Consider the following 81380-nt stretch of genomic DNA (forward strand, 5'->3'; position numbering starts at 1 on the left):
GAAGTAAACCATCATATGCGTTACAATATCGAATCGATGCAGCGGCGAGCTATTTAAAACAGAATGATAGAACAATAGTGATTCTATCGGGAGGCCAAGGAAAGAAGGAACATATTTCAGAAGCATTGGCAATGAAACGTGGACTTATGAAACAGGGCATCTCAGAGGAAAGAATGATACTGGAAGATCGCTCGACAAATACAAATGAAAATATTACATTCTCTAAAAAGCTGATTCCACCAGATCGAAAAAAGGGCCTTCTCGTTACAAATGATTTTCATATGTTTCGTGCTAAAAAAATTGCTGAGAAACAAGGCTTACATTTAGAAGGGCTTTCTGCTAGAACGCCAAAACCAATTGTCATCAAATCGAATATTCGAGAATATTTTGCAATCACAAAATATTGGGTATTGAACCGAATATAATATTTTATTATGATGTCACTTTACTTGGAAGGGAAAAGTAGTTTTTGTTACAATTCAGGTATTAATTTTTCATTAGGAAGAGGAGCGATTTTGATGAATGAAATGATACAGAAAATGAAGAGTCATACGTCAGTACGAAAATATAAAAACGAATCGATTCCTACAAATATAATAGAACGAATGGTACAGGCAGCTCAGCATGCAGCATCATCTCATTTTGTTCAAGCGTATTCCGTTCTCTATGTAACAGATGAAACATTAAAAGCAAAGCTAGCAGAGTTATCTGGAAATCGACATGTGCAACATTGCGGAGCATTCGTTGTTTGTTGTGCGGATTTAAAACGTTTAGAAATTGCTTGTGAGAAACATGGAGCAGAGATGAAACATGATAGCGCAGAAGATTTTATCGTTGCTACAGTAGATGTATCATTATTTGCTCAAAACTTAGCACTTGCTGCAGAATCATTGGGATATGGTATTTGTTATATTGGGGGCATTCGAAATAACCCAGAAGAAGTGAGTGAGTTACTTCATTTACCAGATAAAGTATATCCGGTCTTCGGGATGGCAATTGGAGTGCCAGATCAAGAACGTGAGGTAAAACCGCGCTTGCCAGTAGAAGCCATTTTACATGAAAATACATACGATGTAGCGAAATATGAATCACTATTAGAAACATATGACGAAACGATGCGTGCATATTATAACGCCCGATCTACCAATCAAAAAAATGTAACATGGACAGAATCAATGAGCACATTCATGTCAAAAGAAAAACGAATGCATATGAAGGAATTTTTACATAAAAGAGGTTTGAATAAAAGATAATGTGATATGAGCCTGTCTCAAAAGGATAGCTTTATAAATGTCAGGTCTATATTTTGGAAACCTTGTAACAATCATTTTAAACGATGTAAGAAAAAACACAGAGATAACAAACGAAGGCACTGAAAAAGTGATTGCTTTGAAAAAATAACGTGCATTTTATCGATATATAGAAAACACAAAGGAGACCATCACCTGTATATAGTAGGTGGTGGTCTCCTTTTTCTTATTAGGTGGACTTTTTCAGTGGCCTCATAACAAACCTCTGTGTTTTTTCTTTGCGATTTAAAAACAATCTCTATCAATCTAGTTTTTTACCCATAAAGCAAAAAATACGCTATCCTTGCTGGATCATCATAGGAAAGGGTGGCGTGTTTGTATGTCTATTTCTGTATCTGATGAATTACAACTCTTTGCTCAAGAAATTCAAAGTTTTTTTATAAAGCTTGTATACATTTTACGTTTTCAAACGTTAATTATATAGAAAGGAGAGCTAGATGAATCATGATACATTTGAATCATTATTAGTAGAAAAATCCCAAGTTATTTATAAATACTTATTAAAGCTTGGTGTAGAGGTAAAAGATGCTGAAGATATTGTACAAGATACATTATACAAAGCAATGTTTTTAATGGATGATATTTCGTTAGAAAAACTGACTCCATGGTTATTACGGGTAGCAATTAATCAATATCGGGACTTATATAGGAAATCAAAACGGATTAATCCGGTCCCTATTGAGTCAGTTAGACTTATTGGTCAAAAATCGTTAGATGAAATTATTCTAACGAAAGAATTTCAAGTGGAAATACAAGACGTGCTGGAAACAATGAATCCAGATTATAAGAATATTTTGTTATTAAAATATAATTATGAATTATCTTATAAGGAAATTTCTTCTTTATTAGGCATGAAAGAAGAAACTGTTAAAACAAATTTATACAGGGCACGTAATCAATTTAAAGCATTGTATAGGGGGGAGTAATATGAGTCGGAAAGATTTTGAACTAGATATGGATGATAACCAGATGAAGAGGTTACTAAAGAAAGCAAAGAGGAAGCACCTTCTGCGAAATTTAATTATTTCTTTGTGTACATCGATTATCGTGATTATTGGAATTTATATTTCTTCTATTTATTTTTCTCAAAAGACCTTTATTAAAATGGAGATACAAAGGAATGTATTGCATACTGTAAAAGGCCCTAATATTTTATTTAATGGACATACCAAATTAAATATGGGTTTAACTGGCGGTACAATTGTATATAGTTCTTATAAAAATATTGCTGGACAACCAGTTAAATGGATTGATGAAATATATGAGTATTCATCAATATGGGGATATAGTCAATTGAATTTCAATGGAAATACAATATTAGACGAAGAATCTGGTAATAAGAAGGATGAATTTGAAAATTTACCAGATTATAATAGTCAAACGATGCAGAGAGAAATGCGATTTTATTTACCATTTGTTACATATAGAAATTATGTAAATGATCTTAAAAACATTGGAGAACTTCAAAATAAAGTTGGAGAAATAGCTATATCTTTTGATAAAGCATATACAGTTGAGCAAATTGAAAAAATGTTACCAAACGCTGTACAACCAGTTTGGTATTGGGTGGACACATACAATGAAAATAGTCCAGATACTTATGTAGGTTTAAAAGATCCTAAAACTGGTGCTGTTTTGAATGCTGAAATGTCTACGCATGTATATGGATTTCAAGGAAGCTATACAAAAAAAGAAGAATATTCAAAAGAAAATTTAAAGAGTAATTCAAAAGACTTTATGGATGCAATGAAAAAATTAAATGAGAATAATCAACTTAATAATGATGATGTTCAAAATCATTATAAAAATATTAAAGATATTTCTCCAAAAGATTTACCTATATATGGTGTAGTAATTACAGGGACAACAGAGTCTTTGCAACAGTTACAAGACGCTCCTTATATAAAAGCAGCGGTGAGAGGAGTAATTGTTGATAAGCAGTAATAATTAGTCATTCAATTCATGATAAGTATAGGGTCCGTAGTACTTATAAATAAAGATTCCCTTTAAATTTTTTAAAGGGAATCTTTATTTACATAATCAAACGTTATTATTAATTTGTAATTGCTCTAACAGATAATCACAGACATTCACAAAAATACATTGTTTTTTTAAACTTAATAACAAGTATTTCAATTCAAATTCTTGATAAAAAATCTTAGTGATATATAATTTAAACTCATCTAAATTAGGCTTTTCTGGGCTGTATAGCATATCTAAAGGTAGTTTAAAGTTAGAAAATAAATGATCATTTTGAGCAAAAATCGAAACTTCTTCTCTAGTTAATCGATCATGAAATGCAATTAAAATTTTTCTTAAAGCATTTACTTGTTCTTCTTCAAATTCATAATCTATAACAAATCTATAAAATGGGAATTCGTCTGACTGAATCATACTTTGCATAAGTCTAAATTGATATCTTAATAAAGTCACTTCTTTGATTAAATCCATGTTCCGCCTCCTTTATTTCCTTAAATTAATCAATTTATCATAACAATGTATAATTTGAATACAACTTTGAATAGAATCGAAAGCGCTATCAATTCTTCCTATCATTTTAATGGGGAGAGTGTTTTGCTAAAATGTGAAAATTTTGTATTAGCAAATGGTAAATGTATTGTGATTATCTTTCTTTTTTATGTAAGGATTGCACTTGTTTTTTCCATTCACTGAAATACATTTTCTTCGTTTGTGCTAGTTCAGCAGGAAGCCTCGCAATGAGTTCTAAGCTATTTCCATCAGGATCTTGAAAATAAACAGATGCATGTGCTTGTTCTGGAAAAACAATCGGTTCAATTGGCTCCATGTTAAAGTCTTTTTTTGCCATAATTCCTTTTTGATTCAGCCATTCGATTGCCTGCTCTAAGTCATCCATTTCTATACGAAAGGCAATATGTCTTAAAGCAGGATGATAGGGTATTTTATATTCATCACCTTCCCAAAGTCCAAGCCAACTTTCATTTTCGACAATCCAAAAGAAAGCAATTTTCTTATATTTTTTATATAGTTTAAGGCCAAGAGATTCGTAAAATGGGATGGACCGTTCTAGATTACGAACAGGTAGATGGGCTTCATATAAGCCTTTAATCATTGGATTGCTCCTCCTTTAGAAAAATATTTCTTATTCTCTATTTTATATAATATATGGTTTATTTTCATCATGAAATAGCATGAAAGAGTCTCGTACAAAAGTAACAGAAAAAAAGGGCGCTCATTTGAGTGCCCTTTTAATATCCAAATCCGCCGCCCCAGCAGCTACATCCGATAATAATTAAAAGGATAAACAGCACAACGAGTAAAGCAAATCCGCCGCTAAAACCAAAGCCACTAGCTTCATAACCCATGATTTTTTCCTCCTTTCCCAATGCGCATTTGTATAACAAGGGGGGTACTTCATACGTTATGTTTGTTGACCAAAAAGGAGCAGGTCCATTTGAAAAAATAAATCAGATAAAGAAAAACTTTTTTAATCAATGGGAGGATTCCTTCTGACTGATAACTGGATTTTTTATTTTTGCGCAGAATTATGCAAATGTATCGGTCACGAAATAGAAAGCTGAATGAAATTAAAAAAATAACCATAGAATCCAATGGATAGAAGTGAGTAAAATAAAGGGTGTTTTTACAATGATGAATTTTTAATTTATAAATATTTAAATAAATTCGTGTTTTTTTATTTTTTTATATGAGCGGATGTATTATACTTTAAAAGTAATAATATGGAAAAAAGGGGTTTTTATGATAGATATGGAGATGAGACAATTACAAGAGAAAATAGAAAATCAGAAGCAAGAGCTAAGTGTACTTGTGGCTCAATATGGGTTAGCGCACAATAAAGTATTGTTGTTTAGTAGAGAGTTGGATGCGTTAATTAATAGATTTATGAATGAACAGAAAGAAATGGTATGAAATATTGTGCTAAATCAAGAAAGACACTCTTTAGAGTGTCTTAATAGGAAAGAGGAGATAAAACTATTGTTTACAAGCCTCAACATCAATGCCAGCGGCAATTAATTTCTTTTCGCCTTCTCGTTCAATTATTTTTTGTAATTTTGATAAGAAGGAATCGAAGTTTGTGTGCTTAGCAACTTGAAATGTCATTTTATGTTCAATAGGAAGCCAAGTGCGAATATCTGCTTCGTTATGTTGGATCTTTACTTCCAGTTTATCTAGAGCATTTGCAACTTTTGCTTCGTATGTTTCTTTTTCTTCAAATTCCATCCATAAATGATACAATTCTTCACCAAGAGGACCTTCTAATGTTTGTTTAATATTTAACATAGCTTGTTGTTCATTTTCTTGTTTTTTTAATTGTAATTCTTGACTATTCATTGTATCAAAAGCGGGAATATCTCCAGCTTCTGCTTCCACAAGATCATGAATAATGACCATTTTAAGCAGTTTTTCCATATTTACTTCTTTATCTAAATAAGGCTGAACTAAGATAGCCATAAGCGACATGCGCCATGTATGTTCAGCGACACTTTCTTGACGACCGTTTGAAAGCCAGCTATGTCTCATTTCATATTTTAATTTTTCTGCGAGTGCAATGACTTGTAAAATATTATTCTCCATATGGATCCTCCTCATATCGGTATATTGTAATTTTAATATAAAAAAGAAATGTGTCAATTTTATGAGGTTATTGCGATAAATAGATAAGGGAAGTATAATAAAAAACGAATGCGAAAACGTATTATCAAAATAAAAAAATAGAAAAATAAAAAAAGGAAGGGCAGAAATATGAGAGATGAAAATCAACCATTAATTAGGCCACAAAAGAAAAAAAGAAAAATTGATATTTCTAGCCCATTTGGGATTATAGTAGGATTTGCTGTTGTAATTGCGGCTATTATGTTTGGTGGAGGTGGAATAAAAGGATTTAAAAATTTCTTGGACGTTTCATCTATTTTAATTGTTGTAGGAGGAACAATGGCAACAGTGGTTGTTGCGTATAGATTTAGTGAAATGAAAAAATATATAAAAAGTATTTTTTCTGTATTGCATAGAAGAGACGAAGATTTAGAACAATTAACAGAGATGTTTGTAGAGTTTTCCAAAAAATCGAAAAAACATGGGTTGTTATCATTGGAAGCTGATGGAGAAGAAGTAGATCATGCTTTTATTCAAAAAGGAATTCGCTTAATGCTCAGTGGATACGATGAAGAGGAGTTAAGAGAGGTATTAACAAAAGATATTGAGACAGAAGTATATGAATTGAAAAAAGGTGCAGCATTGTTAGATAAAATTGGTGATTTTGCACCAGCTTGGGGAATGATTGGGACATTAATTGGTCTCATTATTATGTTGCAAAATCTACAGGATACGTCTCAAATTGGTACGGGAATGGCAGTTGCTATGTTAACAACGTTATATGGATCTGTTATTGCTAATATGATTATGATTCCGCTTGCTGAAAAAGTATACCGGGGTATTGAAGATATATACATTGAAAAGAAATTTATTATGGAGGCAATTTCAGAATTATACCGTGGACAAATCCCTTCTAAATTAAAATTAAAGCTTGATACGTATGTATACGAAACGAAAATAAAAAAAGAAAAACGAGCAGCGTAACTTTTTAGGGGTGGGATGATGATGAAACGACCGCAAAAAGGATCACCTCGATGGATGACGACCTTTACTGATTTAACGATGTTATTGCTTACTTTTTTTGTATTATTAGTTGCGACATCAAAACAAGATACAGCGAAATTATCAAAAATGCTTGAGAAGTTTAGTGATGAAGGGCAAGTGGATGCACAAGTAATGGAAAATACAATACCAGATATTTCTCATGAAAAAAATAGTGAGAAAGTATCGTCTAAAAAAAGAATGGATGATTTGTATAAGAAGCTAAAAGGCTACGTAACAGAGAATGGAATTCAGGAGGTACAGGTGTACCGCGAAGATACAGGGGTTAGCATTGTTATTGTTGATAATTTAATATTTGATACTGGTGATGCAAACGTAAAACCAGAAGCGAAAGAGATCATTAGTAGATTAGTTGGATTCTTTCAGTCTGTTCCGAATCCAATTGTTGTAGAAGGACATACAGATAGTAGACCGATTCATAATGAAAAATTCCCATCAAACTGGGAGTTATCCTCTGCACGCGCTGCGAACATGATTCATCATCTAATTGAAGTATATGACATAGATGCTAAAAGGTTAGCAGCGGTTGGATATGCCGATACAAAACCAGTTGTATCGAACGATTCACCAGAAAATTGGGCGAAAAATCGTCGTGTTGTGATATATGTAAAAGAATAATATATGAGTATTTCATAAAAAAATAATAGAAATACAAAAATTCTTTTAAAAAAATATTAAATTTTCTCGTTTTATTTTGTATAATGAGTGAGAATGATAAGCTGAAATATTATGATATATTTATACATAGAAGGAGAGAATTGAAAAGAATGGCACATAAAATTTTAGTAGTAGATGATGCGATGTTTATGAGAACGATGATTAAAAATTTATTAAAGAGTAATCCGGAATTTGAAATTATCGGTGAAGCAGAAAACGGACTAGAGGCGATTCAAAAATATAAGGAACTTCAACCTGATATTGTAACATTAGATATTACAATGCCAGAAATGGATGGTCTAGAAGCATTACAAGAAATTATAAAAATTGATGCAAATGCAAAAGTTGTAATTTGTTCTGCAATGGGACAACAAGGCATGGTATTAGATGCGATTAAGGGCGGCGCAAAAGACTTTATTGTTAAACCGTTCCAAGCCGACCGTGTTATTGAAGCATTAACAAAAGTAGCGGCGAGCTAATTCATATAAAGAGGGGTGCCACAAAGAATCGAACAATGATAGATATAAAAGTGTGGGCCCCTTTTTCTATTGTTTTTAAAACATTAAATTGTTATACATAAATGAAATGCTTGATAAGGCAGGGGGGTTGAAAATGCAAACAGATTTATTAAATATATTTTTTGAAGAGGCAGAAGAACATTTGCAATCATTAAATGAAAATGTCTTAAATTTAGAACAAAATCCTGAAGATATGGATGTTGTCGGTGAAATTTTCCGTTCTGCACATACATTTAAAGGTATGTCTGCAAGTATGGAATTTACAGAGATGGCTGATTTAACACATAAGATGGAAAATGTTCTTGATGAAATTCGTCATGGAAATATGGCAGTTAATGCTGATATTATAGATGTTATTTTTGAATGTATTGATAATTTAGAAAAAATGGTCGCTGACGTACAACAAGGTGGTGTAGGGAATTTAGATGTTGCGGCTACAAAACAGAAGCTAGAAGCGTTGTTAAATGGTGATGGAGTCAGTACAACAGATACCCAGCAGCAAATCGAATTACCTGACAATGAAACAGTTTCGCATGAAGTTCATATTACGATTGAGCAGCAAGCAATATTAAAAGCAGTACGAGCAATTATGTGTATAGAAGTTCTGCAAGGTTTAGGGGATATTGAAAAAACAGTTCCGAGTATAGAGGAAATTGAAGCAGATGCTTTTGGATTTGACTTTACAGTCTACATGAATACAGAGCGAAGCGAGGAAGAATTAACGCAAGCTGTACTTCATGTTTCAGAAATTGAAAAAGTAGAAGTGAAGCAAACGAAACAGGAACAGTCAGTCATAGAGACACAAGCTGAGAAAGAAGCGAAGCAGAGTGCAACATCTTCTTCTCAACCAGCTAACAAAGGAGCATCTTCTAAAGGGAATGCAAAAGGAAAAAATGCAAAAGTAGAAAATCGTTCTATTCGTGTTCAGTTAGAAAAGATAGAGCGATTAATGAATATGTTTGAAGAAAGTGTCATTGAACGTGGCCGTATTGATGAATTAGCAGAGAAGATTCAAAATAAAGAACTCATAGAGCATTTAAATCGATTGGGAGACATCTCAAAAGACATTCAAAATGTATTGTTAAACATGCGTATGGTACCGATTGAAACGGTGTTTAATCGTTTTCCACGCATGGTGCGCATGCTAGCGAAAGATTTAGGGAAAAAGATTGATTTACAGATTACTGGTGAAGATACAGAAGTCGATAAGATTGTCATTGATGAGATTGGAGACCCACTTGTTCATTTAATTCGTAATGCAATAGATCATGGCATTGAAACGGTTGAAAAACGTCGTGATGTAGGAAAGAATGAGACAGGAACAATAAAATTAGAAGCTTTTCATAGTGGAAATCATGTTGTCATTCAAATTACTGATGATGGAAACGGGATTAATAAAGGAAAAGTATTAGAGAAAGCGATTAAAAATGGTGTTGTAACAGAAGCGGAAGCGAATAAATTAACGGATCGTGAAGTATTTGATCTTATTTTTCAACCTGGATTTAGTACAGCGGAAGTTGTTTCAGATCTTTCAGGAAGAGGTGTGGGATTAGATGTTGTTAAACATACACTCAATAGTCTCGGCGGTCATTTAATTGTTGATTCAGAAGAAGGAAAAGGTAGCATATTCCGCATTGAACTTCCTTTAACGCTATCTATTATTCAATCTATGCTTATTCAAACGAATGAAACACGATATGCTTTACCACTTGGTAATATTGTTGAAGCAATTCGAATTAGAAAAGAAGATATACAATCATTGCAAGGAAAAGATGTTTTAAATTATCGCGACCAAATTATTGAAGTGAAACATTTAAGTGTGATCTTTGGTGAAAAAACAGCAGATGAGGTATTTGCATCATATGATAATCAAATGATTCCTGTTTTAATCGTGCGCAATACGCATCGTAGCTATGGACTTATCGTAAACACAATTATTGGTCAAAGGGAAATTGTCTTAAAGTCATTAGGTGACTTTTTTGCAGAAAGTGCAAAACATTTCTCTGGTGCGACAATTCTCGGTGACGGACGGGTAGTCCTCATTTTAAACCCAGAAGGTTTATAAGTGAAATGAAACTCCCTAATGTGCAAAATTGGGGAGTTTTTCGTGACTATAATAATCAACCGTATTATTATTCATTTATATCACCATTCTTATCATAAGTTTGTTAAAATATAACGGTATAATAGAAAGGTTATCTAAACCATAAGAAAGAAATAGAAATGAGGAGGCGAGAAAAATGCCTGAAGAACATACAAAAGAGGAAACGGAAACTCTTGTGGCAGAAAAAGAAGAACAATTACTTACATCTGAAGAATGTGATATTCTAGGCGAGATTGCGAATATCTCATTTGGCTCTGCATCAACGATTCTATCAACGATTTTAAATAAACAGGTCAGTATTACTGCTCCTCATGTTGAAATGGTAAATTTATATGATGCGAGAGAAATAGAAGTTCCACATGTCGTATTAAATATTCATTTTACAAAAGGATTAGATATAGAAAACTTGTTTGTTCTTCAACAAGATGTTGCGTTGGCTATTGCGGATCTCATGATGATGGGATCAGGTGAAGTTGAAGAAGGAAAAGAACTTGGAGAATTAGAACTAAGTGCAGTACAGGAAGCTATGAATCAAATGATGGGGTTTGCCGCAACATCTATGTCAGAGTTTTTCCGAGATACAGTGGACATGTCGCCGCCGACTATTAAGGTTGTAAAACTACTAGATGAAATGGAGAAAATCTCTGGTAGTGAAGAAAATAATATAATTATTAAAGTATCGTTTGATTTAAAAATAGATAGTCTTGTAAATTCTAAGCTTGTGCAAATTGTATCAGTTGAACATGCGAAACAAATGATAGACAAATTATTACAGTTGTCTAGTGGTACAGAACAAGAACAGAAAAACATTGAAATAAGAAAAGAAGTAGAAGACAAACAAGAATTAGTAGAAACAGAATCTGTAAATGAGCAATTAACACAAGAAGAAAAAGATGTGTTAGGGGAAATCGCCAATATTTCCATTGGTTCCGCATCAACTGTATTATCGACAGTATTAAATCAACCGGTTAGTATTAGTACACCAAATGTAGAAACAATCAATGCTCGTCATTATGATGGTGTTCCAATTCCATTTGTTATATTAAATGTTGACTTTGTTGAAGGTTTAAAAAATGAAAATGTATTTGTATTTACGAAAGATGTCGCTTTAACGATGGTAGATCTCATGATGATGGGAACAGGTGAAATTAATCCGGACCAAGAGTTAACAGAACTAGAACTAAGTGGCATTAAAGAAATTATGAACCAAATGATGGGACATGCGGCAACTGCCATGTCAGAAATGTTCAAGGAAAAGATGGATATTACTCCACCAACAGTAAAATTTATTACTTTAAAGGAAGAAATGGAATATTTGGGAGGAGGTACAAATTGGAATGAACTAGTTCAAATTACATTTAATATTGAAATTGGAGAACTTGTTCAATCGAAGATGTATCAGATCTTGCCAATCCCAGAAGCAAAGGAAATGGTGCGGCGCCTGTTAGATCCTGTTATAGAAGAAGCTGAAATTGAGACAGAAGAAGTTGTCCAAGAAGAAATGAATGAAGAAGCAGTTCAAGTATCAGAAGCGCAACCATTCGAGTTCCAAGAGATTTCAACAACTAATGCATTAGGAATCGATGCATCCATTCTTCAAGATGTGGAAGTAAATGTGGAATTTGTATTTGGAAGTACAGTAAAAACAATTGAAGATATATTAAGTTTACATGAAAATGATGCAGTTGTACTTGATGAAGATATTGATGAACCGATTCGAATTTATGTGAATAATATATTAGTTGCATACGGTGAACTTGTTAATGTTGATGGATTTTTCGGTGTGAAAGTTACAAAATCGTTATAAGACGTTAAATAGGAGCTTGAACAAATAGATGAATAGTATGAGATATGTTCTCGTTTGCTGGATGATATTACAGTTACCTCTCTTCTTCCCAATTCAAAGTAAAGCAGAAGAGAGTGTCCAAGAAAATAATATCGAAACAATCAACCAACAAGATGTGCAAAATAATAAACAGCCAAAAGAAGAAATAGAACACCAAGAAAAGCAGCAAGAGGAGCAAGAACAAAAGTTTGAAACAGAATTAGGTATAGTTACGGTGAGTAAGCCTCAGTTTATGTTAGGAGAACAGCTGAAAATTACGATTGAACCGAAAGAACAAAATGTGCAAAGTATAAATGGAACACTGCAATTGCAAGTGAAAGAAGGGCGATATGAGCAAGAGCGGTCGTTAATTTTTCAATATGAAGCAGAAGCGAACAAGTGGATTGCATCCTACACAGTTGGAGCTTATGATTTAGAAGGAGATTGGCATCTTCAGCTTATGCAACAGTATGAAGACGATGAAAGTAAAGAAATCATAGAAAAAGAAACAGAAATCCCACTCGTTAACATTAAAAATGAAGCTCCGACTTTAGATAAAGAATTGCCGAAGTTAGAACAACTTGTTGTTGAAGACGCAAAGGATGGGATAATCGAGCGGGGAAATGGTGATATGTTAGAGATTCGTGTGAAAGCCTCCGATGCAGAATCAATCGTAAAAGAAGTGCGTGTTGCATTAAAAGGGGAAGAACCGAATCATGATATTACTTTTTTACTAGATTATCAAAAGCATGAACAGGATTGGCGGAAAATTTATGAAGTAACAGAAGCGATGAAAACGGGGAGATACCATCTTCATCTTGAAATCGTTGACGCTGCTGGTAACCGATTTGTGCAAGAAAGTTCGTATATTATCTCTATTTTAGAACAAGCATCTAAAGAGAGCGAAGAGCCAAAAGAACAAGTTCAAGAAGAAAAACAAACGGAAGAGCCGATCAAAGAAGAGAAAGTTGCTGCGAAGGAAGAGACGGTTGTCCCAATTGCTGATGTGCCGAAGAAACAAGAAGAGCAAAAACAACCTGAACAAGAAGTGAAAAAAGTACAGCCGTCAAAAAAAGATGAAAAAGATCATCAAACGGGCTCTAAGAAGCAAGAGCAAGTTGAAAGCAAAAAAGAGAAGAAACAGCCAAAAGAAGAGAGATTTGAAGCTTCACAAATATTTATGATAATAGCGGGCTTGTTCGCGTTATTCTTTGTTGTAAAAAGTAATAAAGAGTGGAGCTAACATAATAATGAAATGCGAAAGTGCTTGAAAAGGAGCATGAAAATGGATGTTAAGCGCATTGGTATGGAAAACAAGACGTTAGACCCGTTCAAACAGTCTGCGACTATTTCTAAACAGGAGATACATAAAGAGCGAAAACAAAGTAATCTAGTAATTACAACTCAATCTCAAATCATTACAAAGAATCATGAAATCGGTATTTTACTTACAAATCTTGGTGATGGAAAAGCGCTCACGGCATTTCTCACGAAAGAAATAGATACGATACTTCAGTTATTCTCAAAACTGCATATAGTAGCGAAGGAAGGAAAGCAGTCCGAACAAATATATGAGCAAATTGTGAGGAGTATAGAAGGAATTGTCAAGCAGGCACATGTAAAGGGGATTCCTTTATTAGATGGAACGTATGATTATGCCGAAGTGCAGCTTGTATTTGGACGGAAAGTATTTATCCCGTTATTAGATGTAAGTGGGCTTCTTTCTTTGGCGGAGCAGAATCCTTCTCAAGGTAATTTGAATATGATTATGAGCGTCATTACGACTTATATGACAAAACTATCAAATGAAACTTCATTAATAAATGGTGTTCATCCTTCTCAGGATCGTGATGCGAGTGTATGGCGTGCATTAGCCGAAATGAATATGACACAGTTGTCACACCAATTCAAAAAAGCGATGCAAGAACATAAGTGGTCGATTACGATTTGTTTTTTACTTATATGGATTGTTTGTATTCTTTTCATACGGTTATGATAGATAGACAAAAGGTCGCTGCTTTTTTAGAAAGCAGCGACCTTTTTATATTTTTTCATAAAAGAACGTATCAAAGCGCTGAAGATTATAGCGCTCAGGAGTTAAAATTTGCTCCGTGCTACCGACAAATAATACGCCGCCTTTTTTTAAGGAACGACTAAATTTGTCATAAAGTAGCGCCCTTGCTTCTTCTGTAAAGTAAATCATAACATTGCGACAAATAATTAAATCAAAATTTGTGTCGAAACTTTGTGTCAATAAATCGTGTTGTTTAAAGGTTACTTGTTGTTTTATGCTAGGACTTATTGTATATATATCATTTTCTTTTATAAAATGACGTTTTTTAAAAGCATCTGGTAACTCTTTCAAAGAGCGTTCTGTATATTGACCTTGTTTTGCTTTTTCTAAAATATGAAAATCGAGATCTGTTGCTTGAATTTCAAAGCGAAAAGTTGGCAATCGCTCTGATAAAATGAATGAAAGGGTATACGGTTCCTCGCCAGCTGCACATGCAGCACTCCATGCTTTTAACTTTCCAGTATTTTGTTGGAGCAGCTTTGGTAAAACTTTTGTTTCAAGTGTTTGCCAACGCTCTTTATTGCGGAAAAATTCCGATACGTTAATTGTAATGTGATCGATAAAGTGTGTAAATAATTCTTGGTCATTTCGCAGAGCATTGATAAAATGAGTATAATTTTCAAAACCTTTGCGTGAGAGGAAAGAATCAATTCTTCTCCTCATTCTATCCTGCTTATATAAAGAAATATCTATATGGAATTGTTGTTTAAGACTCGTTATAAAATAATTATAATTTTGTTCATTTATCATAGTTATATAGGCACAATACAATATATTGTGCCTCCCCCTTTTTAGATGTATTACATCATGCGGATTTTTTGTTCAAAGCTTTTTTTTACTTGGTTTTGCTGTAATCCGGGTAAATCATAAATCACTGCATCAACCCCCGCATCCTTTGCGATATCGACAGGAATAACAGACGTATGTTTATCTCCATTGTAAAAGCAGAGAACTAACTGACTGTCTTTCACAATTTGTTTGATAAAAGACATATACTCTGAGCGATAAATAGAATCATAAGGGTAATCAAATGTGATATATTGTGCTCCGTATGCTTTTAAATAATCGATCGCTTCTTGAAATTCATCTGTTAGTAAATGTAGCGATTGCAATGTGTACAGGCATAAGTTTGGAGCCAAATGTTCATTTTCTATAAAGAAATGAAGCACTTCATTTTCAATAGATTTGTAACATAATATGTGAATTTTATGTTTGTGAGCATAGTCTAATAAAAAAGCTTTTATTTCTTTTCGATCTAATGCTGTTAATTGATTTGAACCACAAAGAAAAATATTCATAGATTTGCGCCACCTCATGCTAAATTGTAACATAACTTCCGCAAAAAATAACTGCAAAATATCGTTATACAGAGTATAATTATAAATAACCGGATTTTACGATTAATAAATAAAAAAATAAATAAATGTATAGGTGATTGATATGCTACGTTCTATTTCGCACAATCCAATTTTATCGCATATACCACCTGCAAACCAAATGCCGAAAGAAGCAAACTTGAGAACTGGACTTGCTTTTTCGGAGAATTTGCATGCGGATTCAAAGAAAGATAAGTTGCTAGAGCAAATGGAAGCATTTGTTGATAATATTGGAGAAATTAAAGAAAAAATTGAATTAGAGTTAACTCTTGATAATGTAATGGAATATAAAAATACAGTGAAATCATTTTTGAATTTCTATGTTGATCATGTATTACAGTACAAAGATGTTATGTCGCGTCATCCAAGGTATGGATATTCGCAAAAAATGACAATCGTGAAACAAGCTGAAACGGGCTTAAATGAATTAGAGGATGTTATGAATTTAATTAATACAAAAACAGGTCATTTAGAAATATTAAACCAAATTGGAGAAATTCATGGTTTAATTGTGAATCTAGTATTATAAAAAGGAAGGAAGTTATATGTACATACAGTTATATGAGAAGCTCGTTGTCATTCAAAAGGCATACGAGAATATTAGTGTGCTTGGAGAACAGATATATGAGAATTTAAAACAAAAAAACATAAATGAAGTACAGCGACTGCAAGTGGAACAACTGCGATATATAGATGGTGTAAAACAACTAACAACTACTTTCAAAGATAGCGTTGTTCAATGTTGTCAAGAAAATGGCGTTGAACCATTTCGAATGCATTCGTTGTTTTCGTATTTTTCAGAAGAAGAAATTAAAAAAACAGAAGAATTACAAAAAAAACTACTAGAATTGGAAGGGAATGTAAAAACAATTCTGTTGAAAAATCAATATTATTTAAACATATTATTAAAAACTACAGAAAGTATTGTGGATTCTGTTTCTGAATACAATCAAGAAAAGAATCATAATTCACAAATCTTTATGAATGAGCTATTGTAAAGGAGAAGTGAAAAATTATGAGATTATCTGATTATAATACACCGCTATCAGGCATGTTAGCGGCACAAGTTGGGTTGAAAACAACACAACAAAATCTTACTAATATTCATACACCGGGATATGTGCGTCAAGCGGTAAACTACGGATCTGTGGGAGCGAATAATGGAAATACACCAGAACAACGAATTGGTTATGGAGTTCAGGTAATGGGTGTAGATCGTATTACAGATGAAATTAAAACAAAACAATATAATGAGCAATTATCTCAGCTGTCTTACTACGGGTATATGGACGATGCTTTATCACGAATAGAGTCTATTATAGGGACAACTGGGCCGAATTCATTGTCTAGCTTGATGGATGGTTTTTTTAATGCGTTTCGTGAAGTAGCTAAAAATCCAGAACAAGCAAATTATTATGATACGCTTATTGCTGCAACAGGTAAATTTACAAATCAGTTAAACCGCATTGGAAGAGATTTAGAAGAAGCGGAAATGCAAGTATCAGCAGATATTCAAGGGCATGTAGACGAGTTTAATCGTCTTGCTGAAAGCTTAGCAAAAGCAAATGAAAATATTAGAGAGGCTGGTTTGAAAGTGCCGAATCAGCTCTTAGACGAGCGAGATCGGATTATTACAGAAATGTCTCAATATGCTAATATAGAAGTATCTTACGAATCTGGAAATCCTAATATTGCGAGTGTTAGAATCTCTGGTGTATTAGCAGTAAGTGGACAAGATACGTATCCACTTCAATTACAAAAGGAGAAAGAACCGATTTCAGTACAAATTTCCGGAACAGATATTCCATTAAAGAGTGGGAAAATCTCATCTGCAATTGATATGAAAGTAAAGATTACTGGAAATAAGGACAAGCATGTTAAAGGCTATAAAGATTCTTTAAATGAATTAATGTCTGCTATCAAAGATCAAGTAAATGGAGTTATGAAAAAAGATTTCTTTGTTGGAGATATTGCCAAAAATATTCGTTTAAATCCAAAACTTGCAAATGACGTTTCAAAAATGAAAATTTCTACTGAAACAGCAAAAGAATTGGCAGGAATTTCAGATAAAGAATATACAGATGGACTTTCTTATAAACAAGCATTAGATAAATTTCTTGTTGGAATTGCATCAGATAAAAGTGCAGCAAGTGCCTATAAGGATATTCATACAAACTTATTCACAGATACTGAACAAGAGAAAATGAGTATGGAAGGCGTTAATATGGAAGAAGAAATGGTTAACTTAATGGCCTTTCAGAAATATTTCGTTGCCAATTCGAAGGCAATTTCAACAATGAATGAAGTATTTGATAGCTTATTTTCTATCATTCGATAAGGGTAAATTTAATTAATTTATAAAAATTAAACAATAAAGAAGGGGATTTTATGAGAGTATCTACATTTCAAAATGCAAATTGGGCTAAAAACCAACTGATGGGTTTAAGTGTTCAGCAACAATATCATCGTAACCAAGTCACTTCAGGTAAGAAAAATTTACATATGAGTGATGATCCGCTTGCTGCGGGGAAATCATTTGCAATCGAACATTCATTAGCAAATATTGAACAGATGCAAAAAGATTTAAAAGATTCAAAAAATGTTTTGTCTCAAACTGAAGCAGCGTTACAAGGTATCACGAAATCTTTAACAAGAGTCGATCAATTGGTTCTACAAGCTGTAAATGGGACGAACGGTCCAAAGGAAATGAAAGCGATAGGTACAGAAGTTAATCAATTGTTAAAGCAAGTGGTATATTTGGCTAATACAAAAGAACAAGGACGCTATCTTTTTGGCGGGGAAAGTGTAGAAAAACAACCTTTTACAGAAGATGGTACATATCAAGGTGGAAATAAAAATGTTACATGGGAATTAAATGATGGCTATGAAGTGACAGTTTTTCGTAAAGGGGATAACTTGTTATCTTCAGCTATTCAAACATTAAAGAAAATGGGAGATGCATTACAAAATGGTGATAAAAAATCCTTGGAGCCATTACTAGAAGAAAATAAGCAAAATTTAGATAAGGTGTTGAATCAAACAACAGAATTAGGTGCAGTAATGAATACGTTGGATACATTCAATACAATTTTAAATGAACAAAACTTAGCGCTCCAAGAAAATCGAAAAGAAATCGAGGATGTAGATTTAGCTGTAGCAATTTCTAATTTAGCTTATATTAATGCAACGTATGAAGCGACATTAAAATCAGTAAGTACGATGAGTAAAATTAGTATTTTGGATTACATGTAATGATAAGAAGGAGTGGATATAAATGGGAGGAACAATCACCAATGTAGGTGGTAGACAGCAGATTTGGAATTTAGGGAATAACATAATTGATACCTCTAATTTAGTAAATTTAGAACTGCAAGCTTTAGAAATGAAAAAAACGCCTTATTCAAATCAGAAACAAACACTCACTAATGAGAAACTTATTTATGCAAGTGTAAAAAAAGAATTTGGGAATTTTTATCAAATTTTTAAAGATTTATCTGCATTTAAAGGGAATGAAAAGAAAACAGCAGCCTCTAAAGATGGATTTCTTACGGCCCAAGCGGATGCTTCAGCAATTGCAGGTACATATACGATTACAGTTGAAAAGGTGGCACAAAGACATCAAATTACTACGGCTCCAGCGAATTCAACAAATACAACAGGGACAATTCAGTTGGATGATAAAATTGGAAAAGACGATACATTTAAAATTGGTAGTAAAGATGTTACAGTTACAAAGGATATGACGTATAAAGATGTAGTTAACAAAATTAATAATGGAAACTATGGTGTGTCTGTATATTCTCTAGGGGGACATTTATTTTTTACATCAACTACAGAGGGTAAAGATGGCGAAATAAAATTAACTGATGGAAGTAATGGCTTTTTAAAGAGTATCGGATTAATAGATAGTACCGGTGCGATCGCAAATGAGATTACAAAACCATCAGATGCGGAATACACAATAAATGGGATTGCTGGAACTAGTAAATCTAATAAAATTAGCACTCTTCCCGGTGTGACTATTAATTTAGAAAAAGAAACAACGGAACCAATTACTTTGACAATTCAAGATTCTGATATAAAGGATTCTATTAATTTAATCAAAAAAATGAAAGATGAATATAATAAAGCTGTTTCAAGTTTAGATTTGTTTGCAGGTAAAAATGGTGCTTTGCAAGGAAGTAGTGTGGCATTTTCGATTCAAAATGCTATGACAAGTCTTTTTTCATATTCTCAAGATAAAACATTTCCGTTCTCTTTTGGTATCGAAGTTGATAAAACAGGAATTATGAAATTAGATGAAGCGAAGTTGGCAACTGCATTTAAAGAAAATCCAGAAACAACAAAACAATTTTTCTTTGGTTTAAATGGTTTAGGACATAATATGGAGAAAAAGCTTGATAAGATATTTGGTGATGAAGGTTTTATTGGAAAGCGATCTAAAAGTATTGATGAGCAAGTAAGCAAATTAAATCAAAAAATTAGTGACATTGATACAATTAATAAAACGAAACAAATATCTATTATTGATAAGTATGCTAAGTTAGAATCTACACTGGCTTTACTTGATATGCAGTTAAAAACTATGAAAGCTATGACAAAGCAAAAAAGTGATGATTAATGAAAATTGAGGAAGTGTTAGTATGCAAGCGTGGCAACGATATATGCAAAATGATATTATGACAAGTAATCCAATTAAAAATACAATCTTCATTTATGAAAGATGTATTGTTGAGTTTCAAAAATTAGAGCAATTGCTCAGTGATTTTCAAATTCAAGAGGGAGAAATACTCCTTGAAAAATTAGAACGTATTTTTGAAGAGCTAAAACTACAGTTGAATCCGGAAATTACAAAAGATTTATATGATAGCCTTTACGGTTTATATGATTGGATTAGCTCTCAAATTCAAATGATGAAAATAACACGTGAGGCGAAAGATATTGATGCAATTGTAAAAGTATTACAAGATTTAATAGATGGATATCGTGGGGCGTTGGAAAATGCACAATGATATTTATCAAGCTTTTGTTAGCTGTTTTAATGAGATAGGGGAACTAAATGTAACGGAGGAAGAATTCTCTGAAAAAAGTGAAATGCTAAATCGCTGGATGATGACGTTAGATGAGGAAATGCGTGCTCAAGTAGCAGAACAAGTGAGTCCTTATATTATTAAGGCTGCACAACATATTCGAGATAAACAAAAAATATTAGAAGAAATGATTATGTCAAATGATGGACGTATGAAAGCAAATGCTTTTTATGGGAAATATTGATAAGTGCATGGTTAATATTTGCAATGAAAACATATTACTCACATAACATGCAAGAGAAATCTTTATGTGAGTAATATGTTCATTAGTGAATGATGAATTCCGCTGATAGAGGTTTCATTTTATTAAAATAAACAGAAAAGGAAATTTATTCGACGAACTAGTATAAAAGGAATTTTTATCTTGTTTTTTTGTATTATTTTTTTACATTTTTTTATTTTTCTAAAGACAATATTGGAAAAATGGCATAAAATATTGAAGGATGCATAGTAAGGTATTATTGTAATAAATGAATACATATAAGAGAGTGAAGAATGAAGTGAAACTTCCATCAGTGGATGAATACGGTTGGCTCAGAATGATAGAAAGGGTGTGGAATATGCCGGATTTAGTTAGTGACGTAGGTCATTATATGAACTATTTGGTAACAAAAAGAAATACGATTTCTAATAATATTTCTAATGCGAATACACCAGGTTATAAAGCACAGGATGTTACATTTTCTGAACAAATGCAAATGAGTAATGAATTGTATAAAAAAAATGCATCTGATTTAAAGACGAATTCAAGTTTATATCAAACAAATAAATTGCATTTGCCAACAGCAAATGTAAAAAATACATATGCAAAGATTCAAGAGAAATCGATGCAAGTAAATAAAGATGGAAATAGCGTTGATGTAACAACAGAAATGCTAGATTTGCTAAAGACAAATCAATTATACGGTATTTCAATCAATGCGATTAATACACAGTACACAATTAATCAAGCAGCAAGAGGACGTTAAGAAAAAAGGAGAGACAGCTATGTTTCAGGCAATTAATGCAAGTGGATCAGGACTAACTGCCGCACGAAAGTGGATGGAAGTAAGTTCTGATAATATTGTCAATGCAAATACAACAAGTGCACCAGATGGGGAACCTTATCGTCGTCGCAGTGTTGTATTAGAATCAAACCGTAATTTTGCAAGTATGCTCAAGGAAGCTCCAAAAGATGGAGTGAAAATTACACGAATTGAATCAGATCCAAATGAAAATTTGGTTTATAACCCGTCACATCCACATGCAAATGCAGAAGGGTATGTTCGTTATCCAAATATTGATATGACAGCTGAAATGACAAATGTTATGGTTGCACAAAAAATGTATGAAGCCAATACAAGTGTATTAAATGCAAATAAAAAAATGCTCGATAAAGATTTAGAAATCGGCAGAGGATAATAGGAAAGAGGGAGAATATGAAAATTGAACCAATGTTAAATACACAGCCATTTGGATCTATTCAATCAATTGGTACACCTAAGAATTCGCAATCGTCCGTGATTGAGGGCAAGAGATTTATCGAATTATTGGAAGATATGAATCAAACACAAAACAACGCTCAAACAGCAGTATATGATTTGCTTACGAAAGGTGTAGGAGAGACGCATGATGTCCTTATTCAGCAAAAAAAGGCAGAATCACAAATGAAAACAGCTGCTGTTATACGTGACAATCTGATTGAAAACTACAAGCAGTTACTTAATATGCAAATTTAGGAAAATGGACGGGTGTGTTTAAATGGAAAAGATAAAAAATGTTTTCCAATCGCTAAAAACATGGCATAAGATGGTTATTGGTGCTGCGATTTTAGCGATTGGAACAGGAGCGCTTTTATATTTCACCTTGCCAGATAAATATGTTGTTGTCTATCAAAATTTAAATGATGCAGATAAGCAAGAAATTACAGCAGAATTATCAAAGCTAGGTGTAGATTATCAGTTAGTTAATGATGGATCTATTAAAGTTTCAACAAAAGATGCTCCTTGGATTCGAAAAGAAATGAATGGAATGGGATTGCCGTTTAATTCAAAAAGCGGTGAAGAGATTTTATTAGAAAGTTCTCTTGGATCTAGTGAACAAGACAAGAAGATGAAACAGCTTGTCGGTACGAAGAAACAACTTGAACAAGATATTGTAAGAAACTTTGCAACAATTGAAAGTGCTAATGTTCAAATTACGTTACCTGAAAAAGAAACGATTTTTGACGAAGAAAAGGCGAAAGGAACGGCTGCGATTACAGTTGGGGTAAAACGTGGTCAGCTATTAACTGAAGATCAAGTTGCAGGTATTCAGCAAATGATTAGCGCAGCAGTTCCTGGAGTAAAGCCAGAGGAAGTTAGCGTTATTGATAGTAAAAAAGGTATTGTTTCAAAAGGTGCGGATGCATCAACACATGCAAGTTCGTCTTCTTATGAAAAAGAAGTAGAAATGCAACAGCAAATTGAAAACAAGCTGAAACAAGATATTGATGCGACATTAATGACAATGTTTAAATCGAATGAGTTTAAGGTTAATACAAAAGTTAGTGTTAATTATGATGAAGTGACACGTCAATCCGAGAAATATGGTGATAAGGGTGTGCTTCGTAGTAGACAAGACCAACAGGAACGTTCAACGGCGCAAGAAGGCGCTGACGTAAAACAAGGCGCGGGTATTACGGCAAATGGCGAAGTTCCAAATTATGGTACAAATAATAATCAAAATGGTAAAGTTGTTTACGATAATAATAATGGTAATAAAATTGAAAACTATGAAATTGATAAAACAGTTGAGACGATTAAAAAACATCCAGAATTAACAAAAACAAATGTTGTTGTTTGGGTAGATAACGATACATTAACAAAACGAAGAATTGATATGACGACATTTAAGGAAGCAATTGGAACAGCAGCAGGTTTACAAATCGATCCAAATGGAGAATTTACAAATGGCCAAGTGAATGTTGTTACTGTTCAATTTGATCAACAAAAAGAAGAGAAAACGAAAGAACCAGAACCGAATGGCTTCAACTGGTGGTTAATCGGAGGAATTGTGGGAGGACTTCTTGCATTAGGTGGTTTGATTTGGTATTTATTGGCAAGACGTAAGAGAAAACAAGAAGAAGAAATAGAGGAATATGAATCATTGGCAGAGGAAGAAGTAGCAGCTACTGATGAAACAATTATGGAAATTCCTGAAGAAAAACTAGAACCAGCAGAACCGGCAGAACCGACAGAACCAACGTTAGATGAACAAGTGCAAGATGCTGCGAAAGAGCATGTAGAGGGCACTGCAAAAGTTATTAAAAAATGGTTAAATGGACAGTAAGGGAGGAAAAATGATGCTAGATGAAATCTCCTCCAAAGAAAAAGCTGCGATTCTTATTCGGACATTGGATGAAAAAGTAGCAGCGAAAGTCATTGAATATATGACAGCAGAGGAAAAAGAAATATTACTGCGTGAAATTGCTAAATTTCATGTGTATAAACCCGAAACATTAGAAAATGTATTAGGACAATTTTTATATGAATTAAATGTGAAAGAATTGAACTTAGTTACGCCAGATAAAGAATATATTCGCCGCATATTTAAAAATATGCCGGAAGAAGAATTAGAAAAATTATTAGAAGATCTTTGGTATAACAAGGACAATCCATTCGAGTTTTTAAATTCACTTACAGATTTAGAGCCATTACTAACGGTTCTAAATGACGAATCGCCGCAAACAATTGCTATTATTGCATCGTATATTAAACCGCAGCTTGCTTCACAATTAATCGAAAGATTGCCAGACCATAAGCGTGTGGAGACAGTAATGGGTATTGCGAAACTTGAGCAAGTGGATAGTGAGTTAATCGGCAAAATTGGTGAACTATTAAAATCAAAATTAAATAATATGGCATTTAGTGCTATTAACAAGACAGATGGACTTAAAACAATTGTTAACATTTTAAACAATGTTTCACGCGGTGTGGAAAAAACAGTTTTTCAAAAGCTGGATGAAATGGATTATGAGTTATCTGAGAAAATTAAAGAAAACATGTTTGTCTTTGAAGACTTGCTTGGTCTCGATGACCTTGCGCTCCGTCGTGTCCTAGAAGAAATTACTGATAATGGTGTCATTGCGAAGGCGCTAAAAATTGCTAAAGAAGAAATTAAGGAAAAATTATTTACATGTATGTCTTCTAACCGTAGAGATATGATACTTGAGGAATTAGATGGTTTAGGACCACTTAAGATGACTGAAGCAGAAAAAGCACAGCAAACTATTACAGGCACTGTTAAAAAGCTAGAGAAAGAAGGAAGAATTGTCATTCAAAGAGGTGAAGATGATGTCCTTATTTAAAAACAGAATTCCTAAGAATTCTGTTTCTTTTTCTGAGGAAACGTATGAATTACAATTTCCAAAGCCAATTTATTCAGAACACGAAGAAATAGAAACAGAAATAGAAATAGATCATGCAACATTGCTTGCTCAGCAAGAAATGCTGCATACTGAAATGAACAAATTAAGAAAAGAGCAACAAATATTTCAAGAAGAAAGACAACAATTTTTGAAGGAAAAAGAACAATTCCACAAACAGGTTGAGGAACACATGCAACAAATGGAAATGGAGCATGCTCAATTTCAAGAGAAGCAGCAAGAAACGGCCTATGAATGGGCAGAATTGCTATGGGATCAATCATTACAGCTTGCTGAAAAAATTGTGAATCAAGCGATAGATACAAGAGAATTGGATATTCTTCCAATTTTAAAAGGAATTGTTCAAACACTTCCAACGTCGTTTGAAAAACTAATTATAACGGTTCATCCAGAAACTGTTGAGCGCATCGAAGAAGAAAAAGAATATTCGAAAGAGTATTGGCTTCTAGAGCTTGTAGAATGGAAATATGATTTTTCCTTACAATTTGGTGAATTTGTCATTGAGGAAGAAAAAGAGTTTTTCGAATTTAAGTTCAAGCCTATATTTGAAAAACTTCGTCAAAAGTGGGAAGAACAAAAGGTATTTGAGGAGACAAATGTATGAACAGTATGTTAATGAATCAACATCAGAAGTGGAATACATTTATCGAAACGTCGTTTTATATAAAAACAGGAAAAGTGCATAGTGTGCAGGAACAGTTCTTTATTTCGAAAGGTCCAAAAGCTAAAATTGGTGATGTTTGCCTTGTTGGGGAACATCACGTTTTATGTGAAGTGATTGCAATTGAAAAAGAAAATAATATGTTGCTTCCATTTGAACAGACTGAGAAGGTATGCTATGGGGATTCTGTTACATTAATTGCGGAAGACGTTGCAGTGCCTAGGGGAGAGCATTTACTTGGGAAAGTGTTAAGTGCGAATGGTGAGATTTTAAATGAACCGAGTGAAAATATCCCGCTTCAAAAAGTAAAACTAGATGCACCTCCTATCCATGCGTTTGAAAGGGAAGAAATTACCGAAGTATTTGAAACAGGAATTAAATCTATTGATGCAATGTTAACAATTGGAGTTGGTCAAAAAATTGGTATTTTCGCGGGATCAGGTGTTGGTAAATCAACATTACTTGGAATGATTGCGAAAAATGCGAAGGCTGATATTAATGTGATTAGCTTAGTAGGGGAACGTGGTCGCGAAGTGAAAGATTTTATTCGTAAAGAACTTGGAGAAGAAGGAATGAAAAAAAGTGTTGTTGTTGTGGCGACTTCTGATGAAAGTCATCTGATGCAACTTCGTGCAGCGAAGCTAGCAACATCAATTGCTGAATATTTCCGCGACCAAGGGAATAATGTTTTGCTTATGATGGATTCTGTTACGCGTTTTGCTGATGCAAGACGAAGTGTCGATATTGCAGTCAAAGAGTTGCCAATTGGTGGGAAAACACTCCTTATGGAAAGTTATATGAAAAAACTACTTGAGCGTTCTGGAAAAACAAAAAAAGGGTCTATAACAGGTATATATACTGTTCTTGTTGATGGTGATGATTTAAATGGTCCAGTACCAGATTTAGCTCGTGGGATTTTAGATGGTCATATTGTATTAACGCGTGAACTGGCAACGCTTAGTCACTACCCAGCTATTTCTGTGTTAGATTCAGTGAGCCGTATTATGGAAGAAATCGTAACGCCAGATCATTGGAAGCTTGCAAATGAAATAAGAAAAATGTTATCTATTTATAAAGAAAATGAATTGTATTTTAAATTAGGAACGATTCAAGAAAACGAAGAGAATGCTTATATTTTTGAGTGCAAGAATAAAATAGATGGTATAAATACATTTTTAAAGCAAGGCCGGACAGATTGTTATCACTTTGAGGATATTGTTCAAGCGATGCATCATATTGTATAAGGGCCTCGCGTATGAGGTCTTATTTTTGTTTTTAATATTTCACAGATTTTTTTTGAAAAAAACTATATAATAGAAAAAGAGAGCGTTATAATAGAAAGGGGTTATAAAAATAGGTGAATAAACAGCAGTATGATACGATAAAATTGCAAATCAATCAAGAAAAAGAACAGATTTTAAAAGAAGTATACAAATTGACTTCTGAAAAAAAGAAACTAGAGCAACAAAAAGAATATGATTTACATGTTTTTCAGTCGCGTAGTAAAATAGCACAAAATGGAAAACGAATTATGGTTGGTATGCTTTCTTCTCATACGTTTTCGCCTGAAAGAATAGAAGAATGGAATCGGAAAATACAAAAAATAGCTGGATTTATTAAGAAAAATGAAGTTTTTTTAGAACAAATAAAAGAAAAAGAACGTGTAATTGATGAAATGTATCAAGAAGATTGTAAAAAACTCACAAAAGAGCAGGAGAAATTAGAAGAAAAAATGCTTCTTGATTTAAAAATGTGCATGAATGGATGAGGTGAATTTTATGATTAATCCTGTACTTCCAGTGCAGCTTCGCTCGCCTCTGCAAAATGAAAAACAGGTAGGATTGAAGTTGAAAGATGAAGATTTTTCATTTTTAACTAAAATGAATGAAGAGTCACTAACTGATAATAAAACAGAAGAGAAACTTAAGGAAACAAAAGAGGAGACTGTATCACAAACACAGGTTGCGGTATCCGATATTTACCGAATGGAAAACGATAACATAGAAGCTCCCTTTACACTTAAGGAGAAAATAGAAGAGAAACAAAAGATGGAAAAATTGCTATTGGAAATTTCTGACCAAGCACTGGCAATGGAACAGTTACGTATGCAACCAGAATTGTTATATCAATACATACAAAAAATACAAGAGTTATATAAAAAACATGGAAATATAAAGATAGATGAGTTACCAGCAAAAGAGATTCAACAACTACAGGCGTTTTTAAAAGACTTTAATATTGAAAATGTTATATGTTTAGAAGATACAATTCAAATGATGCTAGAGAAAGTAACTTCATTAGAAAATATGTTATGCTCTTTTGAATCTATTCAAAAAGAATCATGCGATATAACGAAAGTAAGTGCTCTCGGCTCACCAATGAATCAAGCAGACTTTGAAAATCAACAAATGGAAAAAAACGACATGTTAAAAGAAGCATTGGCTAATACAGAAGATAAAGAAAAGGTTCAAAAGGAAGCTCTTGATGGGTTAGAAGAGAATTTAGAAAGTAAGGAAGATTCTATAAAGAACAAATCAACTGGAGAATCGAATATAAATTCCATTCTTGCTGGAAATGATGCGGTTGTAAAAAAAGGTGACGCGCAATTAAAAATGCCAAAAGTTTCACTTTCAGATTTAGGAAATAAAATGGAGGCGAAAGTAGAGGCGTTACAGAAATTTATTGTCAAGCAAGAAAGAGTATTATTTCAATTAAATCCTGAAAAACTCGGAACATTAACCGTATATATGAAAAAACAAGGCAGTCATATTCAAGTGCATATCGAAATGGATAAACAAGATGCGAAAAAAAGAGTTGAAATGATTTTTGATGAATTAAAGTTCAAATTGAAAGAGAAAGAGATTCATATTGAATTAAGTTATGCAAATAGGGATCAACAGCGCCAACAACAAGAGCGTGAGCAAGCACAGAAACAAAGAAAAGTTGTAATGAAAAAAGCAAAACATACAGAAGAAGATTTTGCTGGTTTATTGGAGGGATAAAAAGTGCCGAGTGTTGGATTAAATGCAACAAATATGAACCATATGCAAACGACTCAAACACAAGCTCAAACGAAAGCAGGAGCCACAACAAAAGCAGATGAGCAAAAAACACCTGGTGTTATGGGGAAAGATGATTTTTTAAAGCTTTTTTTAACAAGTTTGCAATATCAAGACCCATTTAATGCAATGGATATGGATCAAATGATGAATCAAATGTCGCAAATGTCTCTAATGGAGCAGGTGCAAAATATGACAAAAGCAGTAAATGCTCTAAAAGATACCGTTAATACAACAGCGCTAGATGGCGGGATGAAGTTTCTAGGTAAGTATATATTAGGACCATCTACTGATGGAAACCAAATATCTGGAAAGGTAGATGCCGTACGATTAGCTGCGAACAATGAAGTTCAACTTGTTGTAGGGGATAAAATTGTATTGATGAAATATGTGACGAATGTATCAGATAAAGAGATAGAGACAATTGAGAAACCAAAACAAAAAGAAGATATGAAGACAGAAACTAAGTAATTATATAAATAAGCATAAGGAGTGTAAAATAAATGATTAAATCATTATATACAAGTATTTCAGGTATGAATGCAATGCAAAACGCATTAAGTGTTACATCTAATAACATTGCCAATGCACAAACGGTAGGATATAAAAAACAAAAAGCTGTGTTTGATGACTTATTATATAACAATACAGTAGGTGCTAAAGGTGATGACGCAAAGGCTGGGACAAATCCAAAAAGTATCGGTAATGGTGTGAAATTTAGTGGAACATCCACAGATTACAATGGCGGTTCCATTACAATGACAGGTATAAATGGCCAAGTTGCAATAGAAGGGAATGGCTTTTTTGTCGTAGGTGATTCTCAAGGAAATGGTGTTCAATATACACGTAAAGGAACATTTGGTAAATCTGAAAATAATTATATTGTCAATGGAGAAGGTCAGTATGTATTAGCTTACAAGCTAGACGAAGATGGGAAGCCAGACACTTCACATCCGGCAGGTCCAATCTCAATTCCATTAGGTTCAGCAATTGACGGAGAAGTATCCAGTAAAGGTTCATTGATAGGTAACCTTTCTAGGGATAATAAGAAGATTATACATGATTTTCCGGTATTTAATAAATCTGGGGATAACATTACTATGCGTGTACAGATTGAACAAGTTACGGAACTCGTAGATCCAGACTTACCGATAGGTGCTGATGGTAAACCAATATTGCCAAAAGATGATAAAGGCAATCCGATAAAACCAGAAAAGGTAGAAAAGCCAGTTCCAGGCAAGTACAAGTATACTGTGTTAACACGTAATAACTCAAAAAATGAAAAAGAATTTACTCCAATTGCGGATGATAAAGCACCTGGAGAGAAAAAACCAACTTTAACGAAAACTCTTGAATTTGATTCTATTACTGGTAAATTAACAAGAACTGATGAAGCTGTTGTACGTGATCCAGTGACAAAAGAGGTTATAAAAGGAGGACAAGTAGATATTCCATTTGGTGGGGACACTTTCAAGTTAAATTTAAGCCAGCTTACAAATTTGCCAACGAAAGATACATTGGATCATAAAGATGTAAATGGTAGGGCAGCAGCAGTAGCAATGGATTATAAGATTTCTGATAATGGTTATGTAATGGTAACTTATTCAGATAATAGTACTCGGGCTGTTTCTCAGTTAGCAGTAGCGACATTCAAAAATCAAGATGGTTTAATGAAAGTAGGAAATGGTAACTATGTTCCAACAGCATCTGCAGGTGATCCATTTATAGGTGTTGCTGAACAAAATGGTGCTGGAAAAATAATAGGTGGTGCACAAGAAGGTTCTAACGTTGACTTATCTGTTGAATTTGTTGATTTAATGCTATATCAACGTGGGTTCCAAGGAAATGCAAAGGTAATTAAAGTGTCGGATGACGTATTAAACGAAGTTGTAAATTTAATTCGATAATACAGGGTAGAAACATGTAGTAACTTTGATAGTTGCTACATGTTTATCTGATAGATGGAAAGGGTTTTTTCGGATTATGACAAGACAAGAACGAATTTTGCAATTACCTTTTTTTCAAGATAAGCCAGAACTTGCAAAACAAATTATAAAAATAGAACAAGAAGAACATCGCTATTTGCCGGATCAATTTGAAATAAAGAAAATTCCGCCTTATACATTCGGAGAAAGACAAGCTGTTATTGGGAGAATTCATGAATTTTATTTTGTAGGTATTTATAGTGAAAACAATTGGAAGTATCAAGCTTTTACAGATGTGATGAAGTGCCGGGAATTTTTTATTAATCTGTCAAGTATTACAGAACAACAATTGGCATTTTGGTTCAATAACATTGAACTACTAGCTGCTTCTTAAATGAGACTGAAAGGAGCATATCATATGGTACAAAATAAATATCGAGTTACATTCATTTCACCGAGTGAAATGGAACAACGTACGATTATGTCAGCAAATAGCTTACCCGATTTAATTCGAAAGGTTGAGAGTATTATTGCTGATCCTAACGGTTACTTTGTTAATGATAAGAAGAACAACTGTTATTTTAAAGTAATAAAAGAGAATGTAACGTTTATTCAATATGAATTATTATTTTCAAATAGAGAAATTCATATTGAAAAATTAAAACATGTTGCACCTGCTATATTAAAGAAACTATTCCAAAAGATAAATGACCCTGAACTCTATGTACTTTCTCTTCTTGATGTAGATATTGCAACAAAAGAATATGTATTAGCAGCAATGGAACCATCTTTACGAATGAAAGTGGAAACAGAACTTGCGAAAAAATGGGAGTCACTTCCGTCGGAAATTGTAGAGGCGCAAGAAGTATTATTAGAGGCGTTAGCTTCATTTATACAAGAATAGGTTCATGAGCCATCTATCTGTCATTTTTGTTAGATAGATGACTTTTGTTTATTTGTAAATTTAATAAATGAATATAAGGAATATTGGAAGGGGAGCGACACCTATATGTCACAAGCGCAAAGTATTTTATTAGAAAGCGGAACAAATGAATTAGAAATCGTTACATATACTGTTGGCGAAAATTTATTTAGCATTAACGTAATGAAAGTGCGCGAAATTATTAATCCATTTCCTGTCACATCTGTGCCAGAATCTCATCATGCGGTTGAAGGTGTTGTGCAAGTACGTGGTGAAATCTTACCGGTTATTAATCTTGCGACAGCGTTAAATTTAAAATCTACAAAACCATTGGATCAAACAAAGTTTATTATTTCAGAACTCAATCAAATGAAAGTTATTTTCCGAGTAGATGAAGTGCACCGTATTCAGCGCATTTCTTGGGAACAAATTGATGAGCCATCATCTTTATCAATGGGGCTTGAAGAAACAACATCTGGAATTGTAAAATTGGATGGGAAAATTATTTTATTATTAGATTATGAAAAAATTGTTTGTGAAATTAGTAATACTGGCTATGAAGCAAATAAACTTTCAGGACTAGAACAAAAAACAGATCGTGCTGAAAAAGTTATCTACATTGCGGAAGATTCAGCAATGCTTCGTCAAATCTTAGAAGAAACGTTATCAGCAGCAGGATATACAAAAATGAATTTCTTCAGTAATGGTGCAGAAGCTTTAGCGCAAATTGAAAAGTTGGCGAAGGAACAAGGAGAAAAAATGTTTGAGCATATTCATTTGCTTATTACAGATATTGAAATGCCAAAAATGGATGGACATCATTTAACAAAAGTAATCAAAGATCATGAAGTAATGAACAAATTACCAGTCGTTATCTTCTCTTCTCTTATTACAAATGAACTATACCATAAAGGTGAATCTGTTGGAGCAAATGCACAAGTAAGTAAACCAGATATTCAAGAATTGATCGGTTTAGTTGATAAGCTTGTTTTATAAAATAACCCTTCTATGAAAAAAGAGTATATATTCACCTAATTGTAACCTCCCAGTCCAATATTCTTCTTGAATATTAAGCTGGGAGGTTTTATTACATAGAGTAATAAAATATGACTTTTATGTTTGAAGTGAAAAGAGAAAAAGTAAAAATAGGAAAATATGATATATCTTATGAAGGAATAGCATCTTCTTACTTCGTAAAGCCGCAAAATTTTTTCGGTGAAGTTGTAAGAGTTGTATTATATAATTTACAGGGAAAGGTTTCCTCTGTATAAATAAGAAAAAGATATTTCGAGTTTAATAAAACATCTAACAATAAAAAAATATGTTTTATTTCATTTCGATATTTTTTATACATTTTTGTCTGTTTATTATTTGACAGATAATTTAGAAATGGTATAATGTGGATGTGAAAAACTTTCTAATTTCTAGAAAGACAGAAATAACATGAATATTGTGAAAGAATGAGGGGGGAGTGACACAAACTATGTATCACCACAAAGCGATTAATGTATTAAGTCTTTTACAAAACATGTCAAATGATAAGAAAAATGATACATATTTAGAATCAGAATTTAAGAAAATCGAAAAACAATTTCAAGTTGGGTATGAAGAGCTAGTTGATTTATATAATAGAATGGTATTATTTCAAATAGATATTGAAAAAAATGGTGGGATGTCAGCATATGAAAAATCAAATATCACATGGTTAAAGTCTGAACTCGAGTTATTATATGCAGTGTATCAATTTTGTCAACGTCATGATTTAAACATTGCTAACATTTCAAAGTATATTAGTAAAAAAGAATTGAATCTTTTTCAAAAAACGGAGAGTCAATTACAAAATACATATTATAAATTAAAAAAAGAAGAAATACCGTTTGAAAATATAAAAAAACAAAAGCCAGGACGTAAACGTAAATATGTAACGGTGAAAGAAACGACCCCAGAGTGGAAACAAGAGCGAAGAGCAATAGCTAGTACAGATATTTCAAAAGTAGGGACGGAGTATAACCTTGTTACAGTACTTTCAGGAATTGTCGATAATTTTGAAACGATTAGCGAGCATAGTGAGAAAAAAGAGTATGAACTCCATCAGTTTATGGAAGGGATTTATAAGTTGTCTAGCATAGCCGCAGGGCGTGTGAAAGAAGAAACTGATACGAATGATCTAGAAGGTGAACTTGAGTTCTTACGAAAGGAAAATGAGCGGTTAAATCGCGAAAAAGAAGAATTAATTACAGATGTGAAAGAAATCACACATCATTTGATTCATTTCATTACGAGTTCTGATATTGATCAAATTCGTTCGCTCCCGTATTTTGTAGATGTATGTAAACAAGATTTACATAAATTAGGATTGTACAATGCGCAAGATAGTAAAATGAAGATTATGATTGACCGCAATGGACAAGTGATGACAGTAACACAATAAAAATTTGGGTACAAAACAAAAGGGAGATACATAACCAGATATGTATTTCCCTTTTGTTTTGTATGGAATTTTTTCAATCATAAAAGGGTATATCAAATTATAATTGTAGTAACTTTAATATCATTTGTGGTACTTGATTTGCTTGTGAAACCGTACTTAATGTGATTTCTGTTAGCAGCTTATCTTTTACAAACTCGCTCATTTCTTTCACTATATCGGCATCTTTCATATGAGGAGTAGCATCGACCATAGTGGTTGTATGATTAGTTAAACGTTCAATATTAAAGTATAAGCGCTTTACAAGCGTCTTGATATCTTCTTGATAGAGTGAGATAGTTTGTAAAGCTAAATCTATTTTATTGATAGCGGTTGAAGCTATGATGTTAGTTGGTTTAGAAGAAGAATTATTAATTTGTTGACGTTTTTGTAATGAAGAAGATAAAAGATTAATAGTATTACCAAAATCATTAACTACGATTTTTATGTTATCTTCATATTTATATGATAGAATATCACTTGAAGAATTTGTATTACTTATATAGCTAATTTGTTTTATAAGCTCTCGAAACTCTTTGTCTAGAGTATTTTGATTGACACTAGAATTTATACCGCTGACTGTTTGTACAGCAATATCACGCATTCGTATTAATATACGGTTAATGGTTTGTAAAGAAGTTTCCATCTTGCGCAATAACGAAATAGCATTTTCATTATTGCGAATTGCTATATGCAATTTGGGATTTCTCACGTGCATTCTTGTTGTAAGAGCAAGCTCGTCATCATAGTCAGTAGTAGGATTCATTCGTTTTCTGGTTGTAAAATGTTCCGCTGTCTGATTCCTATATGTTTCGTTTTGATTTAGCATATGTAGAACTTGTATATTTGTTCCAACTTTCATGTTTTTGTACACCCCCTTTATGTTTAAGTATAGAAAATTTTTATTGGAATTTAAATACCATATTATTAAGTTTTTGTATTTTATAAAAAAATATTAAAAAACATGTAAAATAATAATATAATGATTATAGGATGATATATTCTTATAAATAAAGGAGTTTTAAAAATAGTATGAAACCATTTATATCAGCATGTTTAATCGTAAAGAATGAAGAAGATATGTTACGAAAATGTTTAGAATCCCTGCAAGGTGGGGTGGATGAAATTGTTGTAGTTGATACAGGTTCAACAGATACTACAAAAGAAATTGCAAAAGAATTTACAAATAAAGTATATGACTTTGAATGGACAAATGATTTTGCGGAAGCACGTAATTTTGCAGCCTCTAAAGCAAGTGGTGAATGGATTCTTGCAATTGATGCGGATGAATGTGTAGATCCAGAGAATCTTGCTGCTGCAATAGAGGAAATCAAATCGCATGATAATAAATTTGATGTGTATGCAGTTGAAATTAATAGTTTCTCAGATGAATATGGAGAGAGTCTATCCACGAATCATATGGAGAGAATTTACAAAAATAACGGAGAATTTTATTTTTCGGGAGCCATTCATGAACAAATTGTAAAAAAAGGAGAAAGACGACAAGAATTAGCCTTTTCAACATTAAAACTTTATCATTATGGATATTTACTAAATGTAGTCAAGAAGAAAAATAAGCGAAAGAGAAATATGGATATTCTAAAGAAAGAATTGAAATCTAATAGCAGTGATGGTTTTACTTATTTTAACTACGGACAAGAGCTTAGAAGCTTAGGAAAAACAAAAGAAGCATTAGAGTCATTTATAAAGGCTTATCAGAATAAAGAAGATGTTTATAAAGAATGGGTAAGTAGATGTTTATATTTTATTGTTGAGATGTTAGTAGAATTAAAACGTTATGAGGAAGCAATCGTAATTATTAATGATGCAGAAGAAATATTGCCTACAGCACCGGACTTTCCATTTTGGAAAGGTGAGATTTATTTTAAACAAAAACGTTTTGATGATGCGAAAGAAGTATATATGTACATTATTTCTAATAACGGAGTATATATAAATACGATTTTTAATGTTGGTTCAAAAGCGTTCTTTCCACATGTAAGGCTTGGTGAAATCTATACACAAGAAAGACAACACCAACAAGCTTTACAACATTATGTAGAAGCACTAAATGAAAATAATTCATCCGTTAAAATTATTGTAAATATTATTAACTTATTAAGCAAATATCATACTCCAGAAGAAATATATGATTTTATAAGCACCCGTCAGATTATTAAATCAGATTATATTCGTATCGAAGTACTAAAACTGTTACTAGATCTAGGTTTAGGAAAAGTGGCAGTACTACTTATGAATGACTTTATAAATCAGCAACAGTTGCTTATTAGTTCGTTGCAATTGAAAGCAAATATGATTATTGCAGAAAAACCGCTACAATTTGCAATAGATACTTTGATGTATGGTATACAAATGGAAGTATTTGATATAGCGGACCTTATTGTACTATATGCAATGACAAAAGACGCACATGTTCAAACTGTATTGGAAAATTCTAAATTTAAACATGTATTTTACAATTTGTTTAATAAAACAAAAAACGTGAAAAAAATAAAACAAGCTGAATATTTACCAATCTTAGAGAAAGCAATACGTTTTCAAAAGGAAGAGTTTGTAGAAAAACTCATTTCGTACTCAAATTTATTTCCAAAGCAAATTCATGCTAAAATTGCTGATTTATTTTATAACAATGCATATGAAGAAATTGCAATGGATTTTTATCAGTTATCAGATGAAAATCATATCTCGAAGCAAGGATATGTGAATATTATTGAATGGTTAATCGCCCAAAATAATAAAGAAGAAGCGAATCGTATTGCCTTGCAAGCTATAGAGCGATTTAAAACTGATTTCCGTTTCTATAAACTTAGTCTAGAAAGTAGTGAAGGAAATATGAATGAGATAGTGAAAAAAGCAGTGAAGATGTTTCCAGACAGTAATTGGCTATTAAAGAATAATATCATTTAAATTAAGTATAAATAGGAGAATAGTATGAGAGCGATTATTTTGGCAGCTGGAATAGGATCTAGGTTAAGACCAATGACAAATGATAAACCAAAAACACTTGTTGAAGTAAATGGAAGCCCTATGTTGAAATATATAGTAGATGCATTGGTTAAGAATGAAGTATATGATATCGTAGTTTGTACAGGGTTTTATTCAAGGGATATTGTTAATTTTTGTAAAAAAAGATACCCAGATGTTCATTTTGAATTTGTATATAATGAAGAATACGAGACTACAAATAATCTGTATACATTATATTTGGCAAGAGAATATTTAATAGGTGATTGCATTTTAATGAATGCAGACATAGTTTTTGATGCTAATATTATAACAAAGCTAACTTCTTTTGCTCATAGTGCTATTTGTGTTGATAAAGATAGATTTTTAGAGGAATCTATGAAAGTGACAGTTAGAGAAGATGGGACAATAAAAAATATTTCTAAACAAATTCAGCAATCAGATTCATATGGATGTTCAATTGATATTTACAAATTTTTATCCAAGGATATATCGGTTGTAAAAGATAATTTAATAGAGGTTATAGAGGTTAAGAAGCATAAAAATGAATGGACAGAAACGTTATTAGACACATTGATGAATTCTAAGAATATAAATGTTCTACCTCTGAATATTGATAATGCTTGCTGGTATGAAATAGATAATTATAAAGATTTATCAGTAGCTGAAAAACTATTTAATAAAAATATAATAAAGTTAAATAAGAAAAAAGTATTTGTTTTGGATTTGGATGGTACCTTATATTTAGGGAATCAATTGATACCAGGTTCTAAAGAGTTTATAAAACAGCTTTTTCAACAAAAGAAAAAAATATATGTAATGACCAATAATTCTTCAAGAACACCAAAGTATTACCAAAAGAAACTTATGGATATGGAGATAGAAGGAGAAATTGAAGTAATTAGTTCTTTAGATTTAGCTATTAATTTTTTTAAGAAAAAAAAGTTACAAAGAATATATTGGATGGCTAATGTAGAAGTAGATAAATATATGGAGGAAAATGGCTTTATTTATGATGAGAATACTCCACAAGGTTTGCTATTGACATATGATACAGAAATAAATTATAAAAAAATACTGACATTTATTAAACTAATAAATAAAGGGGTCCCATATTATGCTACACATACTGACATGGTATGTCCAACAGAATTAGGGTATGATATACCTGATATCGGAAGTTATATTGAACTTATAAAATTAACTACTGGTTATAGGCCACAAAAAATATTTGGTAAGCCCAATTTATATGGTATACAACACATAATAAATCAAGAAAATGTTGAGATGAAGGATATTGTCTTGATTGGTGATAGACTATATACCGATATTAAGTTAACAGATAATACAGATATAACTTCTATATTAGTATTAAGTGGCGAGACTAGTAGATATATGTATGAAGAATCTTCTATTAAAGCAGATATTATTGTGGATAGTGTTAAAGAGCTTTGTTCGTATATTTAGTTAATGTAATGCAATAAAAACTAAAGGTAAAAAAGTATTCCATTGTTTGAACTGTATTTCTATATAAAGAGAAGGTTATAGGTAACTTAAAAGATGGCCTAGGTATTTTGGGGTATACCGAAGCCATCTTTTGAGTGTCCATTAATAACGATTATGACTAATTGCATTAAATTCTTTTTACTTACTGATATTATCCAGTTATGTCATGTGTATAGTTATTTTATTAAATGAAATATCACTAGTGTTGCTTTGAACTATAAAAATTCAAATTATTAATTTTTATAGTTCAAAGCAACAAAGGAAGCATCTGAATAGAGGTAGGAATATCTATTTGATTTTTATTTAAAACTAGAGTGACATCTATATTTTGTTGATTACGGTACAGCTTTTCATTAGATCGTCCACCGTGATATATATATGAATTTTCTTCAGGTTCTAAATCAAAGAGGTTGGTAAGTAGATAAAGTGCATTTCCTTTCGAATCTATAATTTTCAGTAAACGAAAAAAGTCTTCCACATGATTTTGTGTTATACCAGGTATTTTAAAATCGTAAATTTCTTGTATGACTGAGTTTTCACTCATCCTAGAAATAGAAAAATAGTTGCCATCTGTCATACGATCAAATTGTTCATAGTTCAAGTACCAACAAGCACATTCTTGCGTATTTGTGATCATATCTTTTTCTGGACAGGACTTACCTTTTCACATGAACACGAGACATAAGTGGAGCTTCATATCGGTTTTTGTTTTCCAAAATTGTCCATTGGTGACGTGCCAAATTGAGCAGTAGCGTGCTTGAATTAATAATCTTTACAGGCATATTCATTTTTGAATAACCTGTTTTTGATGCATTTGAGTGATTAAATCCATGAAATATATCAGGGTTCATTTTGTTTAATCGACGTGATAGCTGTAAAACACTAATAGAATCTAATCGTGTTAGTAACAGTGGAAAAATCCTTTATAATGGAGGTTTCAAATTCCTCTAAAATATCGGACAATAGTTTCAAAACAATAATGATGGAGTGAAGAAACTATTGTCAAGATTGGGGGGGTTTGTGATTAGGGAATTGTATTAAAAAGGCTGGACAATTAAAGCGATATCTGAAGAAACAGGATTTGATCGTAAGCCCGTATTCAAACAACGCATATAAATAGAGTAGCACTTCCTAGTATGATAAACTTATCACATTAAGGAGATGTTTTCATATGCCACAACAAAAACGTACCATTGTCCCTGTAACATTACATAGCGAAAGAAAAAATACTTCTGCAACAAAATCAGCAGTGCTTTCCTCAAAACCTACTTGCAGGATTAAAACGGGCAACGCTGAAAACTTCTTCTACAATAGCGTAGATGAGCATATCATCCAAATGGTTATGAGGGAGTTGAAAGATTAGTGAAACACGATTATACAAGTGTGAAAAACATTTATATCATTTGCGGTAAAATAGATATGCGAAAAGGAATTGATGGACTGGCAACACTGTTTCTTTCGAACTTGGTTCATATGACGATTCCATTTTCTTATTTTCTGGGTGGAGCAAAGATTGTTATAAATGTTTGTACTTCGATGGGGATGGCTTTGTCATGCTTTATAAATGTTTGGATAACGGCAAGATATTGAACACGCTCTTGAATGTGAAAAATGCAATGGTGATGCGTTTTAAAGAGATATGAACAAGGCGATGCACTTATTGTAACTTCAAATAAATTTTTTATAGAGTGGGGACAAATTTTTAGAGATAAGGTGTTAGCCACAGCCATTGTAGACCGACTTTTACATCATGCAACAACATCTAATATTAAGGGAGATTCATATAGGCTTCGCGAGAAGCAAAAAGCTCGAATACAACTAACAACATTAAACCACTAATAAAAGGGAATTTGTTTTCGTTAAAAAGAGAGCATTTCAATACGTTATTGATAATCGTGTTTTCTTTTGAAGTTGGTCATCAAATAAACAATTATTTAGTGCGTGCAAACTTTTCGTTTCATGTAATTGCGCAAAGAGTAATAATTTCAAAAACGAATCTGTCTTTAATTTTTTCATATAGTGATTTAATTTCGTTATTTTTGTATTTTTATGTTTAATTATAATAAAAAGTTTGTTGTTATAATTGAACATAAAAATACAAAAAAGAGTTATAGACCTTTTAATGCCCATAACTCGGGAGCAATTCAATTTAGTGAATTGCTTTTTTATTATCGAATTTAGTCAGTTGATCCTGAAGAAGACGAAACATAATTTACAATCAATATAGAAAGAGTGTTGAAGAAATTTTAAGAACACTATGCAAATACAAAGGTGTAGAAATAATAGAAGGACATTTGATGCTAGATCATGTTCAAATGTTGGTAAGTATTCCTCAAAAGTTATTTGTTTTAAGTTTTATGAGTTATTTAAAAGAAAAGAGTGCGCTCATGATGTTTGATAAACATGTAAATATAAATTTGAAAATAGACATTTTTGAGCAGAAGGATATGATATGAGTACAGTGAGATTGAATGAAGTAACAATAAAAAATATACAGTTTCAAAGAGGAGTACGTCATATCAATAGCCCTCCAGGGGTGGACAAAGTGGAAAAGCCAGCGCTTTTAGACGCTGGCTGGTAGTATAGGCTTTGTGCAAACTATTCTTTAGAAAGGTGGCTATGATTAATTATAAAGATATACTATTTTTTAAAATGAAGATTTGCAATAAATTCCCATGTTCTTTTTGATGAATTTGCATCTTGATACGTATGAATTTTTTGTGATATTTGTTTTCTTATTTCTTGATAATATATAGTATTAGTGTTATAAGAAATAATTTCATTTTGTAAATCTTGTTGATTAAACACTTTTGGTCCTGGTGTCCAATCTTCATAAGCTGATAATAAGAAACCACGATCCTCATAATATTCTTCTACATCTGTTGGAGTAAATATAATAGGCTTATCTAGTAATAAGTAATCAAAATAGGTAGAAGAATAATCTGTAATTAATAGAGTGGTTGCACTTAATACTTCATAAAGATCTGTTTGTTCCTTTTCTAATCTTTCTGTTGGGAATACACTTATATTAGAAAGTTCTTTTAACATATCATGATAACTTTCACCAAATATTGGATGAGGTTTTACAATTAATTCGAAATTGTGTAGTTTCAAAAAATGATTAAAGCTATGTAAATTAAATTTGTTAAAGCCAAATAAGTTCGAAGAGTAATCTGTATGGTTTGGTTGAGTTTTCGAACGAAACGTTGGCATATAAAATATAAATTTTTGATTAATATCATTTTTGTTTAGCAATTTAAACAATAATTCCCGACTGTTTTTATTAAATAATAAATCATTTCGAGGAGCACCAGTAATCACAAAGTTATTGGGATTTACTCGTATACATTTGTATAAAGCCTCATTATATAGTGGGGAATAAGATGTTAAATAATTTAGTTGACTAAAAATAGAAGCCACACTATTTTTATCATGATAATTGTGATCAGTATAAAACATAGTTTTTAATGGAAAACCATGCCATAAATCAATTACAATTTGATTTGGATTGAAACGTTGTTTATTAAAACGGTATTCCATATTTGTTGTAACTACAATATCACTATCTACTATTTTTTGAAAGTATTCATTTGTAAACTTGTTTCCTGAAACAAGTTCAATTTTAAAGTGCTCTTTTATATAGTCAGGAATTGATTTATACAAGGCAAGGGTATTACATCCACTGAAATTTCTATATGTAAGTAAAATTTTTGGTTTTTTATTTTTTATTATGATATTTTTTTTAAAAATATTTTGTTGAAATTGTATATTCGAAATTGCCCAATACTTATTTTTTTTGGATAAGCATATTTCATATTCTGAAGTGTTTGTACCTTGAATCAGTTGAAATTGTACAATTGCTACATTGTTATTAATATCTAAGGAATGTACTTTAGGATAGCAAACGAAGTAATCCTTTGATGCTACAATGTTATGCTTTATTAAGAAATTATCAATCTCTTCCAAAAAAGTATTTAGAATACTATTTTGTTCTTCTACTGGGTTTATTTTCTGTTTTTGCTGTGAAGCTGTAAGTATTTTTTCCTTAATAACTGTTAATAATTTTATATAGTGTTGTAGAAGTTCAGGATTCATATGTTTAATATACTTTTCCACAGGTGCAACAAAAACATTTTGGAAACTTCCTGTTTTTAAAATTAAATCAGCATCTAGAGTTTGAATCCAATTGGTAAGAAGTGTAATTATTTGTTGTTGCATAGCAGGGGTATTTTTGGTTAAGTTACCAATGAAAATGTAGTGAATACTCCCTTCGATTACTCTTCTAACATATATAGTGAAACCTGGATTTTTTAGGCCATATTCACTTTTCTCAAAAAGGTGTTTTACTTTTTCAAATGCGCGAAAGTAGTATTGTAAATAAACTATCGGTGTAGTGAATGCAGACTGTGTCAAAGAAACATTTTCAGAATCTCTATTTCTATAGAAATAAACAATAGAAGAAGTTATACATATTTTTTTAGCTTTTAAATATATATCCACTGAAAAGGGTTGATCCTCAGCTAAAGGTAGGTCAGTAGGAAAGAATGTTCCTTCGAATACTTTTTTCTTATATAATTTCCCCCAACTATAAACATTAGAAAAAATTTCTGGGTTGGCATCAATGAATAATTGTCGTGTAATAGGCGAGTCTAATTCTTTTTGAATTAGGTTGGAGGATATAGTTTTAAATATTTCATATGCGCCTATAACTAAATCAGCTTTTTGTTTAGATGCAATTGTATACATTGTTTCTAGTGCTTTTACATGTAATAAATCATCGGCATCTACAAATGTTATGTAAGAACCTGTAGCTAGTTGCAAACCCGTATTTCTAGCATGTGCTACACCACAATTTTCACCTTGCTTTATAAGCCTAATTCGCTCGTCTTTGTTAGCATAATAAGAAGCAATTGAAAAAGTTTGATCTGTTGATACATCATCAACTAAAATGATTTCTATATTTGGATGGGTTTGATTTAATAACGATTGAATGGTTTGCTCTATATATTCTTCAACATTGTACATTGGTACAATGATAGTAATCTTATCTTTATTCAAATTCTATTTCTCCTTTATAAAAGTTTATTTATAGTATACGATAATTTAAATTGTTTTTGAATAGTATGTTTAAAAGGTATTCTTACATATAAAAAATAAACCTTTCTGCTTGCAGAAAGGTTTATTTTTTATTTTCGTCAAATGGATTATTGTAATAATTTGCTCACCATTTGTGGCGTTTGATTAGCTTGAGAAAGCATGCTTACACCAGCTTCACTTAAAATCTTGAATTTTGTCATTTCAGACATTTCTTTTGCCATATCAGCGTCTTCGATTTGAGAAGCAGAAGCAGACATAGCTGTAGCTTGGTTGTTTAAGTTTTCGATATTATAATCTAAACGATTTAAAGTTGCACCTAAAGTTGCACGGTGATCAGCGATTGAATTAATTGCGGCATCAATCGTACCAATTACAGAATCAGCGTTAGATTTATTAGCAATAGCGTCAGCAGCAGATACACCTAAAGTTGATGCTGTAACTGCAATCAATGAAATGTCGATTGTATCAGCACCAGAAGCATCAGTAGACTTAATGTTAACTGTAGTAGCAGTATTTAATAATTTTGTACCGTTGAATGATGTATTAGCAGAGATATAATCAATTTGTCCAGCTAATTCTTTAAATTCTTTTTGAAGAGCAGTATGATCAGAAGTATCATTCGTACCATTTGCAGATTGAACTGCTAAGTCACGCATACGAAGTAAGATGTTTGATACTGTGTTTAATGCTGAATCAGCTGTTTGAATCATAGATTTACCATCTTGTGAGTTACGAGAAGCAACGTTTAAACCGCCTTCTTTTGCACGCATACGAGTTGCAATTGCAAGACCTGCTGCATCGTCAGCTGCACTATTGATGGATTTACCGCTTGATAAACGGTTCATTGCAGTGTTCATTTTTTCTTGGTTTTGGCGCATGTACTCTTGAGTACGCATGCTATTAATGTTAGTATTGATTCTCATTATGAAGAACCCCCATTTTTTATTTTATTTTATTTTTTTGTAAATCTCAAAACGATAATATACAAAAAAATCAATTTCGAGATTTATTGTAATCCTTGTTATAGCAAGTGTCAACTAAAAATTTGAATGAATGAATATAAAAAATAACAGTTTAACATTTTTTTCATTTTTTTATTACATATTATGAAAAGGATTATTGCAAACTTTAAAAAAAAACTCTAATATTAGATTATCTTTGTTTACCGAAAAGGTGATATTATGATGATTAGAAATATAGTAAAAGAAGTTCTTTCCTATAAGAGAGGACAAATTCAGCAAAAGTTAAGTAGTCCTCAATCTTTTGTAAGCAGTCGTTTTCATGAAACATTGCAAAGTACGCCAGTGAAAGAGGTGAAAGCTACTGCGCAGCCTACAAAAGTAGACGAAGTGAGCCAATCGACTCAACAACTTGAGATGTCTGAATCAAAGCAGGTAGCAGAGGTTCAAACGGCGCAAAAAGAATTTGTGCGACGTTTCCCAGAAACGAAGAATGAGAGTGTAGATGCGTGGGGATTAACAAAGAAATATAATATTCAAAAAATACGTTCTGAAAATGAAGAGAAGTATATGGATATTATTGATCGAGTAAGTCGTACATACGGAGTTCCGAAAACATTAATTCAAAAAATGATCGAAGTCGAATCGGATTTTAATCCAAAAACGGTATCTCATGCCGGCGCAAAAGGATTAATGCAGCTTATGCCAGAAAATGTGAGAGAACTAGGTGTGCAAAATCCATTTTCACCAGCGGAAAGTATTGAAGCTGGAGTGAAAGAACTTGTTGGTTATTTAAAGAAAAATAACGGAGATCTCGTTTTGGCGCTTGCCTCTTATAATGCTGGTCCTGGCAATGTAAGAAAGTATGGAGGTGTACCGCCTTTTAAAGAAACGCAAGGATATATTAAAAAAATATTAAATATTGACGTTTCGAAATAAAAAAATTCATAGTATATAAAGAAAAATATGATATTTTGGTGAACATGATATGGGAGTTGGCTAGATTTGAAATTACAAGATGATATTCCGTTAACAATCTATTTTGAAATTGGGAAAACGAAAAAGAAAATTGAAGATCTGCTTCATATTACGAAAGGGACATTGTATCGTCTTGAAGATTCAACGAAAAATACGGTTCGTCTTATGCTGGAGAATGAAGAGATTGGTACCGGGAAGATTTTGACAAAAAACGGAAAGATGTATGTCGAAATTGTTGAATTGAAAGGATAGGGAAGGGGATTTTCATGAGTGGCGATAAATTAAGCCAAGAGCAAATTGATGCGTTGCTGAAGGCGATGAATGATGGCTCAGAAATGCCAGCTTTTGCGCAAGAGGCAGATAAGCAAGAGAAATTTCAAGAATATGATTTTAATAGGCCAGAGAAATTTGGAGTTGAGCATTTACGAAGCTTACAAGCGATTGCGGCGAGCTTTGGCAAGCAAACGTCTCAGTCACTTGCGGCACGGATGCGCATTCCAATTGAACTAGAGCCCTCAACTGTTGAACAAGTTCCATTTACAAGTGAGTATGTGGAGAAAATGCCGAAAGATTATTATTTATATTGCGTGATCGATCTTGGGTTACCAGAGCTTGGAGAAATTGTAATCGAGATGGACCTTGCATTCATTATTTATATTCACGAATGTTGGCTTGGCGGGGATAGTAAACGCGACTTTTCTATGCGCCGGCCTCTGACAGCATTTGAATTTTTAACACTTGATAACATTTTCTCTTTACTTTGTAAAAATTTAGAGCAAGCATTTGAAAGTGTTGTGGCAATTCAGCCGAAGTTTGTGACGACAGAAACGGATCCAAATGCGTTAAAGATTACGACAGCGAGCGACATTATTTCCTTACTAAATGTGAATATGAAAACACAGTATTGGGATACAACGGTTCGAATTGGCATTCCGTTCTTGTCAGTTGAAGACATTATGGATAAGTTAACGTCGGAAAATATTGTGGAACATTCTTCTGATAAGCGGAAAAAGTATACGTCAGAAGTGGAAACGAAAGTCAATCAAGTGTATAAACCGGTTCGCGTTTCAGTAGGGGAACAAAAAATGACAATTGGTGAGCTTGAACAAATTGAAGAGGGCGATATTATTCCATTACGTACAAAGGTAACCGATCAGTTACGTGGATATGTAGATGGAAAACATAAGTTTAATTGTTTTATTGGCAAGGATAAAACTCGTAAGGCGTTCTTATTTAAAAAATTTGTAGAATAGGAGGGGTTATATGAAGCATGAAGTATCACCTGTATCGTTAATGAGTTTAGAAGAATATACAGGAGAGCATAATGATCCAGCTAAAGCTCATATTGATACTATTTCGGATATTTCGATTGAGCTTGGTGTCAAACTTGGAAAAGCATCGATTCAGCTTGGCGATGTGAAAAATTTAAAAGTTGGTGATGTGCTAGAGGTTGAGAAGAAACTTGGGCATAAAGTCGATGTGTATTTAAGTGATATAAAAGTCGGCATTGGAGAAGCAATTGTAATGGATGAACAGTTTGGTATTATTATTTCTGAAATTGAGGCCGATAAGAAACACGCTGCGCTTCTAAAGGCGCAAAAACAAGTACAGGAAAAAGAGTAGAGGAGGAGTCATATGTCGTATATGACGACCTTATTACAAGTTGTATTACTGTTTGGCGCTCTCGGGTATGGTGCGTACTATATGACCAAAAAGACGCGCAAACAGCAGTTCTTTAAACAAGGTGAGAACGGCCATATTCAAGTAAAGGACGGCGTGTATTTAAACCATCAAACGAGCGCTTTTTTATTTGAAGTGGACGGGAAGCAAGTGTTCACTGTTGTGAGTAATAACGGTGTGCAGTCTGTGCAATTAACAGGAAATCAGTTTCAACAAGCGCTAGAAGACGCGATAAAGAGCGAAACGAAAAAAGTAGAGGAACCATCATGAGAATAAAGAAAAATTTATCGTTAGTTGCGGTCATTTTTGTATTTTCTATTATTTTTTCTATTATTTTTGCAAATCCAGCGTATGCAGAGACAAATGGTTTTATTAATTTTGGAAATGGGAAAGAGTTTACGAGTAATTCAAGTGTACAGTTATTTGCACTTGTAACGCTTTTATCACTATCTTCGTCTATTGTTCTTCTTTTCACGCATTTTACATACTTTATGATTGTTCTTGGGATTACAAGACAAGGACTTGGTGTCATGAATTTACCACCAAACCAAGTCCTTGTTGGCTTAGCTCTATTTTTGTCGTTATTTACGATGCAGCCGGTTCTTGGACAGTTAAAAAGTGATGTGTGGGATCCGATGACGAAAGCGAAAATAACGGTAACGCAAGCAGCAGAAACGACCGCACCCATTATGAAAGAATATATGGCCAAGCATACGTATAAGCATGATTTGAAAATGATGTTGAAAGTACGTGGAGAAGAGTTACCAAAAAATACGAAAGACATTTCGTTATTTACGCTTGTTCCATCATTTACGTTAACGCAAATCCAAAAAGGTTTGCTGACGGGGATGTTCATTTATTTAGCATTTGTCTTTATCGATTTAATCATTAGTACTCTGTTAATGTACCTTGGGATGATGATGGTACCACCGATGATTTTAAGTTTGCCGTTTAAAATACTTGTTTTCATATATTTAGGTGGATATACGAAAATTGTAGATATTATGTTTAAAACGGTTGCTTGAAGCATATGAGATTTTGATGTTATGTGATAGGAGTCATATAAATGAATACATCACCAATTATAGATATTTTCCAATCCTTTTTTTATAAGGGAGTTATGATACTTTTGCCGGTTGCCGGCGTAAGTATGGTTGTTGTTATTGTCATTGCTGTTATTATGGCAATGATGCAAATTCAAGAACAAACGCTAACGTTTTTACCAAAAATGGCAAGTATTGTTCTTGTTATTATCATTTTAGGTCCGTGGATGTTTCAAGAATTAACGACACTTATTTTAGATTTATTTGATAAAATTCCATCGCTACTGCGTTCGTATTAAAGATGGGGGAATAAAATGAATATGGAATTATGGGCGGCCACATTTTTTGCATTTTGCCGTATTACGTCATTTTTATATTTTTTACCGTTTTTTTCAGGGCGATCCATGCCAGCGATGGTAAAAGTTATGTTTGGATTAGGGCTTTCCATTACAGTTGCTGATAAGGTGGATGTATCACATATACAGACTGTATGGGATGTAGTAGCGTATGCTGGCACGCAAATTGTAATTGGCGTATCACTTTCAAAAATCATAGAAATGTTATGGAATATTCCGAAAATGGCGGGCCATATTTTAGACTTTGATATCGGTTTATCACAAGCAAGTTTGTTTGATGTAAATGCTGGAGCACAATCCACTTTATTATCAACGATTTTTGATATTTTCTTCCTCATTATTTTTATTTCACTTGGAGGCATTGATTATTTTGTTGCTACGATTTTAAAATCGTTTCAATATACAGAAACGATTTCAAAATTGCTCACAACAAACTTTTTAGATAGTTTGCTAGCAACATTATTATTTGCGATTACATCAGCGGTAGAAATCGCTCTTCCGCTGATGGGGAGCTTATTTATTATTAACTTTGTTCTCATTTTAATTGCAAAGAACGCGCCGCAATTAAACGTCTTTATGAACGCATATGTCATTAAAATTACATGCGGGATTTTATTGATTGCGATGAGTGTACCAATGCTTGGCTATGTATTTAAAAATTTAACAAATGTATTACTTGAAGAATATACAAAACTATTTAACTTTTTCTTAACAAAGTAGGGGGGCGCGTATGGCAAAGGATAATAAAACAGAAAAGGCCACCCCACAGAAGCGTAAAAAATCGCGTGAAGAAGGGAATATTGCCCGAAGTAAAGATTTAAACAATTTATTTTCGATTCTTGTATTAGCAGTCGTCGTTTATTTTTTTGGTGATTGGCTTGGCTATGAGATTGCCAACTCTGTTGCGGTGCTGTTTGATCAAATTGGTAAAAATGCCGATACGACGGAGTATTTCTATTTAATGGGGATGCTACTTCTAAAAGTATCAGTTCCTGTTCTTATACTCGTCTATGCGTTCCATTTATTTAATTATATGATTCAAGTTGGTTTCTTATTTTCTTCAAAAATCATTAAACCAAAACCATCGCGTATTAATCCAAAGAACTATTTTACGAGATTATTTAGCCGGAAAAGTTTAGTCGATATTGTAAAGTCATTGTTTTATATGTGTTTAATTGGTTATGTTTCGTATGTTCTCTTTAAAAAGAATTTAGAGAAGATTGTTAGTATGATTGGATTTAACTGGACCGCATCGCTAACAGAAATTATTAGACAAATTAAATTTATCTTTTTAGCCATTTTAATCATTTTAATTGTTCTTTCTATTGTTGATTTCATTTACCAAAAATGGGAGTATGAGCAAGATATTAAAATGAAAAAAGAAGAAGTGAAGCAAGAGCATAAAGATAATGAAGGAGACCCGCAAGTAAAGGGCAAACGAAAAAACTTTATGCATGCCATCTTACAAGGAACAATCGCGAAGAAAATGGATGGTGCAACGTTTATTGTTAATAACCCAACACATATTTCCGTAGCGCTTCGCTACAACAAATATGTGGATGCTGCGCCAATTGTTGTCGCAAAGGGAGAAGATGAGCTAGCATTATATATGCGTACGCTTGCTAGGGAACAAGAAATACCAATGGTGGAAAATCGTCCGCTTGCTCGGTCCTTATATTACCAAGTAGAAGAAGATGAGGCGATACCAGAAGATTTATATGTAGCTGTCATTGAAGTTATGCGCTATTTAATTCAAACGAAACAAATTGAAGTATAAAAGCGCGTTTGGAGGAGATCTCTTTGTTTAAGATAGATTCTGCAAGAACCTATTTTTCTATCTTTTTAGCAGTGTCATTCGTTGTGGCACTCTTAATTCCGCTTCCGCCCTTTATACTTGATATAATTATCGTCTTTTTATTAAGCATGGCAGTGCTTATTTATATGCGAGCAACAAGTATTAAAGAGTGGGACGAATTAAAATCATTTCCGACTATGTTGTTATTAATCGGGATTTTCCGTGTATCGATTAACGTTTCGACGACGCGGGCGATTTTAACAAACGGAAATGCAGGTCATGTTATTGAAGAGTTTGGTCAGTTTGTAATTGGTGGGAACTTATTAATTGGTATCGTTATTTTTACGGTGTTAATTATTTTCCAATTTATCGTAGCAAATGGTGCATCGCGTACAGCTGAAGTTGCGGCTCGTTTTACACTAGATTCTTTACCAGGGAAGCAAATGTCTATTGATGCTGATTTAAACCAACGTATTATTACAGAAAAAGATGCACAAGAAAAACGAAAAAAATTAAATATGGAAACAGAGTTTTACGGAGCGATGGACGGTGCCGGAAAGTTCATTAAAGGGGACGTTATTTTCGGGATTGTCATTTTATTTGTGAACATTATTTTCGGTTTAATTGTCGGTATGATGCAGCAAGGGATGAGTTTTTCTGAAGCTGCGCTTCATTATACGCAGTTAACTGTCGGCGATGGAATCGTAAACCAAATCGGTTCATTAATGCTTGCGATTTCAACAGGTATTATCGTAACGCGAGTATTTGATGGTTCACCTGATACAGTAAGTGAAGGAATCTTTAAAGAGTTAATGGCGCATGAAATCGTTGTGTATGCGCTAGGCGGTCTCTTTATGGCAATGGGCATCTTTACGCCGCTTCCATTCTTACCATTTGCGCTTGTTGGTGGCGGAATTATTTTCTTAGGAATTCGCAATAAAAAACGCATGGAAAAAGAAAAAGAAGCGGAAATGCAAAAAGAATTAGAAATGATTCAAAATGATGAAGATCAACTAAAGCAAGTGGAAGATTCATTCGGTGTATTTACAGATAAATATCCAATCATCGTCGAACTTGGCTTAGATTTAGCTGCGCTAGTTAAGCAGAAGATTAATGGGGAAACAGCCCGTGATAAAGTTGTTCTCATGAGGAAATCGATTATTACAGATCTTGGGATAAATGTACCAGGAATTAACTTTAAAGATAATACGAGCTTTAGACCGCGCGGGCGTTATATGATTCGAATTAAAGGAGCGAAAGTTGCGGAAGGTGTGTTAAAATCGGGTTATTTATTAGCGCTGAAAACGCCTAATGTGATGGCTGATTTAGATGCAGAACCAGCAAAAGATCCAATTTTCGGTGAAGACGGATACTGGATTTTAGAACATATGGTACAAGATGCTCAGATGAAAGGGTATCAAGTATTAGAACCACTCAGCATCTTAATTACACATTTAGATGTTATTATACGACGCAATCTTCATGAGTTAATTCAGCGGCAACATGTGAAAGATTTAATACAATCGCTTGAAAACGATCATGGTGTTCTATTAGAAGAAATTAAGAAGAAAGAAATTGATTTATCACTTGTTCAAAACGTGATTAAGCAGCTTTTAAAAGAAGGAATTTCAATTCGTGATTTAGCAACGATTATTGAAGGAATTATTGACGGAAAAGAAATTTATCAAAATCACGTCGATGGGGTTACTTCATTTGTGCGCGAATGTATTTCGAAAGTCATTTGTGAACATGCGAAAAATCCTGACGGGAAAATTTATGCGGCACTGTTCTCTGATTCTCTTGAATTAGATGCAGATGTTGTGAATAACTCCTATCAAGGCTACTTATTAAACTGGGATTTAGAGTTGGAAACGCGTGTTGTAGAACAAGTGCAGCGCATCTTTAAACAAGCGCGCTTAATGGGAAGAGAGCCCGTTTTATTAACGCGCCGGAAAGATTTTAGATTTGGGGTTGTAAGACTTCTTGAACGTTATCAAATTGAAGCAAAGGTGCTATGTATTAGTGAACTTGCGCCAGAAATTGTTGTAGATCAAATTGCTTACATCGAATAGTAAGGGGGTGAGATTGTGGAAGTGACTGAAAAGAAAGAAGCGTTAAAACGGATTAAGGCTGCTTCAAAAAATGAATTGTATCGTAAACTATTTGATCAGTATGGTAATGATTATTATTATGTCGTCGATGAAAGTGTAAAGCGAAGTATTCCATTCTTTTGGAAAAAGAAATATGAAATGTTAGTTGCTTTTCCAGAAGATAAGAAAAATGAAGAAGAGACACAAGCGCCAGAATTTCACGAGCAATTGATGGAAATGGTTCATGAGCCTTCAGAAAAATTTGTACAAACAAATAATATTGGAACCGTGCTTCATAATTTAGAACATACAACGAGTTCACTTCCTTCTATGACCATTCAGATTGAAAATAGTGAGGAATGGGCAAAAAAGAAACAAAGACTATTGCAAGTTTTCCAAAGAGGAATTACAGTTGTGAAACAGACAGAGCAAGGAAAGCATCCAAAAGTGAAACAACTTGGTTCTTTGGCTAATGTAAGAGAACGAGAGGAAGTACAGGGGAAAGAAGAAAACCAACAGTCTGTACCATTTATTATTCAAAAAGTGATTCGGCTGTTAGAACAAAATGAAGTTGAACCATATTTTATTAACGCATATGCGGAAAAAATGAAAGTGAAGTTTAAACATGCGACGATGATTACAGAAGAGGAAGTAATTACGTTCATATTGGAAGATATGGAGTCGCATTTTTATACAGAAAATATATTTGAAAAAGATGTACAAACGATTGCTTTAATTGGGCCGACAGGAGTTGGAAAAACGACAACAATTGCCAAAATGGCTTGGCAGCTTCATGATCAAAAGAAAACAATTGGTTTTATTACAACGGATCATTCCCGAATTGGAACGGTGCAACAACTGCAAGAGTATGTGAAAACAATTGGTGCAGAAGTAATTGCAGTTCGTGATGAAGCGGCTATGGAAAGAGCTCTTACGTATTTTAAAGAAGAGGCACGCGTGGATTACATCTTCATTGACACAGCTGGGCAAAATTATCGTACAGCAGAAACAGTAGCAGACATGATTGAAATGATGAAGCGAGTGAACCCTGATTATATATGTTTAACATTATCAGCGTCGATGAAAAGTAAAGATATGATTGAAATCATTACGAACTTTAAACAGATTCATATTGATGGAATTATATTTACAAAGTTTGATGAAACAGCAAGTAGCGGTGAGTTGTTAAAAATTCCAGCAGTCTCATCAGCTCCGATTGTCTTTATGACAGATGGGCAAGATGTGAAGCGACATATACACATCGCTACAGCAGAACATTTAGCAAAACAGATGTTACATACATCATAAGAAAAGAGGTGTAGAATAAGGCACTTGTCTTATTCAAATTCGTATGAACGGTATTTATATAGGCTCTATGGGTATGATGAATTACATGCAGCACATTAATGTACATGCAAATAATGTAGCAAACGCACAAACACCTGGTTTTAAAGCGGAAAATCTAACTTCAAAAGTATTTGATTCACAAAATACGTATCGTCTTGGCGATGGACCGAAAGCGGCAGTTGGTACAGTTGATTATGCAGTGGTACCAGCTGCAACACATGTGAATTTATTGCCGGGAAGTGTGCAAATTACAAATAATTTTACAGATTTTTACTTAGATGATGGTACATCGGGGACTGCCTCATTTTTTGTGACTTCCAAAGATGGAGAAACATTTTTAACGAGAGATGGTCATTTTACAGTAAATAAGGATCGTTATTTACAAACATCATCGGGTGCTTATGTTATGGATGAAAGTAATGAGCGTATTCGTATTCCAGAAAATATAGATGTTTTCGTATCTAATGATGGAACGTTCTTTAGAGAAATTAAAGTAGGGAATGAAACTAGAAGAGAAAATATTGCTCGTTTGCAAACGAAGATGGTAAATACGGAAGTAAATGCACGCCTTGTGCAGCGAGAAAATAAAAGCTTTACACTCGCAGAGGGGGATATTGCTGATTTACCAAATGGAGCAGGAACGGTTCATAACTACATGCTAGAAAATTCAAATGTAGATATGACGAAAGAAATGGCAGATATTATGACCAATCAAAAAATGGTTCAAGCTTCACAACGTATTATGACATCATTTGATAAAATTTATGAAAAAGAAGCGAATGAAATATTACGTTAATTTAAAAATCCCATTCTTTAGTAGAAAAGAATGGGATTCTTTCATAGATTATTCGTATTAAATGTGAATGATTCGTTTTGCTTTTTCTGCTAGTTGTAAATCATGCGTTACAAATACAACCGTTTTGCCGTTATCGTTCATTTTCTTTAAGAGGTCAAATACTTGATCTCGATTTTTTTCGTCTAAATTACCTGTTGGTTCATCAGCGAAAACATAGTTGCACTTTTTAATAAGGATGCGAGCTAAAGCGATTCTTTGTTGCTCGCCACCGCTTAATTCAAAGATTTTCTTCTTTTCATAGCCAACGAGATTTACTTCTTTTAAAGCGTCTTTTATTTTTTCACGTTTATTGATATGAGACTGATACTTTAAAGCAATCAATAAATTTTTTTCAACCGTTTCGTTTTCAATTAATGCATAATTTTGGAATAAGTAACCAAATTCATTCCTTTGTAAGAGTAAAATTTGTTTTTTAGTAGGATTTGTAATTGTATCGATTATAATATCACCAGCATCCGCTTTTTCTAATAGCCCCATTATGTTTAATAATGTTGTTTTACCACGACCGCTTTCTCCAACAATAGCAACAAAATCTTGATTTTCAATTTTTAAATGAAAGTTTTCTAATATTGTTTTTCCGCGAAATTGTTTATGAATATTTTTTAATTCAATCAATGTTAATGCTCTCCTTTTATAATGGAATGGAATGTGTTATTGCTAATTTTTTGATCAAATACAGTTCCAAAAACAAATTCTAACAGTATGACAAATAGTCCTGTTAAGAAAGGGAGTATGTTACCAAGATAGACATACATGCTGATTGTTGGAATAAAGTTAATCGCAAATAGCAACAAAATAAGAGAAGTATTTCTAGCAAAAGCGCTATATCCAAATAATTTTTGTACATATAGTTTAAATTTATTTTTTTGATAATACGTTGCTACTACATTATAGGTTAAGAGCAAGTTGGATAAGATGAGTGTTACAATAAAAATCGTTACCTTCTCTTTCTCTCTTTTTAAATCTTGAATCGCTTGACCGTGCTTATCATAGAGTGAATCTACATGCTGAATGGATGACTGAACGTTGCTGTTAGAAATAGTCGGTAAAATGGAGCTATAAGCGTCATGAGTGTCGGAATAAAAATAGAAACATCTTGAAACATAAGATAAATAGTAGGAATTATCGAAATAACCAGTATCGATAATTGCAATTGGATCGGTAACGTTATTGTTATGTTCTACTTCCACATCTGGATCATAGGAAAAGTAGTTTTGGTGATTTTTTACATAGATAACATTGACAGATAGATCTTGTTCCTTCGTCGTATTTTTTGCTTTGCCTAGTGCTTCATTATAAATATTTTCGACTTCTACTTGTTGAAAATAAAAATGCTGTCGGTAATTTTTTTTAATTTCCTTTTCAAACTTCCTTAGTTTTTCTGGAACAAGTATATTCATGACATTCTTTTTTCTTACTATTTTTTTATCAACCGTACCATCTACGGAATGAATCGGGTTATAGTGTAGATAGTTTTCATTTATTGTTATGCTTTTTCCATTTGGAGAGAGAGCCGGGTCCTCACCATTTGCATTTAAATGATATGTGTATTCACCGTTCACTTTATAATAGTTTGAGGCATCTATTAGAAAGCCTTTATGCTCTTTTTCCATTTTTGTGTAGAAGTCTTTTATCAGCTTACCTGTTTGATATTCTATTTTTCTATCATGCTCGCCATTAAAGGTTACCGAAGTAGCGTACATGTTTTTTGTCTGTTTCCATGAAGATAAACTAGCTAATTTTTGATTTAGCTCGTTTGCTAGTTCGTTCCATTGATTTACAGAGAAAAGAAGAACGAAAATAAAGATGAGCTTTAGGCCATAATTTAAAATCATAATAAGAGTATAAGGCTTTTCACCTTTTATTTTAGAGACATTGGTGTTGTTAGAAAATAGAAAAATAATCATAAAAACAGCAGGGATTGTTAATGTGAACATAAATAAAAGTGTAAAAATCCAAAATAGACATGTTAAGTACAAAAAGTAATTTGTACCATTATATAAAAGGTAATAGGTGCTAGCTAACAAATATCCTGTGAAACTAGCAAGTGCGATCGGTTTTGTTAGCAATAAGAAAACATGCGCAATGATTCTCGAGATAGAATATCCAAATACTCTTATAATGCTTAATTCTTTTAATCGATTTATTAGATAATGAGCAATGGCAATGTAAAGGCAGAGAATCACTAAGCTAATGATTATGATTTGGGATATATTGAAGTTCAGCATAGAAGGATGATTCTCACTAAAAACTTCTGCATTCGCAACTTCTTTATTTAACTCGGTTACTAAATCGTGAATTTTCTGTTTATCCTGGGTGGAAACATAATATAGACCATTTCCACTGAAATTCGTATTGGAATCTAAATGCTTAATTGTCATGTTTAATTGTGGATCAATTTGCTTGATTACACCACTTTGCTGTTTATCTCTGCTTTGCGACGTACTAAGAAATTCTCCTGAATGTAATGCAGGTAATGTTCCTTCCTTTATGTCTACTTGGTTATGTAAACTTACGTCTGTTGTATATACCGTAAGATTTTTTTCACTTGTAAAAATGTACTTTGAAATACTAACATCATATTTTTTTGCTATTTTCTGAAAGAATGCAATGTAATTTTCTGAATGTGGTTTTGCATCTTGGAAATTTAATAAAATACTTGTTGTATTTTTATATAATAGTTGATTTGTTTTATATTCTTTAAAGGTGTCTAATCCGAAAATTCCTAGTAGGAATAATAAAGTGGTAAACAAGATATAAATAATTTTTCTCATAATTATTTCTCCCTAAAATGAACTTTTTCCCAATCATATCATTAAATATGTGGAAATAGAAGCCGTGATAAAATGATTCATAAGCAGAAGAAAGGAATTGTAATAGTGAAAAACAAGAGGAGCAAAACTCCTCTTGTTTTTTCGTTATTATTTATGGTCGTAATATGCTTTATTTGTCCCTTTAGATGTCCACGGTAGTTGCGCTGTACTAAACACATTTTTTGCTTTCCATCCGCCGCTTTTGTAATTGCCTTTTCCATTTACGACAGAAGCATGGCCTTGTGCAGAGTAATGTTTATAAGATGAGTACACATTTTTATCTTTCTTTCCACGAATCCAATAACCTCCGTCCACTTTGCCAGACGTTACTGATTTGACAGTACTATTTTCATCTTGAACATAACTAGCTGTTAATTGATCGTTTGCTTTTACAATTTCGTATTTACCGAAAGATTGTTCAGCAGCTAATGCCCCTCCTGCTCCTAATAAAGCAAATCCAGCTGCTAGTGTTCCAATAGCGACTTTTTTAAACATAAAAATTCCCCCTTAAATAAGTGTAAGAACTGCAAATCAAACATACCATGTTGTATACATAATTTTAATATGTGAACGGTTGATAAAAAACGAATGGAATATTCTGTGTATTTTTTATAAAAATCCTGAATATTATTGACTATTTTCTTGCTTCTTTCTATATTAGTAGGTATCACGATAACGACTAAGGAATAACAAAGGAGTTTGGCATTGATAAAATGAAACTTTAATCCTTGAGGGGCATTCTAAGCAGGTTATGAGTCCTCACCAATCGGGCGGTTACTGGTTACTGCCTTAAAACAGGAAAACAGAGTCAAAAAGACAGGAAGGAGGAAGGGTGATGAGTAGAGCAGGAGTACAATTCGCCATGCAAAGTGATGAAACATTTCGCCAAGGCGTGAAGGATTGTTTACCAACTGTACTAGGATATTTAAGTATTGGCATTGCTGCTGGTGTGATTGCCAAGACAGCTGGCTTTTCTATTATAGAAATCGCCTTTATGTCGACGCTTATTTATGCTGGTTCTGCACAATTTATACTAGCTGGTATGTACGCTGCTGGAGCTCCGGCATCAGCTATTATTTTTACTGTGTTCTTTGTGAATTTACGTCATCTATTAATGAGTGCTGCACTAGCTCCATATTTTTTACAAGTACCATTCCTCAGAAATATAGTAATCGGTTCACAAATTACAGATGAAACATTTGGTGTTGCTGTGCAGCACGGAGCTAAAAAGGGATATGTAGGCGAAAGCTGGATGCTTGGATTAAATGTAACAGCGTATATCAATTGGATTATCGCTACGATTATTGGCGGGCTTTTTGGGGAATGGATACCAGATCCTCATACGTACGGGATGGATTATGCACTCCCTGCGATGTTTATCGGTTTATTTGTTCTGCAATTCATAAGCAGCAAACCGAAACGAATGATCCATCTTAGTGTTGCTGTGGCCGCAATCATGATTGCATATGGCGCTCATTTCTTTATGCCAGCGAGCATAGCTGTCATTATCGCAACGCTTACAGCAGCAACGATAGGAGTGATGATTGAGAAATGGAAATAAGATTAGACGTGTTGTTTCTTTTAATAGGAGCTGGACTTGTTACATTCATTCCACGTGTACTGCCCCTTATTGTATTTCAAAAATTTCAAATTCCAGATTGGGGATTAAAGTGGTTACAATACATACCGATTGCAATATTAGCTGCCCTTCTTACACAAGTATTACTGATGAACGAAACGATGCAGTGGGACTATATAATCGCCGCAATTCCAACATTTCTCGTCGCTATTTATACACGGAGCTTATTAGGAACCGTATTAACAGGAGTAATTGTGATTATTTTGTTACGTTTGTTTTTATCTATTTAGGCGAGAAGACACCCACCTCAAGGAATGTGGGGGATGTAACCCAATGAGTAGGTGAGTGATGAATCGCCTTCGAACAAGAGATAGTTCACTTGCTATCTCGATTGTTCGACTGTTCGAGTGCTATCTGTAGTAAATGAAAAATAGCTTGTGTACGAGTGCCAAATCCCTTTTGCTCTTTGTATGCATCCACTCTATTCAAGAGGGTTTTTGGGAATCTTAGCATAACTGATTGTTTTTCCATATTTCCGCCTCCAAAATAGCATACAAAGTATACCTAATTTGATATACTATATATATCATAACACATAAGGAGGTGAAAGTCATGCTAGTCAATAAAGCGTATAAGTTTCGCATCTATCCGAATAGAGAACAAGAAGTGCTGATTGCTAAAACAATCGGGTGTTCTCGTTTTGTATTCAACCACTTTTTAGCGAAGTGGAATGATACATACAAAGAGACAGGTAAAGGATTAACTTACAACATTTGCTCTTCTCAATTAACACAACTAAAGAAAGAATTAAATTGGTTAAAAGAAGTGGATAGTATTTCGCTTCAATCCTCATTAAAAAACTCGCTGATTCATATTCACGATTCTTTAAAAAGCAGAACAAAGCCCCACGTTTCAAATCGAAAAAGAATAAAATTCAATCTTATACAACAAAACATACGAATGGAAATATTGCCATTGCAGGAAACAGAATCAAGTTACCTAAACTTGGATTCGTGAGATTTGCAAAGAGTCGTGAAGTAGAAGGCCGTATTCTTAATGCTACAATTAGACGAAACCCAAGTGGCAAGTATTTTGTTTCGATTCTTGTTGAAATAGAAGCACAAGAACTTCCTAAAACTAATTCATCTGTTGGTATAGATGTTGGTCTTAAAGATTTTGCAATTCTTTCAACAGGTAAAACTTTCAGCAACCCTAAATGGCTTCGCAAACTAGAAAAGAAATTAGCGAAAGCGCAACGTGTCCTTTCTAGACGACAAGAATTAGCGTTGAAACGTAAATGTAAATTAGATGAAGCGAAAAACTATCAAAAACAAAAGCGTAAAGTAGCTCGTATTCATGAGAAAATCGTAAATGCAAGAACTGACTATTTGCAAAAAATCTCTACTTATATTGTCAAAAACCACGACATCATTGGTATGGAAGATTTGCAAGTGTCAAATATGTTGAAAAATCATAAACTAGCAAAAGCAATTAACGAAGTGAGCTGGTCACGATTTCGTACCATGTTAGAATACAAAGCGAAATGGTATGGCAAACAAGTAGTTGTTGTGTCAAAAACATTTGCTTCTAGTCAGTTATGTTCTTGCTGTGGCTACCAAAACAAAGACGTTAAAAATCTCAATCTTCGTGCATGGAGTTGTCCTTCTTGTGATACACATCACGATAGAGATATTAACGCAAGTATCAATCTGAAAAATGAAGCTATAAGACTTCTAACCGTAGGAACTCCGGGGTTAGCCTAATCAAAACTTTCGGTTACGAAAGTGTTCTTAGGAATCTCCCACTTCAAGTAAGTTCGCAAGAACTACTAAGTGGCGAGTAGTTCAAAACAAGGAATCTTAAGATATGATATCGAAACATGTAGTATTAAAGCCTAACATAGGAGGTGGTGTTATGATTCTTTTCACGATAGGTATTATTTTATTTACGTTATTTATTTTCTTTCTCATCGGTTTTCTTACATTTACAATGTTTGTGAACAAAGCAACACCACAAATATATTATACACCTTGTAATGCGGCATCTAGGCAGTCTTATAGAGAGAAGAGTAGAAGAAAGAAAAGCTAATGAAGGCTTTTCTTTTGTTTTGAATTTTCGCATACGTACTGTATTTATTTATACCTATTTGGATGGAGCGAAAACGGATAAAAGAGCTATCTTCTTAAGATAGCTCTTTTATAAGGTTACATATTAGAAATACCTTGCAGCAGTATTCCAAAGAGGAAACTGATAAAGGAAAATACACCGACACATATAGAAACAATTCGATTATTTCGCCATTCTTTCACACAAACGATAAATCCTAAAATGCAAAGAAAATACCAAATAGGAAGGAAAAGAAAATCACTTATGTAATTTGGAAGTAGCGTATAAAAATTTGTTAACACTAAAATCCAATGTATGAGAAAAAGGGACATCACAATAAGAGAATATCGATCAGGATGACCTAAATAGCTTCCCCTTTTTAACGTGACATATATAAAAGCAAGTGCTAATATGGTAATGAAAAGCTAGAAAGGGTTTATCCACCAAGTGTTTGGATTTATAGTATAAAATACGATTTTATTAGGAATCTACTGCAATCCATGTGCCTTTTCATATATTTGCATCAGGACCATCTCAATTGACTTTTGAATTATTCAATATTTAATAGTTCCATCCTCTATTTTAATAATCCTTTCACACATATTTGCTACATTATCATCATGAGTAACAATTATAATTGTTTTTCCATCTTCGTTTATATTCTTTAATAAATTCATAACTTCTTGTCCCGTTTTTTTATCCAATGATCCCGTTGGTTCATCAGCCAAAATGACTTCTGGATCATTAATAAGGGCACGTGCAATAGAAACTCGCTGATTTTGTCCACCAGAAAGTTGATAAGGTAATTTCTTTATTTGGGAATTAATACCAAGTTGTTTAAGGATTTTATTAATTTTTTCATCTTTATCTTTTTTTGAATACTTACTATAATCCAAAGGTACTTTTATATTTTGGTAAACATTATAATCTTCAATTAATGCAAAATGTTGTACCACAAATCCAAAATAATTATTTCTTAAACTTGCTAATTCTCTATTATTAAGTTCAGAAATATTTTTTCCGTTTAAATAATAATTCCCTGAAGTTTTTTTATCTAAACCTCCTATGATATTTAAAAGCGTAGATTTTCCAGATCCCGAAGAACCCATTACTGCAACCATTTCTCCCTTATTAATATCAATAGAAATATTTTGCAAAGCTTGCACCTTATTTTCTTCTGCTCCATATTCTTTATATATATTTTCTAGTTTTATAAGACTCATTATTCTTTCCCCTTTATTAATGTATTAACATCAATTCTAATCATTTTATATATCGGTATAACACAAATAACAATTATAAGAATAATTGTAGTTAAAAATGTCCATGCAATATAAGAAATATTTCCTAATAATAAATATGCTAGTAAAGTTGAAATTAAAAAGCCTGCTATAACAACTATAGCCGTTTCTATTATTATTCTTAAAGTTATATCTTTTAAAGTAGCACCAACTAATATATGTACTCCAAACTCTTTCATTCTATGTTGAATAGAATTCATTATAGATGTAACAATTCCTAATATAGAAAACAAGGTAATGATACTAAAAAGAAATCCTGTATATTTTGTTTCTGAGGATATAAACTCAACAATATTTGAAAGTTTATCTTTATAACTTACTAAATTAAAAGTATATAAATTTAAATTTCTAGATTTTTCTTGTATTAAATTCATGGTTTCTTCTTTATTATTAGTTATTATGAAAGAATGAATAATTCTAGTATCAAAATTTCCTATAAAAAATTCATCTTTAGGAATAGGATTTTGATAAGGAATAATCATATAGTTATCTAAGTTTATAGGTTCTAAAGAATTTATCCCTTTAACAAAATAATAATTTTTTTCTAAAAATCCTATAATCACAAAAGTTTCAAGGTGTTGAATATTTCCTCTTATTTCATCACCGATTTTATATAATTTTTTATAATTGTCCCCTAAAACAACTGGAATTCTTTTATTACTACCTTTTATAAAATCATCTTCTACAAAACTTCTTCCTTTTTCTACTTTAAAATGAAAATGATTTAAAAAGTTTTTATCTATAAAAAACCCTTTTAAATTAGACAAAGGTTGATCCAATCCCTTAAATTTCACCTTATCATTGGATAGTAATAGATTATCTGTGCCTTTAAAGTCATCAATAAATACTGCTTCTTCTTTAAAAGAAACGAATTGGAATTTTTTGTTGGTTGTTAAAAAATTATAAAATTCATTTAACCTGTCATAAGAATTTTCTTGTTTAAATTGATTTTGAATAAGATTATTTTCATCACTTTTATCAACAAATCCATACACATTTCTATCTTTTAATACATGATTTACTTGCTTTAAATTATTATCTAATTCTATTTTTTTTGATGTACTAAAACTAAGGAAAAATATTCCTAATATAACTTGTAAAAATATAATTGAATTAATACCCTTCCTTCTTTTTAAACTATTAATAGCATATTTAAAATTATTCATATTTGTTTTTCACCTCAATATTTCCTTAACTTCCATTTTAAACATTTTACTAATCGGTATAGCTGCCGTAATAAATCCTATAAACATGCAAAAAATTAATGTCAAAAATGTCGATAAAGGATAAAGATCATAATCCATAAATGTTATGATTTGGCCTTTAACTACTACTACATAAAGCAAAAAACCAATAAAAAAAGAATATAATACTAAAAGTTCATATTCTAATAAAATTTTTCTTCCTATTTGCCAATTAGTCCCACCCACTGTTTTCCTTACTGCTATCTCCTGTTTTTTATAATTTATCCAATGCGATGTAATGCTTACTGTATTAAGAATCAATGCTAAAAGGACTACACAAATAACTAAAATATTAAGACGTTGATCGTTTAATAATAATGTTATTGGACTTTCAAATCTAGAATCATCTATTCTAGTTAATTGGATATGACCTGATGATTCTATTTTTTTCTTTAAATTTTCAAATACCTCATTGGTTTGATTTTCTGCATCTAATATATACGTTCCTTCTATAAAAAATGTTGATGTATTCTTAATTAAAGAGCTCAAATTTACATAATAATAATTATCCCACATAGAGTTCTTATCTTTATATCCCAGTATACCTATAACTAAAAATTTTTCATTTTCATGAAAAATATATATATTATTATTTTCTCTTATAGCTTCTTTTAAAATATTTTTTCCAATTACCGCAACTTTTTTATTATCTTTAATGTCCTGTTCATTAAAGTATCTTCCTTTAAAAATAGGTGGATTAGGTTGTTTTTTACCTTTAAAAATAATAGCTTTTGAATCAGATACTGGATATTCTTTATACAATAAAAAATCATCACTTAATTCTTTTAAAAAGCTTAAATCCATATTATTACTTAAAATACCTTCTTCTTGTTTAATACTAAACTTAACAGATTCACTAGTAACAAAATCATTATTTTGATTGTTTTGAATGAAAATAGATTGTATAGAAGATACTGAAATAGATAGAAAAAAAGAAATCCCACTAAATAATATTATTAAAAAAGATGACATTTTCAATCGTTTTAAAAACATAATTACCTCCAAAATTTAGAATTAAAAGTGGATGAAAAATATTCTTCATCCACTTTTAATTCTAACAATATATAAATCTATTACTTACCCCAGAAAGAATTAGCTTGACCTGAACCATGAATTGTAACTGTTCGCGTATAATTAGTACCCCAAGCTCTTCCAGAATCTGAACCGCTTGCCAATTTTATTCGAGTATAATGATAAACCCCAGACCATTGCGTCTCAGCCCATGCTGTTCTTTGTCCAAACCAAGAATTTCCTGTAGGGTGTGCTTTATGCCATTGTGGACTACTACTTGCCGCATTAGCAGATGTAGCACCTAAAAATCCCGTTCCTAATAATGATAATCCTAATGCAGTACCTAAAACAGTTTTCTTTAATGACTTTTTCATATATAACTCCTCCTTGAATAATTTTCAACTTCTGTTACATATTACCATTAATTGTAATTAAATACACTTCATTTTAAACTTTCTCAACAATTATACAAATTGAACTTTTTATCCCGCATTAACGGGCAGTCTGATTGGCGAGGGCTTATAATCAGTGGGGGATGAAGAAAACCCCACTGATTAAAGGTTCACTTTATATAAACAAAATATATAACTTTATACTAGTTTGTTATAAATAATACTCTTAAAAGACCTGAAACTTATAATAAGGTTCTGATGCAAAAAAATGGGATTAGTATAGTCTCAGATGGACACAATTTAGGTAGTCCTTACAATGGGTTTTAAGGAGGAAATATCTGTATAACAAACAAGAGATTGAGTGAAGAGTTTAAAAAATGGTGGTCATATCATTCGAGACAATCCATAAAAGAACTAAGTAGCGAATATGATGTCTCAGAAATCACAGTTTGTAAATGGATTCAAGCATATTCTCCTAGTGCATCAATTGAGGAAGAAGAAATAACGCTAGAAGATTTAAAACGAATGAAAAAAGAAATAAGTTGTTTCATGCCATTTTTAAGAAAGAAGAAGTATATCGCATACCATATGTCATATTTGAACAAGTAGATCTAGCCCTATTTCAATACATTGAGGGGATTTTATAACCATAAACGAATTCATGGTAGTATTGGTTACAAAACTCTGCAAGAAGTAGAAAATCTAGATAAAAAATAGCATAGACTTAAATTTTTTGTGTCCAAAATATTGATTCAAATCCAAGTGTAAAATTTAAATGTTTAAAAGTGGTCAAAATCCTTTGGAAAGTAAACAGGTGACTGTTCGCTTCAGATAGAATGAAATAATAAGAATCCCCACTTCAAAATGACTTGAAGTGGGGGTTCTTATCTTTCCTCTAAACTCTTAACTGGAACAGTTAATTCACGTTCTGGATTTGCGGCATCATAAATGCGGGCTGTTTCACTGTTTTCATCAACATGTTGAATCATAACAGGCATTCCTTGAAAACTAACGTTTGCTTGTTCTGCGGATTCGGAAATCTCTTTTGCGCGTTGTACATTCATTTTTACATTCCTCCCATCGTTACTATTTTTGCTAAAACAGAGGAATAATATACCAAATTGAGATGTATTTAAAATTTTTGTATGGATTGTAATGTTTCTTTAATAAATCGAGAAAATGTCGAATCAGGAAATGGTTGTATTGTATGAAAAGCTTCGGTCGCTTCTTGAAGCGCTTTTTGTTTGTTTTGCAGCTGTGAATAACAAAGCGCACGGTAAGCTCCAGCAGTTATGACCCATGATTGATCGAGCGGATGAATCATATAATCAGGAATTGTTACATGCTGTAATGTCTCTAACGCTTTTTCATATTGTTTTAAGCCATACAAAGCTTTTCCTTTTTCAAGATAATATAAACCATCTACTTTAAAGTCTACCCCTTGTTGTAATTTTTCTTTAAATTGTTCCAGGTGCTGCAAAGCGAGTGTATATTCTTTTGTAATGGTGTTATAGTAATAGGATTTTAATATATCAATAATAGCCGCAGAAAATGTATCTTCTGTAAAAATAGCGAATTGTTCTGCTTTTTGAATATAGTATAGGTATTTATCTTCTTCCGCTTCCAGTACTTTTTGATACGAGAGAATTCGATAAAAGTCATTTGTTTTATAATACACTTGATTTTTTTTGGAGAAGTCAAGTGCTTGTAAAATAATTTCTTCACACTTCTCGTAATTTCCATATGCAAGTAAAACAATCGCTTCATTTAAGAACAATTCAATTTGCATAATGAGATCCATTTCTAATCGTTTCGCTTCATATTCTTTTCGAATCGAGGCAATAAGTTCTAGGCACTCCTCATACCTTTTATCGGAAAATAATATATAGTATTGCATTAATTTTGTTTGCGTACTTTCACGGTATAAAGTATATTTCTGAAAAATAGGTATCGCTTTGCTGATATAAGTTTGTATGTTATAGTCCTTCATAGCGATTGCGCTTGTCATAAATTGCTTATATAAACGGGCTGTATACAGTGTAGATGGTAACTCCTTTTGTACAATAGGCAATAATGTTTCATACACAGCTTCAAATTGATTTTTTTGTATTTTTTGATCCATTTCTTGAATGAGTTCTTGCATTCCTTCATCGTCTTCTTCCAATAAAAAACTTGCTTCACAGTCAAGTTTGCTCGCGATATATTGCAATGTTTTCATAGAAGGAGTTGCTTTTCCGTTTTCAATTTGACTTAACATGCTTTTTGTAAGTTCTGAGCCTGCTAGTTCTGTTTGTGTAAGCCGCTTTTCTTTTCGTAATGCTTTAATTTTTTCACCAAGAGTAGTCATATCATTGCTCCTTATTCTTAAAAGTTAAATTATATTTAACTTTTTGTTGTAAAAAATTGAAAGTAAGTTGTATAATAAGTTTAACATAATTTAACTTTTAGAGGGAGAGAGTATAATGGGAGATGTAAGTATAGAACAAAATGATCCGAGGATAAAAATTGCAACGAGAAATATTCTTTTCATGATGGTTGCAAAAATTATATCTTTATTAGGAGCAGGGATTTATACGTTTGCAATGGGACTATATGTTTTAAAAATAACGGGTTCTGGAATGGGGTTTGCAACTACGCTTATTTGCGGATCTGTTCCAAGAATGGTATGTGGCCCTATTGCCGGGGCAGTAGCTGATCGCGTTAACCGGAAATGGCTCATTATTGGCATGGATTTGTTAAGTAGCTTGACGATGTTTACGATGTTTATTCTCGCTACTACATTTGAACCGTCACTTTTCTTCATTTATATTTCAGCAGCGCTATTATCCGTTTGTGCAAGCTTTTACTCTGTTGCACTCACCTCGTCCATCCCGCATTTAGTGAATGAAGAAAGAATTCAAAAAGCGAATGCTTTAAATCAAACAGCGGATTCTTTATCAAGAGTTTTAGCTCCAATCATTGGAGGAATGATATTTGGATTTTTCTCCATCACATCCTTTTTTCTTTTAAATGGTATCACATTCTTTTTAGCTGTTATTGTACAGTTATGTATTGCATTTCATTTGTATAAAAAGGAAGACACAGAAAATAATGAACCTTTTTTAACGAGTATAAAAGAAGGATTTACATATGTAAAACAGCAACAAGAAATATATGGACTAATGAAAATTGCGCTGTGGGTTAACTTTTTTTCGAGTGCGCTTTTCGTTTCACTCCCATATATAATTGTTCAGAGCTTACATTTATCCTCAAAGCAACTGGGGACAATAGAAGGAATGTTAGCAGTTGGAATGTTAATTGGAGCGGCTGTTTTATCCGTTCGTAAGGAAATAAGTAATCCGTTTCGCTCTGTTTATATTGGTTTATTTATATTTGCGAGTTTAAGCTTATGTACGGTAGTTCCATTATTAATAACGATTTCAAAAGTGGCAAGCTTTATTTACTATATAATTTTTGTTCTTCTTAGTGGATTTTCGATGATGATTGTAAATATCCCGATGCAAGTACATATTCAAAAGACAACAAACCAAGCATACTTAGGTCGTGTGTTTGGGCTTCTTGAAACGATTGCGACCGCGATTACACCACTTGGAATGATTATATATGGATTTTTATTAGACAGATTGCCAACGAGTATTGTCGTGATAACGTTAGGAGCAGGGCTATTTTTCGTTGTATTCGTAGGAATCAAACAGTATAGAACGAAGCAAAGCGTGAATATGCCAGCTTAAAATAGAAACATTTAGTTTGTATATGTAACGTTGCTTATGAGCATCTCGTAATCTTTTTTCATTTTGAAAGTATGATGTATGTATGTTACATTTAAAATGAAAAGCGTTGTAAAGAAAAAAGGAGAACACATCATGAGAAAAATAAGTTTTGTTACGTTATTTCTGTTCGCTATCATGGCAGGATGTAGCAGTAACTATGATACGTATATTGAAACGGGCATGACATCATTGCAAAATGAAAAATATAGTGATGCAGTGATGTGGTTTGAAAAAGCAGAAAAAGAAAAATCAGGAAGTGAAGCGAATTCATATAAAGAAGTCGCTCAATTCATGGATCACGGTGCAAACGCATTAAAAGATGGAAAGTATTTAGAAACAAAAGACGATGCAAATAAAGTGTTACAAATGAACATGGATGAGACGCTTAAAAAGGTTGTGAAGTCTAATGCTGAAAATATGCTTCAAAAGGCAAAAGATATCGAAGAAAAAGTAAACGCGCGAGCAGAAAAGAAACGAAAAATTGAAGAAAAAGGAATTGATAAACTGATTAAAGCGGTAGATAGCATTGATGAGTTAAGAGAAAAGCAGAAAAAAGTTGGAGAAGCATTGGATAAAGCTGAGAAGACACATGAAAAAATAGAAGCGAAAAAAAATCAATAGATTCATATGTTTGAAAAGAGACTGTCATTTAGTATGCCAGTCTCTTTTTGAATATTATTTGACATTTTTTGTAATTCGGAGATATATAAAGGGATATTTGTTACGATGAATTTGTGAGACAGTTTTCTATAAATCATAAGGGGGTTGTGAAATGGGGAAATTAGATGGAAAAGTTGCTTTTGTTACTGGTGCTGCAATGGGAAATGGTGCGGGAATTGCTCGTGTATTTGCAGAATTAGGAGCGAAAGTATTACTCGTTGATATTTCCGAAAAGGTTCATGAAACAGCAAAGGGAATTGTAAGTAAAGGGTTAGAGGCAGCTAGTTATCAAGTGGATGTAACGGATTTTACAGCTGTTAAAGAGATTGCAAAAGATGTATATGAAAAATATGGGAAGATTGATATATTAGTCAATAATGCAGGAGTCATTCGTCTTGCAAATTTCTTAGATATGTCAGATGAAATGCGTGATTTTCAATTTCAAGTAAATATTAATGGTGTGTGGAATTTTGCAAAGGCTGTTTTACCATATATGATTGAGAAAAATTACGGAAAAATTGTCAATATGTCATCTGTAACAGGAACGTTAGTGGCAGATGAAGGGGAAACAGCTTATGCGACAACAAAAGCTGCCATTTGGGGATTTACAAAAGCGTTGGCGCGTGAAGTAGCAAAGCATAATATAACTGTGAATGCAATTTGTCCAGGTTATATTATGACACCGATGGCCGAACAAATTGCAAATGAATCTGATCCAAATAAACCAAATACCGTTATCGATGGAATTGCTTCAGGCGTTCCGCTAGGACGATTAGGAAGAATTGAAGAAGTTGGACAACTAGCTGGTTTTCTTGCATCGGATGAATCGAATTACATAACAGGGACACATATCGTCATTGATGGCGGCAGTACATTACCAGAAACTGTTTCTGTTGGTGTGGAATAATATACAAATGGAAGAGAAATCTTTCTATTCGAAAGGTTTCTCTTTATAATAATTAGAAAATTTAATTTTGTTACAAAAAGTTGAATTTCCGACATTTTGCGAGAAAAAGGATTATAATAAAATCATAACCTATTACAAGGAAGTGTAACTATGAGTACTGTAGCTATCGTATACGGTATTATTCTTTCTACTCTTGTTCTTTTATTTATTTTTGGAGTTTCACGTTATATTCACAAATGGAAAGAAGGGATTGCGAAGTTAAATCATATCGAAGAAGAATTCGCTGATTTCATGTTACATCACGGGAAGTAAAGAGGTTCATTTTTCAGAAAAATAATGTGAAGAATATCACAAAACATGCTTGGATTGGGAGGCATGTTTTTTTGTTATGTAAAGGCTTATAAGGAAGCAATCGTCACTATGTACATTCAATTGATGGAATTCCAAAATATGTAATATAATTGTGTTGTAATGAAATCAGAATATTGATAAAAAGGGGAATTATAATTATGGAAATAATAGGTTATACTATTTTAGTGATTTTGTTAGTATATATTGCAATTATATGTATCGTTCAATATTACTTAAAAAAGAAGATCCTCAGTACATATTAAAATATGTAGAAGAGCATAAAAAAGAAAAAATTTGCTCTTTAATGGTTAGGAGGAATGGATGAAAGATGAAAAGGAATGGAAAAAGCGTAATATACCATTAAAGGTTGATATGGGATTTCAACGTATTTGGTCTGATAGATTAGTAAGTGCAACTGCTACAGATTATATGAATTTAATAGGAAAAATGAATAGCAGAAATGTTTTTCCAAAGGCGATGCAAACTGAGGTTGAGCGAATTTTTAAAGGGACTGTTCTTGAAAGGAATCAGTATGAGCATGCAGGTAGAAAAGGTGGTTCTACTGTATTTGCATTAACAAATAGTTTTTACGGAACGGATCAAGAAGGAAACAAGACGGAAATTGTTTTTATGTCTAACGATTTAGAACCTATTGAAGCGAGAAAAATTCGAAATAATTTAGATTTATTTATTAAATCTGTAGTGACAAATGAAGCGTTCAGAAAAAAGTTATAACAAAATAATTTTATTATGTAAATAAAGATGATTAGGTCAATATAACAACGGAATCGTCAACTGAATATTTTGTAATTTTTTATCAAAAAAGCAGGAAAGAAGGAAGTGAATAGAGAAGTAAGGCTTTGTAAGATAAAATGGTGTGATAAAGGAGGCTGTTTGTATGTTTGAGGAAGAGAAAGAAGGGCTTATTGAAGTTCGTAATGTGTATGAAGTTGTACCGCCAGATGGAACAATTATTGGCATGGCTACACCAGAAGAGATGGAAGTTGCAGCTGAATTAGAATTACAACATTATGCCTATTCTCGTTTATTAGAAGCAAATGTTCAGTTAGACGGTTCCTCCTATAAAGATATACTTCAGGAGTTCCAGGAGTATGAAAGAAAATCCATGTATTTTTGGCGCTCATTACATAAGCGTTTAGCGGTACCGTGGGCATGGGTACTTCGCGTTGATGTTGCAAACGGCCCGATATATGTAAATAACGGAAATTTGTATTACGATGATAATGAAGATGATGAATATGAATATGAGGAAGATTATGAATAGATGAAGGAGGAAGCAGAAAAACTGCTTCCTTTTCTTTATAAAGTTTTTTCGCATGCTTATTCAGTTGTGGAATGCTCATCGTTTCAATTGTCATCATGATTACCTTCTAAGCTTGAAATATTTTTTGACAAACAAGCAGTAAACACCAAACGCCCACACCAAGTAGTACAGATATATGAAGTGAGAAGGAGTGTTTTAAACCAAGATATACGATAAATAACAGCAATGCTGATGCAGGAAATCCATATAATACTCCTAAGGCAAATTGGCTTAAATCTTGTTTGCTCCCGCCTTCAACAGAAATCCAAAATAAGCTAAGCAAACTAATAAGGGGAAGAGCAGCAATGAAACCGCCAATTGTACTATAATGTTTCGCTAATTCTGTTACGCCCCCGATAATGAGAGCTGAAACAATGACTTTAACGAGGAAATGCATGTTGTGCCTCCTTTGCAAGTATGGAAAAAGCTTGTTCAATTACTTGCTGTTCTTCTTTTGATAATTGTGATTCCAATATTTTTAATTTCTTTTCATCTAATAAAGTATGTTTCATGAGTGCTTCTTTACCTTTAGCAGTCAATGCGAGATTCACGACTCGTTCATCCTTTTTATTCCGTTCCTTTAAAATAAGATCTTTTTGAATGAGCCTTTTGACATGTTCGGATGCTGTATTATGAGAGAGATTTAGTTCAGATGCAATCTTGCTAATTGTTGTTTCTGCTTCTCGGGAAGTGATTTGAAGAATTCGAATCGCTTGATGAGATAGATTATCTTCATACTCGTATCGTAAATGATAGTAAATCGTTTCCCAGTTCTGATTGATATGTTTCATAATAAGAAAGTCCTTCCGTTTTTTAATTATATCGTATAATAAGATATAATCGTTTATCAAGATATAAATTCCTTTTTATTATAGAAAAAGTTTATTTTTCTTGAATTTTAAGGTACTCTTACTGTAAGGGCATACACATAGTAAGAGAGAGGATGATATCGTTGAATACATTTAAATGGATTAGTCATGAAAAAATGTATGTAGATCAAATACATGTTGAAAAATGTGGTCCTCTTTCAGTTGGGGTTTATGGCGGGAATCAAGAAAGTGATGCGTATGAAAGAGGAGATGCAGTACTAGCTTGGTGGGATACGCAATTTGAATTTGTGATGATTTTTGATGCCCATCATAAAACGAAAACGATTCAATATATTATAGATGCAATTTCGGAGAGAAGAGAAAAGTTACAAGAATTGTTCTCATATCCTGTCCATCTGGCATTTCATCATACACATATGTATTTATTAGCACTCTTTACAGATGAATTGTTCATTGAGAAATGTGAAGAAGAGAATGAAGAACTTGCATGCTTAATTTGTTTGCGAAAAGGTGAATTTTTATATTGGTTATCTGTTGGAGAGTGCTTTGCCTATTTATTTCACTCTGAACGAGAGAAGAAGGGTAAAGGAAGGCTTAACCAGCGTAAATATTATGAATGTATTGGAAGAAGAAATATTTTTGCAGCAAATACACCTTGTTTTACTTCAGGAGTTCGTGGTTTAGAACGGGGAGTGAATCATATTGTGATGGTAACAGATGGGATTTTAGATTGCGATAAAAAAATGTTAGAAGATGATCAATCATTGTTTGATGTATTACATAGTACGGGATGCTTGCAAATTGAACCTGTTTTAGAGAATGTTCTTAAATGGAAAGGAAGAGATTGCGCTACTATTATTGGGTGGTCGATTGATACAGAAAAGAACAAACGTATAAATGAATATAAATAGAAAAAGGAGCTCAGAGTATGTATGAATCTGAGCTCCTTTTTTATTTACTGAATGCGAATATGATAGGTTTTTAACCATTCGTTCGTTTGTAGCATATATTCCATTGTACTTCTCGCATCTAAATCATTAATTTCTTGATTCGTTTGATTTGCAATTGCAAGCAATGTGGAATGATCAATGAGTGAGAAGATTGGATTGTTTTTATTGCTACACATATCAAGCGTTAAATGACGGATGGCTTGTAAATAATTCGGGTCTTGTGAAGTTGGATAAGCGCTTTTTCTTCGGTTGCGAACATCATCAGGTAAGACGCTTTGTAATGCCCGACGTAAAATCCCTTTTTCAATATTATCAATTCTTTTTACATCAAAAGGTACGTTCCATAAATATTCTACGAGTCGATAATCACAAAACGGTACGCGAACTTCAAAGCCAACAGCCATGCTCATGCGATCTTTTCGGTCCAGTAAAAATGGTAAAAATCTTGTTAAGAATAAATAAAACATTTGACGTTGTTTTGCTTCTTTTTTATTTTCACCCGGGAGGATCGGAACTTCCTGAACGGCCTCTTGGAATCGATTCGTAATATAACGATGCAGATCGCATTGTTTCTTTCCTTCATCTTGTAAGAGGAAGGAAGAGTTTTTCCAGTTTGTGAGCCAAGGGAACTGATCTACATATAATAGTTCTTCTTGATGAAACCAAGGGTATCCGCCAAATACCTCATCTGCTGATTCGCCAGAAAGAGCAACAGTAGCGTCTTTTTTCATTTCCTGAAATAGTAAATATAGTGAAGTTTCTATCTCGCCGGCACTCGGTAAATCTTTTGCATAAAGTGGTACGAATAAGTGATTTGCTAATTCTTCTGCATTTACAATAATATCGTGATGAGTTGTTCCGACATGTTCAGATACTCGTTTTACCCATGGAGCATCTAGACCAGTGCGAGAAAAAGTTAACTCAAAATCTTTGGCGCTGTTTACAAAGTCAATGGAATACGTATGAAGTGTTTTATTTTCTTTTGCAAATTCCTTTCCTGCTAGAGCAGTAATACCACTAGAATCTAAACCGCCGGATAACATACAAACGAGAGGTACATCAGCAATGAGTTGTCGTTTTACAGTGTCTTGTAGAATGGAAAGAATATGTGAGGTTGTTTCTTCTGGAGTATCTGTATGTTTTTTACTTGTTAAATTCCAATACCTGTTTACTACCTTTTTATCTTTTGTAAATGTGATATAGTGTCCGGCACGCACTTCTTTTATATGTTTCAATACACCGCATCCTGGAGTTCGAAATGACCCGAGCCCAAATATTTCATTAATACCATTTTCGTCAATTTCAGCAGACACGGACGGGTGAGCAAGTAACGCTTTCATTTCTGAGCCGAAAATAATACTATCGTTGCGATCGGTATAAAAAAGTGGTTTGACGCCTAAATGATCTCGTGCTAAAAAGAGTTGTTGTTTTTGTTCATCCCATATTGCGAAGGCAAAAATACCATTTAAATGTTGCACGCAGTCTTCTTTCCATTCCAAGTAAGCATGGAGCAATACTTCTGTATCTGAATATGTTTCAAATGTGTGTCCATTCCTTTTTAAGATTTCTCTTAGTTCTCGAAAATTATAAATTTCACCATTATATGTGATGGCGAATGTATAATCACCAGCCTTATATGTTTTTGGCTGTGCTCCACCTTTAGGGTCAATGACAATTAAACGACGATGTGCGAATGCTGCTCGCGGGGATAACCAAAAGCCTTCTGCATCTGGGCCACGGTGCTTAATACGGTTTGCCATAGCCTGTAAAATATGTTGTTGATTTGAAAGGTCTTCTCTCCAATCGACCCAACCTGTAATTCCACACATATGTCTCATCTCCTAATTATAAAATAGTGATAGATTAATAAAATGAAATGTATAGCTAGATAAAATCTAACTTTATAAATAGTATACTAGATGAAATAAATTGTAGACTTGAGAAAATATTCTCAGAAATTTTTAGTAGAACAGTAATCCTGTTGTGTCATATACAATATTGCATATAAATGTCCAAACAAAAATGGAATAAGATGCATTACATATAGTATGTTTTTATTTCATCTAAACTTTACAATCTGTATAGACTGTAAAAAAGATATTAATTTTATCCCGCTATTTTAGGGCAGTAAGATTCCTACTTTAAGCTTTAGGGTGGGAGTAGGTGGCTCGTTTTGTAATGATGAACTTTCTCGTTATCGAAAGAATGAAAGGGAGGTTGTTAAGTCATTTGATTGATCAATATAAGAATATACACATTCAATATGAGAATTTAGATTCATTTCATTTTATATATGATAAACCATTTATTTTGTCCGTCATGTGGAATGGGGTGAAATATGAATTTTTAATTAGAGTAAGGTCAAACTCTTCTAGAATGATTGTTTTAGGATCTGGAGCGGGAGGATATCATGAGAATCCAATTGGGCCACCGATTTTCCAACGACATTCTTGGATAAATGATTTACATGATACTGTTATTTATTATAATGATCCTACTTTGTATTTAGGTAACATTTTGCTAGGGTGGGGGCAAGGGACAAAAGAACGATATTATTTAAAAGATATTGCAACCATCCTTACAAAGTTAATCGAAAAAACAAAGGTACTCCATAAAAATGTTCTATTTTTTGGTAGTTCAGGCGGCGGATTTATGTCTTTAATGTTAGCTGGGTTTCTTAAGGATACAGTCGCTCTTGTCAATAATCCGCAAACTTGCTTAACAAAATGGATTTCAGGCCCAGTACAAAATGTATTTCGGCATAGTTATTCTGGTTTATCTGAAGAAGAAATTATAGAAAAATATCGAGAAAGAATAAATGTAATAGAATTTTATAAAAGTATACAATACGTTCCAGAAATACATTATGTACAAAATGTAGCTTGTGAATTTGATGTTGTGAACCATATGATCCCTTTTATTGAAGGGCTGAAGAATATAAAAGACAATGGCATTATCAATCATGTCTACTTTGATTTATATCATAAAATAGTAGGAGATACGATGCTCGCAAATCATGTGGCATTAGGAAAAGAAGAAACGATTCACTATTTAAATCATTTACATGAATTTAGGTTTAATAAAAACAAAGAAGTAGAGTAATAAAATGATGTTTCTAATATAGTGAAATGTTATTTTGTGAGTAAATTTTTTTTGAAAAGTGTGTTCTATACGCTATATAAAAAGGAATAAATGAAAGAAGAAGGGACTGACCTTGATTAGCGGGCTAGTCCCTTCTCTTTAAAAAGTAGTTACGAATAGAGCATGAGGGTGCTGCGTCTTATATTCTTTTTTCCATGGAATGTTTAATTGTTCCCAAGTTTGTCCGCTATTTATAGATTGAAAGACGCCATTATTATTTAAAGCATAAAACGTATGAGGTTCTGCTGGATTCGTAGCAAGCATGGAAATGACTGTACCGATTGCAGATGGTAAGCCTTTATGTACTTGCTCAAATGGGGTATCCTTCGTTTTTCGATACATATAGGATTCATAAGGGATACGGTGGTGAGCTAAGTCAGCGCTTGGTGCGGCAGAAACAAGAATTGTATCACAATCAGCTGGATCAATTGCCATACTATATAGATAATGATGTTCTAACCCTTCACTGCATGAAGTCCAAGTATTACCATTATCATAGCTTTCGAGATATGCTCGTTCAGGTCCGTTCATAAATCCATCACCACATGATGCGTATAGACGGTTAGGAACATCATCGTGCATGAGTAACTGATGGGCGTCAATTGGTGCACCGAACTTTTTATCGCTCCATGTCTGTCCATTATCATTACTTTGAATAACGGCGCCAGCTTCGATAGATACATGTATTGTATTTTCGTTATGAGGATCTACTGTAATCCAACGTACATGATGTGTAAAGGGACGAGGTGGAAAAGCCCATGTATAGGAAGATAATAATGATTTCATCGTTTTTAGTTCTGTCCACGTTTCTCCTCCATTTTCTGAACAGAATAACGCACTAGGTTCTGTTCCAACATAAATAGTGCCGTAGCCGTTCTTTTGTTTTGCAGGGCTTATAGTAATCGAAGTAATAGCAGAATGCAGAATCCCATCTTCTTTCGGAAAATCAAAATAGCGATAGGCATCGCCAATTGGTCTCCAAGAATCTCCTTTATCATCGCTTACCCATAATCCTCGTCCAAAAGTACCGCAGTAAATACGATTCGGTTGGAATGGATCAACTGCGATACAAGTAGGCTGCATATTTTGTAAGTGGCATTGAATTTGGAAGTCACCATCTTTCTCTTCAGCAACAACAATTTCACGCTCCATACAAAGAAATAATCGCTTCAAATGAAACGCCTCCTTTTTAAGTTGTACATTATTAAACAATATGAGAAAGAAAGAGAAGTAGTCTTGTTTTTTTTGAGAAAAAGGAATCGAGCATGAAAATGACGAAGAGGGTATAGGAAGGGTGTAACAGATACATTACGATAAGAATAAGTGCTATGAATGTAAGTAACAAATATGTGAAAAGAAGAAGTCCATATACAGCATTCAATGATTCGGAGATAATTTGCAAAGTATGAAAGAAAAAAGATAAGAAAAAGTGTCATAACATTTGCCTTGCAACATACATATATATAATGTGGCCACAAACAGTTTGGAAGGTAAATATTTCATGGAATTATTTTACTTATAAAGTTTCACCTTTTATAGTTAAATCAGTAATTGATAAAGATTATCATCTATAATCATTGTAGAAAGGAGTTTTTAAAAAAGTGAGTAGTCAACTCCGTTTTGCTATTGAAAATCGAAAAAAGCAATTGATTGATCAGTTAATTGGGGCAGGGGTATTTAAAATTCTCGATCGACAATTATATGAGCTTTCATTAGAGGAACTAGAAAAAGAGTACAAGAACATTAAGAAATACGCTGAAATTCAGGCATAGTTATATAGATATAGAATAAATCAGAAGAGCCGTTTATGTTGGGTGCAGCATAAACGGCTCTTCGTTATTTTGTAGAAATGATGTTTTGAATTTCTTTCATTGGGCGTAACCAGTTTTGCGTGATCATTTGCTCTAATTTCTCTTCATCTTTCTCTTGTAAAGCTTTAATCATGAAATGATGCTCTTCAATCGATTGCTTTGCTGGAGTAAGAGCTTGAAAAAATATATATTCAAGGCGTAATACATGAAGGTGAAGGTTGGCTAAGAAAGGTTCGATATATGTATTTTTTGATATTGCTACTATTTTATTATGAAATGCTACATCTAATTGTAACGTTTTTTTTGTATTTTTCTCAAGCAATGCTGTTTGAAATGCAGAATTGATTTGCGAAAGCTCTACAATATCAGTCTCATTGATATGCTTCATAGCTTGTTTTCCAACGATGGTATGAAGCCCAGCGATTGTTTCATACATGATAGGTACGTCTTCTAATTTTATTGGTGCAATTTTTGTTTTTTGTCCCGGTACCATCTCGACTAGTCCTGAAAGTTCTAATACTTGAAGTGCTTCCCTAACGGGTGTTCGACTTACTCCTAAAGCTTTAGCCAGCTCTCCATCATGAATCTTTTCATCAGGTTGTAAGACCCCTTCAATAATCCAGTCTTGTAATTGATTTAAAACGAGTGATTTAGCGGATAATCTTTCTTGTTTTTGATAATTTTGAGGAATAGGCATAATGAAGAAGAACTCCTTTCGCTATTTACTTCCTATTTTCTTTTTTGTTTGAACAAGCCGTAATTTTGGTTTCCCTTCATCAGGTTTTTGGCTCAATAAAAGTACCATTACGATCACGCAAATTGTGCCTAGTAGTTGAAATGATTGAAAGGGAACATGCAAAATAAGAACACTTGAAAGAATTGCTGCAAGAGGTTCTGTGCAACCAAATAATGTTGTTTCTTTTGGAGTTAAGTATCGTATGCTGTCTAAATATAAATAAAATGCAATGAGTGTACCAAAGATGATAACGAATGCGATTAAAAGTAAGTTTTGGATGTGGAGATATTTCATGCTAGATAGTAAGATAAATTCATTTGTAGAAAAGAAGTGTAACATTGTTACACCAATCCCCCCGATGATCATTCCCCATCCCACAATAACTGCTGAAGACCATCTATCTAATAACTCTTTTGAATATAAACTATAAAATGCTAATGATAATCCTGATAAAATACCCCAAATGATAGCAGGAGCAGAAACAGAAAGGGTATGAATAGAACCATTTGTTAATAAAAAGAATGTTCCGATTAAAGAAAGTGTAATGGAAATAAAGTCAATGATTTTCGGGCGAATCTTCCACTTGAAGATTAAGTATACAGTGATGAAAATAGGTGCTAAATATTGCAATAATGTTGCAATCGCAGCGTTTCCTTCACGAATAGATGCAAAATAAGTATATTGGACAGCTAGCATACCTAGTAATCCGAATAAAATCATTTTATTCGCATCACTTTTTTGTTTCCAAATCCCGAATATTTCATGTTTTTTACTACGAAATGATGCAAATAAGAGCAATAGAAAGCCTGATATAAGTAGGCGAATTGTTACAAGCCATTCGGCAGATACACGTTCTTGTTGGAAAAGCTGTTGTGCAGCAGTCCCGGATAATCCCCATAAACTGGCTCCTATAATCACCATTATAATTCCTTTTAACCTAGCTGAATTCATAATAAAAGCCTCCTTTCTAGAGGAAATGCATTGAAATATGTAATACAATATGCAATATATCACGAATAATAATAAAAATAAATGGAATTTTTAAAAAATAAATCAGATAATAGATGGAGAGATGGTAAAGGGTTGGAGGGGGAGATTTGATGATCGGCGGTTTTATCATTTGTTTTTTGTTAGGTATGTTAATCATCATGTTAGGATACCAAATTCACATAAAAAAGAGATTATTTCTTTTAGCAGGATATCAAGAAGAAACGTTTGTAGGGGATAAAGAAAAACTTGCAAAAATATCAGGATTTTTTTCTTATACAATCGGCATTATCACGATTTTATTGCCATTTGGTTTAGAAACAATTGGTGACAATGCTGGAATTGGCTATGCGGCATTTGTTGTCATCAGTACAATTGTAGTTATGATATGGGGAAATGTAATAAATAAGCCAAAAAAAGAAAAATAAGAATAAGAATAAGCTGGTTACCTAGGAGGGGAACCAGCTTATTTAACTTTATCTTGCTATTTATAAGCAGTAACACTTTTATTGAGAGTTGTTGTTTCAGCGAGTATTCCTTGGATATTCGTAGGAATTATCTTTCCGATTATATAGGCTCATTCTATTTACCATAAATAAAAAAATATAGGGAATTCTGAACTGTACCCCGAATCGTGGACACTTAAAAAAAGTCCATAATTCGGGGTTTTTGTGTATTTTTATAAGCAAACCTCGTTATAATGGATACAACGATATAAGTGAGGTAC

At 32.8% G+C, this 81380-nt stretch carries 89 protein-coding genes and 9 pseudogenes (1 of these 98 cut by a window edge); 70 read left to right on the plus strand and 28 right to left on the minus strand.

Features of this window, described 5'->3' with window-relative positions; translation table 11 throughout:
- The 4 genes from MR058_RS03910 to MR058_RS03925 form a co-directional block, all read left to right on the plus strand.
- Positions 1–425 carry the 3' portion of a YdcF family protein gene (locus tag MR058_RS03910; protein WP_242142730.1) on the plus strand. 157 nt of this gene lie to the left of the window's left edge, so only the last 425 of its 582 coding nucleotides appear in the window; its start codon lies beyond the left edge, outside the window; the stop codon is at positions 423–425.
- Positions 426–518: 93 nt separating this feature from the next.
- Positions 519–1253 (plus strand): oxygen-insensitive NADPH nitroreductase, encoded by a 735-nt coding sequence (gene nfsA / locus MR058_RS03915; RefSeq protein ID WP_242142731.1) that lies wholly within the window; start codon positions 519–521, stop codon positions 1251–1253.
- Positions 1254–1747: 494 nt separating this feature from the next.
- Positions 1748–2236: an RNA polymerase sigma factor gene (locus MR058_RS03920; RefSeq protein ID WP_242142732.1), complete on the plus strand. Its 489-nt coding sequence runs from the start codon at positions 1748–1750 to the stop codon at positions 2234–2236.
- Position 2237: 1 nt separating this feature from the next.
- Positions 2238–3254: an anti-sigma factor C-terminal domain-containing protein gene (locus MR058_RS03925; protein ID WP_242142733.1), complete on the plus strand. Its 1017-nt coding sequence runs from the start codon at positions 2238–2240 to the stop codon at positions 3252–3254.
- Between the two features lie 96 nt (positions 3255–3350).
- On the opposite strand, the gene MR058_RS03930 is transcribed toward MR058_RS03925, so the two are convergent.
- From MR058_RS03930 to MR058_RS03940, 3 genes are all read right to left on the minus strand, one after another.
- Positions 3351–3761, minus strand: coding sequence for a DUF1878 family protein (locus MR058_RS03930; protein ID WP_242142734.1), 411 nt, complete (start codon positions 3759–3761; stop codon positions 3351–3353).
- Between the two features lie 172 nt (positions 3762–3933).
- Positions 3934–4401 (minus strand): VOC family protein, encoded by a 468-nt coding sequence (locus MR058_RS03935; protein WP_242142735.1) that lies wholly within the window; start codon positions 4399–4401, stop codon positions 3934–3936.
- Positions 4402–4537: 136 nt separating this feature from the next.
- Entirely contained in the window at positions 4538–4654 is a 117-nt protein-coding gene (locus MR058_RS03940) for a YjcZ family sporulation protein (RefSeq protein ID WP_081428358.1), read from the minus strand.
- Positions 4655–5003: 349 nt separating this feature from the next.
- Between MR058_RS03940 and MR058_RS03945 the strand changes: the two genes are divergently transcribed.
- Positions 5004–5219 (plus strand): aspartyl-phosphate phosphatase Spo0E family protein, encoded by a 216-nt coding sequence (locus MR058_RS03945; RefSeq protein WP_242142736.1) that lies wholly within the window; start codon positions 5004–5006, stop codon positions 5217–5219.
- A 63-nt stretch (positions 5220–5282) separates the two neighbouring features.
- Here MR058_RS03945 and MR058_RS03950 read toward each other — a convergent pair whose 3' ends face one another.
- Entirely contained in the window at positions 5283–5885 is a 603-nt protein-coding gene (locus MR058_RS03950; protein WP_242142737.1) for an HD domain-containing protein, read from the minus strand.
- A 168-nt stretch (positions 5886–6053) separates the two neighbouring features.
- Here MR058_RS03950 and MR058_RS03955 point away from each other — a divergent pair, with 168 nt between their 5' ends.
- The 7 genes from MR058_RS03955 (at position 6054) to MR058_RS03985 (ending at position 14065) form a co-directional block, all read left to right on the plus strand.
- Positions 6054–6887, plus strand: coding sequence for a MotA/TolQ/ExbB proton channel family protein (locus MR058_RS03955; protein ID WP_242142738.1), 834 nt, complete (start codon positions 6054–6056; stop codon positions 6885–6887).
- Positions 6888–6905: 18 nt separating this feature from the next.
- On the plus strand, positions 6906–7583 hold the full coding sequence (locus MR058_RS03960; protein ID WP_242142739.1) for an OmpA family protein: 678 nt from the start codon (positions 6906–6908) through the stop codon (positions 7581–7583).
- A gap of 149 nt (positions 7584–7732) precedes the next feature.
- Positions 7733–8101, plus strand: a complete 369-nt coding sequence (locus MR058_RS03965; RefSeq protein WP_242142740.1) for a response regulator — start codon at positions 7733–7735, stop codon at positions 8099–8101.
- Between the two features lie 133 nt (positions 8102–8234).
- Positions 8235–10205, plus strand: a complete 1971-nt coding sequence (locus MR058_RS03970; protein WP_242142741.1) for a chemotaxis protein CheA — start codon at positions 8235–8237, stop codon at positions 10203–10205.
- Positions 10206–10380: 175 nt separating this feature from the next.
- Positions 10381–12051, plus strand: a complete 1671-nt coding sequence (locus MR058_RS03975) for a flagellar motor switch protein (RefSeq protein ID WP_242142742.1) — start codon at positions 10381–10383, stop codon at positions 12049–12051.
- A 28-nt stretch (positions 12052–12079) separates the two neighbouring features.
- Complete coding sequence (locus MR058_RS03980; RefSeq protein WP_242142743.1) at positions 12080–13312, plus strand: transglycosylase; 1233 nt, start codon at positions 12080–12082, stop codon at positions 13310–13312.
- 42 nt (positions 13313–13354) lie between these two features.
- Complete coding sequence (locus MR058_RS03985) at positions 13355–14065, plus strand: hypothetical protein (protein ID WP_242142744.1); 711 nt, start codon at positions 13355–13357, stop codon at positions 14063–14065.
- 45 nt (positions 14066–14110) lie between these two features.
- On the opposite strand, the gene MR058_RS03990 is transcribed toward MR058_RS03985, so the two are convergent.
- Positions 14111–14893, minus strand: coding sequence for a CheR family methyltransferase (locus tag MR058_RS03990; protein WP_041809613.1), 783 nt, complete (start codon positions 14891–14893; stop codon positions 14111–14113).
- A gap of 50 nt (positions 14894–14943) precedes the next feature.
- Positions 14944–15441 (minus strand): flagellar motor switch protein FliG, encoded by a 498-nt coding sequence (locus tag MR058_RS03995; RefSeq protein WP_242142745.1) that lies wholly within the window; start codon positions 15439–15441, stop codon positions 14944–14946.
- 142 nt (positions 15442–15583) lie between these two features.
- On the opposite strand from MR058_RS03995, the gene MR058_RS04000 reads away from it, so the two are divergent.
- From MR058_RS04000 to MR058_RS04110, 23 genes are all read left to right on the plus strand, one after another.
- Entirely contained in the window at positions 15584–16048 is a 465-nt protein-coding gene (locus MR058_RS04000; protein WP_012093841.1) for a YaaR family protein, read from the plus strand.
- Between the two features lie 16 nt (positions 16049–16064).
- Positions 16065–16517: a hypothetical protein gene (locus MR058_RS04005; protein WP_242142746.1), complete on the plus strand. Its 453-nt coding sequence runs from the start codon at positions 16065–16067 to the stop codon at positions 16515–16517.
- 17 nt (positions 16518–16534) lie between these two features.
- Positions 16535–17857, plus strand: coding sequence for a flagellar hook-associated protein FlgK (gene flgK, locus MR058_RS04010; RefSeq protein ID WP_242142747.1), 1323 nt, complete (start codon positions 16535–16537; stop codon positions 17855–17857).
- A gap of 50 nt (positions 17858–17907) precedes the next feature.
- Positions 17908–18771, plus strand: a complete 864-nt coding sequence (locus tag MR058_RS04015) for a flagellar hook-associated protein 3 (RefSeq protein ID WP_242142748.1) — start codon at positions 17908–17910, stop codon at positions 18769–18771.
- Positions 18772–18793: 22 nt separating this feature from the next.
- Complete coding sequence (locus MR058_RS04020) at positions 18794–20140, plus strand: flagellar hook-associated protein 2 (protein ID WP_242142749.1); 1347 nt, start codon at positions 18794–18796, stop codon at positions 20138–20140.
- Positions 20141–20162: 22 nt separating this feature from the next.
- Positions 20163–20531, plus strand: coding sequence for a flagellar export chaperone FliS (locus MR058_RS04025; RefSeq protein ID WP_012093846.1), 369 nt, complete (start codon positions 20163–20165; stop codon positions 20529–20531).
- Positions 20521–20793, plus strand: a complete 273-nt coding sequence (locus MR058_RS04030) for a hypothetical protein (protein WP_012093847.1) — start codon at positions 20521–20523, stop codon at positions 20791–20793. Before MR058_RS04025 ends, MR058_RS04030 begins: the two co-directional genes overlap by 11 nt.
- Before the next feature lie 355 nt (positions 20794–21148).
- Complete coding sequence (gene flgB / locus MR058_RS04035) at positions 21149–21577, plus strand: flagellar basal body rod protein FlgB (RefSeq protein WP_049759297.1); 429 nt, start codon at positions 21149–21151, stop codon at positions 21575–21577.
- A 19-nt stretch (positions 21578–21596) separates the two neighbouring features.
- Positions 21597–22010 (plus strand): flagellar basal body rod protein FlgC, encoded by a 414-nt coding sequence (gene flgC / locus MR058_RS04040; protein WP_242142750.1) that lies wholly within the window; start codon positions 21597–21599, stop codon positions 22008–22010.
- A 17-nt stretch (positions 22011–22027) separates the two neighbouring features.
- Positions 22028–22327 carry a flagellar hook-basal body complex protein FliE gene (gene fliE, locus MR058_RS04045; RefSeq protein WP_012093850.1) on the plus strand — a complete coding sequence of 100 codons (300 nt, stop codon included), beginning with the start codon at positions 22028–22030 and terminating at the stop codon, positions 22325–22327.
- Between the two features lie 22 nt (positions 22328–22349).
- The gene (gene fliF / locus MR058_RS04050; protein ID WP_242142751.1) at positions 22350–23918 is read left to right on the plus strand and encodes a flagellar basal-body MS-ring/collar protein FliF; all 1569 of its coding nucleotides are present in this window, start codon (positions 22350–22352) and stop codon (positions 23916–23918) included.
- 13 nt (positions 23919–23931) lie between these two features.
- The gene (gene fliG, locus MR058_RS04055; RefSeq protein WP_041809616.1) at positions 23932–24936 is read left to right on the plus strand and encodes a flagellar motor switch protein FliG; all 1005 of its coding nucleotides are present in this window, start codon (positions 23932–23934) and stop codon (positions 24934–24936) included.
- Entirely contained in the window at positions 24923–25618 is a 696-nt protein-coding gene (locus tag MR058_RS04060) for a FliH/SctL family protein (RefSeq protein WP_242142752.1), read from the plus strand. Before fliG ends, MR058_RS04060 begins: the two co-directional genes overlap by 14 nt.
- The gene (locus MR058_RS04065; protein WP_242142753.1) at positions 25615–26919 is read left to right on the plus strand and encodes a flagellar protein export ATPase FliI; all 1305 of its coding nucleotides are present in this window, start codon (positions 25615–25617) and stop codon (positions 26917–26919) included. The genes MR058_RS04060 and MR058_RS04065 overlap by 4 nt, the downstream gene beginning before the upstream one ends.
- Before the next feature lie 113 nt (positions 26920–27032).
- On the plus strand, positions 27033–27443 hold the full coding sequence (locus tag MR058_RS04070; protein ID WP_242142754.1) for a cytoplasmic protein: 411 nt from the start codon (positions 27033–27035) through the stop codon (positions 27441–27443).
- A gap of 10 nt (positions 27444–27453) precedes the next feature.
- On the plus strand, positions 27454–28677 hold the full coding sequence (gene fliK / locus MR058_RS04075; protein ID WP_313949154.1) for a flagellar hook-length control protein FliK: 1224 nt from the start codon (positions 27454–27456) through the stop codon (positions 28675–28677).
- A 3-nt stretch (positions 28678–28680) separates the two neighbouring features.
- Positions 28681–29205, plus strand: a complete 525-nt coding sequence (locus MR058_RS04080; RefSeq protein WP_396021415.1) for a flagellar hook capping FlgD N-terminal domain-containing protein — start codon at positions 28681–28683, stop codon at positions 29203–29205.
- A gap of 32 nt (positions 29206–29237) precedes the next feature.
- The gene (gene flgE / locus MR058_RS04085; protein ID WP_242142756.1) at positions 29238–30641 is read left to right on the plus strand and encodes a flagellar hook protein FlgE; all 1404 of its coding nucleotides are present in this window, start codon (positions 29238–29240) and stop codon (positions 30639–30641) included.
- Between the two features lie 76 nt (positions 30642–30717).
- The gene (locus tag MR058_RS04090; RefSeq protein WP_012093859.1) at positions 30718–31053 is read left to right on the plus strand and encodes a DUF3964 family protein; all 336 of its coding nucleotides are present in this window, start codon (positions 30718–30720) and stop codon (positions 31051–31053) included.
- A gap of 24 nt (positions 31054–31077) precedes the next feature.
- Positions 31078–31563, plus strand: coding sequence for a hypothetical protein (locus MR058_RS04095; RefSeq protein WP_012093860.1), 486 nt, complete (start codon positions 31078–31080; stop codon positions 31561–31563).
- A 105-nt stretch (positions 31564–31668) separates the two neighbouring features.
- Positions 31669–32577: a chemotaxis protein gene (locus tag MR058_RS04100; protein ID WP_242142757.1), complete on the plus strand. Its 909-nt coding sequence runs from the start codon at positions 31669–31671 to the stop codon at positions 32575–32577.
- Positions 32578–32696: 119 nt separating this feature from the next.
- Entirely contained in the window at positions 32697–32852 is a 156-nt protein-coding gene (locus tag MR058_RS04105) for a hypothetical protein (protein ID WP_242142758.1), read from the plus strand.
- Between the two features lie 212 nt (positions 32853–33064).
- Positions 33065–34012, plus strand: a complete 948-nt coding sequence (locus MR058_RS04110; RefSeq protein WP_242142759.1) for a DNA-binding domain-containing protein — start codon at positions 33065–33067, stop codon at positions 34010–34012.
- 97 nt (positions 34013–34109) lie between these two features.
- Here the strand turns inward: MR058_RS04110 and MR058_RS04115 are convergent, their stop codons facing one another.
- Positions 34110–34910 (minus strand): flagellin, encoded by an 801-nt coding sequence (locus tag MR058_RS04115; RefSeq protein WP_242142760.1) that lies wholly within the window; start codon positions 34908–34910, stop codon positions 34110–34112.
- A gap of 170 nt (positions 34911–35080) precedes the next feature.
- On the opposite strand from MR058_RS04115, the gene MR058_RS04120 reads away from it, so the two are divergent.
- Complete coding sequence (locus tag MR058_RS04120; RefSeq protein WP_242142761.1) at positions 35081–36976, plus strand: tetratricopeptide repeat-containing glycosyltransferase family 2 protein; 1896 nt, start codon at positions 35081–35083, stop codon at positions 36974–36976.
- 24 nt (positions 36977–37000) lie between these two features.
- Positions 37001–38500 carry an HAD-IIA family hydrolase gene (locus tag MR058_RS04125; RefSeq protein WP_242142762.1) on the plus strand — a complete coding sequence of 500 codons (1500 nt, stop codon included), beginning with the start codon at positions 37001–37003 and terminating at the stop codon, positions 38498–38500.
- Between the two features lie 286 nt (positions 38501–38786).
- Here MR058_RS04125 and MR058_RS04130 read toward each other — a convergent pair whose 3' ends face one another.
- On the minus strand, positions 38787–39176 hold the full coding sequence (locus MR058_RS04130; protein ID WP_242142763.1) for a hypothetical protein: 390 nt from the start codon (positions 39174–39176) through the stop codon (positions 38787–38789).
- A 534-nt stretch (positions 39177–39710) separates the two neighbouring features.
- On the opposite strand from MR058_RS04130, the gene MR058_RS04135 reads away from it, so the two are divergent.
- The 3 genes and pseudogenes from MR058_RS04135 to MR058_RS04140 all read left to right on the plus strand — a co-directional run.
- Positions 39711–39902 (plus strand): hypothetical protein, encoded by a 192-nt coding sequence (locus MR058_RS04135; RefSeq protein ID WP_242142764.1) that lies wholly within the window; start codon positions 39711–39713, stop codon positions 39900–39902.
- A gap of 106 nt (positions 39903–40008) precedes the next feature.
- Positions 40009–40182, plus strand: a pseudogene (gene tnpB, locus MR058_RS23575) (IS66 family insertion sequence element accessory protein TnpB); the annotation flags it as partial.
- A pseudogene (locus MR058_RS04140) lies at positions 40172–40378 on the plus strand (ATP-binding protein); the annotation flags it as partial. The pseudogenes tnpB (MR058_RS23575) and MR058_RS04140, both read left to right, overlap by 11 nt.
- 63 nt (positions 40379–40441) lie before the next feature.
- On the opposite strand, the pseudogene MR058_RS04145 reads toward MR058_RS04140, so the two are convergent.
- Positions 40442–40630: pseudogene (locus MR058_RS04145) on the minus strand (DUF4372 domain-containing protein); the annotation flags it as partial.
- A 143-nt stretch (positions 40631–40773) separates the two neighbouring features.
- On the opposite strand from MR058_RS04145, the pseudogene MR058_RS04150 reads away from it, so the two are divergent.
- Both MR058_RS04150 and MR058_RS23265 read left to right on the plus strand, forming a co-directional pair.
- Positions 40774–40973 (plus strand): annotated as a pseudogene (locus MR058_RS04150) (transposase); the annotation flags it as partial.
- A gap of 18 nt (positions 40974–40991) precedes the next feature.
- On the plus strand, positions 40992–41120 hold the full coding sequence (locus tag MR058_RS23265; protein ID WP_277926422.1) for a hypothetical protein: 129 nt from the start codon (positions 40992–40994) through the stop codon (positions 41118–41120).
- A gap of 59 nt (positions 41121–41179) precedes the next feature.
- Here MR058_RS23265 and MR058_RS04155 read toward each other — a convergent pair whose 3' ends face one another.
- Both MR058_RS04155 and MR058_RS04160 read right to left on the minus strand, forming a co-directional pair.
- A complete protein-coding gene (locus MR058_RS04155) occupies positions 41180–43597 on the minus strand; it encodes a bifunctional glycosyltransferase/CDP-glycerol:glycerophosphate glycerophosphotransferase (protein ID WP_242142765.1) in 2418 nt (805 codons plus the stop codon).
- 146 nt (positions 43598–43743) lie between these two features.
- Positions 43744–44559, minus strand: a complete 816-nt coding sequence (locus MR058_RS04160) for a flagellin N-terminal helical domain-containing protein (protein ID WP_242142766.1) — start codon at positions 44557–44559, stop codon at positions 43744–43746.
- 606 nt (positions 44560–45165) lie between these two features.
- On the opposite strand from MR058_RS04160, the pseudogene MR058_RS23830 reads away from it, so the two are divergent.
- The 12 genes and pseudogenes from MR058_RS23830 to MR058_RS04220 form a co-directional block, all read left to right on the plus strand.
- Positions 45166–45513, plus strand: a pseudogene (locus MR058_RS23830) (lytic transglycosylase domain-containing protein); the annotation flags it as partial.
- Positions 45514–45600: 87 nt separating this feature from the next.
- Positions 45601–45825 carry a flagellar motor switch protein FliN gene (locus tag MR058_RS04170; protein ID WP_012093869.1) on the plus strand — a complete coding sequence of 75 codons (225 nt, stop codon included), beginning with the start codon at positions 45601–45603 and terminating at the stop codon, positions 45823–45825.
- A gap of 14 nt (positions 45826–45839) precedes the next feature.
- Positions 45840–46826 carry a flagellar motor switch protein FliM gene (gene fliM / locus MR058_RS04175; protein ID WP_242142768.1) on the plus strand — a complete coding sequence of 329 codons (987 nt, stop codon included), beginning with the start codon at positions 45840–45842 and terminating at the stop codon, positions 46824–46826.
- 10 nt (positions 46827–46836) lie between these two features.
- Positions 46837–47196: a flagellar motor switch protein FliN gene (locus MR058_RS04180; protein WP_242142769.1), complete on the plus strand. Its 360-nt coding sequence runs from the start codon at positions 46837–46839 to the stop codon at positions 47194–47196.
- A gap of 12 nt (positions 47197–47208) precedes the next feature.
- Positions 47209–47523: a flagellar motor switch protein FliN gene (locus tag MR058_RS04185; RefSeq protein WP_242142770.1), complete on the plus strand. Its 315-nt coding sequence runs from the start codon at positions 47209–47211 to the stop codon at positions 47521–47523.
- A complete protein-coding gene (locus tag MR058_RS04190; protein ID WP_242142771.1) occupies positions 47520–48278 on the plus strand; it encodes a flagellar type III secretion system pore protein FliP in 759 nt (252 codons plus the stop codon). The genes MR058_RS04185 and MR058_RS04190 overlap by 4 nt, the downstream gene beginning before the upstream one ends.
- Positions 48279–48319: 41 nt before the next feature.
- A complete protein-coding gene (locus MR058_RS04195; RefSeq protein ID WP_242142772.1) occupies positions 48320–48595 on the plus strand; it encodes a flagellar biosynthetic protein FliQ in 276 nt (91 codons plus the stop codon).
- Between the two features lie 15 nt (positions 48596–48610).
- Positions 48611–49372 (plus strand): flagellar biosynthetic protein FliR, encoded by a 762-nt coding sequence (locus MR058_RS04200; protein ID WP_242142773.1) that lies wholly within the window; start codon positions 48611–48613, stop codon positions 49370–49372.
- 10 nt (positions 49373–49382) lie between these two features.
- The gene (gene flhB / locus MR058_RS04205) at positions 49383–50429 is read left to right on the plus strand and encodes a flagellar type III secretion system protein FlhB (protein WP_242142774.1); all 1047 of its coding nucleotides are present in this window, start codon (positions 49383–49385) and stop codon (positions 50427–50429) included.
- Positions 50430–50452: 23 nt separating this feature from the next.
- A complete protein-coding gene (gene flhA / locus MR058_RS04210; RefSeq protein ID WP_242142775.1) occupies positions 50453–52519 on the plus strand; it encodes a flagellar biosynthesis protein FlhA in 2067 nt (688 codons plus the stop codon).
- Positions 52520–52534: 15 nt separating this feature from the next.
- Positions 52535–53845 carry a GTP-binding protein gene (locus MR058_RS04215; protein ID WP_242142776.1) on the plus strand — a complete coding sequence of 437 codons (1311 nt, stop codon included), beginning with the start codon at positions 52535–52537 and terminating at the stop codon, positions 53843–53845.
- A 43-nt stretch (positions 53846–53888) separates the two neighbouring features.
- Entirely contained in the window at positions 53889–54680 is a 792-nt protein-coding gene (locus tag MR058_RS04220) for a flagellar hook-basal body complex protein (protein WP_242142777.1), read from the plus strand.
- A 57-nt stretch (positions 54681–54737) separates the two neighbouring features.
- On the opposite strand, the gene MR058_RS04225 is transcribed toward MR058_RS04220, so the two are convergent.
- The 3 genes from MR058_RS04225 to MR058_RS04235 form a co-directional block, all read right to left on the minus strand.
- A complete protein-coding gene (locus tag MR058_RS04225; protein ID WP_242142778.1) occupies positions 54738–55355 on the minus strand; it encodes a putative bacteriocin export ABC transporter in 618 nt (205 codons plus the stop codon).
- 2 nt (positions 55356–55357) lie between these two features.
- Positions 55358–57514 carry a bacteriocin-associated integral membrane family protein gene (locus MR058_RS04230; protein ID WP_242142779.1) on the minus strand — a complete coding sequence of 719 codons (2157 nt, stop codon included), beginning with the start codon at positions 57512–57514 and terminating at the stop codon, positions 55358–55360.
- A gap of 147 nt (positions 57515–57661) precedes the next feature.
- Positions 57662–58048: a lactococcin 972 family bacteriocin gene (locus tag MR058_RS04235; protein WP_242142780.1), complete on the minus strand. Its 387-nt coding sequence runs from the start codon at positions 58046–58048 to the stop codon at positions 57662–57664.
- A gap of 367 nt (positions 58049–58415) precedes the next feature.
- Here MR058_RS04235 and MR058_RS04240 point away from each other — a divergent pair, with 367 nt between their 5' ends.
- On the plus strand, positions 58416–59114 hold the full coding sequence (locus MR058_RS04240; protein ID WP_396021419.1) for an AzlC family ABC transporter permease: 699 nt from the start codon (positions 58416–58418) through the stop codon (positions 59112–59114).
- Positions 59105–59422 (plus strand): AzlD domain-containing protein, encoded by a 318-nt coding sequence (locus MR058_RS04245; protein WP_242142782.1) that lies wholly within the window; start codon positions 59105–59107, stop codon positions 59420–59422. Before MR058_RS04240 ends, MR058_RS04245 begins: the two co-directional genes overlap by 10 nt.
- An 85-nt stretch (positions 59423–59507) precedes the next feature.
- Here MR058_RS04245 and MR058_RS04250 read toward each other — a convergent pair whose 3' ends face one another.
- Positions 59508–59663, minus strand: coding sequence for a ribbon-helix-helix domain-containing protein (locus tag MR058_RS04250; protein WP_242142783.1), 156 nt, complete (start codon positions 59661–59663; stop codon positions 59508–59510).
- 81 nt (positions 59664–59744) lie between these two features.
- Between MR058_RS04250 and tnpB (MR058_RS04255) the strand changes: the two are divergent.
- Both tnpB (MR058_RS04255) and MR058_RS04260 read left to right on the plus strand, forming a co-directional pair.
- Positions 59745–60895, plus strand: a pseudogene (gene tnpB / locus MR058_RS04255) (IS200/IS605 family element RNA-guided endonuclease TnpB).
- Positions 60896–61046: 151 nt separating this feature from the next.
- The gene (locus MR058_RS04260; protein WP_242142784.1) at positions 61047–61220 is read left to right on the plus strand and encodes a DUF3951 domain-containing protein; all 174 of its coding nucleotides are present in this window, start codon (positions 61047–61049) and stop codon (positions 61218–61220) included.
- Between the two features lie 116 nt (positions 61221–61336).
- Here MR058_RS04260 and MR058_RS04265 read toward each other — a convergent pair whose 3' ends face one another.
- The 5 genes from MR058_RS04265 to MR058_RS04285 form a co-directional block, all read right to left on the minus strand.
- Positions 61337–61657: a hypothetical protein gene (locus MR058_RS04265; protein WP_242142832.1), complete on the minus strand. Its 321-nt coding sequence runs from the start codon at positions 61655–61657 to the stop codon at positions 61337–61339.
- A gap of 135 nt (positions 61658–61792) precedes the next feature.
- A complete protein-coding gene (locus MR058_RS04270; protein ID WP_242142785.1) occupies positions 61793–62461 on the minus strand; it encodes an ABC transporter ATP-binding protein in 669 nt (222 codons plus the stop codon).
- Positions 62461–63705: an ABC transporter permease gene (locus MR058_RS04275; protein WP_242142786.1), complete on the minus strand. Its 1245-nt coding sequence runs from the start codon at positions 63703–63705 to the stop codon at positions 62461–62463. Before MR058_RS04275 ends, MR058_RS04270 begins: the two co-directional genes overlap by 1 nt.
- Before the next feature lie 9 nt (positions 63706–63714).
- The gene (locus MR058_RS04280; protein ID WP_242142787.1) at positions 63715–64776 is read right to left on the minus strand and encodes an ABC transporter permease; all 1062 of its coding nucleotides are present in this window, start codon (positions 64774–64776) and stop codon (positions 63715–63717) included.
- 80 nt (positions 64777–64856) lie between these two features.
- On the minus strand, positions 64857–65168 hold the full coding sequence (locus tag MR058_RS04285) for a hypothetical protein (RefSeq protein WP_242142788.1): 312 nt from the start codon (positions 65166–65168) through the stop codon (positions 64857–64859).
- Positions 65169–65528: 360 nt separating this feature from the next.
- Between MR058_RS04285 and MR058_RS04290 the strand changes: the two are divergent.
- Together MR058_RS04290 and MR058_RS23580 are read left to right on the plus strand one after the other, a co-directional pair.
- A pseudogene (locus MR058_RS04290) lies at positions 65529–65726 on the plus strand (IS3-like element ISBce13 family transposase); the annotation flags it as partial.
- A gap of 5 nt (positions 65727–65731) precedes the next feature.
- Positions 65732–65903: pseudogene (locus MR058_RS23580) on the plus strand (IS3 family transposase); the annotation flags it as partial.
- A 167-nt stretch (positions 65904–66070) separates the two neighbouring features.
- On the opposite strand, the gene MR058_RS04295 reads toward MR058_RS23580, so the two are convergent.
- Positions 66071–66250 carry an H-type small acid-soluble spore protein gene (locus MR058_RS04295; RefSeq protein WP_012093891.1) on the minus strand — a complete coding sequence of 60 codons (180 nt, stop codon included), beginning with the start codon at positions 66248–66250 and terminating at the stop codon, positions 66071–66073.
- A 68-nt stretch (positions 66251–66318) separates the two neighbouring features.
- The gene (locus MR058_RS04300) at positions 66319–67533 is read right to left on the minus strand and encodes a helix-turn-helix domain-containing protein (RefSeq protein WP_242142789.1); all 1215 of its coding nucleotides are present in this window, start codon (positions 67531–67533) and stop codon (positions 66319–66321) included.
- A gap of 115 nt (positions 67534–67648) precedes the next feature.
- Here MR058_RS04300 and MR058_RS04305 point away from each other — a divergent pair, with 115 nt between their 5' ends.
- From MR058_RS04305 to MR058_RS04330, 6 genes and pseudogenes are all read left to right on the plus strand, one after another.
- Positions 67649–68917, plus strand: a complete 1269-nt coding sequence (locus MR058_RS04305; RefSeq protein WP_242142790.1) for an MFS transporter — start codon at positions 67649–67651, stop codon at positions 68915–68917.
- Positions 68918–69049: 132 nt separating this feature from the next.
- A complete protein-coding gene (locus MR058_RS04310; RefSeq protein WP_242142791.1) occupies positions 69050–69577 on the plus strand; it encodes an outer membrane protein assembly factor BamD in 528 nt (175 codons plus the stop codon).
- Between the two features lie 151 nt (positions 69578–69728).
- Positions 69729–70523, plus strand: coding sequence for an SDR family oxidoreductase UcpA (gene ucpA / locus MR058_RS04315; RefSeq protein ID WP_242142792.1), 795 nt, complete (start codon positions 69729–69731; stop codon positions 70521–70523).
- Positions 70524–70673: 150 nt separating this feature from the next.
- A complete protein-coding gene (locus MR058_RS04320; protein ID WP_242142793.1) occupies positions 70674–70835 on the plus strand; it encodes a peptidase in 162 nt (53 codons plus the stop codon).
- 354 nt (positions 70836–71189) lie between these two features.
- A pseudogene (locus MR058_RS04325) lies at positions 71190–71609 on the plus strand (serine hydrolase); the annotation flags it as partial.
- A 163-nt stretch (positions 71610–71772) separates the two neighbouring features.
- Positions 71773–72159 (plus strand): hypothetical protein, encoded by a 387-nt coding sequence (locus tag MR058_RS04330; protein ID WP_242142794.1) that lies wholly within the window; start codon positions 71773–71775, stop codon positions 72157–72159.
- A gap of 106 nt (positions 72160–72265) precedes the next feature.
- On the opposite strand, the gene MR058_RS04335 is transcribed toward MR058_RS04330, so the two are convergent.
- Entirely contained in the window at positions 72266–72595 is a 330-nt protein-coding gene (locus MR058_RS04335; protein ID WP_242142795.1) for a DUF3147 family protein, read from the minus strand.
- On the minus strand, positions 72579–72989 hold the full coding sequence (locus MR058_RS04340; RefSeq protein WP_242142796.1) for a MarR family winged helix-turn-helix transcriptional regulator: 411 nt from the start codon (positions 72987–72989) through the stop codon (positions 72579–72581). Before MR058_RS04340 ends, MR058_RS04335 begins: the two co-directional genes overlap by 17 nt.
- Positions 72990–73141: 152 nt before the next feature.
- Between MR058_RS04340 and MR058_RS04345 the strand changes: the two genes are divergently transcribed.
- Positions 73142–73939: a PP2C family serine/threonine-protein phosphatase gene (locus MR058_RS04345; protein WP_242142797.1), complete on the plus strand. Its 798-nt coding sequence runs from the start codon at positions 73142–73144 to the stop codon at positions 73937–73939.
- 44 nt (positions 73940–73983) lie between these two features.
- On the opposite strand, the gene asnB is transcribed toward MR058_RS04345, so the two are convergent.
- Positions 73984–75807: an asparagine synthase (glutamine-hydrolyzing) gene (gene asnB / locus MR058_RS04350; protein WP_242142798.1), complete on the minus strand. Its 1824-nt coding sequence runs from the start codon at positions 75805–75807 to the stop codon at positions 73984–73986.
- Between the two features lie 334 nt (positions 75808–76141).
- Between asnB and MR058_RS04355 the strand changes: the two genes are divergently transcribed.
- Positions 76142–77080: a glycosyl transferase family 2 gene (locus MR058_RS04355; protein WP_242142799.1), complete on the plus strand. Its 939-nt coding sequence runs from the start codon at positions 76142–76144 to the stop codon at positions 77078–77080.
- 138 nt (positions 77081–77218) lie between these two features.
- Here the strand turns inward: MR058_RS04355 and MR058_RS04360 are convergent, their stop codons facing one another.
- Positions 77219–78292, minus strand: a complete 1074-nt coding sequence (locus MR058_RS04360; RefSeq protein WP_242142800.1) for a WD40/YVTN/BNR-like repeat-containing protein — start codon at positions 78290–78292, stop codon at positions 77219–77221.
- Between the two features lie 428 nt (positions 78293–78720).
- On the opposite strand from MR058_RS04360, the gene fbpA reads away from it, so the two are divergent.
- Positions 78721–78891 carry a Fur-regulated basic protein FbpA gene (gene fbpA, locus MR058_RS04365; protein WP_087098360.1) on the plus strand — a complete coding sequence of 57 codons (171 nt, stop codon included), beginning with the start codon at positions 78721–78723 and terminating at the stop codon, positions 78889–78891.
- Positions 78892–78955: 64 nt separating this feature from the next.
- Here fbpA and MR058_RS04370 read toward each other — a convergent pair whose 3' ends face one another.
- Together MR058_RS04370 and MR058_RS04375 are read right to left on the minus strand one after the other, a co-directional pair.
- Positions 78956–79627 (minus strand): GntR family transcriptional regulator, encoded by a 672-nt coding sequence (locus tag MR058_RS04370; protein ID WP_242142801.1) that lies wholly within the window; start codon positions 79625–79627, stop codon positions 78956–78958.
- Between the two features lie 21 nt (positions 79628–79648).
- Positions 79649–80617 (minus strand): DMT family transporter, encoded by a 969-nt coding sequence (locus MR058_RS04375; RefSeq protein WP_242142802.1) that lies wholly within the window; start codon positions 80615–80617, stop codon positions 79649–79651.
- Between the two features lie 149 nt (positions 80618–80766).
- Here MR058_RS04375 and MR058_RS04380 point away from each other — a divergent pair, with 149 nt between their 5' ends.
- Entirely contained in the window at positions 80767–81081 is a 315-nt protein-coding gene (locus tag MR058_RS04380; RefSeq protein ID WP_242142803.1) for a DUF3784 domain-containing protein, read from the plus strand.
- The last annotated feature ends 299 nt before the right edge of the window (positions 81082–81380 follow it).

It is taken from the genome of Bacillus cereus group sp. BfR-BA-01430 (assembly GCF_022663115.1).
GTDB lineage: Bacteria > Bacillota > Bacilli > Bacillales > Bacillaceae_G > Bacillus_A > Bacillus_A cereus_BD.

Bases quoted from the DNA above. Each gene is read 5' to 3' on its own strand.
- MR058_RS04295 (WP_012093891.1), bottom strand. From the start codon at position 66,250: ATGAATGTACAACGCGCAAAAGAGATTTCCGAATCCGCAGAACAAGCA.
- MR058_RS03960 (WP_242142739.1), top strand. From the start codon at position 6,906: ATGATGAAACGACCGCAAAAAGGATCACCTCGATGGATGACGACCTTT.
- MR058_RS04090 (WP_012093859.1), top strand. From the start codon at position 30,718: ATGACAAGACAAGAACGAATTTTGCAATTACCTTTTTTTCAAGATAAG.
- MR058_RS04380 (WP_242142803.1), top strand. From the start codon at position 80,767: ATGATCGGCGGTTTTATCATTTGTTTTTTGTTAGGTATGTTAATCATC.
- MR058_RS04105 (WP_242142758.1), top strand. From the start codon at position 32,697: ATGTTTGAAGTGAAAAGAGAAAAAGTAAAAATAGGAAAATATGATATA.
- MR058_RS04110 (WP_242142759.1), top strand. From the start codon at position 33,065: ATGTATCACCACAAAGCGATTAATGTATTAAGTCTTTTACAAAACATG.
- MR058_RS04305 (WP_242142790.1), top strand. From the start codon at position 67,649: ATGGGAGATGTAAGTATAGAACAAAATGATCCGAGGATAAAAATTGCA.
- MR058_RS04160 (WP_242142766.1), bottom strand. From the start codon at position 44,559: ATGAGAATCAATACTAACATTAATAGCATGCGTACTCAAGAGTACATG.
- MR058_RS04245 (WP_242142782.1), top strand. From the start codon at position 59,105: ATGGAAATAAGATTAGACGTGTTGTTTCTTTTAATAGGAGCTGGACTT.
- MR058_RS04270 (WP_242142785.1), bottom strand. From the start codon at position 62,461: ATGAGTCTTATAAAACTAGAAAATATATATAAAGAATATGGAGCAGAA.
- fliF (WP_242142751.1), top strand. From the start codon at position 22,350: ATGGAAAAGATAAAAAATGTTTTCCAATCGCTAAAAACATGGCATAAG.
- MR058_RS04185 (WP_242142770.1), top strand. From the start codon at position 47,209: ATGTCGTATATGACGACCTTATTACAAGTTGTATTACTGTTTGGCGCT.
- MR058_RS03975 (WP_242142742.1), top strand. From the start codon at position 10,381: ATGCCTGAAGAACATACAAAAGAGGAAACGGAAACTCTTGTGGCAGAA.
- MR058_RS04375 (WP_242142802.1), bottom strand. From the start codon at position 80,617: ATGAATTCAGCTAGGTTAAAAGGAATTATAATGGTGATTATAGGAGCC.
- MR058_RS04275 (WP_242142786.1), bottom strand. From the start codon at position 63,705: ATGAATAATTTTAAATATGCTATTAATAGTTTAAAAAGAAGGAAGGGT.
- nfsA (WP_242142731.1), top strand. From the start codon at position 519: ATGAATGAAATGATACAGAAAATGAAGAGTCATACGTCAGTACGAAAA.
- MR058_RS03980 (WP_242142743.1), top strand. From the start codon at position 12,080: ATGAATAGTATGAGATATGTTCTCGTTTGCTGGATGATATTACAGTTA.
- MR058_RS04230 (WP_242142779.1), bottom strand. From the start codon at position 57,514: ATGAGAAAAATTATTTATATCTTGTTTACCACTTTATTATTCCTACTA.
- flhB (WP_242142774.1), top strand. From the start codon at position 49,383: ATGGCAAAGGATAATAAAACAGAAAAGGCCACCCCACAGAAGCGTAAA.
- MR058_RS04000 (WP_012093841.1), top strand. From the start codon at position 15,584: ATGCTACGTTCTATTTCGCACAATCCAATTTTATCGCATATACCACCT.
- MR058_RS04125 (WP_242142762.1), top strand. From the start codon at position 37,001: ATGAGAGCGATTATTTTGGCAGCTGGAATAGGATCTAGGTTAAGACCA.
- MR058_RS04025 (WP_012093846.1), top strand. From the start codon at position 20,163: ATGCAAGCGTGGCAACGATATATGCAAAATGATATTATGACAAGTAAT.
- MR058_RS04370 (WP_242142801.1), bottom strand. From the start codon at position 79,627: ATGCCTATTCCTCAAAATTATCAAAAACAAGAAAGATTATCCGCTAAA.
- MR058_RS04220 (WP_242142777.1), top strand. From the start codon at position 53,889: ATGAACGGTATTTATATAGGCTCTATGGGTATGATGAATTACATGCAG.
- MR058_RS03995 (WP_242142745.1), bottom strand. From the start codon at position 15,441: ATGAATATTTTTCTTTGTGGTTCAAATCAATTAACAGCATTAGATCGA.
- MR058_RS23265 (WP_277926422.1), top strand. From the start codon at position 40,992: ATGAGTACAGTGAGATTGAATGAAGTAACAATAAAAAATATACAGTTT.
- MR058_RS04335 (WP_242142795.1), bottom strand. From the start codon at position 72,595: ATGCATTTCCTCGTTAAAGTCATTGTTTCAGCTCTCATTATCGGGGGC.
- MR058_RS03970 (WP_242142741.1), top strand. From the start codon at position 8,235: ATGCAAACAGATTTATTAAATATATTTTTTGAAGAGGCAGAAGAACAT.
- MR058_RS04235 (WP_242142780.1), bottom strand. From the start codon at position 58,048: ATGTTTAAAAAAGTCGCTATTGGAACACTAGCAGCTGGATTTGCTTTA.
- MR058_RS04060 (WP_242142752.1), top strand. From the start codon at position 24,923: ATGTCCTTATTTAAAAACAGAATTCCTAAGAATTCTGTTTCTTTTTCT.
- MR058_RS04345 (WP_242142797.1), top strand. From the start codon at position 73,142: ATGATATCGTTGAATACATTTAAATGGATTAGTCATGAAAAAATGTAT.
- MR058_RS04180 (WP_242142769.1), top strand. From the start codon at position 46,837: ATGAAGCATGAAGTATCACCTGTATCGTTAATGAGTTTAGAAGAATAT.
- MR058_RS03930 (WP_242142734.1), bottom strand. From the start codon at position 3,761: ATGGATTTAATCAAAGAAGTGACTTTATTAAGATATCAATTTAGACTT.
- MR058_RS04280 (WP_242142787.1), bottom strand. From the start codon at position 64,776: ATGTTTTTAAAACGATTGAAAATGTCATCTTTTTTAATAATATTATTT.
- MR058_RS03935 (WP_242142735.1), bottom strand. From the start codon at position 4,401: ATGATTAAAGGCTTATATGAAGCCCATCTACCTGTTCGTAATCTAGAA.
- MR058_RS03920 (WP_242142732.1), top strand. From the start codon at position 1,748: ATGAATCATGATACATTTGAATCATTATTAGTAGAAAAATCCCAAGTT.
- asnB (WP_242142798.1), bottom strand. From the start codon at position 75,807: ATGTGTGGAATTACAGGTTGGGTCGATTGGAGAGAAGACCTTTCAAAT.
- MR058_RS03940 (WP_081428358.1), bottom strand. From the start codon at position 4,654: ATGGGTTATGAAGCTAGTGGCTTTGGTTTTAGCGGCGGATTTGCTTTA.
- fliM (WP_242142768.1), top strand. From the start codon at position 45,840: ATGAGTGGCGATAAATTAAGCCAAGAGCAAATTGATGCGTTGCTGAAG.
- MR058_RS04330 (WP_242142794.1), top strand. From the start codon at position 71,773: ATGTTTGAGGAAGAGAAAGAAGGGCTTATTGAAGTTCGTAATGTGTAT.
- fliG (WP_041809616.1), top strand. From the start codon at position 23,932: ATGCTAGATGAAATCTCCTCCAAAGAAAAAGCTGCGATTCTTATTCGG.
- MR058_RS03965 (WP_242142740.1), top strand. From the start codon at position 7,733: ATGGCACATAAAATTTTAGTAGTAGATGATGCGATGTTTATGAGAACG.
- MR058_RS04005 (WP_242142746.1), top strand. From the start codon at position 16,065: ATGTACATACAGTTATATGAGAAGCTCGTTGTCATTCAAAAGGCATAC.
- MR058_RS04115 (WP_242142760.1), bottom strand. From the start codon at position 34,910: ATGAAAGTTGGAACAAATATACAAGTTCTACATATGCTAAATCAAAAC.
- MR058_RS04260 (WP_242142784.1), top strand. From the start codon at position 61,047: ATGATTCTTTTCACGATAGGTATTATTTTATTTACGTTATTTATTTTC.
- MR058_RS04190 (WP_242142771.1), top strand. From the start codon at position 47,520: ATGAGAATAAAGAAAAATTTATCGTTAGTTGCGGTCATTTTTGTATTT.
- ucpA (WP_242142792.1), top strand. From the start codon at position 69,729: ATGGGGAAATTAGATGGAAAAGTTGCTTTTGTTACTGGTGCTGCAATG.
- MR058_RS04095 (WP_012093860.1), top strand. From the start codon at position 31,078: ATGGTACAAAATAAATATCGAGTTACATTCATTTCACCGAGTGAAATG.
- flgK (WP_242142747.1), top strand. From the start codon at position 16,535: ATGAGATTATCTGATTATAATACACCGCTATCAGGCATGTTAGCGGCA.
- MR058_RS03990 (WP_041809613.1), bottom strand. From the start codon at position 14,893: ATGATAAATGAACAAAATTATAATTATTTTATAACGAGTCTTAAACAA.
- MR058_RS04250 (WP_242142783.1), bottom strand. From the start codon at position 59,663: ATGGAAAAACAATCAGTTATGCTAAGATTCCCAAAAACCCTCTTGAAT.
- MR058_RS04020 (WP_242142749.1), top strand. From the start codon at position 18,794: ATGGGAGGAACAATCACCAATGTAGGTGGTAGACAGCAGATTTGGAAT.
- MR058_RS04015 (WP_242142748.1), top strand. From the start codon at position 17,908: ATGAGAGTATCTACATTTCAAAATGCAAATTGGGCTAAAAACCAACTG.
- MR058_RS04320 (WP_242142793.1), top strand. From the start codon at position 70,674: ATGAGTACTGTAGCTATCGTATACGGTATTATTCTTTCTACTCTTGTT.
- MR058_RS04300 (WP_242142789.1), bottom strand. From the start codon at position 67,533: ATGACTACTCTTGGTGAAAAAATTAAAGCATTACGAAAAGAAAAGCGG.
- MR058_RS03925 (WP_242142733.1), top strand. From the start codon at position 2,238: ATGAGTCGGAAAGATTTTGAACTAGATATGGATGATAACCAGATGAAG.
- MR058_RS04100 (WP_242142757.1), top strand. From the start codon at position 31,669: ATGTCACAAGCGCAAAGTATTTTATTAGAAAGCGGAACAAATGAATTA.
- MR058_RS03985 (WP_242142744.1), top strand. From the start codon at position 13,355: ATGGATGTTAAGCGCATTGGTATGGAAAACAAGACGTTAGACCCGTTC.
- MR058_RS04120 (WP_242142761.1), top strand. From the start codon at position 35,081: ATGAAACCATTTATATCAGCATGTTTAATCGTAAAGAATGAAGAAGAT.
- MR058_RS03950 (WP_242142737.1), bottom strand. From the start codon at position 5,885: ATGGAGAATAATATTTTACAAGTCATTGCACTCGCAGAAAAATTAAAA.
- MR058_RS04135 (WP_242142764.1), top strand. From the start codon at position 39,711: ATGCCACAACAAAAACGTACCATTGTCCCTGTAACATTACATAGCGAA.
- flgB (WP_049759297.1), top strand. From the start codon at position 21,149: ATGATAGAAAGGGTGTGGAATATGCCGGATTTAGTTAGTGACGTAGGT.
- MR058_RS03955 (WP_242142738.1), top strand. From the start codon at position 6,054: ATGAGAGATGAAAATCAACCATTAATTAGGCCACAAAAGAAAAAAAGA.
- MR058_RS04030 (WP_012093847.1), top strand. From the start codon at position 20,521: ATGCACAATGATATTTATCAAGCTTTTGTTAGCTGTTTTAATGAGATA.
- MR058_RS04310 (WP_242142791.1), top strand. From the start codon at position 69,050: ATGAGAAAAATAAGTTTTGTTACGTTATTTCTGTTCGCTATCATGGCA.
- MR058_RS04340 (WP_242142796.1), bottom strand. From the start codon at position 72,989: ATGAAACATATCAATCAGAACTGGGAAACGATTTACTATCATTTACGA.
- fliE (WP_012093850.1), top strand. From the start codon at position 22,028: ATGAAAATTGAACCAATGTTAAATACACAGCCATTTGGATCTATTCAA.
- MR058_RS04200 (WP_242142773.1), top strand. From the start codon at position 48,611: ATGAATATGGAATTATGGGCGGCCACATTTTTTGCATTTTGCCGTATT.
- MR058_RS04195 (WP_242142772.1), top strand. From the start codon at position 48,320: ATGAATACATCACCAATTATAGATATTTTCCAATCCTTTTTTTATAAG.
- fliK (WP_313949154.1), top strand. From the start codon at position 27,454: ATGATTAATCCTGTACTTCCAGTGCAGCTTCGCTCGCCTCTGCAAAAT.
- MR058_RS04240 (WP_396021419.1), top strand. From the start codon at position 58,416: ATGCAAAGTGATGAAACATTTCGCCAAGGCGTGAAGGATTGTTTACCA.
- MR058_RS04130 (WP_242142763.1), bottom strand. From the start codon at position 39,176: ATGATCACAAATACGCAAGAATGTGCTTGTTGGTACTTGAACTATGAA.
- MR058_RS04065 (WP_242142753.1), top strand. From the start codon at position 25,615: ATGAACAGTATGTTAATGAATCAACATCAGAAGTGGAATACATTTATC.
- flgC (WP_242142750.1), top strand. From the start codon at position 21,597: ATGTTTCAGGCAATTAATGCAAGTGGATCAGGACTAACTGCCGCACGA.
- MR058_RS03945 (WP_242142736.1), top strand. From the start codon at position 5,004: ATGTATTATACTTTAAAAGTAATAATATGGAAAAAAGGGGTTTTTATG.
- MR058_RS04285 (WP_242142788.1), bottom strand. From the start codon at position 65,168: ATGAAAAAGTCATTAAAGAAAACTGTTTTAGGTACTGCATTAGGATTA.
- flgE (WP_242142756.1), top strand. From the start codon at position 29,238: ATGATTAAATCATTATATACAAGTATTTCAGGTATGAATGCAATGCAA.